The organism is Labilibaculum sp. DW002 (assembly GCF_029029525.1).
Taxonomy (GTDB): Bacteria; Bacteroidota; Bacteroidia; order Bacteroidales; family Marinifilaceae; genus Paralabilibaculum; species Paralabilibaculum antarcticum.
Genome location: NZ_JAKJSC010000001.1, coordinates 2652890 through 2768232 on the forward strand (window position 1 = coordinate 2652890; position 115343 = coordinate 2768232).

Annotated in this window: 73 protein-coding genes and 2 tRNA genes (2 of these 75 running past the window's edge); 23 read left to right on the forward strand and 52 right to left on the reverse strand. The window is 33.5% G+C overall.

Features of this window, described 5'->3' with window-relative positions:
- The 8 genes from L3049_RS10580 to L3049_RS10615 all read left to right on the forward strand — a co-directional run.
- Positions 1-1877, forward strand: the 3' portion of a protein-coding gene (locus tag L3049_RS10580) for a tail fiber protein (RefSeq protein ID WP_275109776.1). Its footprint begins 2005 nt before the window's first position; only the last 1877 of its 3882 coding nucleotides appear in the window; its start codon lies beyond the left edge, outside the window; the stop codon is at positions 1875-1877.
- A 97-nt stretch (positions 1878-1974) separates the two neighbouring features.
- Positions 1975-8961, forward strand: a complete 6987-nt coding sequence (locus L3049_RS10585) for an RHS repeat-associated core domain-containing protein (RefSeq protein ID WP_275109777.1) — start codon at positions 1975-1977, stop codon at positions 8959-8961.
- Positions 8962-8972: 11 nt separating this feature from the next.
- The gene (locus L3049_RS10590; protein WP_275109778.1) at positions 8973-9332 is read left to right on the forward strand and encodes a hypothetical protein; all 360 of its coding nucleotides are present in this window, start codon (positions 8973-8975) and stop codon (positions 9330-9332) included.
- A 548-nt stretch (positions 9333-9880) separates the two neighbouring features.
- Positions 9881-11110, forward strand: a complete 1230-nt coding sequence (locus L3049_RS10595; RefSeq protein WP_275109779.1) for an NHL repeat-containing protein — start codon at positions 9881-9883, stop codon at positions 11108-11110.
- 772 nt (positions 11111-11882) lie between these two features.
- On the forward strand, positions 11883-13538 hold the full coding sequence (locus tag L3049_RS10600) for a patatin-like phospholipase family protein (RefSeq protein ID WP_275109780.1): 1656 nt from the start codon (positions 11883-11885) through the stop codon (positions 13536-13538).
- A gap of 2 nt (positions 13539-13540) precedes the next feature.
- Complete coding sequence (locus tag L3049_RS10605; RefSeq protein ID WP_275109781.1) at positions 13541-14488, forward strand: ComEC/Rec2 family competence protein; 948 nt, start codon at positions 13541-13543, stop codon at positions 14486-14488.
- A 179-nt stretch (positions 14489-14667) separates the two neighbouring features.
- On the forward strand, positions 14668-15978 hold the full coding sequence (locus tag L3049_RS10610; protein WP_275109782.1) for an MBL fold metallo-hydrolase: 1311 nt from the start codon (positions 14668-14670) through the stop codon (positions 15976-15978).
- Between the two features lie 353 nt (positions 15979-16331).
- Entirely contained in the window at positions 16332-19229 is a 2898-nt protein-coding gene (locus L3049_RS10615; RefSeq protein ID WP_275109783.1) for a DUF3696 domain-containing protein, read from the forward strand.
- Between the two features lie 356 nt (positions 19230-19585).
- Here L3049_RS10615 and dnaB read toward each other — a convergent pair whose 3' ends face one another.
- Complete coding sequence (gene dnaB, locus L3049_RS10620; protein WP_275109784.1) at positions 19586-21064, reverse strand: replicative DNA helicase; 1479 nt, start codon at positions 21062-21064, stop codon at positions 19586-19588.
- A 765-nt stretch (positions 21065-21829) separates the two neighbouring features.
- Between dnaB and L3049_RS10625 the strand changes: the two genes are divergently transcribed.
- Both L3049_RS10625 and L3049_RS10630 read left to right on the forward strand, forming a co-directional pair.
- A complete protein-coding gene (locus tag L3049_RS10625) occupies positions 21830-25162 on the forward strand; it encodes an AAA domain-containing protein (protein ID WP_275109785.1) in 3333 nt (1110 codons plus the stop codon).
- Positions 25149-26087 (forward strand): hypothetical protein, encoded by a 939-nt coding sequence (locus L3049_RS10630; RefSeq protein WP_275109786.1) that lies wholly within the window; start codon positions 25149-25151, stop codon positions 26085-26087. Before L3049_RS10625 ends, L3049_RS10630 begins: the two co-directional genes overlap by 14 nt.
- Before the next feature lie 103 nt (positions 26088-26190).
- Here the strand turns inward: L3049_RS10630 and L3049_RS10635 are convergent, their stop codons facing one another.
- From L3049_RS10635 to L3049_RS10800, 34 genes are all read right to left on the reverse strand, one after another.
- On the reverse strand, positions 26191-27153 hold the full coding sequence (locus tag L3049_RS10635; RefSeq protein WP_275109787.1) for an HNH endonuclease: 963 nt from the start codon (positions 27151-27153) through the stop codon (positions 26191-26193).
- 42 nt (positions 27154-27195) lie between these two features.
- The gene (locus tag L3049_RS10640) at positions 27196-27831 is read right to left on the reverse strand and encodes a hypothetical protein (RefSeq protein ID WP_275109788.1); all 636 of its coding nucleotides are present in this window, start codon (positions 27829-27831) and stop codon (positions 27196-27198) included.
- A 14-nt stretch (positions 27832-27845) separates the two neighbouring features.
- Positions 27846-28589, reverse strand: a complete 744-nt coding sequence (locus tag L3049_RS10645; protein WP_275109789.1) for a hypothetical protein — start codon at positions 28587-28589, stop codon at positions 27846-27848.
- A gap of 9 nt (positions 28590-28598) precedes the next feature.
- Positions 28599-29345, reverse strand: coding sequence for a hypothetical protein (locus L3049_RS10650; RefSeq protein ID WP_275109790.1), 747 nt, complete (start codon positions 29343-29345; stop codon positions 28599-28601).
- 79 nt (positions 29346-29424) lie between these two features.
- Positions 29425-30087 (reverse strand): hypothetical protein, encoded by a 663-nt coding sequence (locus L3049_RS10655; RefSeq protein ID WP_275109791.1) that lies wholly within the window; start codon positions 30085-30087, stop codon positions 29425-29427.
- A 4-nt stretch (positions 30088-30091) separates the two neighbouring features.
- Positions 30092-33445, reverse strand: a complete 3354-nt coding sequence (locus L3049_RS10660; protein ID WP_275109792.1) for a C1 family peptidase — start codon at positions 33443-33445, stop codon at positions 30092-30094.
- 63 nt (positions 33446-33508) lie between these two features.
- Positions 33509-36301 (reverse strand): tubulin-like doman-containing protein, encoded by a 2793-nt coding sequence (locus L3049_RS10665; RefSeq protein ID WP_275109793.1) that lies wholly within the window; start codon positions 36299-36301, stop codon positions 33509-33511.
- Between the two features lie 7 nt (positions 36302-36308).
- Complete coding sequence (locus L3049_RS10670; protein WP_275109794.1) at positions 36309-37241, reverse strand: hypothetical protein; 933 nt, start codon at positions 37239-37241, stop codon at positions 36309-36311.
- Entirely contained in the window at positions 37228-38226 is a 999-nt protein-coding gene (locus L3049_RS10675; RefSeq protein WP_275109795.1) for a vWA domain-containing protein, read from the reverse strand. The genes L3049_RS10670 and L3049_RS10675 overlap by 14 nt, the downstream gene beginning before the upstream one ends.
- A gap of 663 nt (positions 38227-38889) precedes the next feature.
- Positions 38890-39543, reverse strand: a complete 654-nt coding sequence (locus tag L3049_RS10680; RefSeq protein ID WP_275109796.1) for a hypothetical protein — start codon at positions 39541-39543, stop codon at positions 38890-38892.
- Between the two features lie 63 nt (positions 39544-39606).
- Positions 39607-40263: a M48 family metallopeptidase gene (locus L3049_RS10685; protein ID WP_275109797.1), complete on the reverse strand. Its 657-nt coding sequence runs from the start codon at positions 40261-40263 to the stop codon at positions 39607-39609.
- Positions 40264-40324: 61 nt separating this feature from the next.
- Positions 40325-43357: a type I restriction endonuclease subunit R gene (locus L3049_RS10690; protein WP_275109798.1), complete on the reverse strand. Its 3033-nt coding sequence runs from the start codon at positions 43355-43357 to the stop codon at positions 40325-40327.
- A gap of 2 nt (positions 43358-43359) precedes the next feature.
- Positions 43360-45897, reverse strand: coding sequence for a DUF262 domain-containing protein (locus L3049_RS10695; RefSeq protein ID WP_275109799.1), 2538 nt, complete (start codon positions 45895-45897; stop codon positions 43360-43362).
- Entirely contained in the window at positions 45887-47710 is a 1824-nt protein-coding gene (locus L3049_RS10700) for a DUF262 domain-containing protein (protein ID WP_275109800.1), read from the reverse strand. Before L3049_RS10700 ends, L3049_RS10695 begins: the two co-directional genes overlap by 11 nt.
- An 86-nt stretch (positions 47711-47796) precedes the next feature.
- Positions 47797-48255, reverse strand: coding sequence for a hypothetical protein (locus L3049_RS10705; RefSeq protein ID WP_275109801.1), 459 nt, complete (start codon positions 48253-48255; stop codon positions 47797-47799).
- A complete protein-coding gene (locus L3049_RS10710) occupies positions 48252-49487 on the reverse strand; it encodes a restriction endonuclease subunit S (RefSeq protein ID WP_275109802.1) in 1236 nt (411 codons plus the stop codon). The genes L3049_RS10705 and L3049_RS10710 overlap by 4 nt, the downstream gene beginning before the upstream one ends.
- Complete coding sequence (locus L3049_RS10715; RefSeq protein WP_275109803.1) at positions 49481-51898, reverse strand: type I restriction-modification system subunit M; 2418 nt, start codon at positions 51896-51898, stop codon at positions 49481-49483. Before L3049_RS10715 ends, L3049_RS10710 begins: the two co-directional genes overlap by 7 nt.
- 284 nt (positions 51899-52182) lie before the next feature.
- Positions 52183-52992, reverse strand: a complete 810-nt coding sequence (locus tag L3049_RS10720) for a hypothetical protein (protein ID WP_275109804.1) — start codon at positions 52990-52992, stop codon at positions 52183-52185.
- A complete protein-coding gene (locus tag L3049_RS10725) occupies positions 52979-54400 on the reverse strand; it encodes a tetratricopeptide repeat protein (protein WP_275109805.1) in 1422 nt (473 codons plus the stop codon). Before L3049_RS10725 ends, L3049_RS10720 begins: the two co-directional genes overlap by 14 nt.
- 3 nt (positions 54401-54403) lie before the next feature.
- Positions 54404-54820, reverse strand: coding sequence for a hypothetical protein (locus L3049_RS10730; RefSeq protein WP_275109806.1), 417 nt, complete (start codon positions 54818-54820; stop codon positions 54404-54406).
- A 213-nt stretch (positions 54821-55033) separates the two neighbouring features.
- The gene (locus L3049_RS10735) at positions 55034-55606 is read right to left on the reverse strand and encodes a hypothetical protein (RefSeq protein WP_275109807.1); all 573 of its coding nucleotides are present in this window, start codon (positions 55604-55606) and stop codon (positions 55034-55036) included.
- A 40-nt stretch (positions 55607-55646) separates the two neighbouring features.
- A complete protein-coding gene (locus tag L3049_RS10740) occupies positions 55647-56066 on the reverse strand; it encodes a DUF6557 family protein (protein ID WP_275109808.1) in 420 nt (139 codons plus the stop codon).
- A 272-nt stretch (positions 56067-56338) separates the two neighbouring features.
- On the reverse strand, positions 56339-56722 hold the full coding sequence (locus L3049_RS10745; RefSeq protein ID WP_275109809.1) for a hypothetical protein: 384 nt from the start codon (positions 56720-56722) through the stop codon (positions 56339-56341).
- Between the two features lie 212 nt (positions 56723-56934).
- Positions 56935-57387 carry a 5' nucleotidase, NT5C type gene (locus tag L3049_RS10750; RefSeq protein WP_275109810.1) on the reverse strand — a complete coding sequence of 151 codons (453 nt, stop codon included), beginning with the start codon at positions 57385-57387 and terminating at the stop codon, positions 56935-56937.
- A gap of 101 nt (positions 57388-57488) precedes the next feature.
- Entirely contained in the window at positions 57489-59165 is a 1677-nt protein-coding gene (locus tag L3049_RS10755) for a relaxase/mobilization nuclease domain-containing protein (RefSeq protein WP_275109811.1), read from the reverse strand.
- A complete protein-coding gene (locus L3049_RS10760; RefSeq protein WP_275109812.1) occupies positions 59162-59506 on the reverse strand; it encodes a plasmid mobilization protein in 345 nt (114 codons plus the stop codon). Before L3049_RS10760 ends, L3049_RS10755 begins: the two co-directional genes overlap by 4 nt.
- Positions 59507-59712: 206 nt before the next feature.
- Positions 59713-59991 carry a hypothetical protein gene (locus L3049_RS10765; protein WP_275109813.1) on the reverse strand — a complete coding sequence of 93 codons (279 nt, stop codon included), beginning with the start codon at positions 59989-59991 and terminating at the stop codon, positions 59713-59715.
- 53 nt (positions 59992-60044) lie between these two features.
- Positions 60045-60794 carry a ParA family protein gene (locus L3049_RS10770; protein ID WP_275109814.1) on the reverse strand — a complete coding sequence of 250 codons (750 nt, stop codon included), beginning with the start codon at positions 60792-60794 and terminating at the stop codon, positions 60045-60047.
- 189 nt (positions 60795-60983) lie between these two features.
- Positions 60984-63413 carry a DUF3987 domain-containing protein gene (locus tag L3049_RS10775; RefSeq protein WP_275109815.1) on the reverse strand — a complete coding sequence of 810 codons (2430 nt, stop codon included), beginning with the start codon at positions 63411-63413 and terminating at the stop codon, positions 60984-60986.
- Between the two features lie 132 nt (positions 63414-63545).
- A complete protein-coding gene (locus L3049_RS10780) occupies positions 63546-63875 on the reverse strand; it encodes a helix-turn-helix domain-containing protein (RefSeq protein ID WP_275109816.1) in 330 nt (109 codons plus the stop codon).
- A 205-nt stretch (positions 63876-64080) separates the two neighbouring features.
- Positions 64081-65127: a hypothetical protein gene (locus L3049_RS10785; protein ID WP_275109817.1), complete on the reverse strand. Its 1047-nt coding sequence runs from the start codon at positions 65125-65127 to the stop codon at positions 64081-64083.
- A 1-nt stretch (position 65128) separates the two neighbouring features.
- Positions 65129-66418 carry a tyrosine-type recombinase/integrase gene (locus L3049_RS10790; RefSeq protein ID WP_275109818.1) on the reverse strand — a complete coding sequence of 430 codons (1290 nt, stop codon included), beginning with the start codon at positions 66416-66418 and terminating at the stop codon, positions 65129-65131.
- A gap of 480 nt (positions 66419-66898) precedes the next feature.
- Positions 66899-67204, reverse strand: coding sequence for an MscL family protein (locus tag L3049_RS10795; RefSeq protein ID WP_275109819.1), 306 nt, complete (start codon positions 67202-67204; stop codon positions 66899-66901).
- A gap of 11 nt (positions 67205-67215) precedes the next feature.
- Positions 67216-69438, reverse strand: a complete 2223-nt coding sequence (locus L3049_RS10800) for an APC family permease (RefSeq protein ID WP_275109820.1) — start codon at positions 69436-69438, stop codon at positions 67216-67218.
- Between the two features lie 195 nt (positions 69439-69633).
- Between L3049_RS10800 and L3049_RS10805 the strand changes: the two genes are divergently transcribed.
- The 3 genes from L3049_RS10805 (at position 69634) to L3049_RS10815 (ending at position 73941) form a co-directional block, all read left to right on the forward strand.
- Positions 69634-70482, forward strand: coding sequence for an oxidoreductase (locus L3049_RS10805; protein ID WP_275109821.1), 849 nt, complete (start codon positions 69634-69636; stop codon positions 70480-70482).
- A 108-nt stretch (positions 70483-70590) separates the two neighbouring features.
- Positions 70591-71661, forward strand: coding sequence for a lysylphosphatidylglycerol synthase transmembrane domain-containing protein (locus L3049_RS10810; protein ID WP_275109822.1), 1071 nt, complete (start codon positions 70591-70593; stop codon positions 71659-71661).
- A 393-nt stretch (positions 71662-72054) separates the two neighbouring features.
- On the forward strand, positions 72055-73941 hold the full coding sequence (locus tag L3049_RS10815) for a DUF4114 domain-containing protein (protein WP_275109823.1): 1887 nt from the start codon (positions 72055-72057) through the stop codon (positions 73939-73941).
- A gap of 49 nt (positions 73942-73990) precedes the next feature.
- Here the strand turns inward: L3049_RS10815 and L3049_RS10820 are convergent, their stop codons facing one another.
- The 5 genes from L3049_RS10820 to L3049_RS10840 all read right to left on the reverse strand — a co-directional run bounded on the left by L3049_RS10820 (position 73991) and on the right by L3049_RS10840 (position 83412).
- Positions 73991-74968: a hypothetical protein gene (locus L3049_RS10820; RefSeq protein ID WP_275109824.1), complete on the reverse strand. Its 978-nt coding sequence runs from the start codon at positions 74966-74968 to the stop codon at positions 73991-73993.
- 74 nt (positions 74969-75042) lie between these two features.
- Complete coding sequence (gene purD / locus L3049_RS10825) at positions 75043-76314, reverse strand: phosphoribosylamine--glycine ligase (RefSeq protein WP_275109825.1); 1272 nt, start codon at positions 76312-76314, stop codon at positions 75043-75045.
- A 167-nt stretch (positions 76315-76481) separates the two neighbouring features.
- Positions 76482-77099 carry a polysaccharide deacetylase family protein gene (locus tag L3049_RS10830; RefSeq protein WP_275109826.1) on the reverse strand — a complete coding sequence of 206 codons (618 nt, stop codon included), beginning with the start codon at positions 77097-77099 and terminating at the stop codon, positions 76482-76484.
- Positions 77099-80158: a glycosyltransferase family 117 protein gene (locus L3049_RS10835; protein WP_275109827.1), complete on the reverse strand. Its 3060-nt coding sequence runs from the start codon at positions 80156-80158 to the stop codon at positions 77099-77101. The genes L3049_RS10830 and L3049_RS10835 overlap by 1 nt, the downstream gene beginning before the upstream one ends.
- A gap of 188 nt (positions 80159-80346) precedes the next feature.
- The gene (locus L3049_RS10840; protein ID WP_275109828.1) at positions 80347-83412 is read right to left on the reverse strand and encodes a glycosyltransferase family 117 protein; all 3066 of its coding nucleotides are present in this window, start codon (positions 83410-83412) and stop codon (positions 80347-80349) included.
- Between the two features lie 170 nt (positions 83413-83582).
- Between L3049_RS10840 and L3049_RS10845 the strand changes: the two genes are divergently transcribed.
- Positions 83583-83653: transfer RNA gene (locus L3049_RS10845), tRNA-Gln, on the forward strand.
- A gap of 275 nt (positions 83654-83928) precedes the next feature.
- Here L3049_RS10845 and L3049_RS10850 read toward each other — a convergent pair.
- Positions 83929-84297 (reverse strand): hypothetical protein, encoded by a 369-nt coding sequence (locus tag L3049_RS10850; protein ID WP_275109829.1) that lies wholly within the window; start codon positions 84295-84297, stop codon positions 83929-83931.
- Positions 84298-84452: 155 nt separating this feature from the next.
- On the opposite strand from L3049_RS10850, the gene L3049_RS10855 reads away from it, so the two are divergent.
- A tRNA-Gln gene (locus L3049_RS10855) sits at positions 84453-84523 on the forward strand.
- Positions 84524-84554: 31 nt separating this feature from the next.
- On the opposite strand, the gene L3049_RS10860 is transcribed toward L3049_RS10855, so the two are convergent.
- A complete protein-coding gene (locus L3049_RS10860; RefSeq protein WP_275109830.1) occupies positions 84555-84827 on the reverse strand; it encodes an acylphosphatase in 273 nt (90 codons plus the stop codon).
- 201 nt (positions 84828-85028) lie between these two features.
- Between L3049_RS10860 and L3049_RS10865 the strand changes: the two genes are divergently transcribed.
- The 8 genes from L3049_RS10865 to L3049_RS10900 all read left to right on the forward strand — a co-directional run bounded on the left by L3049_RS10865 (position 85029) and on the right by L3049_RS10900 (position 100767).
- Complete coding sequence (locus L3049_RS10865; RefSeq protein WP_275109831.1) at positions 85029-85907, forward strand: radical SAM protein; 879 nt, start codon at positions 85029-85031, stop codon at positions 85905-85907.
- A 423-nt stretch (positions 85908-86330) separates the two neighbouring features.
- Positions 86331-87161, forward strand: a complete 831-nt coding sequence (locus L3049_RS10870) for a hypothetical protein (RefSeq protein WP_275109832.1) — start codon at positions 86331-86333, stop codon at positions 87159-87161.
- A gap of 11 nt (positions 87162-87172) precedes the next feature.
- Positions 87173-89698: an IPT/TIG domain-containing protein gene (locus L3049_RS10875; RefSeq protein WP_275109833.1), complete on the forward strand. Its 2526-nt coding sequence runs from the start codon at positions 87173-87175 to the stop codon at positions 89696-89698.
- Positions 89699-89969: 271 nt separating this feature from the next.
- Positions 89970-91829 (forward strand): leucine-rich repeat domain-containing protein, encoded by a 1860-nt coding sequence (locus tag L3049_RS10880; RefSeq protein ID WP_275109834.1) that lies wholly within the window; start codon positions 89970-89972, stop codon positions 91827-91829.
- 9 nt (positions 91830-91838) lie between these two features.
- Positions 91839-93518 (forward strand): Kelch repeat-containing protein, encoded by a 1680-nt coding sequence (locus L3049_RS10885; protein ID WP_275109835.1) that lies wholly within the window; start codon positions 91839-91841, stop codon positions 93516-93518.
- Between the two features lie 134 nt (positions 93519-93652).
- A complete protein-coding gene (locus L3049_RS10890; protein WP_275109836.1) occupies positions 93653-95527 on the forward strand; it encodes a metallophosphoesterase family protein in 1875 nt (624 codons plus the stop codon).
- A 46-nt stretch (positions 95528-95573) separates the two neighbouring features.
- On the forward strand, positions 95574-96668 hold the full coding sequence (locus tag L3049_RS10895) for a hypothetical protein (protein ID WP_275109837.1): 1095 nt from the start codon (positions 95574-95576) through the stop codon (positions 96666-96668).
- Positions 96669-96831: 163 nt separating this feature from the next.
- On the forward strand, positions 96832-100767 hold the full coding sequence (locus L3049_RS10900; RefSeq protein ID WP_275109838.1) for a hybrid sensor histidine kinase/response regulator transcription factor: 3936 nt from the start codon (positions 96832-96834) through the stop codon (positions 100765-100767).
- 27 nt (positions 100768-100794) lie between these two features.
- Here the strand turns inward: L3049_RS10900 and L3049_RS10905 are convergent, their stop codons facing one another.
- The 10 genes from L3049_RS10905 to L3049_RS10950 all read right to left on the reverse strand — a co-directional run.
- A complete protein-coding gene (locus tag L3049_RS10905) occupies positions 100795-102489 on the reverse strand; it encodes an acetylxylan esterase (RefSeq protein ID WP_275109839.1) in 1695 nt (564 codons plus the stop codon).
- Positions 102489-103565 (reverse strand): hypothetical protein, encoded by a 1077-nt coding sequence (locus tag L3049_RS10910; RefSeq protein WP_275109840.1) that lies wholly within the window; start codon positions 103563-103565, stop codon positions 102489-102491. Before L3049_RS10910 ends, L3049_RS10905 begins: the two co-directional genes overlap by 1 nt.
- Before the next feature lie 498 nt (positions 103566-104063).
- The gene (locus tag L3049_RS10915) at positions 104064-105773 is read right to left on the reverse strand and encodes a glycoside hydrolase family 43 protein (RefSeq protein ID WP_275109841.1); all 1710 of its coding nucleotides are present in this window, start codon (positions 105771-105773) and stop codon (positions 104064-104066) included.
- Complete coding sequence (locus L3049_RS10920) at positions 105774-107087, reverse strand: sugar phosphate isomerase/epimerase family protein (protein ID WP_275109842.1); 1314 nt, start codon at positions 107085-107087, stop codon at positions 105774-105776.
- Between the two features lie 133 nt (positions 107088-107220).
- Complete coding sequence (locus L3049_RS10925) at positions 107221-108186, reverse strand: glycoside hydrolase family 43 protein (RefSeq protein ID WP_275109843.1); 966 nt, start codon at positions 108184-108186, stop codon at positions 107221-107223.
- 219 nt (positions 108187-108405) lie between these two features.
- Positions 108406-109545, reverse strand: a complete 1140-nt coding sequence (locus L3049_RS10930; RefSeq protein ID WP_275109844.1) for an endo-1,4-beta-xylanase — start codon at positions 109543-109545, stop codon at positions 108406-108408.
- Positions 109546-109564: 19 nt separating this feature from the next.
- Positions 109565-111031 (reverse strand): MFS transporter, encoded by a 1467-nt coding sequence (locus L3049_RS10935; protein WP_275109845.1) that lies wholly within the window; start codon positions 111029-111031, stop codon positions 109565-109567.
- Positions 111032-111199: 168 nt separating this feature from the next.
- The gene (locus L3049_RS10940) at positions 111200-113836 is read right to left on the reverse strand and encodes a glycoside hydrolase family 3 protein (RefSeq protein WP_275109846.1); all 2637 of its coding nucleotides are present in this window, start codon (positions 113834-113836) and stop codon (positions 111200-111202) included.
- Between the two features lie 22 nt (positions 113837-113858).
- The gene (locus tag L3049_RS10945) at positions 113859-115214 is read right to left on the reverse strand and encodes an endo-1,4-beta-xylanase (protein WP_275109847.1); all 1356 of its coding nucleotides are present in this window, start codon (positions 115212-115214) and stop codon (positions 113859-113861) included.
- A gap of 107 nt (positions 115215-115321) precedes the next feature.
- A protein-coding gene (locus L3049_RS10950) for an IPT/TIG domain-containing protein (protein WP_275109848.1) crosses the window boundary here: on the reverse strand, positions 115322-115343 show its end. The gene runs 1133 nt beyond the window's last position; only the last 22 of its 1155 coding nucleotides appear in the window; the start codon falls outside the window, past its right edge; its stop codon occupies positions 115322-115324.

The window sequence follows — 115343 nt, forward strand, 5'->3', positions numbered from 1 at the left end:
CAATAGGTTACCGTGCCGGATATAAAAACACCTACGCACAACACAACATATTTATTGGTGATTCAAGTGCTCTTGTAAATGAATCTGGAGAAAAGAATATTTTTATTGGACATGGAACTGGAAAATCAAATACTGGAAATGGAAATTTATTCATTGGTAATGACATTGATTTAGCTGGCAATGATCAATTGGCTATAGGTAACAAGGGAAATATTCTCATTTCAGGAGATTTTACAACCAATACCATTAATATTGATAATTTATCAACATCTAACTTAACCGTTGGCAACTCAATATCTAATAGATACTCCATTGGAAATAAGGTTGTAATAAATAGTGCATCTCAGTTTATTGGAGATGGAGGTGTAAACTCAAGTGCTCAAATTCAAACTACCCATACAAATGCAAAAGGAAATACTAATAGCGCTATTTCAGCACTAAATGGAACCGTTTCTGCTAAATACATATCAGGTGCAGATGCAATTATGATTAGTAATGCCGATGTTATTAATAATACTGGAACATTTGTCGGTTCAGGCGGAGTAAATACCAATGGCGCTATAAATGGTAATACCCTAAATGCAAACAGTATTATCGGAACTGACAATCTGGAAATTGCAGGAATAAGTATTGTGACTTTATCTGGTGGAATACCTGTAGAAAGATATGCTATAAAAAGTCATTCACACAATCCGGCTGAAATAAATACGAACAGTACTAATCGCTTTGTAAGTGATGCAGAAAAAGCAAGTTGGAACAACAAAGTGAATACTATAACTGGAAAAGGACTTTCAAGCGAAGACTTTACAAGTACTGAGAAAGCTAAATTATTAGGTATTGCTGCAAATGCTAACAATTATATACATCCAACAAGTCATTCAGCTAATATAATTACCCAAGATGCAACACATCGCTTTGTAAATGATACTGAAAAAAACACATGGAACAATAAGGTTGACAAAGCAACAGGCAAAAACCTATCTACAAATGATTTTACCAACACATACAAATCAAAACTAGATGGCATAACGGCTGGTGCGAATAAATACACACACCCAACTACACATACGGCTAGTATAATTTCCCAAGATGCAAACCACAGATTTGTAAGCGATGCTGAAAAAACAACTTGGAATGCCAAAGCAGATAAATCGGAAGTTTCATCCAATGATTACACTACAACTGAAAAAAATAAATTAGCAGGAATTGAAGATGCAGCCAATAATTACGTGCACGATGCTAATCATTCTGCTAATATGATTACCACAACAACCAGTAAACAGTTTGTGAGCCAAACAGAAAAAGATGAATGGACTGCAGGAAAAATCCCTCTTGGAGGAATAATCATGTGGAATGGAACAACAATTCCAGATGGTTGGGCGCTTTGCGATGGACAACTTGTTAATGGTAATCAAACCCCAGACTTACGAGGCAGATTTATTGTTGGTAGTTATCCTGGGAAATCTGGTTTTGATAGTGGAAACAATGGAGGAACCGTTGGATCAACTCCTAACAATTTTAATACAAATACAAACGGTACTCACAATCATGCGGGAAATACCGGAGCCTATAAGCTAACCCCTTCCGATATTCCTACTCACAAACACAATTTTAAAAACTACTATTTTATTGAAACATCGGGAAAAGATGATGCCAGAACAGGAACTTCATTTGGATTCGAAAGTATAGAACAAGGAGGTGGTGCTGGAGATTTCGACACTGATAATAATAGAGTATTTTATAAAAATATGGACACAGAATCATCAGGAATGAGTAATCCCAATTCACATACTCATACAATTTCATCTACTGGTAATCATTCTCATTCCGTGTCTGTTCCCTATTATGTTTTGGCCTTTATCATGAGAGTAAAATAAAAACTTTATACTCCTGCATGACCTCTGTTCTAAATAAAAAAAAATTAAGCACAGAGGACATAAAACATCTTTGCGTGTTACCTCGAAAATAAAACCAATGAAAAGATTTTCACTGACCCTTACTATATTATTGCACTTTCTGTATTTGCAAGCACAAGTATTGCAAACGGAACACGATACCCTTAAAAAATCCTTGGCAAAACCAATGGCCTTGAGCACCAAATCTGCTAACGCAGGAGGTGGTGGAAGTTCTGCTGGTTTAGCACCCGTTTCTATGCCAATAATGCCCTCTCCTACTGCTGCATCCTTAGTAAGAAATGCGACAGCAAGTCCGAACTTATATACTGGAGCTGTAAATGTAAGTGTACCATTATATACTCTACCTGCCCAAGGAATGAGTATTCCTATTGGAATGGTTTACCAAAGCAATGGAGTAAAAGTAAATGAAAAAAATGGCCCTTTAGGAATGACATGGGCTTTACAAGGAGGTGGTGCCGTAGCAAGAATTGTGAGAGGATATCCTGATGAATTTAATGGTTCAATACATGAAGAAACATGGAAAGAAAATAGTCCAAGTAAAAAGAAAAATAAGAAAAAAAAACTTAAAGGTTTTTGGCATATTGATCCACCTACAGATTACGCAACTAACGAGGACAGTTATAATACTATAATTGATCATACTGATGGAATTAAAGATGAACTATGGGATACACAGCCAGATAAATATTATTTTAGTGCACCTGGATTATCGGGGAGTTTCTATATTCCATCTAAAAGCATGCCCCCAATTATCCATTGTGATTTAGATATTGATATTCAATTAATATTTGAAAGTGAAAAATTATCAGGTTTTTTGATCACTACTTCATCAGGTTTTTGTTATGAATTTGGAATGGATAGTAAATATATTGAACAACAAACTTTTTCAAATATAAGTAAGGTAAGCGAAGCCAGACACAAGCTTATAAATGGCATCAATTATACTGTTTCATTTGAATTTGAAGAGCCAAAATTTACAAATACATTTATTGAAGATAAAGATTTATATATATCGACATGGTATTTAAAAGCTATTCAGACACCATTCAAAGCAGATTGCATTAACTATACGTATGAAGAAGATAAAAATAAGGAGGATAAATTAGCTCAATCTCTTGATGCAATAATTGATCAATCTCTAAACTACTATAAGTTAGCAAATAACAATACTGAAATAATTACATATCAGAAACCCCAAAACAATGAATACATATCGCAGTTATTTGTAGCAAAACAAGTAAAAACAAAATATTTTAAACCCAAACGATTAAGTAATATTTCATCTTCATTAGCAAGTATAAAATTTAAATATACCAATTGGACGGAAGATAATTCCAACAGGATAACAAAAATACTAACCTATGGAGCCGACCATAAAAAAGTTCAAAAACAATTTAATATTGAATATAATTTTGTTCAGAACAAAATTACTGAACCATCCTACCCTAAACTTACTAAAATCGGTAGTACTTCTCGATCTTTATTTTCTAATAATGAAGCATGGACTGAATGGGAAGGAGTTAGATACTTCCTTGAAAAAATTAGTGAAATTGACAAAGAACAAAAAGACACAATTAAGTTATTTAGCTTTAATTACCATCAACCAGAACAATTACCTGAATTTTGCTCTCAATTTCAAAATGAATATGGATTTTATGTAAGTTATCCAAGTTTCAAATCTCAATTTTACAGTGAGAATAGCTTGAACTATTACCCTCTACTTGCATTAAATATACAAGATAAAGATCGTGATAAAGACAAAAATAAACTTCCAGACTTTCATAATGATGGAAGCCAGATTAGTATATCGGATACAACCGTAACAAATGGAATGCTAATTTCTATGCAAAATCCTACTGGTGCTGTTACTAAATTTGTTTATGACGCCACTTTTGAAGGAGCTATACTAAAACATAAATATACATTTGATGGTAAGGAACAGGTACAAGAAACCAACTATTTGTATAAAAATAGTTCTTCACCCATAGGGAATAGTTCAAAAACTTATAATGTTGGAATTTATAAAATGGGAATCACACCTTGGGGAAGGTCAGAAAAGTTGTTAACGCAAAATTCTCCGCGAGGATATAAATATGTGGAAACAACAACAAATAAGATTAAGACCAAATATAGTTTTACTACTGCTCAAGACTATGATAATTCATTTGAATCATCCTCAGTAAAAAAAGAAGTAGTTGATTTCATCTATCTCAACTACAAAAACTCAGGAGAGGAAATAGAATTTGATCATCTTAAGTATGCTATTGATAAAATCAATAAAACGCATCCCGAATTTACTAAAAAAGTTGAAGAAGATTGGATAAATACTGTAGGTAAAGAAAACGCAGAAGGACTAAAACAAAGCATTTGGTATCATGAGTTTTTTAAAAATCACTATAATCTTTATGCAAAAGGTTATAGTCCTGAAATATTTATTAAGTATAAAAATGAATATATTACAGAATTGGTTCAAAATGTTGGAAAACCTACTGATAGGGACAATTTACGAGGAAAACTAATTCGTAAGACGAGCTATAATTTAACAGGTGGTGTAGCCAAAGAAGAAAGATATTATTATGAACCAATATTTATGGACAAGTACGAGTCTGAAAAGCAAGCCTTTGTAGTTTCTGATTCTTACACTGAATCAAAGAATGAAAAGTATATCGTTCCGTATAACATCAACTATGAAACACTGCGTTTAAGCAAAATTTCATATAAGAATTATATATTTATAAGTCAAAGTATAAATCAAGAAACAAAAATTGAAAAATATTCTCAAATTCATCCATTACTAGCGGAAGTTAGTATTCATAAAAATCTAAACACTAAGGATACTTGGCGAACAGAAACAGAATATCACGTATTTTCAGGAAATAGTTCCAAGTCATCTACAAAACCAATTCAAAAAGGAGAAGCCGATATTGATGATAATGATGACAACCAAGGTGGAAATGGAAATACAAATAACTCACCTAAATACAATCCTTATCCAAAATATACAGCAGTTAAACAAGTTACTTACAAAAATGACAAACAACTATCAGGAAGCCAAGTAATTTATAATAATGATACCCGTTTACCGAAAGAATCTAAAAAATGGATCAATGGCAAATACGAAACCGCTATCACCTACGATAAATTCGATTATAAGGCTAGATTATTACAAGCTCACGGCAGAGATGGAATTCCAAGTTCTTACCGATACAATGGTAATTTTCTTGAAATGACAGCACAAAATGCAACTTATCAAGACATTAGCAATGGGAAAGCAGGTGATTTACGAAAAAAATTACCAAAAGCCATTATTGCTTCTGCAAAGTATTCTACAGAGGGGTTTCTTTTGAATCAAACCGATGCCAATGGATATACAGTACAATATGAATATGATGATTTTGGAAGGTTAAAACTTTTGCGTGATCATGATCAAAACTTAATTAAAGCTTACGATTATCAATATGGCAAAGTAGGACAAGAAAAAATTACTGGTGAACAACTGGGCATTGGACAAATGGTGTTGGGAGAAAGTTTCGTAGTAGGTGGGTTCTCTAATAGCGAAATACAAGGCTTACCTTCAGCTGGAAAAAACTATATTGCCAGTTATGCTTTCAAAAAAGAAAAAGCAAGTTTTTTCGACCGTAATAATTCTAATAAAGCCAGCACAACAATTGAATATCAGGATGGACTAGGAAGAGCTATTCAACAAATAAAAGTAAATAGCTTACCACAAGAATATAGTATAGTACAAAGCTTCGAATATGATTTCTTGGGGAGGCAAGCAATACAATATCGCAGCTTACCAATGCTAAGTGATTCCAAATATAAAAAAGACTGGAAACAGTACCTTAAAAACAAATTCAAAAACACCTATAAAGCAGAACGTAGTTATAATAGATATAATCGAATACACAGACAAGGTAATTTTGGAGAAAATTATTCTCTAGAAAAGCGACCAAAAACATCAACTTATGGATTAAACATTGCAAATGTACCCTCTTACACCATAAATTCAGATTCTGAAGTTTTTGTAAAAAAGAACTTTTCAAGAAGAACGCTTTTAAAAACATCTGTTTATTTCGAGGGCATCACTAATGTTACTTACAAAAACATGAACGGACAAGTAGTTCGTAAAGCTGCATTAAAAGGAAATCAGACAGGTGAAGTAGATTTTAGTTCAGGATTAATAACTGATTATGTGTACGATGACTATGGAAATTTACGAGCAATATTACCTCCTCAAGCAAAAGGAGACATTAGTGCAAACAATTACGTTTACAAATTTCATTACGATGAACGTAACCGTTTAGTGAAAAAAGAAATTCCAGGAGCTGGAGCCATTACGCTAGAATACGACGAATTAGACCGCGTATCGAAAGAAACTGATGCGAAAGGTACTACGACTTACATCAAGTACGATGAGCTAAGTAGACCCATAGAAACAGGATATATTGACAAACAATCAACAAGTAAAGGGAAAGAAATTCCTTTGGGTAAAACTTATTACGACAATTACGATTTTGCATTTGCTAAAGCGAATATTTGTAGTAGTGAATATGCTGAAAAGAGTTTGGGTCGAGTTTGTGGTAGGGAAATACGAATATTAGGATCTGAAACATGGATAAAAACAGTTAACTACTACGATAAAGAAGGACGTATAATTGAAGCCATTTCGCAAAATAACACAGGTGGAATAGACAAGCTGACAACAGCCTACGATTTTCAAGGAAAAATAACCGAAACCAATATCAACAAAACCTTTAATGGCGAGGAATTCAGTACTAAAAAACAATATGAATACGGCACTGCGGGAGAATTAAAATATGTACATCACAGTGTAAATGGACAAAGTTCAATTATTTTATCTGCATTTGAATACAACAACGATGGTTCGCTTGCTGGCAAAAAAGTACACAATGGTAAAATTGAGACCCAATATACCTACGATGAGTTAAACCGCATGATTAAAACCCAAAGTGAAAAGTATTTCTCTTTAGAATTGGCTTATGATTCTAAATTAAAAGGCACCAATAATACAGAATATTTTGATGGTAATTTAAGTGCAATGGCATGGAAAACAAAAAATAAGCAAAGACATACTTATAGTTTTGAATACGATGGATGGAAAAACCTTACCAATGCAAATTCAAGCGATCATCCTTACACAACACAATACAAATATGACGAGAATGGAAACATAAGTTTTTTAAGCCGTAACGATAGTTTGGGTCTATACCAACGATTTTTATACGATTATAAAAACACCAATCAGTTGCAAAAATTAAATAGAACCAACACTGAAGAGGTAGAAGTTTGGCCTGGTGATGCGAATAACGATGGTAAAGTAGAAGTAGATGATCAGCATCCAATAGGATACAATTACAAATACAAAACAAAGGCTCGTGACACGCGCAGTACGGAATGGAAAGCCTGGCAAATTACTCGCCGAAAAGATGATGACTTGGTGTTCTCGGATACCAACGGTGATGGTTTAATTAACGAACAAGACACCATTGCCATTCAACAAAACCTGCTAAAAGAACACGAACTAACTGAAGCTAAAGAAACGAATGGCTTTCGTTACAAATACGACAAAAATGGCAATATGATATACGATGAGTATAAGAATATTAATATTAGCTACAACATTTTAAACCTACCCGATACCATTAAGGCAGAAGGGCATGGTAAAATTGTAAACCAATACATGGCAGACGGTACTTTATTACGACGTAGTATTTTTGACGAAGACAACAATGAACTACAAAGAGCCGATTATCAAGGTGAATTTTTATTTACCAACGACCAATTAAATAAGATTTTCACTGGAGAGGGATACTATGCACCAAATTCTGCTAGCTCGACCATTTCAAACACCTCTCTTTCAGAGGAAACAGGAAGTAGTCAAGTTAAAAAAAGTGACCTTGGTACTTATTTTTACACTTTAACCGATCATTTAGGACATACAAGAGTTATTGTAGACGAGGAAGAAAATGTATTACAAGAAACCGCTTACTATCCTTATGGTACTCCCATCACAGCCCTTTCGAGCGCAACTAAATATAACTATCTTTATACAGGAAAAGAGTTCCTTGATAAATTTGGACTAAACTGGTACGATCATCATGCCCGTTATTTTGATCCGGAAATAGGACGATGGTGGGCAATAGATCCTGCATTACAAGCCGCTTCGCCATATATGGCAATGGGCAATAATCCAATGATGATGGTAGATCTCGACGGTAAAACTTGGAATATTTTTAAGAAAATAGGGCAAGCTTGGGATTACGCATGGGACAAAGGAAACCAATTTGCTCAGTGGGCCAACGAAATTGGATTACCATCCTTTAACATTGGTTATGAAATGAATTCCAGTGGACAAATACAACCAATAGGTGATATTAATGGCATTCCATTATTTAGTAACGAAAGTCAATACGAAGTTGCTTCTCAAAATGCTGTTAATGCAATGAATGATGCAAGAAGTGAATATTTTAACCAACAGCAAGCGAATGCTAATTATAGTCAGCAAGTTAATACAATTACTAATGTTCCCTATCTACCCCCAGTACAGAATACCGGAAAAATTCCAAATTGGGTCATTACTACAATTGCAGCAACAAGACCTGTTGCATATTCAATTGAAATAACTGGTTCTGCTGAAGCAATAATGTCAGGTTCAATGTCTCCTTGGGGAGGAATACTTATAACAAGAGGTCCCGATATGCTTCATTATAATAATTTCGTATCTGGAGGTCTAGGAGCAGGCTGGGTTAGTGTTAGTTTAATGGGAGTTGCTAATAAATATTATTATTTGGGAGACATTAATAATTTTGGAATGGAAACTTTTGCTGGGTGGGGAAACAATGTTAGTGGTACTATAGATGCAGGAATTGCTTTAGGTCTAAATGCAAGTTGGGTTGAAAATCCAAAAGCACCTGGAGAATACTTAATAGGAGTTGGTGGTGGTGCCGGAGTAGGTATTGGCCCTACGATTATTTCTGGTCAATATACATATCAATACACTCATATTATAGGTAAATACTAAATTAAATAAGCATGAAAACCTTAATAAAAATAACAATTATTTTGGCCGTTTTATTAGCAATATTTTTTACTATGAAAGATTCGAGGCGTATTAAAAATTTGCATACATTGTATCCACGGCTTACTCTTAATGATAGTCTTAAAGGAAGAGTAGATAAACTACATATTGAGAAAGGAGCAATATTTGTATCAATTGAAGGGAAGTGTTATTTTATTCATACTGCAGCAAATTATTTATATCCTCAAATCCATTTGCATAAAACATTAGCAATTGGAGATTCCATTATTAAGCATTCAGGGAATGATTCAATCTTTCTTTACAAAGAAAATATAGAATTCATTTTTGTTAACGATAAAAGAATAAATAGGTAAAAGAGAGTTTCTAGCCACTCAAAATATACCAGCTAAACCTCTCAGATTTCTTAACTTAATCTCCAAAATCTTAATTTTAATTTTCTTTATAAGAAAACAGTCTGCAATCGACTCAGTATACACTCTAAAGAATTAGGTTACTGCCTACTATGTCAATTTTAAAGAATCTGCAAACGAGTTGGCAATCGTTTTTACGATTAAGGCTAAAAGTTAACAACCACAAAGCCAAGATATTTACTCAACTTCGTTCTAGCATAATAAATTTAAATAATTCTATTATTAGATCACTCCAATAATACCATAGATTCTGGCAAGTATTGCCAAGAAATAATTACAATACACGTTTGCACTGCAATAAAAATAACACCTTTTACATTTTATTTTCAGGCTTTTACAGTCTAAAAGTTATCTTTTAAACCAAATAACAATCAAAATTGATTAAACTTGACAGCTTTGACAAAGTTATTTTCATTTCATTTTCGCTACCTTGCAAAGCTCAATTTCAGATAAACAATAAAAATTATAGATACTCAACAAGGATTAACAAAATGATGAAACATTTAACTTTAAGAAATGTTCTAAGCGCATTTGCACTTTTTATACTGTGGTCATGTAGCGACGAGAATAGTGCTACACAAGTAGAAAATATGAAATTTGATTTTAGTAATGCTAAAGGAGTTTTTCTTGCTCCAGGAAGCAATACAAAAAGCACAGAAAATACATCAAATAAAATTTTCAAAATAACAGAAGATGGTTATGTCTTAGAAGTTCAAATTGAAGATGAAAATGGTAAAGATGTAACTTCTAAGCAGGTTCCTATTGATATAAGGGTGATGTCGGAAAATTATATTGACATACTTTTTGAGAGTGGAGAATATTTAGTCAGACTCTCAGATGGTGCAGCTTTTTCCTTTGATGGAGCAACACCTAAGGTTAGAAAACCATTCCCAGAATATAACGGAGAAGAATTTAGCAGTAATGGTAATGAAATTATTTACATCACAGAAAATGATGAACTAATTGCATTAGATGTTGTTAATCCAAACAGTTTGTCATTTAAATTACTATCTGCTTCTGGAGATAAGGTTGACTCTTTTTGTGCTGATTCTGATGGGAATGTAATTTACTCTAGTTATGATGACGGAGACAATAGAGTATTAAGATATAGAAATGCATCAAATGGTTTTGAATTATTACCAGGAACTTACCAAAATATCCATACTCACTTTTGGACAGACCCAGATGATAATAATATCTTCTTTTTTAATTCAGATAACAATTACATTCAGAAAATAAATACAACGCCATTTACTGTAAATAATTTCGGCAACAAGGAACCTCTTGGCGGCATGTACACTCACAACCTACTGAAGATCAAGAACAAAAATCGAGTTATCGCAATTAGTAGTGATGAATACATTTACGACCTATACAATAACAATCAAGATGTTAGATCAATTCTGATAACTGCTTTTGGATTAAAATCATTAAAATTTGGCGCCGCTTCGGACAATTACTATTATGTTATCGGATTAAATGATACTGGGAAAGCAAACCTGCTTAAAATTGACCCAACAGATGACAGTTATGAAGTTTTAATTAATGGTAGTTATGACATTTCCAAACTTGATGTTTCACCTAATGATGAGATTATTTTTAATGCCTTGAGCATGGCTGATGGGAAAAACGTTATTGGAGAAATTGATCCATCAGGGAATATTAATATTATTGACGAAACTATTAATTCTCAAGTAACAGTCTTGGAAAGAATCAATTAACACATAAAAGAAAGGGCTACTTATTAAAAAAAAGGTCAAGTTTTTTGCATAAATAACTTGACCTTTTTTTAATAAGCAACAGCACAAATGGGATGAAAATAGCATTTTATAACACTTATATTCTCGCTTCAATTTTAAGAGATTCCATTTTAATCTTCTATAGGAAAAAATAGTCTGCAATCGACTCAACACACACTCTAAAGAGTTTGTTTACTGATCACTATGTCACTTTTTAAGAATCTGCAAACGAGTCGGCAATCGCTTTTAACAATGAAAGCTTAAAATATTACATATCGAAATCATAATAATAAAAGGATCCTCCTTTAATTATTAAAATTTAGCTATTCCATACGGTATGGTTAATATTTACATGCAATACACACAATACATTATGGCATGTAAATAAAAGCCATAAGTATGACGATCCCCCAACAACCTAACCTCCTATTATTCAGCAACTACAAAAACAAAACACAGAAAATCACAAAAAGAGAACATAGAAATAAATAAACTTGGCAAACCTGACAGGCTTATTTATGTTTCATTTTTCTTAAATTGCACGTTCGAAAAATAGAATAAACAATAAATATACTTGAATATATTGGAATAGGATTTATTGGAAATTGTATTGATGAAATAATTTATCCTAAGTAGTATTCACAGCCCAACAGATGATAACAGGCGGATGTATTTCATAACAAGTAACGAAACATATCGCCATACCGTTAGCGTTCATACAATATCGCCTCAACACAAATAAATAACCTCGATTATGAAAGAAAATAAAATAAAAATTGGTTTAGCTTTTTCTGGTGGTGGTTTTCGAGCTACATCCTTTAGTCTTGGAGTTTTATCTTTTTTGAATTCCATAAAATTAAGTGACCAATCTTTACTAACGAGAGTTGTTGCTCTTTCTACAATTTCAGGAGGAACTATTACTGGAACAAGATATGCAATTGGAATAAAAAAAAATGAAAGCTTCGAAGAAATATATTCATCACTATATAAGTTCATGTCTCAAATTGATTTAATTGACCTTAGCTTAAGTGAACTGATATCAAAGAATGAATGGAGTAGTAAGGGAATAAACAGTTTAATTAGTGCATTTGCAGATGTGTACGATAAAGAGTTATTTAATCAAGAGAAATTTGGAATTTTGCTAACCGACAATAATCCGATTCACTTAAAGCATATTTCATTTAATGCTACTGAATTTGCAAATGCTTTGCAGTTTAGGTTTCAACGTACAGAAAAAATACGTAATCCTAAGGAAAATGAACCAGATAGAGGAATTATTGGAAATTACTACTATCGAATTCCTGAAAATATTGCGAAAAATATTCGGATGGCAGATATACTTGCAGCATCTTCGTGTTTCCCAGGAGGTTTTGAACCAATCAATTTTCCCGATGATTTTAGTTTACCTCAATCCAAAGAAAATGAAGATGTTTTTAGAAACAACAACTTCCCAGTTGGATTAATGGATGGTGGAATCGTTGATAATCAAGGAATAGAACCTTTGTTGCTAACTGAAGACAGAATGAAACGCAATCGAGCTGATAGTTCGGATAATGATTCTAATGAATTAGACCTATTGATCATTTCAGATGTAACTAGCCCATACATGGAGGATTTTAAAGCTAGTAAGAAACAGAAAAAAAGTTTCTTAAGAACGTTATCCCCTCAAATAATATTTATAGCTAATTCAATTCTCCTGCTCTGCTCTTTAGTTGGTTTGTTTTTTTCTATTAAAAATGGGCTTTTACTATCAATAATTATACTTTCTTCTTTATCAACTTTAAATATTTTATTATTTATTATTGCTACAGTCATAAAAAAAATGCCTGAAAAGTTTCAAATTCCACAGGCATTCATGAAGCCGTTCACAAAACTTTTGAAAATCAAATTAGGAGTTTATGAGAATCTAATATTAAATAGAACAAATTCCTTGTTAAAGATGACTAATGATGTCTTCTTGAAACATATCAGAAGACTAAACTATAATAAAATTTACACTGATAAATCTTGGAAAAACAGACGTATTATGAATGCTATTTATGAACTGAGATTTGGTGAACAAAAACTTCAAAACAAAATAAAAAATCAGAAAATAAACAAAAGTCTTATTCCTTCTAAAGCTTTACAGGAGGTTGCTACAGTTGCTGCAAGTATGGGGACAACTTTATGGTTTACTAAAGATGAACTTAATAAAAAAAACATGCTTAATTCTATCATTGCATGTGGTCAATTTACAATGTGTTGGAATTTATTAGAATATATCGGTAAAATAAAGTCAAATCCTGAAAATATAAATGAAAGCCACAATGAATTGATTAAATCTGAGAGTATTGTTTTATTGTATTGGGAGAAATTTAATAAGGATCCTTATTGGCAAGTAAATGAAATAAATAATAAAACAAACTTTTAACTATGGAAATATTAGCGAAGCATACAAGATTTAGGGCATATCAATTAAAATCGAAAGGTTCTTCATTTTCTTATTATAATGGTGTTCAGTTTGTGCTAGGTGAAGCTCGTTACAACGATGACAATAAAGCATCAATATTACATGAATTAAAAGTATGCAATAAGACTTTCATTAATGTTCTTCATATTACTAGCTGGGATTCTGACCATTGTGCGTCAGCAGACTTAGAGGCAATACTCAAGGAACTTAAACCTAGGGTAATTGAATACCCTGGTCATGAAATTAATAAAGAAATACAAAATCAAATTGATTGTCTAAAACTAATAACAGACTATGTAAACAAAGATAATAAAACACCTAAAACAATAGAAGCCAATAGTTTAAATAGTCAATATATTTCAAAGTTAAATAATGCTATCCAATGGTCTTACAACAATATTATTTTCAACAACGACAAGAATCACAAAGAAGAAAATAATAATTCCAATGTGAAATTATTTAAATCTGGTAGTTTCTCAGTTTTAAGTTTAGGTGACCTTGAAAAGAAAGAGATTAGTAATTGGCTGTCTAGTTTTTCATGCATAAAAAAAGAGGTAGATGTTATGTTGTTGGCGCATCACGGCTCTGACAATGGATTTACTTCCACGGATTTCTTAGATGTTGTAAAACCAAAAATGGCAATTTCATTATCCAACTGGAATAATCAACACAATCACCCAAGTGATGCAATAATTCAGCGACTTAGGAATAAAAAGATTGATTACTATTCTACAAAGCAAGGGGATTTAATTATTGAATCTACAAATGATCATACTCGAAAATATGCGGTTTGGAATTTCATTGCTAATGGTGAAAAACTAAAAGAAGCCCCAAATGAATATAAAACCAAAAGAGCTTCTCAAGAATCTATTGATAAACTTACAACAGCAATAAAGAACATGAAATTGTAAAGCACGAAACACTAACAATGTATAATAATAGCCGAAATAGTGGTGAAATCAACGGTTGTATCTCACTTCAATTTTCTTGTAACTTGACAGAAAAGTGCCACGCAATCGGCTACTATTCTTATACGCAACGTGAGGCGCAACGTTAACAACATAGTAGTAAGCAATAATTAATTAAGATTATGAGACAAATAGAAGCAAAATTTTCATTTTTTAAAGCTGGACAAGGTTCATTTTATGGTGGACGAATTTGTCAACATGATACTGGAAAAGTATTTACTATTGTTTATGACTGTGGTACAACACGATTTATTAAAGGAAACAATCAATCATTAAATAATGAAATAGATATTTTTAAATATCCGCCGCATTATTTCCCCCACAATAACGAAATTGATTTATTGTTTATTTCACACTTAGATTACGACCATGTTTCAGGTTTAAAGCGACTTTTGAAAGAGTTTAATGTAAAAAATATTATTTTGCCTTATATTGAAAAAAAAGATAGACAATTTTTTTTAGTTTCAGTTTCTGGTGATGATAATCCTGATAATAGTTTATCCATAGTAGATTATATTTCATTTATTGAAAGCCCCGACCAATTTATACTACAAAACAGCGAAAGCAAGGAGGTTAAAATATTCTTCGTTAAATCTAATGGTAAAACTAATATAGAATATAAAGACTATGACAATGAAAATCAATCGGAATCTATTTATCCACGTGGCACTCCTGCTGAAAATGAAGAATACACAAATCAACGAAGTGTTTCAGTATATGAGAATAACTTGCAATTTTTTATTGAAAAATATTGGGAATTTACAACTTATGCGAAAAGCGTTAACCAAAAAGCTATTACAAAATTACATGATTGCTTAAGAAAGACGTTAAATAAAAACTCCAGTAAGGACTTAACTTTTGAAGATTTAAAAGAGATTGTAACTGATAATAGAAAAGAAGCACATGATTGTTATACGAATTGTATTGGAGACATCAACTCTCACGGACTGATTCTATTGCATGGCCCAATACGTTTTGAGCACCTTTGTGGGCGAGTCTATTCTAGTTGTGAATTTAATCATGCTTCTAATGATTTCAATCACCGCCATTTTCACGATGACTATCATTTCAGAAAAAGAAACCTCAACATGTTGGGAACACTCCTTTTTGGAGACAGTTCAATTAATCCAAATAATAATCCAATTGATTTCCCAATGGCATTTAAGGATAAACTGGTTAATGTTCATATAGTACAAGTACCTCACCATGGCTCCTCAGAAAATTGGGATTTTGACGCATTTAAGAATTTGAAAATTGGTGATTCCTTCAGTCGTTGGGATAATCAAGTTATTGCAGTTTGTAATTTTGGCTATGGAAATACATATGGACATCCATCTCATAAAGTTCTAAATGATTTACGTTCTACGATATTCATGAATACACAATTTTCTAGACTAAATATTAAATATAGCATTATACATTACAGACCATAAAACCAGCGTCTAGCAACGTGTCATAAGTAATGCGGGGAAAGTGCTATTTTTAAATGAAATATCAATTAATAAACGGTAGCGTATTTTGACAGTTTATCACTTCGCCCCCCCGCACTACTCATACACGAAACGTTATGGGGCATTAAGGTAAGGTAAAGAGACATAGTTTACACTTTTAAGAATTGTAATTTGTATAAAAAACAAATTGCTATGCCTTGGAAAGAAAAATCAATAAGGCCAAGTCAAAATATAGTGTAAAGTCTAATGTTTAACTTTTGTAAACTATGTGCCTCAACGAACATTCAAACAAAACACCCAGCATAAACTATTAAACGAAAAAACAATCTACAATAATGCCAAATATAGAAGGAATAGGTTTACAAAATTTTAGGACTTTTAATAAAAAAGAAGAACTTGAATTTGCGCCAATTACATTAATTACAGGTACTAATAATGCAGGGAAAAGCTCTATTTTCAGAGCGATACAATTCTTGATTCATAATTTTAAAGATGGAATAGTTTCAGAAAACTTAGATTTTAAGACTATGCAACATGAACTTGGAAATCTTGAACGCGTAGTTAATCGAGTTACAATGGAGACTTTCAAAGATTCAAAACTTCCCAAAAGTCAACATATGTATTCAAGACTTGCTGATTTTCATAAAAATAATGGGAAGGACTCCTGTGAACTACCTGTTTTTAAAGAGGATGAAGATTTAGTATTTACTTTTCCAATTCTATTTGGAGGCAGACGAGAGATAAGTGCAGCTATAGAAGTTAGATATGAGCTAAAGCGTTTTATACATAAGAAAGAAGATAGAGAAGAAGTAACAGTTTCACACGATATTAAAAATATTGCCATTGTAAGGAATGGAGAATATCTTCATTGGTCAAATATAATAGGATATAGAGAGAATTATGATGAAGCTCCTGAGTGGGAAATGGTAACAAATATTGATTTAAAAAAAATTATTCAACTTATAATAGATACACCAATTGTAGAAATAAACGAAAAATTAGAACCTAATGAAAAAACGGAAGATTTTTTTACTATTGACCTATATAGTAGAATTAAAAAGTATAACCACACTTACTTTGATTTTCCATTCTTTAAAAATACAAATGATGACTATGAAGCTTTTACAGAAAAATTCATCAAAGGAAAAAGTTTATTCTCTGATTATTCAGGATTAACCAAAGAAGAGAAGTCGAAACTACTAGCTATTGAAGAAAAAATCACGACTGAACTTCTCAAAGGAAAAGATAATAGCCAGTATAAAATCTTGGAATGTTTCAAAAATAGTTTTTCTAATATTCTGGATGGTATGGAAAGAGACATTGTAAGTGCTGAGCTTAAAAAAGAAGAACCAGAAGAAGAACAAAATAGCAAATCACAGAGCTTGCGTGAACTGTATAATTCTCAAATGTTTCAAACAACCCCTAATAGTGAACTTTTTACAAACCTATTGAACGCGATAGAAAAAGATTTTATTGATACTGTTCAGAAGAAAATTGATTGTTTAAAAAAGGTTTATTTTCTACCAACAACAAGAGGTAGAAACAGAGAATGGTTTATTGATGAACAGAATAGTGAAGACATTCAAATTGTAAGAGATTTCTCTGCTATATATTTAGAACATCATCCACAAATCAAAAGTTTTGTGAATTTTTGGATTGGAAAAGGAGAAATTGATGAATTGGATGAAAATGGAAAAAATAAACAGAAAGGCTTCAAAATTGGGAAAGAACTTTCAGTATTTAGAGACGAGGCGATAGGGTTAACTAAAATATTTTTAGTCAATTTTGATGATACAAAAACGCCTTTAGTCGATTTAGGATATGGTGTTTCCCAATTGCTGCCAATCATTATGAAGGTAGCTATTATTGCCCAAAAGCATCAAAGCATACATGAATATGCATGGAATGATCAAGACGGATTTTATGAAAAACAAACAATATATTTCAATCCTTCAACTTTGTTAATTGAAGAACCAGAAGCTAACCTACATCCATCTTTACAATCAAAAATGGCGGAATTATTTATTGATGCGGCTTCTAGGTTTAATATACAATTTATTATAGAAACACATAGCGAGTATCTAATTTATAAATTTCAAGAATATGTAGGTCAAAAAATAGTTTCTACCAGTGACATTAGAATGTATTACTTTAATCACCCTAATGATGTAAGAGAAGGATTGAAAGATAAGTACATCAATCATGTTCAGATTGATAACGATGGCAGCATTGATTATAACAAGTATTTTGGAAAAGGCTTTTTTGATGAGCAAACTAATTTGAAATTAAGCTTGTTGAATATTCAGAGAAACCGTTTTATTGAAGATTATAATTCAATAAATGAAAAACTTAAAGAGTCTCATGAAAAACTTGTAGACTATGATGCTAAAATAGAAAAACTCAATCAGGAGCTGTTAACTACAACTTCGGGGAAGAATGATTTAGAAGAACAGCTTAATAAAATAGAAAGAGAGAAAGAGGAAAAAGAATTAGAACTTCAAAAACTTATAAAAGAACAAGAAGAAAAAATTGATGAGTATGTTGCTAAAAATGACTATTCAAAGTATAAAACAGAAGTTGAAGCGATTATTGATAAAACTAAAATTAGTAATTCAAAAACACTCCAATATTTATCAACAGGTAAGTTTCTACTAAAGAATTTAGATGATAGTGCTGATTTTGCGCCTGTTATTATTCAATATGGTCGAGCAGTTGAATTTGAGTTAAGAAAATGGTTGGATGATTTTAAAAGTAGTATCATTTCTACTGATATACCTAGCTTGTGTAACGATACAAACTATAAAGATAAATTTAGACAAGTATTTTCTGATTTGGGACTTATTCTTGTCGATAATGAAATTAATTATGAAATAAACACAGGTGAAAAAATAGACTTGTTTAATCTAAGAAACTATATACAAAGTAATCCTAAGTGGACATTTGGAAAATCTACCCAAATTTTTGAATTATTTTACTATGTCTCACCAACAAAAAATTCTACTTATAATTATAACTCTGTGGCTTTAATCGTAAAATTTTCAAATTATTTGAAGAGTATTTGGACAGATTATCATACGGCAGAAGGATTATTTGATACTTTTCGAAATATATTAGATTTGAGAAATTGTGCTGGACATACTTATAATAGTAGTGTTTGTGCCAGTGATATTATTGATAAGAATACAGCAGAGATTTACGTTGCTAAGGTTGAAGCTATATTTAAATGTTTATAGTGAGTTTTATGGAAATATTTCAGCAAAAGAAGAGCAGCGCCCAACACGCGGTCATAAAACATTGCGCGGATAGTGCTATATTTGAACGAAATAACTTTTAATCAACGGCGTAGTGGACTGATAGGTTTGTGCTTCGAAATGTGCAATGTTCCATACCGCAAACCGTTAGCATTAATTTAAATACAAAATGACCTTCATATTAGCAGACAAATTAAAAAAGATTTTTAGCGTCACAGGACACTTCTATGCCAATAGTATCTCCAAATAAAATTTCTTCATGAACTTTAGAATCACTTATTCCTAGGAGGAATACATCTAAATTATACATAGCATTCAAAATTCTTAACATCTAGATATTAAAATGGAGGAGTATCGTCAAAATTACTATCGTAATCTTTAGGCGGATGATTCATACTAGAGGAAAATGTTTTCACATCCTCCAAACTCTCCCTACCAAAAGAATATGAAATTTCACCTTCTAAATCCGTAAATCGTGCTAATTGATTTCGATAACGTAATTGGATTTCTCCACAAGCACCATTACTATGTTTTGCAATAAAAACATCTGCTATACCTATTAATGAATTTCCCTCAGCATCTTCAGTTATACCATAGCGATCCGGACGGTTAAGTAACAATATTAAATCTGCATAAACATCAAGTGAATATGCCGAATCTAAATCTACAAGCATAGGACTTTTTGCTTCACCAGTTCGTTGCTCCACCCCTCTTTCAAGAGACGATGTTATCACGATAGGAATATTCAATTTCATAGCAAGCCTTTTTAAATCCTTAGATATTTCAACTAGCTTATCTTTTTGATTCCCATAATATGTTCCTCTTGATCTTATCAATTCAATACCATCTATAACAATACACTCTATGTTTAATTTGGCTTTTTTTCTGAAGCAATCGATTTCTAAAGTTTTGATATCTATATCAGCAATATCATCTATATAAATTGGTGCTTTTTTCAATTCTTCAACTCTACTACTAAGTATCTCCTCTTCGAAACTTTCAAGATTACCACTTCTTAATTTTTCTGAACCCAATTCTGATTCACTGCTCAATATGCGTTTTACAAGTTTATCATCTTTCATTCCTAAAGAGAATACGGCAACCGGAATTTTATGATCGACTGCCATATTTCTGACCATGGTTAAAACAAAAGCCGTTTTTCCCATTGAAGGACGCCCTCCAATAACGATAAGCTCAGAATTTTGAAACCCTGATGTAACTCTATCGAGAGCAATAAAGTCAGACGGAACACCGCAAATTCCATCGTCGCGTTTTCCTGCTTCCGATATTTGATCTAAAGTCTGATCAATCAATTGATGAAACTGAGGTGATTCCTTTTTAATATTATCTTCGATTAAATTAGAAATATCCCCTTGCACCTTACTCAATAAATCCAATACATCTAAACTGTCATCATAAGCCATAGTTTGAGCTTCAGCTGACATTCTAATAAGTTCACGCTGAATAAATTTCTGAACAACTATTCTAGCATGAAATTCGATATGAACAGCACTAGCAACACGAGAAGTTAATTGTGAGACATAATAAGGTCCTCCAACACTTTCTAGATCACCCTGTCTCTTAAGCTCTTCTGTTACAGTAAGAATATCAATCTGTTCATCTCTAGAGCTCAATTCTAATATAGATTTATACAATTTCTGATGAGCCTGTTTATAAAATGACTCTGGCTTCAATATACTTTTCACTTTAATAATAGAATTCGAATCTATCATTATTGCCCCTAATATTGCCTCTTCTATTTCTATTGCTTGAGGAGGTAAATACTCAGAAATTGGCGACTTAATCATATTGTTCATATATTTTAGAATTACCTGTTATTATTTAATTGGTGTAATTAAACCATCTAAGCTAAATGAGTCATTAACTAACAATACCCATTCATGAAAATTTAATCCTGAAGTAAATGTATAATTCTTCAGAACAAAAAGAAAGTAATTTTAATAATATTTTGTAAAGTAACAATATATTGTTACTTTGACTATCAGACCATTGCAGCGTAATTATGAAAACTTAAATACCTATATAATAACGAATAAAACTCCTATCCCACAAAAATTACAATCTTCCTGTATAAATCATCTGCAATCGCCAAGCAAACGACCATAACACACTAGCTAAATGACAAATACACAACAATAAGCCTATCTGCAAACGAGTCGGCAATCGTTTTTATAATTAAGACTAAAAATTAACAACCACACAGCCAAGATATTTGTTTATCATCTTACTAGCATAATAAATTTAAACAACTCTATTATTTGATCACGCCGACAATACCATGGAATCTGGTAAGTATTCCAAGAAATAAATACAATTCACGATTGCATTGAAATAAAAATTATAACAAAAAAATAGATATAACTGACTTATAATATACTATTTACGATCACTGAGTCATTTTTCAAATATAAAGTATATTCAAAATAGATTAAACTTGACAACTGTGACAAAGTCATCTTTACTTCATTTTCGCTACCTTGCAGAGTTCTAATTTAGATAAACAATAAAATTTATATACACCCAATAGGAATCAATAGATAGCACCGAATAGAAACAATTAAATGAAGAATATTAATAACTACGAAATAATAGATGAGATAAAATCATTCGGTCAAAACATTACACTTTGGCTTGCCGAAAATAATTCAGGAACAGAATTTGAAATTTTAACGATTAAATCTAATACTGAATTTGAAAAAAAAATAGAGCGAGTAATAAAAAATGAAATTAACTCAATAATTGACGAACAGTTTGAAGGGATTCAAAAAATAATTGAAACAGGTTATTCAAAAGAAAACAAAGTCTACTTTATTGTCTATGAAAATTCACAAGAAGATTATGAACAAATAGAAGATTTTAATAAACAGAATTTATTGTGTTTTATTGAAACGCTCAAATTACTTAAAAAGCAAAACAGGTTTGGATTTTTCATCACACCTCAAACTGTATTGATTAATTCGAAAAATAAGATCCTGATAAAATTTATTGGCCTTTTTGAAATATTCAAATCATTCAATCAACTAGAAAACAAATATTTATCATCTGAAATAAAAGAAGGGAAAAACCCAAAATTACAAGATGATATTTATGCTGTAGGTAAACTCTATTTTGATTATTTATCATCAAAACAATTAATAGATAAAATTCTATCAGAAAATAGAAAAAAAAATTACAAGAAATATTCAGAGTTCATAACTGATATTGAAAATATATCTGAACCGATAAAAGAAATAACTTATAGAAATTCAATAAAAGTCGAGACACAACAGCAATTTGAGAATGATTTTGAGCCAATTCTCAAAGAAATGAATGCTTTATGTTATTGGACAATTGAACCCGAAAAATCAAAAAATGAAAATATTACAGGACGGTTTACAACTAAAAACTATTCCGGTAGATATTTCTTAGATGACGATAATTATATTTTTATCCCTTACTCAAAAAACTTAAATGGAGAAAATGATTACATAAGAAGAAATGGAAAAATAGCAGATTTCAATTTCGTTGATTATTCTGTCAATTTTAATTGTGTAACTTATTTTGAAACAGAGTTTGAACAAAAAAACAAACTCGCTTTACTGAACATAAAAAAACAAAGCTTAATTACTAAGTGGCAAGTTCTTCCTGAAAAGGAAAAAGAATTTATCGAAGAAAAAGCTTTTAAAGCAAGATTTTTAGAGCGAGAAGAAAGCAAATCAAACAACCAGAACATTCGTTTTAAATTAAAAGAAGAATTTAAGGATTGGGCCAATATAAAAGAGTTGAAAACTCAAAAAACTAAATTATTTATTGACGACAATATTATAGGTGAAATTTTAGATTTTAACCCCAAGGACAATTCTATAATTATCAAAGATAGCAAGCTATCAATAAATGAAATCCCTGAAATTGGTGAAATTATTCAAGATGTAAGGCAAGAAACAAGCCAGTTTAAAAAACAAGTAGAAGCCTGTAAGCAATTTGAAGCAAGAGATATTGTAAATCCTGCTATTACAGGAATACTTGCTACACCTGAAAAAACACCAACTTTTAATAGAGTAGATTTAGACTATGAAAACTTTGAGAATCTAATTGTCAATGATTATTTAAAAAATGATGAAAGTCAAAAAGAAGCTGTATTAGAAGCATTATACAAAAAACCAGTCTATTTAATACAAGGACCTCCTGGAACAGGTAAAACAACAGTAATTGTTGAGTTAGTTCAACAACTAATTAATAACAATTCAGACTGCAAAATATTAATTACATCTCAATCAAATTTAGCGGTCGATAATGTATTAGAACGTTTATCAGAAGATATTTTGTTTATGCGTCTTGCAAGTGAACAGGTGGTTGAAAGAGATAATATTAATTCTAAAATCAAGCCTCACTTATTTAGCAATAAACTAAAAAATTGGGTTGAGCAAACCAAAGAAAGTTCAGAAAAATACTTTAAAACAAAGTTTGGAGATAAAACTAAAAACAAAACTCTGATCACTTTTTATAATTTCTATAATAATTTGCCAAAAAGGAATGAAAAGGAGTTGTTAACTAAGTTTTTTGACAGGCTTAACATGAGTCATAATTATTTAAAAAGACTATTTGAAAATGCTAAATCAAAAAAAGAAATTGATAATATTTTTGAGAAAGAATTAGGGAGTAATTATAAAAAATTAATCCAGTTGCAGAAAGACTGGTTTGCATTTATATCAAATTCGTCAAGTGCTGATGGTGAACGAAAAAAGTCAATGTTAAATAATGGCAGTAGCGAAATTGATTTATTGACAGCTTATGCAATGTCTATAAATGTAATTGGAGCCACCTGTATTCATATAGCAAGTTCAGCATATCGTACAATTGACTTTAAATTTGATTTTGTTATAATGGATGAAGCCAGTAAGGCATCGCCAGCAGAAACTCTTGTACCAATAAATATGGCTCGAAACATTATACTTATTGGAGACCATAAACAGTTACCTCCTGTAATAACAAGGGACAATGCAGTAAAACAGAAAATCAAGGATAGACTTGAAGATAACGGATTGGATTTTGACAAAGAATTTGGTGAGAGTTTATTTGAAAGGTTAATTACCTCTTTTGAAAGCAACTATAATTTATCGAGCTATGTCAAAATGCTTGACATTCAATACAGAATGCCAAGACAAGTTGGCAATTTGATTTCAAAGAACTTTTATGAAAACAAACTCAAAAATCCTGACGTCAGACTAGAAAGTTTGAAAAATTACGATAAGGAGAAATTTCACAGTTTAAAATTAACCAAGCCAAATGTAAGTATAATGGATAATTATACTGAGCAAGAAGAAATTGTACCAAATTCAATTCTATTTATTAGTACATCAAATAGAGATGATCCATATGATAATGACAATAAATTCGATCGGAAAAATCTTTGTAACATTAAAGTAATAAAAGAGATATTAGATAAAATAGATCAGTCATATCCAAATAATTCAGAAAATGAAAAACCTCTTAACATTGGGGTTATTGCCGGCTACAGAGGTCAAGTTGAATTATTAAAAGAAAGAATTCGGATTTCTGATTACAAGAATTTTAATATAAAACAAGAAAACAAAACAATACCGTTAATAGAAATCAATACTGTCGATAAATTTCAAGGAGCGGAGAGGGATATTCTAATATATGATATTGTAAGAAGTAGTAAAGGAAAAAGTAACATTGGTTTTTTAGATGACTATCGTAGAATTAATGTTGCTTTATCAAGAGTAAAGCGCTTATTAATAATTGTTGGCGATAGCAACTACATAATTAAGCGAGCGACATTAAATCAATATTCAAAGTTTGGTGACTTTAAGTTGCAAAACATTGTGAAGGATTTAAGAGAACAAGGTTTGATTTACAACTCAATAAACGAGGCAATAGATGGTAAAGAATAATAAACATCAAAACATATACAATAGTTTTAAAAACCACAAGAAGACTGAAGGATACGAACTAAAGGGTATCTATGAAATCTTTTATCCTTTTTGGCAATGCAAACAAAGTATAGTGGTAGAAAAAGATGCTGAACTCGATAAGCTTAGTAAAATACTTTTAGAATTAATAAAAGCGGGTATAAATTCGCATTCTGAAATATGTAGTTTTCTTGGAATAAATGAAGATGATTTTGTAACGATGCAGTTTCACTACCTCATAAAAAATGAATTAATAACTGAAAATAATAGTAGTTATAAAATAGAGCTTAAAGGTTTAGAATTCTTAAAAAAGAAAAGAAAAATTCAGAATACTGAAACTGTTGAATTTGAGTATTTTTATGATGACTTATCAATGGAATTACTTGATATTATAGACTACAAATACTTATACAATGACCTATCAAAAGAATATTTTAATCCAGATACCCCTATTGACAAAAACATTTCAAAAAACAAGAAAAAACATTTCTCTGGTTATCAGGTAATTCAAACAAATAAGTTAAAAAAGAACAATAATAAATCATTACCTAAAAACCATTTACAATATAAAAACAGACCAATTCTTAGTAAAATTAAGCAATCTGATTTTGCAGAATTTTTTAATAGACAAAAGAAAAATATGACTTTTTACGACTATGATAACACAACCATTAAAACATACGAAAGGTCTATTCAGTTCTTACTATTGGAATTTATAAACGATGAAAATCAAATTGACATAGAACTAAGGCAATTTAAGAGTAGTGTGAGAGAATTTAACGGATATGTATTGGAAGACAAATTATCAAAAGAAACGAATAAGTATATTAAAAAAAATGAAGATTTTATAAAGGAATTAAGAAGTTCATTTGACAATCGAGTAAATAACTTTAAGGTCAATTCCTAGCGGATATCCTGTCGCACTAATATACGTACTATTCTCACATAAAATAATTAATAAAGTTAGGGATATACTTTTGTAAATATCTTAAGTGTTGATCTGTAACTTCCTAAAAATCAAACCTTTTCCTATGCTCCTTAATCCTTTCCAATGAAGGATAAAAACTCTCATTTCCAGGGAGAAATATTGACCGATTTTGATAATCAACCAAGCCATTACTCGGAGAGTAATCTCGAACATTCTTGTGAATTAGAATAGTGTAATCATCAGATATGGCAAGCATACCTCTATCAAAGGCTCTGTGGATTGTTGGTGACATTGCAATACCATTAGTGATGGTATCATCATGGGTTTCTGCAAATGGGATGATATGACAAGCATCGACCATGGACATTGTAGCAAAGAAATCTATTTTTAAACCTGTTACGGCGCATTGCTGGTCGTAAACTTGCTTTACAGCCTTGCGAAAGGTCGTACTTCGCATAACCAATTCCTCTTCCACTTCTGCTTTTGGTTTCTCTGTAATTATTCTTTTTACTTTCCTTGCATAGTTGAAGGCTGGGTCGAAAAGAATTTCATTTCGTATGCCCTCCGTCAAAAGCTCTGGTTTTAATAAATCACTTTCTATATAATTTGGAAAATACGTAGACAAAATGGTTTGACGCATAATTTCACGCTGTACTGGATCTAATACTTTCACATAAAACTCTTCTGACAATTTAGCTGCAGCAACACAGTCGACCAAAGCTCTGTAACTTTTGATTGAACTACTTTTGGTCAATGATAGTTTCTTTCCTGGAAAAGTAATGAGCTCCCAAAACTTCCCTTTCTCATTTTTCAAATGAAAAAATGGTAGGGAGAAATTGGGTGTATGACCTGTAAACACCAACTGATCCCATATATTACGAAAATGAACGAGTAACTCACCTGTTGGTTCGATCCAGTTGTTAACGATCTCCCCTTTCTCGAATGCCTCGATAACGGCCAACAATAGAATTGGCTTGTGCGGTGCGGGGCCGTATTTGGTAGTTCCCCGTTTTAGGGATGATATCTGATTGTTTATTTGGGACATATTATGAGAATACCAAACTCTTTACTTGTAAGTTAGCTTTAATTAATATTTGTAATAATTAAATTCAAGCTTCCTATCTTTAATTAAAAAACTTGCAGAAACATTATAGCCCTCATGAAACAGAATTGAAGAATTAGGAATATCACTTAAGTCAGGTTCGTAAAACTTATAAGTTACACTATCAGTCTTAATCCAATATCCTGTTATATTGCTTTCTTGTAAATCATTTATAATTTGGTAATAAAATATTGTATCCGATTTTAGCCATTCCATTTCATTTGAACCATGGAATTTATGTTGAAGATTGAAATGATTTGATGCTTTTATTTGATCCACAATATCTTTTGTTCCAGTTTCTGAAAAGACTAAAATTACTTTAGCATTATAATCAGATCCATTGTAATTAATATTATTCTGATTCGTTTCGTAAAAAAGAGGTAAATCAATTCCAATCGCATCTTCAATTTTATTAACCGAGAAACTACCAGGCTGATAAAGTATTGCTGATAAAACAATTGCAGCAACGAAACACAATGTAAATGGAGATAAAATAAGAGAACAATACGCAACAATTTTTAACTTGCGCTGAATCTTATTATTCTTAGCTATCAAATAGATATAAATTGGAGGAAATATTATCCAAACAATAAGTAAAAGTATAATTCTTAAAATTCGCATTATTTGTCTTTTCACTATAACTCAATACTCATTTCAATTACATCACTGCTTGAACAAGAAGTATGGTGGAAATATTTATCTGGGATATTTGAACCTGAAGTAAATTTACTAGCCCCTTCAATCGAAAACCTAACAATTGTATTACCTATAATGGATGTATCTTTTTCTATTAATACAATTCCTGCGTTTCGCATATTTAAGGTATTAGGGATAGGATGCCATATTAGTTTCCATTTAACATCTTCATATTTGAACACATAATAGGACCTACAAGCTCCAAAACCACTTGGCAAAACGCCTAAATTATCTTTTCCATCTCCGCTTAGATCACCTTCATTTTTCAACATACTAGTACTACAATAATCGAAGTGTAACGACTCAATACTAGGATCAGAACAATTTATAACAATAGCAAGTTCATTATCCAAATCTCTAACTGTATCACAATATAATTTCTCCTGAGTCCCATCACCATTAAAATCACCTACAATTGTATCTAATTCTGGATAACCTTTTATCTTATTAATATATTGAAAAGGATTATTAACATTATATTTTACACACCTTATTAAATCTCCATTCTTCGAAATCACATCCAAACTGTCAATAACATCTTCGTAACAGGATGGAAATGTGGGTATATCAGCCATTACGTGCAAAGAATCCGATTCAACTCGATTATTACTCACCCTCACACGCGAATGACAAGAACAAACTATACATACAATAATTCCAACTAACAATATATTTTTTATCATACCCATCTCTTATTCTTCTATTAAATATTTATAATCATCATGCAAGGCTGCTTTAAAATCGATCAATGGAATACAAAAATTATTTTGTGAGACATGACCCGCGGGTGTCTGCTTAGTCATTAAACAAAGCATATCATCCTTAATAACGAGATCCAACTCACTAATATTTGAAGACGCATCTGGGTAATCAATAGAAAGATCCTTCCTATTGTTAAATTCTTTATTAAAAAAATTTCTTATTGATGAATTAATAAATGCTATCGAAATTAAATTTCCTTTAAGAGTTCCTTGTATGGATTTGACTAATTTACTTTTCTTTAAGTCTATGAAATAATAATCTTCGTTAGACGACCAATTATTACCGCCCCAAAGACCTTCCGAATGTATATTTAAACTCAGAATTAAAAAATTCTTCTTAAAGAACATCACATTATAACTAAAAAAAACGTTACCGTTGTAAGTTCCAATCATGTCATGTACCTTATTTTGAAATTCAGACACCCCACTTTTCACCTTAGATTCAATGAGATAATTTAAATAGCCTTGAAATGACTTATTTGTCAATCCACTAATCTGAGGGTAAGTAGATTCATTAATAGTAAAACCTACTTCCTCATATACCTTTTTGGGTAATACCTTTCCAGAAACACAAACTCCGTAATTGTTATATTTGTACAAAGGTTCACTGGAATATGCTTTTACATTAATGGGGATTAGAGTGAAAACTCCAAGGATAAAAATCACTACTTTTCTCATGAAATTATATATTAACATCTAAAATAGAGAATGGTAAAGTCAACCATTCTATTTTTCTTGTTTGATTATAGTTTAAGCATTAAAAGGCCTCCTCCTTAGAACTCGATTGAGTTGTAAAATTCCCATTCCTCTGCAAAATCAACTCATATGTTAGAATCCCATTTTCTATTAACTGTGGTCTATCTTTCCCGAATACTTCATCCGCAATAAAGCCACCTTTTACTATACCATTTGAAGTTCTTTTCATTACTTTGCTTGGGTTCCATCCCTTACCATAATAGAAAAAAGCCTGATAAGTCCCATTTGGAAAATCAAAGGTAAAACTACTATTAGCCTTAATATAGGCATGACGAAAAACCTGCTTATTCTTCTTTATAGTAACTAATACATCTGAACTAGAAGGCGTTTTCACTTTAATCTGTGAACATCCACGTCCACTGCAAGATCCATTGCCACCAAAACAATTAGAGTACGGTGTAGCACCTGTCCAAAGTGTATTATTAATGTATTTGTCGTAAATAGCTTTTTCTTTTCTCTCCTGCTCTACTTTAATGGCTTTTTGTCGTGTAACTTCAGCAAGGCGAATCTCACGATCACGCTTCTCCTTTGCAAGTTTTTGTTCTTTCTCAATTCGAATCTGTTCTTGCTTAGCAATTCTTGTGCGTTTTTCAGATTCGGATTCACATGCACCTAAAAGACCAATCAGCAGAATAGAGCAAATAGCTATATTTTTTATATTCATAATTTTATATTTCACTTACTTTTTTTCCTAAAATAAATTCTAATGTGTCTGTAACTTCAATTCCACTTTCCATTTGTAAAAAAGCCACTTTTTTGTTAGCAAATGTATCGATCATGCTTGGCTTATTAGCAACAAAAGTATTTCCTATTTCAGAATCAAAAGTTTTGCCTAGGGGCACCTGTCTGAGCATACATTTATTAATTGATGGAGCACCTACCTCACCTGGTGCTACCTGTAAGAATGGCTCTGATATAATTTGAAGTTTATTTATATATTTTTCGAAGCTTAAGGGAGCTGGCAAGTAACTATATGTTTTCAGCCCCAATAAATATTGCTGAATATCAAAATCATTATATTCAGTAGTAACATTATTAAGATATTCTCCTAAACACTCTCTTATCTCTCTGTATGCATCTAGTTTTTCTTTACTCTTTTTAAAATCAGGCTCTCCAAAATATTTTTCTTTGAAAAGAGAATACAATGATGGCCATTTGCTGAGATATGTGGTGCAATTATTCTCATAGTGATTTTTTAGAATTTCTCGATTAATCAAGCCAATAATAAATACTGGATTTTCAAAGTCAGAATCATTTATTTGCGAACAATAATGACTATTCCACTTTCCTAGCTCTTTAAGAAAACTTTTAATTTCAATATAATAATTAGTTAAATCTATTTTGTTCTGTAGTATATCTTCAAATATTTGTTTCCCAACTTTTAGTTTAACTAAAAACAATAGTAGCTCTTCTTCAATTTTTGAAATATTAGCATAAAGAGTTTTTGCATACTCATTTTTATTCTCTTTTATCTTTTTCTTCCCAAACATACCCCCTAAACAACCAGATTTATTATCTTCGATACAGGCATTATACGTATTTAAAAACTGTTCTCGTTTAGAGTTAATATCTTCTACAATAGTATTTTTTGAATCTATCCAATATTTTGGAGATTTTAGTTCCTCAATTAATTTGAAATATTGAATTTCAATCGACTTAAACTCTCGTTCTAAACTATAGTGTTCTCGTTTTGCACATTGAAGAGTATATCTGGCAATATTGTGTCTTACTATATTGGATTGTTCAGCAAAAAGTAAACCATCGGTCTGCTTTAAAGGAGTTACATCGTCAACCACTAAATCGACAATACTTTTTACGATAAAGGCATTATGGCAAAACTTTGGATTTGCGATGTAATCATACGGTATATAGCAATATCCTTTATCTCCAAAATTGGCACCCCAAGAGTTACGTACAATAAAATATTTATCTGCATCGCTGTATCCAACAATTGTCATTGCATGATTTCCATGTTCTCCATTATTCCCTTCTGCTATATCGGCAGCTGTAGGGTAAGGAATCATTCCATTACCATGACCTAACATGAATGATCTGTATGTCTTTATTCCCACTATAATTGGGAAACCGTCTGAAAGGGCTGATTTAAATATATCCTCACAAATATTTACAGATTGTGCCTCATGCAATATAAATTGCTTTGCTTCACTATATGCCTCCTCGTTCGGTTTCACATTTACATTATTATCTAAAAATGGCCAGGTTTGTGCTAAACAAGTTCCTTCCTCTTTTAGTTTAATAATCGCATCATAAATACTCGAACCTGAATGAGGATCGTTTTGGTTTCCTTGAGCTGACCTTGCTTGATAGTAAATAAAAAGCTTACTAACCATGGCATTATTAGCATTATTTCGCTTTGCTAAATACTCATAAGTTGCCCCAACAGCAAAAGCGGTGCAGCTAGGTGTATTTTTCTGATCTTCGACCTTTGGAAAATAACTTCGTAAATCAATATATTTTGAAAGTAATACCTCTTCTGATGGAACATAAGCATCTAAATCACTACCGATACTTGGAACATAACCGTTTGCATTAATCGTAACTCCATCATTAGAAAAAATTCCATTATCGAATTTTATTTCTTTTATCCTATCTAATTCATCTAAAGATTCTTCCAGAATATAGAGGTTCTTCTCTAGCTCTTTAAGATATATTGTAGAATTTGCAATCTTACTTTTTAAAATTTGTAATCGTCTTATATCTACCTTTTTATCGGAGGGAATAAACTTTTGTAACTGATCAACTACACCATTTTCAATGTAGTCAATGTTTAATCTTTTACTTGCAAGCGAAACTCCTTTAAGAGCTTCATCATTTTCACCAATTAGATTAGCTATAAATGCTTTATTAAATGCATAATCAGTATTCTTACGATCATCAAAATTGTAAAATTTATTATTTAGAGCTTGTGTTTTATCCTTTGTAACTTTATTTGCACAAGCTAACACTGGAGCAATTGTCTCATCTTCAAACTTTTCAGATAACCGAATAAGACTACTGCGCGAAATATCCTCAGTTTTGTTTTTGCCAATTATTTCCTCAAAACTAGGACCTTTTGAGCTTTTAATTAATTCTAAAACTGTTTCATCGAATATGTCGATATTTTCTTCTAGAAATTTATTGGTTTTTGAAATAAGGTAATCCGTGTCTACTTCTGATTCAGAATTTATATCAATTCCCTCTTTATAATAACCATCAATCATTAATCTATTAATAGTATATTTTCTTACAAGAAGATCGTCGAAGTTAATTATTCCAATACCAAATGCACCAAACTTACTTCCATCATTAATTAGCACATTACCATCATGTAACATGGTAGCAGAAAAAAGTTCGTTTAGCGCTTTAGCAATGTAATTGTAATTAAAGTCAATGTTTAGTGTATTGCGGTTTACATTATCTAAAATGAAAAAATTACTAAACTGATCTTGAACTGCAGACGATTGATTGATCCTTTCTAGAAAAGCATAAGATTGCTTTTGATGCTTCCTTATGATATCAGGGGTATTCTTATCTTCATGATTAAGATATAGTCGGTGTCCAAATGCAATAACTTTTACATCAACACCAGACAAAACACCTGCATCACCTAATTCTTTAATTTGATTTAATATTGCACATAATATTTCATCTGTTCCTTTTTCAAATAATGGAACAAGAATGTGAATTAGGGCATTACCTCCAGTGATCGTAAAAAAATCATTCGTAACTGAATTAGCAAGTTTATTTAGTTCAAAATAGGCTTTTTGTAAGGCAATAGATAAATTATCATTTTGGATAGCATTTAAAGGATCAGTAAAAGAATTAAGTTCCCCAATTTCAGAATCAATTTCATTTGCAATATTCTTGATTACAATTTTACCATCTTCGATTAAAAAAGTTTTATTTAGTGTTAATGTTTTTAGACTTTTATCGTAGACACAAAGGTGCTCTTCGAATGTTTTGATTAAATCTTTCGAAAACTCACCTATACCGATATTTAATGATGGAATTGCTATTGCCATAGTAGTATTTGTAAAAAGGGTACTATCCTATTATAGCACCCTTAATTATTTATTGTAAACACATTAATTACCCAATTTCTTTTTAAGAAAATTAATTTCATCTTTTAACAGATTAGCAATTTCTTTCCATTCTCGAGTTTTTAATTTGTCTTTTTCAATGCCACACTGGCTGGTAGTATCTAGATAAGTAGAACCATCCTTAATGGTATTTATTAACCTATCGTTTTCTTCCGAACCCATAGCCTCAATCTTTTTCTCTATAATTTTTTCCATTTCCTCGTTTAGAGTCTCAGATTGAAACTTTTTAAAAGCATCATCACGATAATTAGAGGATGCTATTTCTAACCAATAGTCATCTAGAGCATCTCCTTTATCAGGGCTATATACGTAATAAGTTCCTTCCTCATTTTTGATAAATCCATATATAAATCCTCCTACCCATGACGCTAGAATATTATTCATATCCTTCTGTTTTGGCTCGATCGAAAATTCTTCTCTCTTCATTCTTGTTAGCCAATTAGAGTCAATATGATGACTGCGGTCACTTTTATCATATTCTTGTTTGTATCCCATAACATCACTCACCGCAAAAATTGGTGCTGCCGCCTCCATTCTATATATTGATATTCGCTGAGGGTCTCTAGTTTGATTAAATGAGATTTTCTCTCCAGCTTGAAGAATATCTGAAAACAATTCTTTCTCTTGTTTCTTAAGCCTAGAATTAGTGCTATCAGGTATTCCCATTACGAAGTCGTAATGACGCTCTTTCTCCATATATCCATGGAAATTCGTAGACCATAATGGAACTGATTTCTGAACTAAGTTTTCGATAGTTTGTTTGACCTTTTCTTCTGGATATCTGTTCAATACTTCATCAATGGTTATATTCCGTAATTCTAAGGCTCCTTTTAATTTTTTAGAAAATTTCCATAGGATCTCATCCATTTCTTCAACTTCATAGTTTCCAAAATCTAATATCTTATTATTTTCTTTTAATGTTTTTATAAAACTATCTGGATTTATATCAAGTTCATTAACTGTTACAGTATTTAGATCAGATTTATGCAACTCAATAATAAATGTCTTGTCCACATCACTTACATCATTCTGAATCGATCTTGATTTAGCCAAAGCATTGTCAGCACAAGTTTGTATTTTTGCTTTTAATCCATCTAATTTTTTTTGTTTTTTATTGGTAGCTTCAGTTAAAGTATTTAAAAACTTAATAGCATATTTGCGCCTAATAGTTTCATGAGTATTCTTTGCTCTGGCCATTACGGATGCCACTAATTCTTCCTCGTGTTCGTCAATTCTTTTTTGTTTACCAACAAGTGCAAATTTGTTAGCAATTTTTTTATACTCATCGCACAATATCTGAATTCTGCCGTCAATGGATGGAGTTTTATTTACTAATTCAGCAAGTTCAGAGTCCATTTCATCTCTAAAAATATCGAGACTTTTCTGGAATATTTTATTAAATTCAATGGCAGTACCAATACCTTTATTTTGATTGATAATATTTACAATCTCTGCTTTATATTTAGCTACTATCCTTTCAACTTTATTGGTATAATTATTTTCAACTTCTTTTTCTGCAAAATTTGAAATATTATTCAAATACGCCTGAATGTCACTCTTGGGATTCTCAATGTCAATACTAGATATAGGCACTTTAGGTGAAGAGTGAAGTAATGAATCAATAATATCATCTACTCCATTATTTTCTCGTATTGACACATCATCTCTATCAATAAACGAATCTACAGTATTTGTTACATCAGAGTCAATCTCTAATATTTTATTACACAGAATATTGGTCGCTTTATTAGCATAGATATTACCTAATTTATTTCCATCGTAATACAACTCACTGACTCCCATACCATGAGCCCAAGACATTTTATTTTCAATATCTAATACTCCACCTGCAGCAGCTGCCAATACGTTATCATAGGAACTATTTACTGAACCAGATAACTCACTCGCCCCTGTATACATTCCCATACCTATTAGTTCCGAAATATCCTTAATATGAGATATTACATTACCTTGGTTATTAATATTATTTACTGTAAATACTATGTCAAAAGGACTATCAACTGTTTCGATTTTTTTACTCCCATAATCGATTGTAATCGGATTAGAGTTATAATTCTGATGCATTAAATAATCTAAATCGACCAAAGCACCGTAACCATTAGGAATAACATTTTGCATTGATGGCCCCGATGCCATAGTTCTAAATACATCGGGTAGAACTGCGAAAGCAATAGTCGTCATAGGACTATTAGGCCCTTTAAATGGCTTAATTGCATCTTGAATAATATAAGCAGTATCAATAAAAGTACCACTTCCTGTTCCTCCACCAATTGAAAATACAAAGTTTATTTCAACCCCTCCTCCATTAGCTTTAAATTTCTTGTCATTTGAATTATTTATATTCATAATCTCAGTCAACCTATTGCCAACTGCTTTATGAATTAGATTATGATTAAAGAATAGAGCAAACCTACCATTTGACCGTATTTGACCAGCACCATGAGTCATTTTTGTCATAGTCCTTAAATTTGTTTCTGGAACCCAATCAAAAAGTGTGTCTTTATGCCTTTTATAAGGAGCTTGAGCATCTACTACTTTTGAGTATACAAATTCGTTTTGTTCGATTCTAATTTCCTCACCTAGATTGCTCTTTACTGATTTGTTTATAACTTCTTCATCAGTATCAATACACAAGAAACCAATCATTGGCGGTATCTCACCAAACGAGTCCATGAATCTTTTTTTTGTATGTAGTACAGCCTCTGCACCAGTTCCACCAAGTCCAATAAATAGACTGCGTTTTAGTTTTGCTACCATCTTTTTATTAATTATTTGTGAATTCTATTTTTATCTTTTCTTCTGTAACAATAGTGTAATTGTTAAACTTTTTCAGAGTACTTAAAAAGTCATTAGAATCATGATCCTGATTAGATATTTCGAACTCCAATGGAAGTTTATATTTTACATCCTTTTTACTACCAGGTAATAAAATAAAATCTTTAGTCCATACGGGATTTTGGTTAAATAATATTCTACCTCTAAATAATTTATCAAATCCCGATTGAGAATACTTATTATTAGTAAAAACTACCTTTCTAACACCTTTGTATTTTATGGATTTAAAATATGGATCGTTGATAGTTATTTTCCCTTTTTTCATTTTTGGATATACTAAGTTTCTTAAAATTAGAAACCAAAGAATAATAAATGATAAAACAACAACTGCAAAAATAAATAGCGATAATGCTAATGGATTGAACACCTCATTATATTCATATTGAACTGCCATTACCCTATTATCTGATCCTAAATCAAAATTCCCAACTCTATCAAGATTATGATTCTTTACAGCCAAATACAAATATTCTTTCTTTTGGGCAGCTCCAGGTAAAATTTTAATAGCCACTTTGACAACATTGCTACTATCTATTTCAGACGCTTGAATAGAAAAACTATTACTCGAACACAATTTATTATTCACTAATAATTGAAAGCAGGCATCATTAATTGTGTTTCCTTCTTTATCCACAACAAACAAAGTGACATAAGCCTGTTGCTCTTTAGCAAAATCATTAAAACCTATACTGAGTTTTTTCTCTATTAATGCCGTATCCTTACGAACACCTAAAAAAGGTTTATAGTACTCCAAACAGCCAAAATTAAGACAATCAAGTTGGGCTTCCCTTTCTGAAATATCTGCACAAGAAGTAAAAAGAGATAATCCAATAAGAATCAATAGAATATTAATTATTTTCATCTTCAATAATTTTGATTGTTAACACTTTTTCTCTCTTATTCTTCAACAAAACATTAATCTGCGACGGAGTTGAAAAGATCCTTGGAAACTTATTGTTATCTATAATTATTTTAAGGGGTATATTGAACTCTAAAGGCATTCTCAAGATTTCGTCATCCAATATCTTAGGATTTAGACTAAAGTTTACAACACCATTATTTATTTTCGAGCAATCGATATCAGTCAAAGAAAAATATGGATTGTCCTCAAGTTGAAGTTTAATCTTAAAACCTGATGGTAGTTTGTCGATATGATTCGACACAAAAGGTAAACTTGCAGAATATTTTTGTTCTCTTACATTAATAGGAATGGAGGTAGAAGATGGACGCAATTCAATGATATCAATATCAGTTCCTTCAACAAATTCAATTCTGTTACAAGAATTAATAATAGCCTTAAGTTTTGGATCATTAGCAGCTTCGGTAAGCATTACATAAAAAGCAAATGCATCTCTTTGCCTGGCTTGACTGCACCAATTTTCAATGTGAGAGTACAAACAATCTTTAGTATTCTTTTTACTATTCTGCTCACCATCAGTCAGTAAGAATATATAATTCCTTCTTTCCGAATTAAGAAGTTCAAGTGCTTTTTCCCAAGCCGCACAAATATTTGTGCGTGTTATATCTAAATTTTTCTTTTTAATACTACGAATCTTATCTATTAGTATTTTTTTCCCTGATGCTGTAGCATCTTGTTTCCAAACATCTAGGACTTCATCTTGAAATGGTAATATGATAATTTCTGTTCTTTCATCATCGATAGTTTGAATTGCTTCAATTAAACCTGCTCTGACCTCTTCAAAAATCTCAGGACAACCTCCAAAACCAAACATTGAAAGCGTACAATCTAAGAGATAAACCCTACGTTCATCTTTAAAATTCTGAGATTTAACCTGTGTAATGTTAATAAAGAACAACAGAATAAAAACAAAATATACTCTTAGCATAATTATTAATTTTTGTTTGATAATTACCTTTATATCTATGATTAGCGATTAAAAGAGAACAATATTTTTATAAAAAAAATTATCTATTTCTATTTAAAAAGCAATTATAATAACAATTAATTTAAACTTTACAAAACACTACAAACGATCACAAAACCTATATAAAATAGAGCTTTTGATAAAATCAAAAACACATAACACATCATCGATATGTATTCTAACATAAATATAACTTGTACAATTTGGAATGATAGAACAATGCAAAAAGGTTAAAAATTACATTGATAGGAAATAGGATCTATATTCGACATAAACTATACGGAAACTTATGCTAATTGTTACAATCGCATGAAAATATGTTAATATTTATAAAAATACTTATTAATTATGATTTTTTTGGGTGTCAAATGTGTCAAGTTTATGGTATTGCCATAATTACCATATTAGCCACTCGTTATGGCAATATCATTGAAACAATTAATTATCATTTTCTAGAACATATCATATACTCAAAAAAAAACCCAACCAACAATAAAGCTGGTTAGGGCATCTCAAGTTCAATGGATTTTCACAAAACTTTAAAAAAATCTTATTTCAATTGTAAGCACTATTTAAACGAATGCCTGCATTTAGCATCAAGACATTGACAATAAGAATAGGATCTTATTTAGTAGTTTCTGAAATCAAGTCAAAAAATAATTTACCTAACTCATTTTGCTTTGGTTTTTCAATAATTTTACCATTAAACGATCCCAGAGCCTTTATATATTTTGTTGAACGTCTCTCAATGGTTATTAAACCCAGGTTTTCCAAAGCAATTTGTGAATATTCAGATATAGGCTCGTCAGTATAAAAAGAAATCAGATTCTGAATATCTCCTTCAAATATTTGATTTAAAATATGAGCAAATCGTTTAAATGTTTCTTTATCTATATTTTCAAGAAGTAAGTGTCGAAATAAACGGGCATATATTGTTGACTTTCTCACATTAGAAAATTGCTCCAACATTACAATCAACTCCTCTCCTAGCGATTGGTTTTCTCCTTCTTTTGAGTCAAGTTTTTTTAAAAGTGTTTCCCTTTTTTGAGGTTTAATATCTTTTAATTCGAACAAAAAAGCATACATCTGTTTTTGGAATAAACTAGCTCTAACCGTTGAAACAACCGAATAAACTTTGTAAATATCACTAAAAACGGGAATCGCTTTAATAATTTCATCACTACATGCGGCATCTAAAACAACTTCAGAATTATCTACAATTAAGCCAGTTAATTCAGATTTCTTTAAGGTTTGAGTAAGAGATTTACTAATTTCCATATTTGAAAATTAAAAGTTTTATAATTGATAAAAAAGAACAATTAATTTAACAGTTTTCACCTTCTAATACCCCCAATCGTTATGCACCACTGGCAAGCTGTTAAGCTCATCGCGATGTAAGCGCCATTTGGGCATAAAGGTGTTCATGTGAACTATGAATTTGTCGGTGTGATTGCGTTCTAAGAGATGGACTAATTCGTGTACTACAATGTACTCCAAACAGACTAATGGTTTCTTTGCTAGCTCTAGGTTGATCCAAATTCTTTTGGCTTCGATATTGCAAGCGCCCCATTTGGTTTTCATTTGCTTAACTCCCCATTCATCAGCTTTTACACCAATAATATCTTCCCATTTTTCGAGAAGTTCTGGTAATTGTTCTTTTAAGCACTTTCGGTACCACTCTTTCATTATTTTAGAGCGTTGATCTCTTGTTGAGCCAGGCCTTATATAAAGATTGATTGTTTTAGTTCCCTTAATTTCAATCTTTGCCTTGCCTAATTGCTCAACAACATTTAGAAGATATCGTCTACCTTGAAAATGATGACTTTCTCCTGAAACGTAATCTCTGGGTGTTTCTCTGGCCTGCTCCTGAAAGTTCTTAACATGCTTTTTTATCCAGCCTAATTTAGATATCGCAAAAAGTCGCATCACTTCACTATCTGTATTTAATGGTGCAGCTAATCTAATCCGTCCATGTGGAGGATAGACAGCAAGATGCATGTTTTTGATCTCCTTGCGGACAATCTCGATTTCTACGTTTGCTATTTTTAGTATATCTGGTTTAGTATTCACTTTGTGCTTTGATTATTTGCATTAACTCACTCGTCTTCTCGTCACTCTTCATCAATCCATTAACTGCAATTCTCAGCTTCTTCTCTTTCAAACCGCCATCACGCCATCCATCCAGCTTATTTGCCTGAATTACATTATCTAATGCAAGGGCTAATATTTCGTTACTCTCCAAATTATCAAACAAAGCTCTTTTGGCTGCAGAATCCAATGAAGTCGGATAATTATTAGAATTGGAAGGATTAGAAACCTTCTCAGCCAAATCTTTCATCTTCTTCAAATACTCCTGATAAGCTATTGTTTCCTCTTTTCGTTGACGAATTAAATCATCTAAAAGAAGTGACATTTTCTCGTAGTATTTTGGATTCGCCTCAGCCTCCTCAATGATCACTTTCCGAACATTATTCTCTATGGTTTCCGCAACAGCCTGTCGAGGAGGTGCATGAACATATTCCACAGATGAATCATCCACATTTACAATTAGATCAACCAAAGATTGGTCCTCAAAATCAGATATTTTTTTACTGCTCTTAGCATCAATATACATATCCATTAGCTGACGCATTCCAGGTTCGAAACGCTTAAAATCCAAAGCATCACCTGATGCTCGTTTTATAGTTTCTCTTAGATCTGTATAATATTGAACTTCCTTCTTTATTTTATCAGCCTCTTCCTCAGTATATCCTGCCTTTAACATTTCGTTAGCAATATTGGAATATGCTCTTATTAATGCAACGGTAGCCTTGTATAAAGCGATTCTCTTTTCCTCCGTATTTTGAAGATCCTCCTTAATTTCAGTATTCCCACAAAAATAAGAAATATAGTTTGGCTCATCTTTCGGATGCACTGGTTCGCATAGTGCTATTATGGCCTCTAAGGCAGTATCCAAGCGATCGCGACTTACTTCATATCGATCACTCAACAATCCCTTCACATCCTCTGCATCGTACTCATCAAACACCTCAGATGTATAATCAGTAATCGATTTTTGAAGACTCTTGAATAAATCTTTATAATCGATAATGTAACCATAATCTTTTCCCTCCTGATCCACTCTATTTACACGGCAAATTGCCTGAAACAAACCATGATCCTGCATGCTTTTATCGATGTACAGATAAGTTGCAGATGGAGCATCAAAACCAGTCAATAATTTATCAACCACAATGAGTAATTTCATTTTGGCTGGCTCTTTAATAAATTGAGTTTTTACGTCCTGCTCAAATACTTCAGCTGACTTACCATTTAGCATTTTGGTATACACCTCGTACTTTAGTAACTTATCGGTTGGAGTAGCCTCTCCTGTCTCCTCTCCCTTAATATCAGCATGATGGGGTTGATAAGATGTAATAATTGCACATTCTTTCAGTCCTGCCGATTGGAACAACTCATAGTATTTACAAGCCTGATAAATACTACCAGAAACCAACATGGCATTTCCTTCATTGGTAGATAGGCGTGGTTTTATCTTAAAGTCTTTGACAATGTCGAATACAATTTTCTCTAAACGAGATTTAGAACCCAGCACTTTTTGCATGGTTCCCCACCTCTTTTTTAATTCTATTTTTGCCGTATCGGTAAGACCTCTGGTTTCAGCTTCGAACCACTCATCAATACTTTGCTTGTCGGTTACGAATTGTTCCACATCACGAGCTTCATACAAAAGATCCAGTACTACACCATCTTCTACCGCTTCATCAAATTTATATGGATTACCAATGTAAGGACCAAATACCTCAATACTTTTCTGCTTGTCCTTTTTTAGTAAAGGTGTTCCTGTGAAACCAATAAACAAAGCATCTGGCAAGATCAATTTCATGGCATCATGAAGTTTTCCTGATTGTGTTCGGTGACACTCATCAACAAAAACAAAGATATCACCTTTGGCCTTAAAATCACCTTCAAGATTCTTCTTCAGATCCTCTATATAAGCATCGTAATCTCCTTCGTCTGATTGGCGACCAAACTTGTGAACCAAACTACAGAGCAACCACTTTTCATTCTTATTTAGCTTGCTGATTAAATCTTTACCAGATGTAGTTCTGTAGATATTTTCTTCAACTCCAATAAATAGTTTTTCAATCTGATCATCTAACTCCTCACGATCGGTAATAATCAGCACTCTGCTGTTGGGAACATTCTCACGAATCCATTTGGTGAGCCATACCATGGTTAAACTTTTACCACTCCCTTGAGTATGCCAAATGATTCCACCCTGACGTGTTCGTACATGTGTTTGAGCTGCCTGAATTCCGAAAAATTGATTAGGACGACAAAGTTTTTTCACTCCTTTGTCGTAAACCATAAAATCATGCACCAATTCTAACAATCGTTCTTTCTGAAATAGTAGAAACAGGTTCTTATCCAAAATATAATCGAACTCCCTACTGCAATCCTCTTTCCATTTTAGATAGTATTTTTCGGGGGTTTGGATGGTTCCATAACGCAAGCCCTGCGTATCGTTTCCGGCCAACACCAACTGCATGCTGGTAAAAAAGTGTGGTATGAACTCATCTTTCTGATTATCCAGATTCTGACGAATACCCCATTCTACACCTTTTCGGCTGTTTTTCAATTCAATTACAGCCAAAGCAATGCCATTCACATATATGACAAGATCGGGACGTTTTTCATGCTTTCCACTTACCGTTACCTCTTCGGCGATTGCAAATTTATTTTTATTGGGCTGCTTCCAATCAATCAACCAAACGGTTTCTTTAGAAGAGCTTATTTCTTCCTTTACATTTACACCATAACGAAGCAGTTTATAAACCTCTTTATTGGCTTCGTAAAGACCACCCGACAAGTTAGTGGCTGCCTTTATAATTTTATCAATGGCTTTCTTAGCCATATCTTCAGAATAAGCTTGTTCCTCTGTAAGGAAGTTGAAAAGCAGTTCCTCTTCAACAGGTTGGTTTCGTTGCTCTTTTTCCCAGTCACCTAAATAAGTATATTTTAATTCATCTTGAAAAAGCTGAATAATTCGGTTTTGGGTTTCACGTTCAGGTTTACCGATATTTTTCATTTCTAAAGGTTATTAAGTCGGCTACATAAGCTTTTGATAAGAGTAATCGTTTCTTCTTCTGTTTTTGATCTAGTAGTGTATCCAAAAGTAGTTTCTTCATCATCCCATTCAAAACCAGTCGATCTCACTATTGATTCTAATTCAGAAGGATATTCAGTCTTAAATAAATTCCCTTTCACCTTATAGAAACGAGTTAAAAACTCCTTATTTTCAGCATCATAATAAACATCCATAGCAAAGTGTTTTCTTTGATATGTCCAATCTTCCAGAACAACACAAGAAAGCTCATCTCCACTTTTCACTTCATAATACCAACACTCTTTGAATGGTTTCAAGATTTCCTTACCAAAGAAATTTTGCATAAAGATATTGTAGGAATACATTTCTACATGACGATGATTCTGTTGAGATTGCTTATAAAGTTTAATATCTGATGCCGATTCAAAGCGAATAAAGCCTTGCTCACAATAACGAATCAATTCTGGGTTTTTCACAAAGTATCCTCTCCATCCACCTAGAGGATTATTGCAAATTACAGATAATGTACCGTCAAAATCTCTTTCATTAAATGTAGGATCATCAAATACCTCTTTTACTAAATCACGTTTATACTTCCAATGGTTAGCCTCTTCCTGTTTTGTTCCAGATGGCGAAAGTCTCAATAGTCTTTTCCAGCTATAATCTCTGACATTTCTACTTGAAGTAAGTAGGTTACGTCTCCAAGCAGACGCCAGTATTAAGTAATCACCTTTAGTAAGCACTGCACGTTCCCAAACAAAATCCTTATTCAAACTAGTACCAATGGCGTTAAAAACAACATCTGCTTTGTTGCTGTAATTTCTGAATTTAGCAATAAAGCTATTATCTTCTTCAACACTCCAATTGCAATGCGCATGCTCTTCATAATAAGCCAAAACTCCGGAAAATTCTAATAAGAAAGCAATTTGACCTTTCAAATAGGAATGTTGCTCAATAGATTCTACTACATTCTTCCAATCTTCTGATTTTGTAATCAGATGAGCTTTTATTCTTTCTTCTTGAGTTTGTCTGCCTAAGAAAAATTCAGCTTTATTATTGGGCACTTTTAAATACTCCAAAATATCGTTGCTGTGGTCAAGTAGACTCTCGATGGCTTTTGTCGCTCTAGCAACTTCATCTGCACCATCAATTACTGTATTTTCAGTAAGATTGTGGATTACTCTCATCCATTGCTCAATTCCATCTCTATTATTCTTATTATGTATCAAGAATTTAAGATAAGCATGGAATTGCACTCTTTGGGGTAAGGTCAATTCCAGTTTTAACACCTTTTGAAAAACTTCTTGCTCGTCAAAATAGAATTTATCATTTATATAAGAATGAATATTACTATTCCCATTAGATAAAGCGTCTAATGAATCAATTAAATATGTTATCGCATTCTTAGTTAATACTCCAAGCTTTTCGTAGATATGATAAGTTAAGTTGTCTGTATAATTCTTTCTTTTTCTTGCTGCATACGTACCGATCAAGAACTCTAGATCCTGATCTTTCTCTTTTTTACTAACTGTAGCATATTCATTAGCAACAATAACACGTATTAGATTCATTAATTCATCATCATACGAATTATCATTCCCATTTGAATTTCTATAATTCCACAATAAATTAGCCCAAGAAGTGTCTATTTTATGAGAAAAATATTCCTGAGTACTTACACTCTTATCTTCGTCGCCAAACACGATTGATCGACCAGCCGACTCACTGTAAAACATTTCGCTAATATGCTGTTCGAATTTTGCTTTAAAATTTTCAAATGTCGTTAATGGCTTACCTCTAGCATTCATTTTAATATACAGGTCATCAGTAAGTTTAAACTCTTTAAGATTTAAGAATAAAAAGGTGATGATAGGGTTCTCCGTATCGATTAGACGATCAAAAAATTCAGGATTATTTTGAAATTTCACATGAATATCATCAAGCATTGTAAGCATTGACTGAATGGTAGGATCATTTTCCCAAGAAAGATAATACCAACCACAATCTTGTATTGTTTTTGATAAGCTTGGTTTGTTATCCACTTGAGAGATTAATAGTTCATCCATATCAATCTCGTTGGACATTAATTCATCGCAAAATTCTCTTGAACTAGTTCGTGTTTCATAGGTAAAGTTTGATCTATAAATTTCTTTACCTTCATGATTCTTCTTACTTGCAAGAGAATCTCTAAACAACTGTAAATTATCTGAAATGTTAGCTAAATACCAATGAAGCAAAAACAGAGTTGTAAGGCGCTGTTGCCCATCTAAAGGAATGAATCGAGTATCACCATTTTCGATAAGACTTCCATATACAAAGTCTAAATCTCTATTGGGTTTATTCTCCTCCAAATAACTATGTAATGCGTCTAGGAATCTTTCTCGTACTTCCGAGGAAGAATTACGTCCTTGTGCATAATCTCGCTGAATAATTGGTATTTCAATTTTATATTCCTTCTCAACGAATAATTTAAAAAAGCTAAGGCGTTCGCCTGAATTTATTAGGTTGTTATTATCGCTCATTTTTCTCAGTCTGAAGTGGTAAGTAATCTTTAAGGGTTCGTTTGATAGTTTCCAGATAGTCATTCGCATCGTTTTTACTCCAATGCATAACATTACCCAATTTTTTGGTGTATGATTTTAAGAAGACATTCTTTGTTGCTATTGGCACAAAAACACCGTTCATATCATTTTCCAAAATAGTCTTTCTTTTGATTGGAAACATCGCATTTTTGTAACTGCGATTTGTTGCTGAATCCAGAAGTGCCAAATTTGAAATACTATCAATATTTTCAGGTGCTTCTGCTTCGTTAAAATGCTTTATCAAGCTATTATACAATTGCGTAAACTGAGATTCATCCATACTCTCAGAATCTAACAAAGATGCAAGATCCTTAGAGAAGAATTTTTCAACTTCATCTAGTTTTGATATTGCTTTTTCCTGTAATTCTTTTTCAGTAAAACCATTGCCATTAAGAATGGCATCTGAATATCCCCTCTCTCCAGTGAAATATTCTAAAATGTCGATCGCCCAATCTTTTCTAGCACTTCCAACAATTTGCTTGTCGGTTTGCGAACGAACATGTTCAATGTCCCAATCTTCTTCTTTATATCGGAAAAATGGAAATCGAGCATCAGTTTTTTCTGAAGAAAGAATAGTTTGAATATTAAACAGTAAGAGTACCTTCTTTACTCTTTTATCTTTATATCCTAATTCTTCAATTTGGCAACTTACCTCTCCTTTGATTTTATCTTTTAGATAAGCCTTAAAAGATAATTTTGTTCTATTACTCGACTCTAGCTTTAATTTATTAATATCGTATCCGCAATCGATAAGAAATCCAACTAAATGATAAAGCTCCTTATCGTTATACCATTCTTCAAAACTTAGAAAATACTTCTTAATTTTTGACCACAAAGTATCAATATCAGCTAGAGCATCTTTATCTTTCTTACTGATTATAAAATCTTTATTGAACTCATAAAAAGTAAAATACCTTTCATTATCCTTGGTCTTATTTTTCATCAAATCGAAAATGTATTCAATTCGATTATCGTATTTCAATGGATTATCCGGATTATAGATAAAATACCAAAAAGCATCATTCTGAAGCACCTTCTCAATTGCATCCCATTCTGTAGCTATTTGCAATTGCTTGAGACTCGCCTTATCTTCTTGAAAATTTCCATTTTGAAGAAATAATGCTTTTACTAATTCCGCATTTGTTAATGGTATCTTACCAATATTTAAACGGGTAAAAATATCGATGGCAAACTTATTAGATACATTCTCTTCACTTACATCGTACCAAATAACCTTAACATTCTTTCCTGATTCATCGTCATTTAATAAGGTATTAAGAAAATTGATTTTTGTATTTCCATCCTTGCCATCGAACCACTTAGCTACTGTTTCATAAGCATTGCAAATGTGAAAGTAATCAATATTGTCTTCGCTTCGGGTTAAGTCGATATTTTTAAGAAAGAGCTCGCTGTCTGATCTTGTTTCATAACGAATACTAAAATTTCCTTTCCCAAGAAATTCAAGTCCTCCTTTGAGATACTCAAGTATGATATAAATTGTAGTTAGTCTTTGCTGTCCATCCAACACTTCCCATTCATTATCCATTTTTGATACAACTACCGGCTGCAAGCAGTAGAAAGCGTCCTTTGTTTCTGTTTCGCTATTTAGCCTGAAACTCCAAATGTCATCTAATAAATTTTTCACCTGCCTCTCTTTCCAACGATAACCTCGCTGGTATGATGGAATAAAAAACTTCTCATCCAGAAGTTTTGTAATCGGTTTCAAAATTAAATTAGAATCCATTTCGCTCATAATTATTTCGTTTTATCAGTTAATAGCCTGAGAAATTTGATTTATACTTGTTTCGTGTTTTTTTTGATTTTCACATCACAGATTGCTTACTTAAAAAAATCGTCTCCTTTTTTTAAGTAATAAGCCTTGTGTCCATTATTTTTTATTTCATCCTCCCACGCTTCTTTAATCACTTTGACCTTATACCATTGCTTCATCCCAGTATGCCAACATTCCCAAACGCTATCATCTAATCGCCCCTTTTTGTACCAAAAATATTCTTCAGAACACAAATTAAAAAAGTCAATTAGATCATTGTATAAAGCTTCATCCTTTTTTAATTCAGACAAAGTTTTACACTCTTTTTCTATTCGGTAAAGGCTGTTATTTAATGTATTGTATCGCTTGTTGAAATCAGTAAAAAGTTGATGGAACATCTGATCTTCACCAACCTTCTGAGATAACTTAGAATATTTCTGAGTAATGAAATAAACCATGGCACCTAAGACAAGGGTTCCAACTAAATTAAAAGTGCTTATTATATTACTGATATTTTCCCAACTCATATCAACCTAGTTTTCCCAGTTAACAACTCCTGCATCATACCCTGCTTTATTTGCTGGCATTTGGCTTTTTTATTCTCCAAAGCTTCTATTTCTTTATCCATATCGGATAAAGTATCTGCAATTGCTTCTTGTTCTTCCATACTATGAGGTATAGGTATATTAATTTTGGCAATATTCTTATGACCAACATGTGGCTGACCCGAGGAATTAAAAATCTCCTTTATTTGTCTAATAGCAAATGAACTCCTTAAATTTAAAAAAAGATAATCTCTATTTAACTTTTCGCTGTCAAAATCAATTTTAAAGGCATTATTACTTAAAACACCTTCTGCTCCAGAATAGACATCTCCAGCAGTATTCCCTGTATTGACCATCATTATATCTGTACTACTCATAATTTTATTTGGATAAATATCCTTAACATACCACTTAAAATCATCGGTAAAGAAATCTCTTATATACAAATATCTAATATATCCCTTTCTTGTAGATCTTAATTGCTCAGATTGTGCTATTTGTACTCCTTGAGTAAATTCACAAAGTGTACCTAATTTCAGTTCTTCCCACTCCCCACTAAACCCAGGCAACCTCTTTTTACCAGTAAGCAATTGCTGCATGGCGCCTTGTTTAATGGCTTTCTTTTTGGCTATGAGTTTTTCCAAATTGCTGATTAAAGAATCAACATCGCTTAAGGCGGTGGCTATGGCTTTTTGTTCGGCTAGGGTTGGGGGAAGAGGAACTTTCCAATTCAACATATCTCCAACATTTAAATGCTTCATTGTTGTACCAATTTCCAATTCTTTTAATCGATTTCTACCAATAAAAGAATTAAAATATTGCGCGTAAAACCAAGGGGAAGCCTTTTTTTGTTTAAATCTTGAAATTATCAAAGCATGGCAATTACTACCTTCAAGTTCTTTAGGTACAATTGTAGTTAGCCCAACATCACCTGTTTGAACTGTTAGTAAATCGCCTTCTCTTAAACATGATTTTTGATGACTTTTATGAAAAGCATAATCAATTTTTTTGATCCCGGTAAAATTGAATGAGTTCTCTTCAACATTAAATCCTTGGATATATGTAACGCCATTATGAGCATTAGTATAGTGAGTTGTTGCAGTACCAACAAATCCATTTGTCATTAAATTTGTGATTTCTCCCAATGTAATTTCGTCCCAATCCTCAGGTATCATCCCCACTTCTGTTTGCTGATATCCTTCTCTATCTACCATGCTAATCCAATTTTTTGAAGATGAGCATTCACTTTAACTTCCAATTCTTTGGTTGAATTATCTAACTCGCCCAAGGTGTTTTCGTAACGTTCGGCTAGTTCTTTTATTCGGCTGGTTAAGCGTTGCGAAATGGCATCAATTTCAGATTGAATATCGGTTTTTAAGGCTGTCAACCATTTGTTGCCTATCACCAAATCTCTTACTTCAGCTTCGGATAATTTAGGGTATTTGTTGTAGCACAGTTTATCCAATTCAGCTACTTTCTCTTTTAACTGTTTGCCTATGGCGGTTTGTTGAGTAAATAACTTTTGTACTTTTTGCATGAGTTGGTATGCCTCTTTTTCGCTGGCATCGCCCTTAATGGCAGTCATGCGTTTGCTTAGCGTGGCTTTGGTAATTTTTCCATTGTCGTTGGCAGCCTCTTCCAGCAATCCTTCCTCTACGGCATGTTCCTCTTCGTATTGGCTGAGTTCGCTTTGCAAGCTTTCCAAATTGGCTTCCAATTTCTGAATCCCTGTGTTGTTATCAGCAAAGTAAGCATCCACTATATAGGCTTTTGGCAGTAGATCGCAGATCCATCCTTTGTCCAACTCTTTGCCGTTCTTTTTCTTTTCAATAACCCGTCGGGTTTTAGCTACCCAACCATCTTCTACTAACAGATAAGCATCATCTTTCATGATCTCGCTCCAGTAATCACGCAGATATTGGTAGATATCGTAAGCATCAATTAAGGCAGTCCCCTTGTACTCTTCCAGTAGCAATTGGGAAATCTCTGTAATTAATTTCTTGGGTGCTGTATCCGCATTAATTCCTGTCAGAATTGGATAAACCTTCTTTTGCCAATTGGTAAAAGTATTCTCTAACTGAGTTCCGTAATTTGTAAACTCAGCATGGCTGAAAATGGCTTCTTTAATCTCTGTCTTATCAATACATAGTTGAAAATAGTCTTCCCGCAAGTCTTTAAAAATGCTGGCCTTTAAATTAGGGTACACATCCCAAAAGGCCTGTAAGCTTTCTACATCCCGGTTTGGAATTCCACCATTTAAATGAGCATTTAAATCCTGAATATCTTCCTCTTTCTGGGTATCGATGTATCGTGGAATATTCAGATTGTACTCATTTTTTACAATTTCGTCGAATTTCACAAATCGAGCGTATTTTTTGGTCTCCTTCTGCTGATTAAAAACCTCTACAATTCGGTATAAATCCTGTTCCCGTAAGCGGTTTTTGTTGCCATCCTTTATAAAGCCTTTGCTGGCATCCACCATAAAAATTCCTTTGCGATCTTTGGTGTTCTCCTTATCGAGCACGATGATACAAGCAGGAATTCCCGTTCCGTAAAACAAGTTGGCCGGCAAACCAATAATTCCTTTAATCAATTTTCTATCGATTAAGTTTTCACGAATTTCCGCTTCGGCATTTCCCCGAAACAAAACGCCATGAGGAAGAATTACTGCCCCTTTTCCTGTGCTTTTCATAGATGCCAGAATGTGCAGCAGAAAGGCATAATCACCATTTTTATCGGGTGGTACACCATAAGCTCTAAAGCGATTGAATTCATCATCCATAGGTGAAATGCCATTGCTCCAGTTCTTAATGGAGAATGGAGGATTGGCTACTACAAAATCGAAACGTTTTAGTGTGCCATCGGCCTCTTTAAACTGAGGATCAGCAATGGTGTTTTTTCCCGCAATGGTCGCCTCAGGATATCCATGCAACCACATGTTCATAATCGCCAAACTTTTAGTGGCTATGTCTTTTTCCTGTCCGTAAATGGTCAAACCCTTTTCAGTCTCGTCAGCTACTTTCAATAGTAAGGAACCCGATCCACAGGTTGGATCATATACGGTATAAGAAGGCTTATCTGCTTTGTCAACATCGATAATTTTCGCCAAAATTCGCGACACCTCTGCAGGCGTATAAAATTGACCTTTGCTCTTTCCCGATTCACTGGCAAAGTGACGCATTAAAAATTCGTAGGCATCCCCTAAAATATCATCATCCTCTGCTCGATTATTTTTAAAGTCTAAAGCCGGATTCTCAAAAATAGCTATCAGATTACCCAACAGTTCTACTTTCTCGTTACCGCTTCCCAATTTGTCATCGTCGTTAAAATCGACCAAGTCCATAGAACCTTCCAGTCCGTTGGCAGCAAATAAAGGCTTTAGTATTTTCTTATTAATTTGGTCGCCGATATCAGGCTGTCCTTTCAAGGCAATCATGTCCTCGAAAGTAGCACCTGCCGGCACTTCAATTAAACTATCTGATTTGTTGGCATATTTATCGGATACATACTTCACAAAAAGCATGGTCAATACGTAATCTTTGTATTGGCTGGCATCCATTCCCCCTCTTAACTCATCGCAACTAGCCCAAAGTGAGCTGTATAATTCTGATTTCTTGATTGCCATCTATAGTATATTATTGTTTATTTGAATTTTGACTTTGCAAGTTAATATTATTGTCTTAAAAACAGGGATGTCAAAGCTGTCAAATTTATGGTAGAGCCATAATTGCCAGTATTACCATAATGTATGGTGGAGGCATAAGTGCAATAACACCAACAATTCCAATCAACAAAAAAGAGCCAAGCATTGCACTTGACTCTTCAATCTTTGCTGTTCCTTTACAACTATCTTATTGGAAAATTCATAAAATCTCGTGTTTTATAAGTATTAAGGTTATTCTCTAGGTACTATTTAATATTAGTTGCTTGATTCACTTTGTTATACTCACTACAAAGTTTCATCAAGTTACTTAGCTTCTTTTTCATATCAATATCAAGAACAATATCATCTTTCGAAAAAGAAAATTTTGGCTTTGGTATAGCTAAAGAAAACAACTCATTGTATTTCGTGCAGAAAGCTTCATTGATTTTATTTAAAACACTCGACACTTCAATTAAGCGATTTATACTTGCCGTTAGCTTAGGGATAGAACTAGTTGCATTCTTAATAAATCTCCTTAATTCTAACACATTCTGTTGTACTTCTTTTCGTTTTTCTGTGGTCTTACTATACGCATCTATAGCTTCATTTATCAATGAAGTTCCAATTTCAACACCAGCACTTATTGCTTCACTTTTTACATCTAGTTTCGTTATTGTTTCTTTTGTACTCAGTCTGGATAATGAACTATCAATAGAAACAAATGCTTGATTAGAAATAGCCTCAAAATTTTGAGATAAATCAGTATTCAACTCTTTCTTTTTCTGATGCTGAGAATCAATAGAAATATCCAGGATGAAATCTTTAAGTAATTCTTGATCTTTACTATTCATGTTAGATTTAATTCTAGCTATAAGATTTTTAGCCATACTTAAATTTCTTAAAGCTTCTTTCCTCTCTGTTTCTAATATTTCGGCCAACTCATTATTATACTTAAAAGCATCTTCATACACATGGTTTAATCGATCAGAATAATTAGCAACCTCTATATATTCTTCAATTTCTTTCTCAAGCTTCCCATGCTGACCAAGCGTAAGTATATTATTAATTAAGCTCATTCTGTTCTAGCTTTAAAGATTCAAATTCAGGTGTTAATTTCGCAACACTATGTTTAATATTTTTTATTTTTTCAGCTCTTTTAATTACATCCTCATTATTAATTCCTTTCTGAACCTTATAATTACTAAGCTTAACTTGATAAGGGATTGTAAGAACATCATATAAAAGCATTACAACTAACAATATGAGCATACATATGTTAATTAAAGTTGGCTCTATGCTATAAAAAAACAGTCTTATATCAGGTAGATAGGAAACAATCTCATAATTGTTGTAGAGTAATAATGCAAAGAGCACTAAAGAGAATAAAATATAGCGATATGATCTTAACGCAACCAAATACCCCCCAAAAAGAAAACTCCATGCAAAATAAGAATATACCTTTTTTGTCTGAAGATTATCAAAGGTATATTCGTTCTTAACAATGATAAATAAACCTACAATAATGTAGACAAATAGGTAAAACAAGAAATATTTATATTTATAAAAAAAACCTTTATTCTTCCACACAATAGTTGCTGCAGCCTGTGAATCATCATAAGATTTTTGAGTGTCCCCTATCATCGAATACACTTCAGCTCTCTTTTTCAAAACATCATAATCCTTAGGATTACAAGACAGATGATCAGAAAAATTAACTATAGCATTTTTGTAGTCACCCAACGCCGAATAACAAATTCCTTTGTAGACAAATACCTTATTATTCAACTTATCCGAAACAGGAATTTTAGAAAAATCTTCAAGTGCTTTTGCGTATTGTTCTGTATTTATATACAAACATCCTTTTTTGAAATAGACACTAGAATTTCCATCATCTCCTGAAAGTTGCACAAATTCTTCCAAGTCGGAAATACTCCTTTCATCATTACCAATTAGACTATAAACATTTCCTCTTTTCAAATACAATCTAGCATCAGAAGGTTCAACATCAAGGGCATTTGTATAATTTTTTATTGCATCCTCATATTCCTTATTCTCTAGGAAATAATCTCCTCTTAAAGTATACGCTTCAGCATCTCTTTTATGAAATTTTAAGTAATTATTAATATCCTCAATAAAATCCTCCTCTTCTTCTGCTGCAATATTTACAATTGCCCTATTTTTATAGGCTGAAGATGCTTCCCCAACAAGTTCAATTGCATCGGTATAATCATCAATAGAATTATCAAAATCTCCTAATTCAAAATAACATTGAGCTCTTAACCTGAAAGATTTCTCTATTGTATCAGTAATTTCATTAGCTATAGTTAATTTCTCAATAGCAGCTTCAAAATTATTATTGCCATAAAAACCAAAAGCTTCAATGTATAGTTTATTGTATTCAATTATTTTTTCTTCTGAGGTCCTCTTGTCACCGCACGAGGAAATTAGCAACATAATTGTCACTAATAATACTATGTTTTTCATCTGTTAAAAATCTAATTCTAAAGTTTCATCTTCATTGTCAAGCACTTCGCAAAATTTATCGAAATTTTCTAAAGGATTATTTGATACAAAATCACTTACACTGCGTAAACCTTGAAGTAACAATTCGTCATTCCCATCTTTTAACCCTTTATCAATCACCTCAAAATGCTTGTTTATTACTGCTCTACGTTCAGAAAAAATATTATCAAGAGTATATTGGGTTTGCTGAAATTTCAAGGCCATATTCATAATATCTCCCTTGATTTTCAAATTCTCATTATCTAAACGTTTAGATTCGTTCCAGGTATTCGCTAATTGATTGATGTCATTTATCGCACCTTTTCCATCATTAAAACAATCTTTTGCAAATTCAACATCTTCTTTTGTTATTGTAGCTAATTTATCTTTTAATTTCCCCATTATCTTCTTATTAATTTAAATATTTATAACCATATAAAACACTAGTACAATTTTACAATTTATTATCCTTATAGTTAACTGTCAAACCTGTCAAGTTTATGCCAAATCCATAAACACCATTAGGTATGGCTAAAACATAAACGCAATAAATATCATCAACAAAAAAAGCCAAACCCTAAAGCTTGACTCTTTATTTTCCATTATTATTTAAATTTATCTAATAGGATAATTCATAAAATCTCGTGTTTTGTACTCATTTAGATTATGCTCCAACGAATACTTTGTGCTCTCATCAATCAACGAAAAATCAAATTCAGTTGAAAAAATGCAAATTGTATCCATCAGGAATTCCTTGCACCATTCCATCAATTCCTTTTTGTCCTCCTGGCAAACAAGTCTAGCCAATTCTCTACCAATTTTACGATTGTATTGCTCCATCGTATCAGAATCCTCTTCCTCGACATACTTTAGTAATTTATTGTAATATTTTTCATCATCGATTAAACAAAAACAAAGAGCTGTTTTATCCGAATCTTTCATATCATCTAAATAACTGTTGGTAAGCTGTGTCAACTCTTCGAAAAAATGATTTTGAGATTGACCGTCTTGGAAGCTTAATCTTTGAAACTCTTCTCTTACTGTATAATATTTTTCGCCTTCTTCATCTTCCTTTTCTTCAAGATTTACAGCTTTTCTAAGCAAATCAACAACAAGAAAATTTCCATAATCAACTAAAGCTCTATAAACATCTTTGGTGATATACATTTCATTTGATAAATCAATCATTTATTTACTTTATAGTTTATAACATTCAATAATTTGCCTCTTACTCATCCAATTCTTTATTCAATTTGCTTATTTCTTCTTCATCGAAGCCACAATAAGTCATTTCCCAGAGACAGTGAGCGATAAGATCAACTTCGGAAAAACTCAATAAACTTTCAGAATTTATTGACATTCCTGCCCATTCATTCCAAGGTGTAAACATCAAACTATAAGTCGTTGGAGAGTCTCCAGAACATTTATCAGATAAATCTAAGGCATTAACATGGACATATTTTTCACCATTATCCTCAATATTTTGAACTAATATTTCGAACTTACTTGCCTGAAAACCTATGACTTTTAACTTCTCAAAAACAAGCTTATATCCTTCTATATTCCGATCAGTATCTGAATACAAATTGTACAATACTGTTCGTATTTCATCCCACTTATATTTTAAAATCAGATCTTTTAATTTCATTTCTAACGTTTTATGCATTTCACTATGTCACTTAAGTGATTTGTCACTTTCTCAACTTGTCAACAAAGTGATTTCTCCCTTTATCACTTTCTCAACTTGTCACTAAAGAGATATATTTCTTTATATCTTTCTCACTTTATAACTTTATAACTAAAGTGAGAAAGAAAGTTATTTCTTTATAACTAAATCAATTTATTTCTAAAGTGAGAAATCAATATCTAAATAACTTTATAAAGAAATATCTTAATAAATAAATCACTTTATAACGGAATCTAGCTCATGACATTTAATTCAATCTCACTTGCTGGGCATACAAATAATATCGCTCTGCTGCTCTTATCACCATCTATAATTCTACGAGCAATTACTTTAAAGCAATTTGTTCCATAATCTCGTTTTAAAGCTGAAGCTAAATTGGCCTTGCTAAATGATATAAAATCACCAACTCCAATAGTCTGTTCAACATTCACATCCCAATTGTAATGGCAATATTTTTTATCAGCACTATTTCGATCACTTTTCACTCGCACCTCATAATTATACTTCTGGTAGAAAATCAATTCATTCTTACCATTAACCAGTCCTTTCTTATAAAAAACCATTGAGCAGATCAGAATACAAATCAGGCTAAATATTGCAAATATTATTAATTCCATAGATCAATTCAATTAACAGATTATACCTTTTCCCCATTATATAAATTCGTTACTATAATCTTTAGGAATTTGAACCTTACGAGCGTACCGAGTTATATATTTTTAAACGAATGTGCAGGAAATATCAAGGGTTGTGCAAGGGGTTTTCCGTAGCTAAAACATGGCTTGCTCCTAACCAAATGTTGTTAGCAAGTCATACTAATAAAAAATAATTAAAGCGAGAAGTATTTTAATACAGAATCCCAATCCGGAAACTCATCAGATCCGAAATTTATAAGTTTCCCTTCAAAGTTTTCTTGACCTTTTCCTTCTGTATAATCATCAATTAAGTAATCTCCCTTTAGTAAAGCCTTATTAGGTGAAAGAATTAGTTTTTTCACTGCTTCAAAACCTAAGTGATTCTCCACCCAAATTCTCTTCTCCATATACGAAAGAGGATTATGCTCACTTGGGGCGCTCAAAATATAAACTTCAGTATCTTTCAGTTCTGATAATTTACGAAAGGCTTCAACGGCTCCTTTTAAGGGCTCCAGGTTTCGAAAAAAATCAATCTGTGCTTGTGGATATTTCATCTCTGGATAACGCTTAACATGCGCCTTATAAGATCCCATAAAGTCGCAAAGCACATCATCCATATCTACAAATACAATCTGATTCCTTTTCATAGCAAATAGTCAAAATTTATATATCTCTAAAAATAATTGAAATATTTTATCTTTCATAATACTTTTAGCGGTATTGATAAACTAATAATTGTAATATCTTTTTAAGAGAGTCTCCGCTTTCTTTTCTTTTTCTTCATAATATTTTCAAACTCATCATCTTCGTCATCAACTTCTCCTGTTGAGTTTGAACCTAATATTACATTTTTAATAGGTACAAAAGAATCATATGAAACATTTACTGATTCATATTCAAGATATTGACTACTAGATTGATTTAAATCAATACTATCTATTAAATCAAATTCGAAATTTTGTAACAGATACTGAACTCCATTGTTCATTAAGAAATTAACTTTTTTAATATCGTTTCTGTCTAAGGCATCATTAAGCATTATTCTTTGATCAACATTATCATATTTGGAAAGTGAGTTTTGAAAGGATATCTCATCCGTTATATTTTTTTTATTTACAGAATTTACGATTTCTTTTGGAATTATATATCCATCTATCTCGCTCTTATCAAGCTGATTAAAATATGCCAACAACTGTCCCTTATTATCAACTTCAAATTCAATTCCTCTCAAGCTTAATGCCCTCAACAGTTGATGTGAAGAGTAGTTCTTTTTCTTGAAGAGCAATATTTTTCCCTCGATATACCTCTGATTTTGAAACGTATTAAACTTATAAAGTCCTTTTTTATTTAATTTAGTGTGCACATCCTCGTATTTCAAACTTACATCTTCATTCAAAGTTCTTTTTAATACGTTCCACGACAGGTTTTTACTTATATCAGATGCTTTAAATTCTAGCCCAGATTCAATATCAATAAAGCTTAAACCATAAATACCCGAACTGTTCCTGTGATAGTTTAGATTAATGCCTTTTTGTTGGCACTGTTTATCAAAATCAGCATAACCTAATTTGATGAAACTTTTAATTATTTCATTTAATTGTGGTCTTAATTTCCGAGCAATATCTTTTCTGAATTCGAGATTGGCTTTAAACTTTTCATCCAAATATTTCAAAGTTGGTTTTAATCTAAGTTTTGAAGCTGCAATACCATACTTGTCACGCTTATTGTTTTCATTTAAACCAAAGTATTTCAATCCTCGAATAGGGTTTCCATTCTTAGAGTAGCCTTTAGATTGAACCAATGACATATTACATTTTTCTAATTCAGATTTAAATTCTCTTATAGTTGTTGGTTTTTTTTCTTCCAAAATCTCATGAATGGTAGTTGAGAATCTATCTCTTAAATGCATGTTTTCATTTGGAATATCCTCTAATTTAAGATCTGTTTTTAATTCGTCACCTTTAGGTTTTATCCTATTTGTTTGGTTTAGACCATACATTTTTTCAATTTCGGTACATGTTCGCTGAGATTTTGTTCGTTCCCATGAATCTGAAATACTTTTGCCATTTTCCTGAATTTTGCAAGATATGATATGGATATGTGAATGCTCTCTGTCGTTATGCTTATACACCACATAAGGTTGATCCCCATATCCCATTCCTTTCATGTATTCATCCGCTATATCACTAAACAACTCATCATTTACAGTTTCTCCTGGAGGAAGATTTAAGGAAACATGAAATGTTGTATTTTGTTTTTTTGTATTCCTCGAATCTAACATGTTGAATTGACTAAGAACTGACACACTTTTAGACGTTATAAGATTTACTTTGGAAATAAGGCAAGCATCTCCCGATTTGATCTTATTTTCATTATAAGCAAGTAAACCTTCAAATCCTTTACCTGAAGTAATATTTGCGATCATTTTACTAAAGTCTCGGTTATTGATTCTATTTCTTTTTCCAATTTCGAAATGATTTTAGCAGTCTCAATAAACATTTTTTGGTCTGGGTATTGATGTATTTGCTTTATATGCTGGTTAAGATTTGTTCCGATACGTCCGAGCGATAATATCATTTCTTCTTTAGTTCTGTCTCGATAAGAAATAGAGTAATGCCCATTTAACAACACCTCTCTAACTGTTGATGATAAGTCATCATTTAACGGATAAAAATTATTTTTAATTTCAGCTTTTTCCTTCGCAGATAGATAAATTTTTATATACTCTATTCTTTTATCTTCTTTTGATTTCTTTGGCCTAGCCATATCAACTTTTTTATTTATTCAATAATGTTTCGATCGCAGAGAGAACATTCTCCTTTATCATTTCTATCCTAGTTCAGGATATAAATCAAGTTTCTGACTCAATCAGAAAGAGGTTTTGAAGGCACACAAAACACACCTTGCTTCCAACCGTCAATCCACAATTCCTAGCAAGAACAAAATAGGAGACGTATTCTGCTTTAAAAATTCTATTTACCATTGATATCACCATAAATTTCCTTGGCTTCATTCAAGTTCTTATATCGAGATATGTATTTTTTTAAGGCTTCATTTATAATTTTACCAATTGATTTCCTCTCGTAAAAAGCAATAGCCTTTATCTGATTTAATAATTCTATGTTGAGGTAATAAGTCGCCTTCATAGATCCTAAATCAGATAACTTTTTCTCTTTACTAGTTTCTTTTTCTTCAGAAATGCTCGATTGCAATAAGCCATCAATTCCTGTTTTAAAATTCTTTTTTGCCATCCTTTATGGTTTTAATGGTGATTATGGTTGATATGGTATTAATCAGAAAAAATCTAATATTGTTTACTTAGAAATTCCTCACAGAGGCTTAAATAATCTTCAGCACCATTACTCTTCGGTGCATATCTGAAAATATCAATTCCTGCTGATGGAGCTTCTGCAAGTGCTATGTTTTCACGAATAAAGGTTTTATATAGTTTCGACCCAAAATGCTCTTTAATAACCTCAGAAATATCTCTATGCATAACTTTACGTGGGCTGAACTGTGTGAGTAAAATCCCTTCCAATTCAAGTTTATTATTAAGCCTTGTTTTAATCTTATCAGTTAACTCCAATAATTTACTCAGCCCTTGGATACTTAAATGATGGGGTAAAATAGGAACTAAGAATGAATCAGATGCAGTTAGTGCATTCAATGAGGTCAAACCCAATGATGGAGAGCAGTCAATCAAGATATAGTCGTAATCTGATCGAATTTCTAAAATTGCTTCTCGCAGTGAAAATTCTCTTCCTGGTTCATTTGATAGCTCTACTTCAAAAGCACTTAAATCAATTGACGAAGGAAGCAAATGAAAATTCTCATCAATTGAAATTGGCTTGAACTCACAATTTCCTTTTAATAAATTATAAACATTATCATCTTGCGATTTTACTCCCAGAGACTGACTTAGATTGCACTGAGGATCCAAATCGACACCTAAAACTTTATGTCCTGATCTACTAAGAGCAGCAGCTAATGAACATGTCGTAGTAGTTTTTCCGACTCCTCCTTTTTGGTTGATGATTGATATTATTTTTGTCATTTTTTTTCAGTTTATGTAGATTTTTAGTCTGCAATCAAGAAATATCCCTCACTACAAACTGGTTTAAAGATTGTTACCTGCACATAACACATTCGGCAAACGAGTCAGCAATCGCCTTTATCCTCTTACTTTTATGGAGCGATTGCAGACCCGTTTGCCGACAGGCTCAAAACACTATAACTAATTGATTTAATCGAAATTATAGTTAGATTCCCTTGGATCGCTGACCTTATCATCTAATACAAAAATAAAAGTTGCTCTTCCTCCTCCTTCTGGGTAATATTCATGTGTAACCCCAAGTTCACGTGCAACCATTTCTTCAAACAAAGACTTAGCCTGCTTTGTATTCTTACAACTAGCAACCTTATTCGTATAAATCTCCCTAAGGCTAGCTTTTCCACCATTCTTATTGATCCACCTCTCTGCTAATTCAACTTTACGATCTGTCTTACTAGCATTAAGTCGAGCATAAACTTTCTTAGCATTCCACATAAAATACTCAGTTATCTCTATAGCCTTACTTAAACTATCTAAATCAATTTCTTTTAATGATTTTTTATTCTCGCCATAGTTCATTCCTTGAATAATCAGCGCAAATCGGGCAATATAACCAGGAAATTTAGCCCATGCTCCTCGTAAATAATAGGGCATCTGATAAGATGTCATTTCTTTATAGAGAGTATTGTTAACATAATCTTTAAACTTATTGTAAGCTGCTGGCGAAAACTTTGATACCTCAGGATCTGTAGATTCTGCTTCTTCCTTGAAATGAGCATTGTATAACCTATTAAAAACAGACATTAATTTCTCATCTAATTCCATTGGAACTTCAATATCGGTAATCATAGGAGCAATTTCCTCTGGAAAAGCAAAAAGAATTCTATCAATTAAGCCATTGTCTTTTCCAGAAAAAACATCTAACACTTCAGGTTGAATCCCACCCAATACATTTACGAAAGGGTTATTTGCAAAAACTGGTTCTTTACCTTTTCTATTAATGATTTGTAATATTGCACTCCATAATTTCAACCACATTTCAAGTTCATTTCCTCCAGCAGATTTATATTGATTCATCCCTTTTATCCAACCTGCCAATTCATCCATATAACACAATATTCCTGAATGATTATTAATCATCAACTCTGTAATTGCCTCCATAGTAGCGTCTGAAGTAATGAATTGCTTCATAGTTGGCGTATTTGGTTTTATGGGTATGTCAACATTTACACGCTCTGACTTATTCAACGATTTCCATCTCTGAAATTCACTTTCAAACTCTTCATATTCTTTCTTATATTTCTCTTTATCTTTTAGATATATTGCTAAAAACTCTTCCTGAAGTTTCTTTAAAGGAAGTATAGCTTTATTTAAGGCTGGAGATTTTTTCGTTCCAGGTCTTGAGACAATGGCAGCATATAATATCGCAAATTCTCTCCAATCCTTTTTCAACTCTACAACTCGCTTATTTGACATTGCCATTGCAAAACAAGACAACATGGGAACTGCAATAAATTCATTAGGACAATTTATAGCATCTGCTGACTTCCTAACGAATTCAGCAATAGTATTTGGAAAAACATCTACTGGAAATCGTTTAGAATGATACTCAGCTTGTAAAAACTTTTTAGCCTTAGGTCGAATTTGTTTATTCAAATTATTAACAACAATACCATGATCTTTTGCCAACCAAAACAATGATTTTATTGTAATCCCTGTCCCATTCGATTTTAAAAATCGATCAAAACACTTATTACAGTTATCAATCGCATACTCATTATGAAATCGACTTATTCTATGAAAATAATCTCTTCCATTTTCTCCAAAACAATCAATTAAAGCAAAAGCAATATTTCTCCAATTTTCATAGCCTTGAGTGATATCCAACCTTGTCGTTTCAATTACTCCAATCAATTTATCCACATCCTTATCCAAACTATCAGATTTAATGTGCGATGTACTACTTCTTGGTTTATCTTGCCACGCATGTGGATTAAATTCCTTCTGAAATTCTGACGAATTAGGATTCATAAACACCTGATCATCGTGTGGTAAAAAGCAAGCTCTTGCCACATCTTTTCCGCTTCCATCAATATTTAAACCATAGGTGGACTTTAAATAATTTTGAATTCCAATAAAATATTCATGATGATTGGCTCTACTTAAGTCAATTTTAACGACCCACTTTAATCCATCCCCTGATGGAGAAATAAAGAGTAGTTCTGTCTCCAAATATATATCATCAATTAATAATTCTTTTATCGACTGAACATCCTTAAAGTGATCAAAATCAATTACCAATAATTCAGAATGTTGTATTAATGACTTATTAGATCTTTGACTAAACACACCTGAGAAACAGACATAATCAAAATTTCCTGCTTTAAATTCAGAAGCCACTACATTATCATTAATACTTCTAAGGTTATTTGTTACATCCCTGTATACATCTCCCTTAATCAAATTATAAATATCACTAATACTAAGCGTTTGGCTAGGTATCGTATTTGAAATTGGGCATTTAAAAAAACTGATATTCAGTTTATCTTGTCCATGTTCTTTTTCATCTATAAGATTTTCATTATCTTCGCATTGTGAAGAATTAAGATTACTATTTTTCATTTTAAAATATTAAATATTAGGGACTAGGTGGAAGGGCAATTCCACCTTTTTTTATTTATATAAATTTTACTTTGGGAAGTGAGAACAGATTTGTTAAAGTTGTTCTTCATCTTCAGAAATTATCCATTCAAATTACTTTGATAACTCATCATCTATTTCCTGTTCTATTTCATCATTTGTCTTTCGCAGATTTTTTTTAATGAATTCATCTAAATCCTCAGGGAAGAAGCGCCAAGACTTACCAATTTTAGCACCTTTAATTTCATTACGTGCTAATCGTTCTCGAAAAGTTGGAATTGGCATCTGAATATACTCTGCAGCCTGCCTCAACATTAAAACCTTTGAGGTTGATTCTGATTCTTTCTCTTTAACTTCTAATTTTTTTGATAATACCTTACTAACGGCTACCTCGATTGTCTTCTTAAGATCTTCGGGCGAAATAAGTACTAGTTGTTGACTCATTGTATCTTATTATTAATGAATACTATATAAATTAACTTTCATTACAAAACTAGATAGTGAGTATCGACTAAACGAAAATAAAACATTAAAAAAACGTTTTTAAACCCTAGATGTCTCATGATAAATCATATGGCTTTTAAAACAAAAAAAGGACATCCAATATAATGGACATCCTCTCTAATATTTTTGCGTAATGTAAACAGTTTTACCTCTTTGAAGTTCTATACTTCAAATATTCTTTAATATCTTCTTCAGCCTTCTCTCTCCCAGAAGGAGTTAATAATGGCATAATATCCATAACTTTCTTGTAAATATTTTTAATCTTATACCTTTCAGTGGAATGCTTTATTTCATTATATCTTGAGGTTAAATATCCTTCGGTTATAATATGGTACTTTTTCCTAATCTCTTCATCCGTCATTTCATCTATCACTTCTTTATTATAAAAATATAATAAGGCAATATCAATAGCTTTAAGATTTCTATTTTTTTGAGTTCTATCATCGCCTTTTAAATTATCTTCTTCATGAACATCCTCAATACAATAATGCTCACCTACTATTCCCTTAATCTCCTTCTCAGTTAAGCCAAAACTTTCAGCATCTACACTTTCACCTTTTTCATTCACGAAATCGATATTATTAAAATCATCTCTATTATGAACATTGACAATTTCACTCTTCATTTCTTCAGGCCTATGTTTATCATCATACTCATCATCAATAAAATCAAAGTCTTGATTAAGAAAGAATTCTTCATACTTTAATTTATCAACACCATCACATCTTTTCAGAAAAGAATAATTTTTGATCTCAAATTCTGGTGGTAATAATTCTTGACACATCTGAACTGACTCTATTTCAGCGCAAAACATAAGCCCATCCCTCTTTTTCTTAAGCTTTTTCAAATAAGAAACTACCTTCTCCCTTAACTGTAAACCAAATCGGTACAATTCGTATTCTTTCGAAGTTATTCCTTTCCTGATTATTTCATCATAGGCATTAAGATTCAAATAGATTTGTGCACACATCCATAATATCTGAGACAATCTTCCTTCCCTAATTATTTGAATTTCATACTTTGATATATACTTAGATAATTGTTTTGCTTGCTTAATCATCAATTTAGAATCTTCCTCTAAAAAACTTATCGTATTAAGAGTATCTGTCAATTGATTAATACCATAAGCCTTAGCAGGTTCTTCACTTGGAATTGTTACTATATTTTGGTCCTTATCTAGCTTTAACTTCATATCAATCAAATTTTAAAAGTTTATTCGCATTTTTCACACTCTCTTCTTCATTCAAACTATCAATATATTTACCTATTACTTTTAAACTAGAATGTCCCACATTTTCTGTAATTGTATGTATATCGACACCAGCTCTTAAGGAAGCTGTAACGTAAGAATGGCGGGCATAGTAAGTTGTTATTGTTGCATCAATATTAAGCTTTACCCCAATTTTTTTCATATATTTATTTACCTGCTTGGTAAACTGCTGAACTTTACGCTTTACCTCCTCCTCATTGGGTTTTCCATCCAAAACAGGGAAGATAAATTTATCCAACTCTCGAGGGAATCTTCCCCATCTTTCAATGATCCTCTTATTCATTTCAATCAAGGCAATAGAAATTGGTCGAGCTGATCGATTTGTATTTTTTGTCTTTTCACGGCTAAAACGAATGTGATTGCCATCAATATCTTTATACTTCAGGAGGCAAAGATCTTTCATATTGATACCATTACCGAGGTATGAAAAAACCCAAATATCACGATAATAATGTTCTGGAGATCCTGGTTCAGGCACATACATTATTATCTTCTTCAGATCGTCTAGACTTAAAGCTTTTTTGGTATTGTTTCCTTCGGGGGCTTGATACTTTCCCCTTTTCACATCTCCAAAAGGATTTTTATCATTGCCTATAATTCCATCTGCTATAGCATCATTGAATATCTTTTTTAATGGCCGACAATAAATCCCTACAGTTGTCTTACTGTGTCCTTTATCAAGTATCCATTTCTCATATTGTCTTAAAAAAGTTGGAGTAATCGTTTCAAATGAAATTGAATTCTTTCCATGAAATTCTTTCAGCTTTTTCATTGAGTAGGTATAGTTATCCCTTGTCCCTATTCTTTCTTCAGAATTTAGAACGTCGATATACTGATCGTAATAAGCATATACACTTTTCATATCAGAACGCTTCTGTGTAAATCGTTCTTTAAATTCAACAAATGAAAAACCGTTCATTTCACAAATGACAGCATAAGCCCTTTTTAAATATTGATGAACGACAATTCTCTTTTCTGTTAAATCTTTATTTAACCTACTACCCTTACTTAATTTTTCGTATTCCTCTTGTGTTACTGCAATCTTTGTTGAATAGTATTTATAAATTCTTTCATGAATAATTCTTACTTTTATCGTGTAAGAACCATCCTTGCGTTGCTTGTCCGTATCGAGCACTGCAACCAAAGAAACTCCTTTGTCACTTTGTAGTATTTCTTCATTAACATCTGGAAGGGAAATCCAATCTAAATTCATAATGATTTTATTTTTTCGCAAACAGATTCGCAAACTCTTTCATTTGAAACCATATTTTTTACGATTATATCCATAACAAACCTAGCTAAAACATTGAATAAATCCAATAACAATAGGCAATAAAGAAAAATGATACAATTCAGATTTTTGACTGGCAGTCAAGAGGTCATCGGTTCGATTCCGATATTCTCCACACTAAAGATAAGGCGTTTGCGGGCTTCCACCGTAGGCGCTTTTTTTGTACTAATATGGCGAACTACACTCTAAACAATGACAATACATTATATTGTCGTTTCTCCTAAATACAATCTGAAATCACAAGCTTAGAACCAAAAACAGATTAACCTTAATTAACATCTTTTAGGATTTTCAATCCAGATAGTTTTCATAAGTTTGTATCATCCTTTCCGAAAGGATTAGGTTTTCATAGATTAAAATGGGTTAGATTAAGTCCGGGGTGGTTCCCGGACTTTTCATTTTCTATTGTTTCTTAATTCTCAGGAGTTTCTTTACAAGTAAAAACACTATAAAAGATAATATTCCAAAGTGTAAAAGTGAACTCGTAAAAGGTCCCCAGCCGAACTCAAACAACCAAATTTTCCATGTTGCAGTTCTCCATGTACCATCAGGAATTAAAGGATTTAGCAATGGCATAAACATATTGGAAACAAAAGATTTTACCAATTCATTAATTGCTTGTCCCATTACGAATGCAACGCCAACTGATACAATTTTGTATTCTTGTATAAACGCTCCAAACTCTTTCCAAAACGATTCTTTTAACATTTTAACGCTTTTTATTCTATTGTTTTTTGACTATTCGCATTAATAAATAGGATGTTTCCTATTTCATTATACCCCTTAAATAATTCAACTTTTTCGTGCTTTAATGTTTCTCCTCTAAAGCCAATAATGGTTAATCCAGCTTGCGCAGATTTTTCATTTATAATCTCTTTTGTTGCTACATTTTCTTGTTCCAGAATAATTTCAATGTTTGAATTACTAATTGGCAAACGACCAGATACAACTAATTCATCTAATTGCGCACGTGTTGATTCGGCATTTTCTTTTTTGCAGATGTTAAATATTTTTATATCTGCTTTTTTCCAATCAGGATGTCCCGCAATAATAAAACTTAAAAGAATCATTAAATTAGCATTATCAGCATCACTTGGTTTAATCCAAATATGAATATCAGATTTCAACTTAAACGTTCGGTTTGAACTTCCAAGGACACAAAAATCAAAATTCCCTGCATTTGCCAAAGCATAGTTCTCAATAATTTCCTCTAAATTTTCAGCACTCGATTTATCGTACTCGAAAATCACCATATTATTTTCCATACCAGCAACTCCCGGCAACTGAATAGCCTGAGCAATGGCTGAGGTATAGGATGGTGAAATAATTGTATCGACAAAAACATGATTTTCCATTTTATCAAAACCGCTAATTAATTTATCGAGCTCAACTTGCGATTGCTTGTAAGTTGCTTTAGAATAATAACCTTCAATTCGATGCAAATAGGTGCCAAAACCATATTTATAAGCAATCCAATTCAATAACTTAAAGGCCGTATCTCGTTCAAAAGAATCTTTCGAGATACAAATAGCACTTGGACGCCACTCTTGTACGCGTTTCTTTCCTGCTTTTTGCAAAAAAACCTGCACGTTTCTATTTAATTGATATAAAGAATTTAGGAAAATAGAAGCCAAACCATGCCTGTCTTTATGGTATCGATTAATCAGCAAATAAATAAGAGTCATTACTATTACCGCTGCAAATGCATATAAGGTATTGATTTTAAACATGACCCAAACAGAGGTAATAAATCCAACTAAAGACAACAACCATCTTGACTTGAAGGATGGACGATAACTGGGTGAGGAACCAAAATGATTTAAAAAGGAAATCAAACAAAGTGCCCCGTAAGTCACCATAAAAAACATAGATATCACCTCGGCAACCGCATTAATATCGCCAAGAATAACAAAAAACAGAGCAATCAAACAGGTCACAAGAGAAGCATTAATTGGCTCACCATCTTTTTGTCGCCCCTTGGCTAACCAACTATTTAATCCTCTGGAAGGTAAAGATCGGTCAACCGACAGAGCCTGCAAAGTTCGAGGAGCAACCATTACGGAACCCAAAGCCGATGAAATAGTTGAAGCGGCTAATCCTAGAGGAATGACAATAGCTCCACCCAATGCGATTTTACTCATAATCAACTGATGCTCCAATAAATCTTCAGCACTTGCAAATTGGGCTAATTTGTAAACGACAAGCACATAAATAACCATGCCTATAAAGGTTGCTGCTGTAGTTCCCCATGGAATAGATTTAGATGGATTTTTTAAATCTCCGGATAAACCAACACCAGCCGTCATTCCCGTAAAAGCAGGAAATATAATTGCAAAAATCACAAAGAAATTATCCGAATTTCTGAATTCTCCTTTAAATACACTAAAGTCAGATACAGCAGCATGTGGTGTATCTCCAAGAAAAAAAAGCAATAGAGATGCAAAAAGAATAGCAACAACAAAATAAAGTGCTTTCACACCAAGATTGGCTCCTTTTTTCAATATCAAAACAGACAACAGTAACATGGCTGGAACAGAAATAAGCTGTCTCGGCAAACTCATGTTGTAATTGGTTTGAATCCAATTAAAAACTGGCTCAAATGCTTCGGTAAAAGCAATCACATAGAAAGCAACCGAAATGGCTTGAGAGAAAAATAAAGCTAAGCCAATTGTTGCCCCTATATTTAATCCGAATGATCTGGAAATAATAAAATATTCACCTCCTCCTTCTACACGCTTATTGGTAGCTAATTCAGAAATTGCGAAAGCCGTTGGTATGGTAACCAAATGTCCCAAAACAATAATTAGGATAACACCCCAAAAACCGACTGTTCCAACTGCAAAACCAAATCTTAAAAATAAGACAGCACCCAAAATGGTTGAGATCGCTGTAAAGAATACGGGTGCAGTTCCAAACTTTCTACTTGTTGCTTTTGATGACATAATTTGGTAGATCTAAGTTTGTTTACTAAAAATAACAAAATTTCAATTAGTTTAAATAGAAATGATTTACCTCATTCTCAATTTATAAAGGTCAATTATTCAAAACAAACACCTGCCAATTGAAATAATCTCTATTTCTACGTATCTTCTCTCCCCTTTTCAATCCAAACATATATCCTTTAGAATATTTCCAATATGAATGAAAAAATAGTTTTAATTACAGGCGCCTCATCAGGTATTGGGAGAAGTACTACTGCACTTTTTCTAAAAAAAGGATATACCGTTTATGCCAGTGCTCCAAGTACCGACCAAATGAATGAATTACAGGTAAATGGAGCTCATCTGATAAAATTAGACATCAGTAATAAAAAAGATTGCCAGAATGCAATTGACCATATCTTAAAAGAATCGGGTAAAATTGACATCCTAATAAATAATGCTGGATATGGTTTATATGGTGCCATAGAAGATGTTCCAATCGAAGCTGCGCGGAAACAATTTGAGGTTAATTTATTTGGATTGGTTGAGCTCACAAAATTAATTTTACCAAGTATGAGGAATAATAGTAAGGGTAGAATTATTAACATCAGTTCCATTTTAGGGGCAATGACTTTACCAATGGGCGGTTGGTACCATGCCTCAAAATATGCACTTGAAGGAATTACCGATTGCCTTAGACAAGAAGTTAAAACTTTTGGAATAAAAGTAATTTTAATTAATCCTGGTGCAATTGAATCCAATTGGGCTGAACTAGCTTTTTCTCATGCTGTAAGGAATTCTGGAGATTCTATATATAAGGAACAAACAAATAAATTAAATGAGTTGTTCAAAAAATCAAAAATTCTGGAAGGAAAAGCAGATCAAGTTGCCCAAGTAATTGTAAAGGCAAGTGAGAAAAAAAGACCTAAAATCAGATATCTCGTACCTTTTCATGCCAAATTTGTTTGGTTCATTAGAAGAATCAGTAATGAACAACTTTTCAAATTCATTAGCTCCAAACTGATAAAATCTATTGTATTTAATTCAAAGCCTGAAGTAAAATAAACATTGACACATGTTATTTTGTATTTAGACATTTTTAACAAATTATTCATTAAAACATTGTTCTCTAAAAACTTAAAATCCGTAAGTTTAATCCACTAAAAAAATAAAATGGAAACAAAGCAAGCCGATAGCCAGAAAAAACTACTCGATGGCGTTCGCCCTAGTAGAATAGTTTATCCAATAATAATTGGATTTGCGGCTGTTGTGTACTTGCTAATAAAGGAAGTTGATGGCAACACTTTATCCTTAATTGATTTTTCTTGGTATTCTTTATTCTGGATATGTATTGCTCTTGTTATGATGTTGATTCGTGATTTAGGCTACATGGCTCGATTGCGAATATTAACCGATCAGACTTTTTCTTGGCGACAAGCATTTCGCATTATTATGCTTTGGGAATTTACATCAGCAATTACTCCTTCGGCAATAGGAGGCACATCTGTTGCAATTCTATACTTAAATAAGGAAGGATTAAAGGTTGGAAGAAGTTCTGCTGTTGTTATGTCGACTTCTTTCCTCGACGAACTCTATTTCATTTTAATGTTCCCTTTACTAATCCTCTTTTTAGATATTCATCAGTTATTCATGATAACATCGCCAGAACATTCACTTTGGCTCGACTCTCTATTGTATTTTGCCTTAGGTGGCTATCTAGTTAAGATGGTTTACTTTATTGTATTAACCTACGGTCTGTTTTGGAACCCAAGAGGACTCAAATGGCTATTACTTTGGATATTTAAACTTCCCGTACTACGCAAATGGAAACATGGTGCGAACAAAGCAGGAAGTGATATTATTGAAAGCTCGAAAGAACTTCGAAGAAAACCTTTTCTTTTTTGGATGAAAGCTTTTATGGCGACCTTTTGGTCCTGGACAGCAAGATATTGGGTAGTTAATGTTATCTTACTTGCTTTTATGTTTCAAGGATACTCCATTACGGAACACATCATGATTTTTGCCAGACAATTGGTCATGTGGATTATGATGCTTGTAAGTCCAACGCCTGGAGGAAGTGGATTTTCTGAATGGGTCTTCACCAAATATCTGGGTGAATTTCTACCTTCGGCAGGAGTCGCTGCAAGTATGGCATTGCTATGGCGACTCATTTCCTACTATCCGTATTTATTTATTGGCGTATACATCCTTCCTAGATGGATAAAAAAACATTTTAGAAACTAATACGTACTCTTTTACTGAACAATATTATAAGTAAAAAAATCTCTATTTTCATTTTTGAAAAAATGAAAACATGCTCGCCTCACACAAATATTTAGATAACAATAAACTAATTAATCTCGTATACTTGATTTGTAAATCAGGTGAATACGACTTAAAGCTAGTGAAAGAAGGGTATTGAGAAGGTAAAAGACATTACTTTTATTCGAAAATTAACTCAACTAAATCTATCACTACAATCATTTAAACAACAAAGCTTTAAGGATTTTCACCAACAAAAAACAGCATTTCGTCAAAACTTTATGATATTTAACCATAATCTAACATATCAATTAAACCAAACAATGTAACTTGCAAGTCTAAAGAAAATTGCAAGTCACACAACAAAAAATAGTTATGAGAAAATATTTACTTTTATTAACAGCATTGTTCATAATTGTTTCCTCTTGTTCGGACAATAATAATGATAACCAACAAGTCGATCAAAAGAAAACAATTGAAGAAGGTGTTGCAATTAACAACAACTCAGCAGATCTATCTAGCCGAGTAACAGCAAAAAATGAGCTAAAAGTCATTAAGAACCTTCCTGGAAGTTCGACAAAAGAAGGTGCCGAAGGCATTGAGATTGATCTTACTAAAAACTATGCGTTTACATTACGTGCTGAAGTTGAAGCTCCTAAAGTTAAAGGAGAATTCGTTCAATCTACACATGTAAAAATTGTAGATGATATGGCATTTGTGTCCTACAATACAAAAGGAGATAAATACAGTGGAGGTGTTGAACTATTTGATATTTCTGATCCAACAACTCCTGTCTTAAAATCTCAGGCTCTTTTTCCTAACGTTGACGTTAGTTCTGTAGAGTATTATGATGGAGTAATCTATTTAGCAGGTGCTCTTGACCCTGAAAGCGCAGGCTACGTTATGGATTCTCCAGCAATCTTGGTTACTTTAGAATTAAGTAATTCTCAACAAATCATGTCTGTATCTGATCTTATCGATCTTCCTTCTTATGTAGCTACCGACGTTGAAGTTGATGAAGACTATGTATATGTAACTAGTGGTTCTGCGGGTAGCTTAAGCATCCTTAAGAGAAGTGATTTATCCGTAGCTAAAGATGTGGTAATGGAAGATGTAAGATCTTTAAGCATTAACACAGAGAATATATATGCTTTAAGTGCACATGAACACATTCGTTCTTTCACAAAAAACGATTTTACTGAATTAGAAAAAATCGAAGTGCAAGGTCCTATTTCTGAAGAATCAAAAACAGAAATTGATGCAACAGATGATTATATTCTTGCAGCCTTAAATGAATCTGGCTTAGATATCCGCAACCTTGACGGTAGTTTGAAAGAGCGTTTTAATCGCCCAGAGACAGCTGAAGGTGGCTTGGATGAAGATTATGTAACCAACTCGGTATGTTTGAATGAAGAGTTACTATTAATTGGTAATGGAGCTGCTGGAATATATGTTGGCGCTATGATTCCTGAGAACAATGATGACGTTACTTTATTGGGTAGTATGGAATTTGGTTCTTCTGTGAATTTTGTTGAATCTCAAGGAAATTACATTTTTGTAGCTGCTGGTACAGGCGGTCTTAAAATTCTTACCATCTCAATTGACGAAGGTGTGCCAGATGATATTATCCCTACAAAACCTTGCGAAACTCTTGTAGATAATATTATTGCAATGTTCCCTGCAGGAAAAAATAATCGTGCAGACGCAGCCAATGCAGAATTATTTAACGATGAGAATAACTTAATTCTTAAGCTAACTAAAGAATCTCCTGTTTACCTTACTTTCGTTGATGAAGGAGCTGGATGGAAAAACTCTTTGGCTTACTATTCTTACGACAGTGAAAATCCACCAGCAAACGCTGATGAAGTTGAACTTCACATGTTGTTCCCAAATGCTTCGAAAGAAGGCTCTGGCGGAGGACTTAAAGCTGGAGATCGTGTTCAGTTGGGTGATGTGGCATTTGCTGAAAATACAGTAATTGGTTTTTGCTTAATCGCTAAAGGATGGAAAAATGGAACTACTGTTGATGGAGATTATCGTCATTTCACAAACATTGAGTGGAATGAAAATGAAGAAGGTCAAAAACAACAGCACGTTTTATTTAAGGAGCAAAACTGCAAAGATATTGTATTGTGCTTCGAAGATGTAAGATTACCTAGTGGTGATAAAGATTTTAATGATATTATTTTTACAGTTAACGACAACGAAGAAGATGCTAACATAGCAACGGCTTTTGATATGACAAACATTGTTGAGAAGTAAAAATTAAATCTAAATATAGAGTGCCATTTCTTCGGAGATGGCACTTTTTTTATGCTAGAAAATGGATGGAAATACTTGAAAGAACAAGAATATAGAAGAACACCTCACCTATCCATGAATGTTTTTGAAGAACAAAATAATGGCTGGTAATATAAGTAACAGGAATAATACTAATAAAATACTGCTCAACTCCAGATCCTCCAAAAAAGATAAAACTAAAAGCAGAAAAAAGGAAAAAACTTAAGAGCACAATAAAATATTTACGAGAACTAATTTTTTTCTCCTCATAAACAGTTAGCATATAAATAGAGGACATTATCACTAAAAAGCCCAGAATTCCCCAATAAACAAATTGAAATAAAGAGATGCTTGCAAAATCAGTATTGACAGAAAACAAACCACTAATCGCTTGAAAAACAGCTCCTAAACCATCAGTCCAAAAATACCAGAAAAAGGCAAAAAAAAGAGGTGCAATAAATCCCATTAAACCCGCTAAAACCTCTCTCGCTCGCAAATATCCTAAAACGGCTAAAGCAGTCCAAAGCCAAATGATATAGACGCCTGCAAAAAGATAAAAAAGAGTTGCCAAACCTAATAAAAGTCCAGCATTGAAAGACTTGGCCAAAGTAGCTGTACCCTGATAAATTTTAAACACATTATCAATAGCCAGAAACATCAAAAAAGCAGCCGCTAAGGAAGGATGCATTCCTCCCAGAGAAATTGCTCCAGTTCCAATAAATGCAAAAACAAAGGCAGGCAAATCAGTTCGTTGACGAATAAAAATATATTGCTCGTTTAATCGAACCATGCCATAGGCTATTAAAACCAGAAGAACACTTGCGATAATATTAAGTACTAAATTACTTCCTCCCGTAAGGAATAATAACAATTCGTACAGAGGCATTTGAGTTTGCCCCATTGTTAAGGAAACTGGATTGAGAAAAGTTCCCAACCAAAGTAAAATGATAATAACTGGTACGAATACCAGCAATATGGAATGGCGACCTTTGAGTGTCCTTAATAACATGTAGTCTTATTTTCGCAAAGAATATAAAGAACTACCTCATCTGCGCACAAACGAGGTAGTCTATTTTATTTCAATTATTTCAAGTCAAATCCGATATCTTTTCGATAATATTTCCCTTCAAAATCGATTAATTCAGCATTTTTAAACGAATTATCAAGAGCTGCTTGCATGTTGTCTCCATACGAACTAACAGAAATAACACGTCCTCCATTGGTTACGACAGCATCATTCGAATTGGTTGTTCCCGCATGAAATACAAGACTTCCTTCAACTTTGTTTAAATTTTTAATTTCTTTCCCGTTCACGTAAGCTTCTGGATATCCTCCCGATACTAACATCACTGTAGTTACCGTTCTATCGTCCATTTCGAAATTAACTTTGTCTAATTCTTGCTTCGAAACAGCATCCATCAAATCTAATAAATCTGATTTAATTCTTGGGATAATCACTTCTGTTTCAGGATCTCCCATTCGAACATTATACTCAATCACGAAAGGATTGCCATCAATATTCATTAAACCAATAAAAATAAAACCTTTGTAAGGGATATTATCTTTTTGAAGACCTTCAATTGTTGGTACAATTACGCGATCTTCTACTTTTTGCATGAAATCATCGGTTGCAAAAGGCACAGGAGAAATTGCTCCCATTCCACCCGTATTTAAACCAGTATCTCCTTCTCCAATTCGCTTGTAATCTTTTGCCTCTGCTAATGTCTTGTAGTTTTTACCATCGGTTAAAACAAAAACTGACAATTCAATTCCAGCTAAAAACTCTTCAATTACGACAGTGCTACTTGCGTCGCCAAACATTCCGCCAATCATTTCCTTTAGCGATTGTTTTGCTTCCTCTAGATCAGAAATAATCAAAACTCCCTTACCTGCTGCAAGACCATCTGCTTTTAACACATAAGGAGCTTTTAAACCTTCCAAAAATGTTAAGCCGTCTTCTAAATTCTCAGCGGTAATACTTTTATATTTTGCAGTTGGAATATTATGTCGAAACATAAATTCTTTGGAAAAATCTTTGCTTCCTTCTAACTGAGCTCCCAATTTTTCTGGACCGATAACAGGAACTGCTTTTATTGCATCATCATTTAAGAAAAAGTCGTGTATACCGTTAACCAAAGGATCTTCCGGCCCAACAATAACCATATTGATGCCATTTTCAAGAACAAAAGTCTTCACTTTTTCAAAATCGTTTGGGTTGATATTAACATTCTCAGCTAATTCTTCAGTTCCAGCATTACCTGGCGCAACAAACAATTTCTCAAGCTTACTACTTTGTGCAATTTTCCATGCAAATGCATGTTCTCTTCCTCCTGATCCTAATACAAGTACTTTCATTTAATCGTCTTAATTAGCAACCATGCTTGTTTTACAATCAATATTCATTGCGAAACAAGAAATAAATATGGTTTTGTTTATAAAATGGTATTAATAGTTTGATCGAGAGCAAATTTACGTATTCAATTGCAGTTTACCTGATGGAAAAGAAAGGAATTTTTTATTTCTTAATGACAAATATCAAACTCGTACCCTTGAAGCTTTAATTCATCTATTAATCGAGGAACAGCAAAGCGCATATTTTCTTCCGATTTTGCGTGATTGTGGAATAAAATAATAGAACCAGGGCGAACTGATTTTAAAACATCTTGGTAACATTTTTCTGGAGAAATATCCTTTCGATAATCACCACTTAAAACATCCCACATGACAAGTTTGTACTCGGAAAGTAGATGTTTTGCTTGCGCTGATTTAATTTGGCCATAAGGCGGTCTAAACAAGTTTGACTTGATTAAATCATTAGCCATAATCACATTCTCGATATACTTTGACGTATCAACCGACCAACCTTTTAGATGATTATAAGTATGATTTCCCACGGCATGACCATTGTCAAGTATTTTTTGAAACAATTCGGGATGCTTGTACACATTCTCTCCCACACAGAAAAAAGTTGCTTTAACCTCCTTTTCCTTAAGCATATCTAAAGTCCACAAAGTTGATTCGGGAATCGGTCCATCATCAAAAGTGAGGTATACTTTTTTTGCCCCTGTATTGTATCGCCAAATAAAGTTCCGGAAAAAAATCTTGAAAATACCCGGAGCTCTCATCCATCTCAAATTCATCATCCTTTTTTATAGCTTTCTAACAATCGTTTAAACTCCGCTTCTATTTTTTCATTCAATTCCTTATGTTCATACTTCGCTGTTATTCTATACAACTCCTGCAATAAGGCAAAATTTCGATTTTGAAATCGAGGAAATTCCGAAGTAGAAACAGGATTTAAACTTTTGTAATAATCCAATTCATGTACCAATCGATCAGAAATTAAGGAGACCATTTCCCCAGCTTTTTCATATTCTGATGCTCTATAATAAGATTGTGCCAAAAGAATGGATAAATAATCGAAAGGCACTTTTTCATTCGGCACTAAGTCTACACATTTATCCAGAACCTGAACCGCCGAATCTCTCTTCCCCTCATCCATTAATGCCTCCGAAAGGCGAAGGAAATTATTCCTCATATTCATGCACAAACGCGAAGTTGTTTCATCGATATAAACCTCAGGGTCATTCATATTCCCCCACTTGAACTTGGTCATTAGATTGGTGTACATTACATCCGTATTTACGCCACCAATTTGCAAATCGTCCTTTTCGTATTTAATTGGAACCAATTTATAGGCGAAACCCTCAAGTCGAAAATAATCCTCTAGCCCATAATATCCGCTCGACGGCACTGTAATCGAAAAATAAATTGGACGCTCCCAATTGTTCGTCACCAACATATCGTAAAGAATTAAACCACTTTTATCGGTGTAGTTTTTATCCAGCTTCCACTGCATTTGATCTACAATATTTGCACTGTCTATTTCGGCTACCGTTTTCGTATCCAAAACTTGTTGCTTATCTATTGGCAAACGAAATTTACTTGCAGGAAAATGATCAATCCTTTCGTCGTAACCATAAATCTTTTTTGTGCTTTCCTTATCCGAAAGAACATACTCTAAAGCGTCTTTCAAATTCAAGCCTTTGTTTTTCTTTACCCAAGCTTCAAACCGGGGATCATCTACAATGTAAACAACATCACGATTCCCCATCAAATATTTTTCCTTTTCCATTGAGATAGGAAGTCGATATGAATCATAATTGTCCTTTTTCATTTGATCGATATACCAATCGGTAGAAAGATAGCTTAAGTTACAAACACGAACATCAGTTCGAATACCTTCAACTTCCTGCAAATACCAAAGGGGAAAAGTGTCGTTATCACCCATGGTAAATAGAATCGCATTGGGAGCACAGGAGTTTAGGTAATTGTAAGCCAGGTCGTGAGCAAAATAGCGATCCGACCTATCGTGATCGTCCCAGTTTTGTTGAATAAGCAAAGTTGGAACAGCTGCAAAACAAAGAACAAATGCGACAGGAAGAGCTATTACATCCTTTTTAATTCCTTTTTTTGCCAGCTCAAAAACAGCCAACAAACCCAGACCGATCCAAATTGCAAAAGCATAAAATGATCCCGCGTAAGCGTAATCCCTTTCTCTTGGCTGCAGAGGAGGCTGGTTAAGGTACACCACAATAGCCAATCCTGTTAAAAGGAACAAAAGCAATACAACGTAAAAATCTTTTTTCCCTTGTACACTTTTTTTATACTGATATAGTAATCCTGCTAAGCCTAAAAGAAGTGGTAAGAAATAATAGGTGTTATTCCCCTTGTTGTTTTTCATGTGATCTGGTCGTAAGCTTTGATCGCCCAATCGCATATTGTCTACAAGCGGAATTCCTGATATCCAATTTCCATCCAGAACTCCTCCATAGGACTGTTTATCGGTTTGTCGACCAGCAAAATTCCACATAAAATAGCGGAGATACATGTAATTAACCTGATACGAAAAAAAGAATTTAAGATTTTGAGCAAAGGTCGGTTTTGCTTTCTGATCTGCACGAATTCCAGACCATTTAGCATATTCCTCCGGATTTCGACCTGTCATTCCCTTGGTGTACATCCGTGGAAACACCATTTTCTGCGAACTCTTATAATTTGCTTTCTGTTTGGTGTAAGAAACTACATATTTTCCATCCTTTTTAATGTAAACATCCTTATCATCCACATAAGTTTCTTCCTCTAAAGGTGTATTAAAAGACTCCCCATAAACCAAAGGTTTGTCTCCATATTGCTCTCTGTTTAAATAATACAAAAGAGAATATAAATCTTCTGGATTGTTCTGATCTAAGCCTGGGTTTGATGCCGAGCGAATCATGATTAAGGAATAAGACGAGTATCCTATTAAAACGACAGTAAGAGCCGTAAGTAATGTATTTAAAACAACTTTTCCGTGAGCAAGGGTATAACGAATACCCCAAGTTAATGCTGCAGCCAATACAATAATAAAAACAATTGCTCCATAGTTAAAAGGCAAACCAATTACATTCACAAAAAATAGGTCGAATACAAAGGCTACTTTCACAACTCCTGGAATAATAACATACATTGCTCCTCCTAAAAGCAGTAAAGCCACTCCCAATGCTTTTAAAATACCATTCCTACTTGCTTCGTATTTTTTAAAATAGTAAACCATTACGATGGCAGGAATCGCTAATAAATTTAAGAGGTGAACGCCTATCGACAAGCCCATTAAATAGGCAATCAATATTAACCAACGATTAGCATAAGCTTGGCCTTCTTCATTCTCCCATTTTAAGATACACCAGAAAACTACTGCTGTAAATAAAGATGAAGTTGCATAAACTTCCCCCTCAACGGCAGAAAACCAGAAGGTATCGGAAAAAGCATAGGCCATTGCACCAATAAAACCAGCACTAATAATGGTCCAAATTTGTGTTCCTTTTATTTCATTATCAGAAACTACCAGTTTTTTAGCCAAATGCGTAATGGTCCAAAACAAGAATAAAATGGTGAACGCGCTTGCCAATCCAGACATGGAATTAATTAAAACTGCCACATTCTCGGGACCAGAAGCAAAAAGAGAGAAAAAACGAGCCAATATCATAAAAAATGGAGCTCCAGGAGCATGTCCAATTTCCAACTTATATGCAGAAGTTATAAACTCTCCACAATCCCAAAAACTAACAGTAGGTTCAAGGGTTAAAAAATAAACAAGAGCTGCTATTGCAAAGGATATCCATCCTGCAATGATGTTCGTTTTTTGGTACTTACTCATATATCTTTTAAAATAAAGGTTCCAATTTTTAGCTACAAGACACGAAGTTAGCACTTTTAGAGGGAAGAATTGATTTGTATTATGTGAAAATTCCTTAAAGACATTGAGTTTTTATTGCTATAAAAACTTCAAAAAAAAATGGCTGCCTTCGTTCAAGGCAGCCATTGTATATTTCAAATTTTCTTTATTTACTCTACAAAAGTTTTAAAAAGCATTTCAAACTTCAATTGTAAATCTTCTCTCAACTTGGTTTGTTCACCCATATCGGCAAGTCCCAATAACATTTGTACAACTCTTATTTCGCGCTCTTGCTCTGCTCTAAAAGCATTTGCATATTGCGACTCTAAACTTAAGAAGTAATTCAACTTGTCGTAAGATTGTTGTGCCATATCAGATAACAAAACATTTGCTTTATCAGTTGCTCCAGCACGATAATATTCTTGAATAAATCCGATCAGCGTATTGTCAAATGGAATTTTGCTTGTTGGCAATTCTTCCATGCAACGATCCATAATCTTAATTGCTTTATCCTTCTTTCCTTCATCGTTTAAAGCACTCGCCAATCGGCTGTAATTTGCTCTAAAAGACATGATGTTAACAGTTAGGATATGGAATTGATCAACATGTACATCGGGATCTTTAAGACCACCAAAAGTGAATTTATTCATGTAATTATCATACAACAATTCGGTATTTACATGACCCAATTCGTTTCGCTGCGGTTTTGTTTCTATTGGAACCAAACGGTAAGCAGCACCTTCTAGCTGGAAATACTTTTCCAAACCAAGAAAACTATCAACACCCATTCCTACAGAGAAATATATTGGACGTTCCCAATTGTTATTGGCGATGATATCGTAAACCGCGATGTCATTTTTGTACAAATAACTTTTTTTGATGTTCCATTCCAATTTATCCACAACCAAGCCTGCATCTTCAGGCTGAACAGTTCCATTGGAAACAACTTTTGATGAATCAACAGGCACATATACTTTTCTACCTGGGAAATAATGCAATTTCTTACCCGATTGCGTTTCTACAGTAGTCGCTTCGTTATCACTAGCAACAAACTTGATCATTTCACTCAATAACTCAGGCTTGCTTAAACGCTCAACAACGGGCACCTGATCTCGAATTCCTGGTTCCACTTTATCCGCGGTAAGCGTCATCGGTATCAACTCAGAATCGTAAGCTTTTCTACGCATTTGGTTGATATACCAATCACCAGCTAATAAACTAATATTTACAATTCTAATATCTCGACGGATGCCTTCTACTTCTTGTGCATACCAAAGGGGGAAGGTGTCGTTGTCACCGTAAGTGAAAAGTATCGCATTAGGATCGCATGAGTTCAGATAGTTTTTAGCGTATGCTAAGGTTGCATATCGTCCGCCTCTATCGTGATCATCCCAATTTTGTTGAGCCATTAAACCAGGGACAGCAATAAGACAAATCAATGTAACCAAACCTGCCGATGCTAGAGCTGGCATTTTATTTTTAAGGAAATTGTAGAGTCCCAATACACCAAATCCAATCCAAATAGCAAAGGCGTAGAATGATCCGGCATAGGCATAATCACGTTCACGTGGCTGATGAGGATATTGATTGAGGTAAACTACAATAGCTAGCCCAGTAAGTAGGAATAGCAACATAACTACCCAGAAATCTTTTTTGCCTTTTTTTCCTGCATTTAGTTGAAAGAAAATACCGATTAAGCCTAAAATGAATGGTAGGAAGAAATAAGCGTTCCTTGATTTCTTATTTTTTAGCTCAGAGTATAATTTATCCTGATTACCTAATCGCATTTCATCAAGGAATTGTATGCCCGAGATCCAGTTCCCATGTCGGATACCACCATGATTCTGAATATCATTCTGTCGACCAGCAAAATTCCACATGAAATAGCGCCAATACATATGATTGAACTGATAAGAAAAGAAGAATCGTAGATTTGAACCGAAGCTTGGTTTGTAAATGACTTCATCACCAACTTGAATTGGATTGTTCTTTTTTACATTTCCCCAATACTCGTAATCGCGTACATGTCCAGCATTTGAACTGTACATACGAGGGAAAATAGTATTGAATCGAGAATCGAATTCGTATTTTGGTTTGTACGAAGCAATTACATACTTATCCTTTCCATTTTTATCCTTTTTCTGAATATAAACAGGCTTTGTTTCAACCATATCAACAGCTGGAGCATTGTAATACTCTCCAAAAACTAGCGGTCTATCTCCATATTGCTCACGATTCAGGTAAGATAATAAGGAAAATACATCGTCTGGATTATTTTCATCCATAGGCGGGTTGGCTGAGGAACGAATCACAATCATGGCAAATGATGAATACCCAATCATGATCACAATAAAGGAGGTGACAATGGTATTTAAGATGACCTTATTGTGCTTAATTGAATAATTAATAGTCCAAACCATCAAGGCAATCAGGGAAATAGCATAAACAAGCACACCTGTTTTAAAGGGCGCTCCTAAACCATTTACAAAGGCTAATTCGAACCAAGATGCAATTTTAATAACACCAGGAATAATACCATACATGATTACACCTAATATCACAAGAGATATACCTAAAGCAGCAAGAATACCATTTCGGGTTGGTTCATGTTTTTTGAAATAGTAAACAAATACAATAGCAGGGATTGCCAATAGGTTTAGAAGGTGAACCCCAATTGAAAGCCCCATTAGATAGGCAATCAGAATAATCCAACGATTGGCATATTTCTCATCGGCAACATTTTCCCATTTCAGGATAGCCCAAAACACAACAGCCGTAAACAAAGAAGACAGAGCATAAACCTCACCTTCAACAGCTGAAAACCAGAATGTATCAGAGAAGGTGTAAGCTAGTGCACCAACCATTCCTGCACCTAATACTGCAACGCCGTTTGCAAGACTAATCTCACCATCTTTTACAAATAGTTTTTTAGCCAGATGAGTGATAGTCCAGAATAAAAACATGATGGTAAATGCCGAAGCAAGTGCTGACATCAGGTTAACCATGAGAGCTGCGTACGATGGATCTGGTGCGAATAATGCAAAGAAACGTGCAATAATCATAAAAAGCGGTGCCCCGGGTGGGTGACCAACCTGAAGACCATTAGCGGAGGTAATAAATTCTCCACAATCCCATAAACTGGCAGAAGGTTCCATGGTTAAGGCATAGGTGATGGCCGCAACAGCAAAAGCCAGCCAGCCTAACACATTGTTAACCAACTTGTAATTAGATTTCATCTTGTGTTTATTTTTGTTTTGATATTCTTTTGTAGGATAATATTTGGAACGAAAATAGTCAATTTTAAGAGTTCCCCCCGAATTATGTCTGAAAATTTTACATTTTTTGTTTGAGCAAAAAAAAAAAGTATTACATTTGCAGAGCTCTTTGCAAAAAGAGTGATTATGATTGTCCCATGGTGTAATGGTAACACTCCTGTTTTTGGTACAGGCATTTAAGGTTCGAGTCCTTATGGGACAACACAGAAAAGCTTCGAAATTATTTCGAAGCTTTTTTTATTTCACTTATGTTGAACGATCAGGAAAACCAAAAGACTTAGTTCTTGAAACTTATAAACACCCCTCTGCCTGTCGGCATCTCCCCTAAAAAAGGGAGAACCTAAAAAATCAGACAACTCGACACTTCTTCCATCCCACCGAGCTAAAGTACTGCGCAAATCATACCTGCAAAACTTTGTACTTGAAACTTGTTACTTGAGACTTGTTACTTTCTCCTTTCTTCTTGTCACTTATTCCTTAATCCACCACCTTTTCAAACTTAAAACTACCTGACACTCCTTGATCGTCTAAACTATCTCCTTCGATTGTCGTTTCATTTATCAACATCCCATCCCAAGAATCCAATTCGTATCTAATTTCATAGTCGGCATGAATTATATCATACTCGATTGCTTTCAAACGAATTCGATTTAAAACAATCTCCCCTTCTAATATTTCCTGAATCATGAAAGTTTCATTGTCATCAACATTTTCCGAAAAAATGATTTTTCCGCTTAATTTTCGACCTTCTTGCTTCAATAAAAGCTCTCCTTTGGCATTTCCGTAGCCATAATCCTCCTCATAAAGCCACTTTCCTGTTAATGATTCTATTTTTTTTTGCTCCATTATTTTCGTCTTTCAAATTGACAATCAGAATATTTACAATATCATTATACTAACAACAAAAAAAAGCTTTAAATTTTTTACATTTTTTGGTTTTAGCTACGAAATATTTCACTTATATTTGCAACGTCTTAGTCAGAATATGACGGACAGTTGATTGTCCCATGGTGTAATGGTAACACTCCTGTTTTTGGTACAGGCATTTAAGGTTCGAGTCCTTATGGGACAACAAAAGCTTCTGATTTTATCAGGAGCTTTTTTTATTTTATAACAAAATCAGCAAAGTCCTGATCTGGTAAATTACAAATAAAAATATCCTTCACCTTAGCCCAATCCGGACCTTTCCTACACCATTCACAAAACAATTCAACAGCCAAATTTGTTCCAATAACTTCCAAATAAACCGTTCCATCTGGCTGATTTTTCACAAATCCTCTTACACCAAAACGATTCGCAGCTTCTTTAGCCTGATACCGATATCCTACATTCTGTACCTTACCTGACACTTGTATACTTACCGATTTCCCATCCATTTGCTTGCTTTTTTGTACAAGATAAGATTAAACAAATGAGAAATTAATAATTCGTAATTAAAAATTCATCTCCCCCCTAATATATCAAAAGAACTTGGTTCTTTCTTCCTTAGAACTTTAACCATATTACTTTCTTTGATACTTTTTCCTTTTTTCCTTTATCCTTGGTACTTTTTCCTTGAAACTTGATATTTTTGCCACATGATCAATTATCACGAACCTTTATTTAGACCGCCTAGCGAGGCTCACTCCCTAATTCTACAAGTAAGTTTAGGATGTGCATGGAACAAATGTGCCTTTTGCGAAATGTACAGCAGCAAAACCTTTACCCTACGCAAGGAAAAAGATGTTTTTGCTGATATCGAAGCCATGTCGCCTTATGCAAATGATTATCGTAAGGTGTTCTTGGCCGATGGAAACGCTATGGTTCTTTCTTTCGATAAGCTTTCGCGGATATTAGATCAACTTCATGCGACTTTCCCAAGACTAACCCGTGTTTCGGCCTATGCCATACCAAAAGACATAGCAGCAAAAACCGACGACGAATTGCAAGCCTTGGCTGCAAAAGGCCTTAAATTACTCTATGTAGGAATTGAATCGGGCGATGATGAGTTGCTTGGAAGAATTAATAAAGGTGAAGATTTTGCCAGCACTAGTCATGCCTTGCAACGTGCACGAAAAGCAGGAATTAAACTTTCTGTGATGATTCTAAATGGCTTGGGTGGTAAAAACTACTCGCAACAACATGCCATCAACTCGGCCAAAATGGTGAACGAAATACAACCCGAGTTTCTTTCAACACTGGTTCTTAGTTATCCTTACGGAGAAGCACACTTTATGAAAAAATTCGATGGCGAATTTATTCCTTTGGACACAATCGGGCTTATTGCCGAAATGAAGGTCTTTATAGAAAACCTGAACTTGTCGCAAACCGTTTTTAGAAGCGATCACGCCTCCAATTATTTGATTCTGCGTGGTAACTTCCCTCGCGACAAACAAGAAATGTTGAATCGTATTAATGCAGTTTTAGACGATCCGGCAAACGCAAAGTTGCGACCCGAGTGGATGAGGGGATTGTAGAAACATAATTAGTATCTAAATACAAGAGTTATTTTTACATATTACAAATAAAGGTTAAATCGTTTATCAGAATAAAAAAAATCTGATATTTAACGTAAATAAATTTAACCTAACATGATTAAACACATCCTAATCCTTCTTCTCACGCTCTCCTGTTTGACATTATCAGCCCAAGAATTCAAAGGACAATTAATTGATAATGATGGAGAAAGTCAAGACACCTACCTTCTTGATCCGTACAAGAAAAGCAATTATGAGTTCGTTTTATTTTATCGTTATGGCCATCCAACCCAATTATACGCCTCTAACTATAAACGAGCTATATTCTCAGATGACCTTATTTACACTTCAATTAAAATTGAAAATTCAATTGACAAAGTTTGGTCAAGACTACATTTTGAAAGTGATTTAATAAAACTGTTTTTGAGATACAATAAGTATTACTTAGAAATTAATGATCAGGTAATAGATATTAGTAAATCTCAAAATTTAGAATCACTACAACTTCCAGATCAGCTTAAAAAGCAATGGAAACAAGCGCTAAAAAGTTCAAAACTACTTCCATTCAAAAAAGTCAAAACAGTTTTGGTAGCATACCACAAGCAAGAAAAAATTAAGTTCAAAAGTTATTTCAACACAAATCAATCCAATATAAATATTGAAATTGGACTTGGTCTCGATATCTCCACAGCAAATATCAACAAATCAAAAGATGAACAAATAGAGGTAAACACTCTTTCCCCACGTTTATTTGCAAACTGCCGAATCTATTTACCACGAGTTATGAAGAATTCTTTTGCAAGCTTTGGTCTTAGTATTCAAAAATACAGCATAGAAGAGGATCTGCATAAACCTTTTACCAACAGTGATAACTATTATGAATCGGAGATGAAATTCCTTCAAGTGGCTGTTCCATTATCTTATAATATAAAAGTCGCATCAATAAACAACTTCAATATTTACGCTAAAGCTGGAGCAAAAATATATTTTAATATTGGAGATAACGGTTATTTAAATACAGAATATAAAGTAGAGAATATTGTTAGGCCAGTGTTCCAAACACTGCAACTTGCAAAAAAAACAAGTTTTGCTCCCATTGTTGGTTTTCTTCTCGATAAGAAATTAGCAAAACAACAATTCAGTCTTTCAATTCAATATGAAAAATATATGGAAAATAAAGACAGCTCAGCTAAAACACCCCAAATAGAACTCAATAATTCTGCGATTAGTATTGGCTTAGCTATGAAATTTTAACCTATCCGAAAATGAAAAAATATATCTTAATTATCCTATCGATATTTATTTGTTTCCTTGCTTGTGATAAAGAAGAAGCAAACCGACCATATGCACGTATTAGAACACTTGGAGTTCAAGACATTAGCCGCAGTGGAGTTACCATATCAGGAGAAATTTACAATTCGAAAAATTTAAGTATTGAAGACCATGGCTTTGTTTACAATTTACAATCGTCATCGCTACCCGATGGTACCAAAGCGAATACCAATTTAGAAGAATACTTTGAGAAAGAATCCTTGGGGCGTAAAAATGGAGATGGATTTTTTGAAAGCACATTAACCAGAAACTTGATAAAGAATGCTACTTATCTTGCCAAAGCTTATGTTGTTAGCAATGGGATTACAACTTATGATGAGGCTATAGAATTTGAAAGTCAAGGCGGAATTGCACCCGTAATTTCAAAAATCGTTCCAGACACAGCCTATTATGGAGATACAATTAATGTTATAGGAAACAATTTCAGTATTCAAACTCGTTACAATAAAATCTTTTTTAATGAATTAGAAGCTAAAATTGTGCAATCTTCTGACACATTAATTAAAACGATTGTTCCTGAACGTGATTGGCAATGGAAATCTAAATCAAAAATCAAAATAGAATTAGGTGATTCGGAAATACAAAGCCTTCCTGATTTTTATCTTCGTTCTCCAAGAATTGATTCTGCATCTACCAAAACTGTTGTATCTGGTATGACTGTGAAAATATATGGAAGTAACTTTAATGATCTTTATGGATTGTGTATCGATGGAAAATTTGCTAATTATTATGATTATAATAACCTTTCTGACTCGTTGATAACCGTACAAATTCCTTCTAATATTTCTATTGGTAAGATTCCTATTAAGTATTCTCATTTGTCAGAAACCATAATTATTCCAGATTTTTTTGAGAGCACAAAACCAATAATTGAATCGGTAAGCCCTTTAATGGTTTGGAAAGACACAACACTCAAAATTAGAGGTCCATTTGTTAAATATATATCTGGATTTTATAATTATGGAACACCAAATGTAATTAATGACAGTCTTGTTCACATTAAAATAAATTACCCACCCAACGCAAACAAAATATATGGCTACTATAATGGAGAAGAAATTTGCGCAAAAGATTCAATTGGTTGGCTACCTCCAATTGTCAAAGCAGTAGATCCTTCTGTTGCATACAGTGGTGATAAAATAATAGTAAGCGGTGAAAGGTTTTTTGAAGGTCTACTTATTGTATTTGGAGATAATCTAATTCGAGCCGATTATATTAATGAAAACACAATCGAGTTTATTGTACCGCCAATTAATTCGGGTCAACACAACATAGAGTTTCAGTATTCACAACAAAAATTCGATGTACAAGAAAGTATTTACTTTGAAGTTCCCGCAATTTCAATCACTAATATTAGTCCATCAATTGCAAAACGTGGAGACACAATTGAAATATCACTCGAAAATGCGAACCCAAACGAATATTTTTCAGTTTATATTGATGGAAACTGGGCTGATGTTGTTGAAGTTAATGAATCTAGTATTCGAGCTAAAATTGGTAACAATATTCTTTTATCCGATTATCCATCCGTTAAAGTCAACAATGGTGGTAGAATCGGCATCTTAGAAATGGGATTTCAAGCAATTGAGCCATGGGAGCAAATTATGGAAATTGAAGATTTTCATGTACAATATTCCTCCATTGCGCATCCAAATAACATTCCCGTAATGTTGACAAGAAAATATTATTATGGAGACTATGTTCTTCTACAATACAATGAAACATTTAACAATTGGGATAAAATTGCAACATATGATCTAACAGGAACCTATCCTTATGTGATGTCTAAAGATGACATGATGTATTTTGTTAGTCATGATGAAGACAGCGAGGCGCGAAAAATAATCAAAATAGAATCCTATTCCACATCTAAAATGGAATGGGACGAAGAAGGATCATTTTTCTATGAAGGAGAACCCAATAGTTTAATTACATTTTTAAAAGAAGAAAAAATTTATGTAGGAGATAAAAGTGTAATGAAATCGTTTGACCTAAAAAAGAAAACATGGGAAGATAAAACAATTGTACCAACTGATGAATATAGACCTAACAATATTATTTCGTTCGCTATAAATAATCGTTCCTATATTCTGTTTAGCAATATTGATAAAACCAACGATGAATCCAATTCTGAATTTTGGGAATATGATTCTGATAATGATAGTTGGAAATACATTCCTGGTTGTCCTTTCTATGTAAACTACTATTCTACATTCTGTAGCGACAATCAAATGGCCTATTGCACAATTAATCAATATGATAGTTCAAAAAAGGAGCTATGGGTATTCGATACAAATAACTCTACTTGGGAAAATTACCTTCCTCCAGCAGAAAGGTGTAATAGCACTTTATCATTTACTCACAATGGTTTTCTATATTATGGATACAGCGACGGATACGGCAATGGTTTAGATATGAGCAGAACAAATATTAATGATCTTATTAAATTAGAAGAATAATAAATACCTAATAATTAAACCAATCCCAACTTCTACCGAGTTGGGATTTTTATTTTCCCATCACATAAAAAAGTGATTATCTAATAGTAACACCTTTCATTATCTCTCAAGAATGAAATGTTGTCATAGCTAAACTCATTTGAGTTTAGTTTTTTATTCCCCAAACGTATTATTTTTTAGAAAAATTATTTTTAAAAAATATAAATTAATTAACACGCAATTGTATAAACATAAATAAATGTATTTTTAAGATTCAAACATCAAAATACCTATGATACGGAATTTCTTCTTTTACCTATTTGTTCTAATGTACATTTTTAGTGCTTGCGATAGTTCAACGATTTATGAAACCATTGAAGATGAAAAATATTGGACCTATGCTGGAACAGACATAAGCAATGTGAACGAGTTCTCGGTTGAATTGAATGCAATGCCGCTGAGAACAGGTGAATCGGGAAAGTGGGAAATTGTTTCAGGATTAGTTGACAATAAAGTATCATTTGATAAAATTGAAGCCCCTAAAACTACCTTTCATGGATTACCCGGTGAATCGTATCAACTGTGTTGGCATGTTAGTAATCAGAAAGAAACTTCTGGAGATACCATTTCTGTTGCATTTAACCCCCTAAAGCTTAGCATTAAGGATTTTAGCTTTGCTTACTATACCACCCGATTTACATTAAGTGGAGAAAAATTTGATAATGGTCACTGGGAAATAGATGGTGAAGTACTAAACCGAAACACTCTGGATGTAAATAGTCCATACATTACTATTCAGGGAGCAGAAAACACTACCATAAAAGCTACATGGATTTCCAACTACGGAAGTAAAACGGCATCGAAAACCATAGAATTACAAACTTCAAATTTCTCAGAATTTGAGGCGCTGGAAGATCTTGGTGTCGAAATTGAAGATTACCCGCAAGACTATCAATTGAATGAAGATGGACATGTGATCCAACTCAACCTACATGCAAGTGGCGTTACATGGAGATTTGCGGACATTGATCAATTCCCTGCGCTTAAAGCCCTTAAATATTTACAGAAATTAGATATTGGGGGAAATTCTCTGAATACTTTACCTGTCTCAATTCCTGATATTATGAGTAACTTGCGTTATTTAGACTGTTCTCATAATTACATCTCTTCTCTTCCAGATAATATTGGAAACCTTGTACAATTAGACACTTTGATTCTTGGCCATCAAAACTCATCCTATCAAGGAATTAAAAATATTCCTCATCTACCTGATAGTTTCGGTAATCTGAAAAGTTTAAAATATTTAGACATGGTAGGTCTTGATTGTGAAAAATTGCCAGATAATTTTGCAAACCTAACAGAACTCACCTATTTAAATCTATTCTATAATAACATCAGTTATCTACCTGATAATATTGGCAAGCTTACAAAACTTGAATATCTAGATTTATGGATCACTTGTGATTTACCAGAATCATTTTCGGAACTAAGAAGTTTAAACGATTGCAGGGTGGTAATTAAAAAAGAAGGTGCTACAACAATAATGCCTGATAACATTGGGAATTTAAATAAATTAACCAGACTAACACTACAAGGAAATTTTACAAACCTTCCTGAAAGCATTGGGAATTTAAAAGAGCTAAAATACCTAGAGATTAGTTCTGATCAGGAGATTAGCATTAGTAAAGTTCCAGAATCAATAGGTAATCTTATAAAACTTGAAACCTTATTTTTAAACGGTAAATTTACTGAATTACCTGAAAGTTTTGGAAATTTGCAGAGCTTAAAATCAGTTAGCGTTCTCAGTTGTTTAAAATCTTTACCTAACAGCATTGGCAATCTCCCTTTAGTTGATGCATTATTCCAGAATGGTGAAATAGAATACTTACCAGAGAGTATTACACAGATTGAATCCCTAAAATATTTGTATTTATCGTACAATGCAATTAAGGAATTACCCGAATCAATGGGCAATCTTAAAAACCTATATCAATTCAATCTGTTTTCCAATAATCTGAAAGACCTACCCATTTCAATACAAAATCTTTCAGAAAATTTAGGATATCTTAATTTAGGGAAAAATAATATACCTAAAGATAAACAAGAAACAATTACCTCTTGGCTACCAACAACCTCTGTTTCATTCAATTAAACACCTCCAATGATTCACTCAATATATTACCCAAAACAGCTTAATAAATCCTTATTGGTAATCGCCAATATTTGTCTCTTCTTTCTCTTAATAGCCTGTACTAAGGAAGATATTATAACAATTCACCAACCTCAAACAGAAATTGTTTCTATTCAAAAAACATCTATTACCAGTTTTAAGGTAAAAGCCAGATTCAATTTTGGAATCAACACCGAAATTATTGATGCAGGGCTTATTCTTAAAGATGAAATAACTAACAAGGAAATTAGTAGAATAAAATACAATGAACATGCCGATGCTATTCATTTTGGTGAAGTTGAGTTTACAGCTCTCGAAATTGATCAGTCCTATAAAGTCTGTAGTTACATAAACCATGCTGACGGAACAAGTACCAGTCCTGAAAGTCTGACAAATACCATCCTGGGCAAATTGAACTTCACCTACACTGGCGCACGTAATGATACGCTACATTTAAACAGAGGAGATCACCTCAGTTTTAATCTTGAAAGCGATAACTTGTTATATGCAAATTCTTTTACATTACTTCTTGGTGAAAATGAAATTTCTCTTCACTCTGGAACTATTATGGAAAGGGATAACAAATTTATTTATAGCTTAAGTATATACATTCCAAGTGTTCTTTTACCAAACACTTACCCTATCACTTACAAAATTGATGATGTTGCATTTGAAACCAATGGGAAATTAAACATTCTGGAAGGTGTTTGGAGTGAAATCGATGGGACTCCACATATTAGCAATCCATTTCCATCCCAAAAATATTATTCGTTTAAATTCAATAACTACGCCTATGTTATTCATAAAAGTTTTGTATTTGAAAAAGGAATCCCATTTCGCAAATTGAATCTTGATAACTATGAATGGGAAATACTTCCTTACGCATTTCCTGCAACAACAGGTTTTGATATAGATGCGTATGTAGTTTTTGCAACACAGATAGAAAATACAGCTTATGTTTTTCTAAAGCGTATCAGTTCCGTACCAAATTATGAAGATATTAATGAGATTTGGAAGTTTGATCTTTTGAATGAAACATGGGAATTTCTTTCTAATTTTCCAGGTGAAACTTTATATGATTGTGGATTTTTCACCTGCGGCACTAACATTTATTTAGGACGATGGGATAATCGTCTCGAAAATCATGACCAAATAAGCTATTCTTCATGGTCGTACAATACGATCACAAATGAATGGAATACAATTGCTGATTTTCCAATTACAGATCGAATTATAAATACCTGCTATAGTAATAATAGTAAAGGTTATGTCGTTTTAGGAGGATCGCCTTATAAATTTGGAGTATCGGCAAAAGATCCTGAGTACTCGAATAAAAAGGGTGACATTTGGGAATATGCCCCGAGTGAAAATCTATGGACAAAAAAGGACATTTTCCCTGGCATATTAAGATTTGATGCTCAATCAATTAATTTCAACAATGCAATTTATATTATTGGAGGAAATGAAGTCATAGATTATTATAAATCGAAAAAATCTTTTAATGATTGTTGGACACTTGAAGCAGAATCAGGTAAATGGAAAAGAATAGCAAACTTACCCATTGGAATTGGTAATGGAGTTATCTTCCAATATCAGAACAACATTTATACCGGCCTGGGTAGTAATAATGAGGCCTTTAACTATCATATTTTCAAATACAGTTCGAACTAATATAGAATAATGGATAAGGTGAAATCATAGGATATTTATCAATGATTCGCTTTTTATTTTCCTACTAAAAATCCTCCCACAGTTCAATTCTTATTGTATCTTTATTAGAATTAATTCTAAATAAGATTAAAGAAATGAAGATATTTATAAGTCTTGGCTTACTTTTAAGCCTATTCTCAGCGGTTTGTGCCCAGGAAGTTCCTGCCGTATACAGCAATGTTGGTTCAGATGAAAATGGTGTTTTTCTGAAAATTGAGGACCGAAAAATCTATGCCATAACACCCAAGGATAAATTTCAATATGAAGATTTGTACACAGCGGCAATTGGAACGAAAGCTGGCCTTACTTTCAATTTTAAATACCCGGAGTTGCAAGGAACCTTGTACTATGGCTTTATCAACTACAAAGATGGCAGTTATCCTCAGCCTGTTTATTTCCGCGAAAGCTCTCCCATAAAGGTTGGTATCACACAAATCCCAATTAAAAACCATCTTTCTGGTAAATTCGACATGATTAACTGGGAAGAAACTGGCAAAGGAATATTGGGCTTTCGAATTGTGAGCGATAAAGGAAATATGCTATACGATGGAAGAGTTGCTTTCTCGTACAAGGATGGTTTATTTGCAGCAGAACCAACTGTTATTGAAGGGCCATTCATTAACTTGTTAAATCATCAAGGGGCTACAATCTCCTTTACGACTTCTGCCGCTATTCAGGCAAGTATTCAGATTGGCGATCGAACTTATCAGGACAAAAAGGCTGTAAAAAACCATGAGATTAAAATTGATGATTTGCAAGCCAATAAGAACTATCAATACACCCTTAAGGTTGGCGAATTTAATTTCGATTTCAGCTTAGAAACTGCACCTATGCCAGGTAGTCGAAAAACTTTTACTTTTGCCTATGGTAGCGATTCTCGTGCTGGAAATGGTGGTGGCGAAAGAAATGTGTTTGGCGCCAATGTTTACATCATGAAAAGAATTGCAGCTGTAGCCAAAGCCGAAAATGCAAAATTTATGCAGTTTACTGGCGATTTAATTAATGGATACGAAACCAGTCGTGAACGCATGAACTTGCAATATGCCAATTGGAAGCATGCTGTTGAACCCTTTTGGCATCACATGCCTTTTGTTGCTGGTTTTGGAAATCATGAGGCTTACAATTACATTTTTAAGGATTCAATTACTGGTAGCTCCTACCTCATCGATCATTTTCCTTTCGATAATGAATCTGGGGAATCTCTTTTTCAGGAAAACTTTGTATTGCCACAAAATGGGCCGAAAAGCGAGGACAATTCCATCTACGATCCTAATCCCGATAAGGTAGATTTTCCTTCGTACAAAGAGTCGGTGTATTGGTATACCTACGATAACGTTGCGCTTGTAGCACTAAACTCAGATTACTTTTATGCGCCAAGCGGATTGGCTACCACGAGTGGTAATTTGCATGCCTACATCATGGATAATCAGCTAAAATGGTTGCAAAAAACATTAAAAAAGTTAGAAAAAAATAAAAATATCGACCATGTTTTCGTTACCATTCACACCCCTTTCTTCCCTAACGGAGGGCATGTAAAAGACGACATGTGGTACAATGGAAGTAACCAACCAAGAGCTTTTGTAAACGGCCTTGCAAATCGGAAAGGAATTATTGAACGAAGAGATCAACTTCTAAATCTGATTGTAAACAAAAGTAAAAAGACGGTTGCCATTATGAGTGGCGACGAGCACAATTACAATTTACTTACCATTACCGATGAAATGCAGCGATATCCTGAAAATTATCCTCACAAAAAACTGAAATTAGATCGAACTTTTTATCAGATAAACAATGGTGCGGCAGGTGCGCCTTACTATGCACAGGAAGAGACTCCGTGGTCGGCCAACGTAAGTAATTTTTCAACGCAAAATGCAATTGTTTTAATTGATGTTGATGGAACTAAAATTAATGTTCGAGTTAAAAACCCTGATACGCTCGAATTAATTGATGAATACTCTCTGCGAGATTGATCTCCTATGCGAATGCCTCTATTTTAATTTCTATCAGTAAGAAAAAATGCGATTGTTCGTCATTATTATTTCTTTCTCACTCTTTGCATCGGTTAGTTTAGGTCAGTCCATAAACGCAAACCCAAAAGAACCATGTGCGATCTATTCTTTATTTGAAGATGATGAGCCGATTGAAATCTGCTTAAAAGGAAACATCCGTAAACTTTTTTCTGATCGAAATGAGAAATCTACTTACTATCCGATTCTTTTCTCCTATAAAGAGGATGGTCTTGAAAAATCGATGCAAATAAAGGTTAAAACGCGAGGGAATTTTAGAAAACTTCGAGAAAATTGTACTACTCCTCCCCTTCTTTTAAACTTTGATAGTTTAGAGAGTTTGAGGAGTAATCTATTTCAAAGTCAAAACAAATTAAAACTCGTAACTCATTGTAAAGATGATAAATATGTTCTTCGTGAATATTTGGCTTATAAAATTTATCAACTAATTACACCCAATAGTTTTCAAGTTCGATTGGTAAAAACTTGTTTTGAGGATCGCAAAAGAGGGAAAAAAAGCAATCCTAAATTGGGCATTCTTTTGGAGGATCAAAGTTGTATGGCCCAAAGAAACGAATCGAAACTAGTAAAACGGCTCAATATTAATCCGATAAAAACAGATCGAGAACTATTTTTACAAATGGCCGTCTTTCAATTTCTGATAGGAAACACAGATTGGTCCATTCAATTCTTGCACAATATCAAGTTAATTAGTGGTAATGATAATGCAGTTCTTGTTCCTGTTCCCTACGATTTTGATCATGCTGGAATTGTTTACACTCCTTATGCTCTGCCCGCGGAGGAATTACGAATGAAATCGGTCCGAGAAAGAAGATATCGCGGTTATTGTATTGATGATATGGAAGAGTTTACTTCCACTTTTACCTTGTTTAATGAGCTGAAGGACGAGATCTACGGTATCTATCAATCAAATACAATGCTGGAGAAAGGCTACCTAAAAATGACATTGAAATATCTAGATCAATTTTATGAAATCATTAATGATAAAAAGAAAAGCAAACGAGCATTTCAATACCCTTGCATAGAGAACGGAACGGGAAATATCGTGATTAAAGGATTAAAAAAAAGAAGCAATAATCCATAAATCATCAAATAGGTTAACAAGCTGCGTTCATAGCCTATTATACTTTGGTTTTACCGTAATTTTTAGCTAAAATTGCAGTCACCTACCAACATTTTGTTTTATCTTCATAACGTAAGAAATCCCATTAAGAGTATTTCTTTCTTTTGATATACACCTAAGCGGAATGAGCCTGAAAATTACACGAATATTTATTATCCTTTTCTTCTTGTTTAGCGGAACTAACTCTCTGATTGGTCAACAGTTTCGTCACATTAACGTGGAGCAAGGTTTAAGTAGCCGCCAAACGGTAAGTATCAAGCAAGATAAAAAGGAGTTTATTTGGATATCTACCAAAACAGGTGTGGATCGTTTCGATGGCAAAACGATTAAAAACTATTCGCTTCCTTCCACTCCACGCGATAATGCTCCCGAGAATTTTTATCTTAAATTAGATCGAGATTCCTTACTTTGGGCATATAGTGATGTCGGTCAAATCTATAAATTCAGTTATCAGAACGACCGATTCGAAGTGTTTTTCAATTTTCATCGTAATCAATTCCATTCCGAATTGTGGATTATTGCTTCTTCTTTTGATGCCAATAATACACTTTGGTTGGGAACAGATAATGGGCTTTTCTTTCTGAAAGACAATAAACTAGAACAATTTAAAAGCTATCCTTTAAAACAGACCTTCATTACGTCTGTTCTTTCAATAGATAAAGGTAGAATGCTTTTTTCCTCATTCGATAAGATTTATCTCTATGAAACAAGTCAACAATCATTGGAGGAACTTAAAATTGACTTGGGTGAGAACCAAAGAATAAATACGACTTACTACAATCCAAAAACAAATACCATTTGGATTGGCACCTTTTCCGAAGGGGTCTATTGCTATAATCTAAAGGATGAATCTCTAACGGATTTAAAAACTATTAATGTTGATTTTCCGACCGTTCCCATTCGTAAATTTGAATTGCTGAACGATGAGGAAATACTGATTGGTTCTGATGGAATGGGCGTGTGGATTGTCGATCAGGTAAATTACAAGGTAAAGGAGGTTTTTCAGGAAGATGAAGACATCCAGTTCTCTTTAAATGGGAATGGCGTTTACGATATTTACAAAGACAAAGAGAATCGCATTTGGATTGGCACTTATACCGGAGGAGTTAACATTCTAGATCCTTCATCGCTTAACTTTGAGATCATCAGTCATCAGACCAATAACGATCAATCACTTGGCAATAGTATTGTGAACAGTGTAATCGAAGATCGTAAAGGAAATTTATGGTTTGGAACCAATAATGGAGTAAGCGTACTGGAAAAGCGAAATCAGAAATGGCATCACTTTTTTAAAAGCTCAAGTACCGAAACCAACGTATTCATCGATTTATGTGAAGATGGCGATGGAAATGTTTGGGCTGGATCTTACTCAAAGGGTGCCTATGTATTCAATTCTGATTTTAAATTAATCCAGCACTACCTGCACGACACTTCTGATCCAAAATCCATTGGAACGAATTATATTTTTGAAATTTCTTTAGATTCCGATAAAAATATTTGGATTGGCGGACGTGATGGAAACCTTTGTCAGTTCACTTATGACAAAAAATCCTTTATTCAATACAATAACCTCAGCATTAATTCCATTGCCGAAATCAATAAAAATGAACTTTGTGTTGGAGGTATTCAAGGTGTTTATTTATTCGATAAAAAAACGAATTTACTCAACCTGATTTCGAGAAGATATTTTGTTTATTGCGTTTATTCAGATCAAAAAAATGGAATTTATTACGGAACCAGAGGCTCGGGATTTTTTCATTACGATTTAATCACAAAAGAGACAAAAGCATTTACAGTCGAAAATGGACTTCCATCGAATCATATTTATGCAATTATTCCCGATGGCGAGCATTTATGGCTGAGTACCGAAAATGGAATTTCCCAATTCAACACAAGCGACAACAGCTTTCAGAATTTCTCTACCGAAGATGGAATTTCCGATAAAACCTTTAATCAATGTGCCGCTTTTAAAAGTAAATCAGGTGCTATTTTGTTCGGATCTTATCATGGCGTAACCAAGTTTAATCCTTCGGAGATTCATTCCAACAGCAAAAAAGCCGATATCTATTTGGAAGAGTTTAGCTTGTTCAATAAAGTCGTTTATCCGAACGAAGAAGGTTCACCGCTAAAAAAATCGATCAACAACACCGAGAAGTTAGTTCTGAAACATTATCAGCACTCTTTCTCTGTTGCCTATACTGCCATTAGTTTTTTTAATTCTGATGAGATAAAATATATCTGGAAATTGGAAGGATTGGATGAAAATTGGAATACGCCTTCATTTGCCAAATCGACCAATTACACCAATCTATCACCTGGCGATTACACACTTTCTTTAAAGGCATTAGACTATTCAACCGATACAATTTTAGATGAAAGAAGCATTGAAATAACGGTACTTCCGCCTTTTTACAATACCATTTGGGCGAAACTACTCTATTTCCTTTTGGCAATTCTAATTGTTCGTTGGATCGTTGTTTACTTGCAAATCAAGATTAAGAAGAAAAGCTCCGAAGAAAAAATCAATTTCTTCACCAATACAGCTCACGATATTCGAACTCCGCTAACTCTGGTTAGTGCTCCTCTAAATGAGCTAAAAATGGAAAATGGCTTGTCTGAGAAAGGAAAGTATTACCTTAATTTATCGGTAAACAACCTCGATAAACTAAACGCACTGGTTTGTCAGTTACTCGATTTTCAAAAATCAGATTTGGATAAAAGCCAATTGGTTTTAAGCAAGGTTGAAATGGTGGACCTACTGCAGCGCAAAGTGATGAATTTTAAGACTCTTGCAGAGAGAAAAAATATTGTTCTTAATTTTTCTTCCGAAGTCAAAGAATTGGAAGAATACATCGACGTGGCCAAAATGGATAAGGTGATTGAAAATTTACTTTCCAATGCCATCAAATACACACCTAACAATGGAACCGTTCATGTATCGCTTTTCGCGGATAAAAAAACATGGTCGATTGCAGTAAAAGACTCAGGAATTGGAATTTCGAAGAAAGCACAACGAAATTTATTTAAAGAGTTTTATCGCGGTGAAAATGCTATTAATTCAAAGGTTCCAGGTACTGGAATTGGTTTGCTATTGGTTAAAAACTATGTAGCACTTCACAAAGGGAGAATTCAATTCGAAAGTGAAGAAAACAAAGGATCTGAGTTTAAAATCGTATTGAAACATGGTAAAACTCAATTTGGAAAAGAGGTTACTTACATCGAAACAAAAGCACATAGAGAAATAAAGGTTGAACACATGGATATTGATGCTGATTCGGTTCAACAACCAACTTCAGAGCCTCAAAAACGATCAAAAATCCTTATTGCTGAAGACAACGATGAACTACGAAATTATCTGTTTACCAGTTTAAGCGAACACTATCATGTTTCTGTTGCAGAAAATGGCAAAATTGCTTTGAATGATATCACAGAAGTAAAACCAGATATTCTTATTTCGGATGTGAAAATGCCAGAAATGGATGGAATCACATTAAGTAATAAGGTGAGAAACAATTTTGAAACTTCGCACATTCCTGTGATTTTGCTTTCTGCTTTAAACGAGAAAGAAGATATCATGAAAGGCCTACAGACAGGTGTTGATGATTACATTACCAAGCCTTTCGACATCACGATTCTGCGAGCAAAAATCGACAATTTGATTCGCAACCGAATGCGTGCAAAAGAACGCTTCCTAAATACTGCAGAACCAAATGTAAAAGACACAACCTACGCCAATTCTCAGGATAAAGTCTTTATTGAAAAGGCAATAGAATTAGTCGAAAAGCAAATGGACAATCCGAAGTTTGCGGTAAACGATTTTGCTCAGGAAATGGGTGTTAGCAAGAGTTTGCTTTACGAAAAATTGAAAGCTCTAATTGGTCAAACACCCAACGATTTTGTGAAGGTAATTCGTTTAAAGCATGCTGTGGAACTTCTGCAACAGGGTAAATACAACATCAACGAAGTGGCTACTTTATCGGGATTCGACGATCCTAAGTATTTTAGTACTTGTTTTAAAAAGTTATATGGGAAGACTCCGAGTAAGTATTTCGATAAGTAAGAATTAGCCTAAAAAGCAGTTTAAACTCTAATATTGAAACTGCTTTTTAAAAAAATTCATGGCTTCCTTCTTGTAATTCGACTCACCTATATGGCTGTCATTAGGAAGTATTTTAAACTCTTTAGGCGCCTTAATCTTGTTGTAAGCAGAAAAACCTAATCGTGAAGGGCAATCATCATCAAAAAGTCCCGTAAGATAAAGTGTTGGCGCTTTAATTTTTTCGGCAAAATGTTTTGCATCTAAATATTCAAGCGTATGTAAAGCATCGGCAAAAGTATAGGAGTGATTGTAGCAAGCTAAGAAATTATTGATCTCTCCTTTGAGCATTTTACGAATTTCAATATGGTTCATTAAATCACAAGGGAATGGATCGAAATAAGCACAAGCACTTATGTGTTTGTTAGCCAAACCTGCTGTCATAAGTGCCAATCCTCCTCCTTGACTGCCCCCAAACACACCAATTTTTGTTTTATCAACCTCATCGCGAGACATCAAAAACTCAACGGCTCGAATACAGTCCATATAAATCTTGCGATAAGCCGATTTCTCTTTATTACCTATTTGATGTCCCATAAATCCAGTACCTGAATCGGGCGTAAAAGCATCTTTACTTATACCATGACCTCTTACACAAAGAGCCAATTCAATTACATCTTCTTCATTATTTAGGAATTCATCCAAATGCTCAAAACCATAGCCATAACCAGGTAAATTTAAAATTGCAGCATAGGTGCCTTTCTTTTTTGGTGCAAAAAAATAGCATCGAATCAATGCACTGTCAATCGAATGCATTTCAATAATGTAAGCATCTCTCTTTTCAGTACACAAATAATTCGCCTTACTCATTTTAAAATCCGCTTCAACCAGACTTAATTCTTTCAAGGCAGCATTCCAAAACTCATCAAAATCATGAAGTGCTGCAGATGAGTCTTCAATTTTTGTTGGCGAAACAGCAAACCATCCAACAGTTCCAACATATCCATCATTTTTAAGGCTTGCCATTACTTCATAAAAACCTGGCAATAAATTTTCATTGCTCAGATCAATTTTGGTAAAAATAAGACCTTTTTTCACCTGAATGTTTCTGCTACAAATGGTATCCATAAAATCATTACGCAACAAAACATTTAAAAGCCCATCAGAATCTGTTTCTGTATCCACACTAAACTGCAGCTCCTCGTTTTCACGAAACAAATGCTCTGGCGATTCAAAGCTCAATTGAATGGTAGGTTCTTGCAATTCTTCGCCAGAATAAAGACGAACCGAGTTATGACTTTTCCCTCCTGTATATGAAAAATTCGAAACGCGAATAGCAATTGTATTTTCCTTATTGAAGTGAAGATAACTGGCTGGTACTATAAACTTGCTGGTTTTATAATTAGGATTAGGAGACCATTTAAACTCATTGGAAATATTGCCTCCAATGTATTTCTCATTGATTAATATATCCTGAACATTGAGTCGTAAACTTATCTCTAAAGTAAAATTTTCACATGAATCGAGCTGTGAAATTTGAAATTCCGTTCTTAATTCTCCAAGAGTGTTCAGATAGGAAAAGCCTTGTCGTTCCCAAGACAATAGCAAATTAACATTCGATATTTCCTTGGGAATAGATTCATTTCCAAAGCTCAAAGTCCATTTAAGAGGAATTAAATTTTGAGCAGATAGAGAGATTAAATTCAAGCTTAGAAATAGGATTACGAGTTCAATTTTCTTTCTCATTACCACTCACTTAATATTTTAAAAAATGCCTTTTTACGTTCCGAATTAATTCCCCAATCAACTGGTGGATTCTGGTATCCGCATTCAAATGCTTCGCCTTCTCGACGGTAATCGAAATAACCCCAAGATGCCTTTAGACTTGTCGCAGCAACGAAATTATTCATTGGCTGATCAAAATCTTCATGATCATCTTCGTTGTAAACAATTGGCTGTCCATTGTACCCCTTTAAAGCTTTGGTTTTATTCACTTGCTCAACAATTCCTTCCCACTTCTCAACTCCATTGCCATGGATTAATATAAAATCAGAAATGGCAGCAACTGTATCTGTTGGAATGTGATTGCCTAAAAAACTGGTTCCTACCAATAATCTTCTTTCGTTTACTTGGCGCGATTTGGCCAAATGAATCAGCTCATGCACGCGCTCTTCTTTAAGAATTGGATGAGAATATAGAAATGAACTCTCGTTACAAACCTCGATCAAGACATTGCGAAAATCATTTTCCAAGATCCAGTCAACAGCATTAAGCAAACCCGTTTTAATAGCTTCTTCACTTTCCATTCTTCGCTCTTGTCCAAAATAATATACACCAACAATAGCCACCATTCCCAAACGATCTGCTTCATTCAATATTTGCTTTAAGCGATTCATATATTCGGGGCGCAGTTCGCCTTTTTCGGTAATTGCAGAGTTGTGCCAAGGTTGCGTTTCCGAATATCCTTCGGGGCTGCCACCTTGCAAATTAATGGTGAAGGCTAACAAGCCATTCGCCTTCCACAATGGCATTGCTTCCATAAACTCTTTAGTATTTCTATTGGCATCCCAAACTTTTGTATCTGGATAAGCCCAACGATTTACTGTTTCGGGATTTATATCATCGTAAATTCCTTGCACCATTCTCACATTAGGCAACAAGCCTTGAATGGAATAATCTCGCCATATTTTGCCTTCAAAAGTTGGTTTTCCATTAATGTAAAACTCATTTTCTACAATGCTAACGGTCGTTTTATCATCCTGTTTTTTGCACGAGACGAAGAGTAAAAGGGTAACAGTGAATAGTAATAAATGGTTTTTCATTTTTTTGTAATTAGTTATTAAATAAAGTAGATAAATATGGTAATTATTTATTCGAATTAAACTGCTCTATTATATCTTTTGCTATTTTCAAAAAACAACAAAAATATTGTCATACAATACACCCCTCTGTCCTGTCGGACATCTCCCCTGCAAGGGAGAATTCGACTCGTAAAATTCCTAGATATAATGTGTAAGGCTGTTTCTTAATTTATATTCGTCATTTTTTAAAATGGTGCAGAGCACCAATATATTTGTAGAAAACATTAACAATTTTGATGGTAGGTGCAGAGCACCCTTATATCTTTTCCTCAAGCCGGAAGGCTTTTACTTTTTCCTAGGATGAAAAAGTAAACAAAAAATCCTCGACAACGTCCTCAACCACCCGTTAACAGATAGAATGCTAAACAAAAACTTTTTGTTTTACGCATCCTTCACTGAACGGGTCCCGGTCTCCGGACTAAATGTCGCATTCCTACGAACAAACTTTAATTTATAAAATTAATGATTTGATGATGCATACATGCCGATATAAGAACCAACAAATCCACCGGCCACTTTTGTACTCAACAAGCTTGCATTGATATTATCAGCCAACAAAATCCAATTTTCTGAATCAATAGAATAGTAAAAACTGTAGTATTTGCCTTTGCCTTCTATTTTTAGCTTTAGGATTCCATCAGATTGTAATTCAATTCGCTCAAGCAATTCGCTTATTGGGCCTTTATCGCTTGGTAGCGCCTTTTCTAACTGAAGAAAAGTCTTTCCATCTTCTTGCCTTTTACCAAAGAAAAAATGGTGAGATTCATTCTGAAAACATAGTAAACCTGCTGCTTCTTTATCTTGCTTTGGCTCAAAAGTCATTTCTACTTCTACTTCGAAATTAGCATGCTGTTGTCGGCGGCCAATAAAAGCAGGATTGCCAATTTCTCTACTATTTGTAGCTATGGCATCAATTTCCAAATACTTTTCGTCAGAATTAAGCTGATACCACTTTTCATTTGGTGTTCTTATAAAATTCCAATTCATGGCTAGCTCTTCTGAATCAAAATTGTCAGTTTTGCTAAAATTGCCATTGGAAACTATTGCAGTAGAATCTATTGTTGAAACCAAACCAGTTTTTTCTTGAATCAAACCAACAGCTTTATCTGATTCTAAAAACACTGGCCATCCATCTTTCCAACTAACAGGTAGTAAAAAAGTCTCTCGACCAGTATTAAAATAGTTATCGCCGTAAGGTCTACAACCTAAAAACACGCCCCACCAATCGCCTTTATTATCTTGAATTATATCGGCATGACCAGTACAAGTCACGGGATATTCTCTCTCGGAATCCAACTGTCTTTGCGATAAAATTGGATTGTTTTTGAAAGGAATGTATGGACCATTCACTTCTTTGCTTCTAAAAATAACCTCGGAATGATCTTCAGCGGTTCCTCCTTCGGCACACATCAAATAGTAATATTCATTTATCTTATAAAGGTGTGGGCCTTCGATCCAAATTGGTTCTTTACTGATATCACTTCCACCGTTTACAATCACTTTCCCTTCCCCAATCACCTTATCGGTAGCCAAATCGTATTCCCACATTCTAATGGTTCTGTGTCCATCATAAAGGGCTTCTCCATCGGGTTCGGAATTGTGAACGATGTAGGCCTTTCCATCCTCATCAATAAACAAGGAAGGATCAATTTGTTCTATTTGCGGCAAATAAATTGGTTCACTCCAAGGTCCAGCAGGATCTTTTGCTTTTACAATAAAATTCCAGCTTCCCTGCACAACGGTTCCAATTACATAAAAAGTGTCGTTAAATTTATTGTAGGTAATTGCAGGAGCAAAAACACCTTCAGATATCGCCAAACCATCCAAATTCAACTGACTAGGACGATCCAACACATGCCCCAACTGCTCCCAATCTGTCAAATTAGTGCTATGAAAAACTGGAATACCTGGAAAAAATGAAAAACTAGAATTCACCAAGTAGAAATCATCTCCCTTTTTACAGATTGATGGATCGGGATAAAAACCAGGTAAAATAGGATTGTAAAATTCGTTTGAAGCCAAAGGATTATCCTTGTAAAAGGAATCTTTTCCCTGATAAGAAAAAGAATAAAATCGAGCTTTATTTTGAACTTCTCCATTAGGTGTGCATGCTAAAAGCACAAAAACAAAGAAAAGTAGAGTAGATGTATTAACTAAATTTCGTAACATTTATTTATTGTTTTGATAGTAAGTATTGATATAATCCCATGCCAAATTCACACTATATAGTGGTGGAAAATTATAATCCTCCACCTCTGCAAGAATATATTTAAGGGCTATTTTATTTTGATATTCAAATATCTCAGCAAAGTTTATCTTACCACTTTCGCCTAATTCTTGATAATCTTTCACATGCCAACTTATAAATCGTTTGGGATATTTCTTGAAATAATCTATTGGATTTACTCCTGCTATATTCATCCAGTAGAAATCTGTCTGAAAGAAAACAAATTCAGGATCTGTATTTTGTAAAAAGTAATCGTAAACGCGAACTCCATCGACAAATAAAAACTCATCAGCATGGTTATGAAATACAAATTGAAGCCCATTATCAGCACAAAGTTTCCCAATGGCATTGTAATAATCACAGAAGCTTTGCAATTCCCCAATCGTTTTTATTCCCTTAATTTGATTGTTTGAGGTGGATAGGTAAGCAACTCCCGCTTTCTTGTGATCGATAATGCATTTCTCCCACCATTTCAATGACTCATCCCACTTTCCTTCTAAGGGAAGATCGTGAAAGGTCATTGAACCTAGAAACTTCATTCCTACCTTCTCTACTTCTTCTTTAAATAGAGTCGGACTCATACCATAAAACAAACCTTTATCGTATACAAAAGTCTCTACAAAAGCGTATCCCATCCTTCCAAGGAATTTCAAAGTGCCAATTGGATCTTTCAGCATTTCATCATGTACTGATACCAGCTGAATGCCAATATTCTTTTCTTTCGAATTGGCTTTAATATATCTGGTTTTCCATAAGCTTTTGTTAGAATTGTCAAAACCTTCAACCATTACTTCAGTACAATTCAAAAAATCAAACGCTACCCTCATGGTTTTGTTTCCATTCAAGTCTGAATCCTGCATCAACCAAGTATTTTCATCCGAAAATGAACCTTTCCCGGTAAAAAATGCTCCGCTTTCATTATGGCCAGCAGCAAAAATCCTGTCTGTTTTATAATCGTATCCAATTAATTCAACCAGTATAGGGTGATAATTTCCATTTCGATACCGCAGAACCTCCACTTGCAATGATTGTTTCCCGAGCTTAGCTATATTAACCATTCTCAATTTTGGAAATCTATCGATGCTATCTGTATCTGCATTTATAGTACTTACCCAACTTCCGGCGTATTGGTATAAACGATCTTTTTGTTCAGAAATGGAATATGACTCTTGTGCAATTGCATTCACAGTTTGAATACTAAATAGAATTAGACAAACAAATACTTGCTTCCATTGATTCATTATTTTCTTTTTCATGTTCTTAGATCTCAAGTTTCTTAAGTACAACAACAGATTTCTCAACTAGCACAAGGCTCTAAAACAAGCAAGGTGCATTGAAGAAATCCCCCAACACACCTTCACTAACCTTTTTATGAAAAAATAAAGCTCGTTAAGCCATTCCATCTAATGGTTTAATAGTACCATCTTCGTTGTATTCCAATTCAACAACTTTCATGCTTCGCAACCAAGTCTTGCCCCCAGACGGTTTGCAATCATGGTAAAAAAGATACCATTTGCCCTTAAACTCACAAATAGAATGATGAGTAGTCCAGCCAACGACTGGTGATAAAATCTCACCCATATATTTAAATGGTCCATATGGGTTATCTCCGATGGCATAACACAACAAGTGTGTGTTACCAGTGGAATATGAGAAATAATATTTTCCGTTGTGTTTATGCATTTTTGCGGCCTCGAAAAATCGACGGTCGTGGTCTCCCGATTTCAACGGATTTCCATCCTCATCTAAAATTACAACGTCTTTTGGCTCTTCAGCAAACTCCAACATATCATCAGACATTCTTACCACCTTAGCACACAATGCCGCTTCTTCGTCGGCAGGTTCTGCACCAACTTCAATGGCTTTGTTATCGCGGTAACGCTGTAACTGTCCGCCCCAAATACCACCGAAATACATGTAATGCTCGCCCTCTTCCTCAAACATTCCAGGATCGATGCTATAACTTCCCATAATTGGGTTTTTCTCTGCAATAAATGGTCCTTCAGGTTTATCGCTTACAGCTGCACCAATTCTGAAAATATCATTTTTATCCTTCAATGGAAAATAGAAATAGTACTTCCCATCCTTTGCTGCTGCAGCCGGCGCCCACATTTGCCTTCCCGACCAAGGCACATCGTCCACGTCTAAAATTACACCATGATCTGTTACTTTTCCATCAATCTCCTCCATCGAATAAACATGATAATCTCTCATCGCAAAATGATCGCCATTATCATTCTCTGGCATACCTGTTTCAATATCGTGAGATGGATAGATGTACAACTTTCCATTAAATACATGTGCTGCTGGATCGGCAGTATACAAATCTTCTACTAAGTACTTTGGTGTTTTCATATGATAATAATTTGACTTTTAGTTGCCATATGGAACTCCAAAATCACACTCATTCTCTTGTGTGTAATACTTTTACATGGTCGTTTCATATTGATATAATTACATTCTCTTAATACGGTCTTATTAGAAAAACCAATCGCGGCTTAAGCCAGCCAAACCTTGTTAAGCACGCAATTGGTTTCCAAACTCTGACTTATAATCCCAATTAAGTGAATTATGCTATAATTCTTTTCTTAAATTAATAATTGCATGAACAGCTGATTTCTCTTTGCAATTTCTATCGAAAGGCAATGGATAATCTGTTCTTCCGGCTACCGGCCAATAATTACGCCATGTTTGTCCATCGTGCACACCCCAAAACGTAACACGACTAATTTTATCTTGATGCTTGTTGAATAAGGTGAAAAACTCAACATATCGATCATGTAACTTTACTTCCAATGAATCGGGAAGTGCATTTACATATGGATTTAACTCTGGTTTAAATTCATAACTCTTCGCCACATCTGCTCCAACATTTAAATCAGGCATGGGCAAAACAGAAATATCCAATTCTGTTACCATTACCTTCACACCCAAACTGGCAAAATCTTCGATGCTTTTTTCAAATTCATTCATATCTGGAACCGTAATCGAGCTGTGTGCTTGTAACCCAATTCCATCTATCTGCACACCTTCTTTTTGAATGTTTTTTACCATTCGAATAACACCATCGCGTTTTTCTGGTATCGACATTGAATAATCATTGTAATACAATTCAGCTTCCGGATCGGCTTCGTTTGCAAATTGAAAAGCCAACTTTACGAAATCTTCTCCAATAATCTGCACCAATTTGCTATCGCGGAAAGATCCATCTTCCATGATGGTTTCGTTTACAACATCCCAACCATTAACACGACCTTTGTAACGGCCTACAACTGTTGATATGTGTGTTCTCATGCGCTCAATCATCACCTCACGACTAACATCATTTCCTTGCTCATCGGTGAAAAACCATGCAGGAGCTTGCGAATGCCATATTAATGTGTGACCAATGATAAACATGTTATTCTTTTCTCCTAATTCGACAAACTTGTCGGCTAAAGAAAAATCGAACTTGCCTTCCTCTGGTTGCAACACTTCACTTTTCATGCAATTCTCTGCAACAACAGAGTTAAAATGTTTATTTACAACAGCTATTGCCAAGCTATCTTCTTCTAATATTTGTGGTGTATTTAATGCAGTACCAATAAAGTAAGCTTCCTTTATCGCATCCTTCATTCCCTTTTCGGATGAACATTCGTTTCCTGAGCAAGCGCTCATGATTACAGCTGTTGCGCTAATCAATAAGAGTCCTTTGGTATAATTTCTTAGTTTCATTTTTTGTCTATTTAAAGGGTTATGCATTTTGTCTGCGAAGAATCAATTCCTTTTCAATGGTAATTTCTTGTTCTTTATTGATACCATAAAAGAAAAGACAGGCTACACTAATACAAAAAGTAAGGGTTGGCAATACACTCATTGCTAATTTTATTCCGCCAATTGTTTCTGCGGATTGAATCAATAATTGCTCGTTGTATCCATACATGGCCAATATTCCTGCTACCAAAGCTCCTCCAATACTTAATCCGGCTTTTAGTCCAAAAATCATTGCTGAGAAGATAATTGCCGTAGCTCGTCGGTTGTTTTTCCATTCCGAATAATCGGCTACATCAGCAATCATCGCCCAAAGAAGTGGCGTTGATATACCATAAAATAAACCATGCACCATTTGACTTATAAATACCAATGCGATGGATTGTGGTGAATAGAAATAAAAGGCTAACAAGCACAATGCAGATAGGAATAAACTTGTTCCAAAAGCGTCACGTTTTCCAAATTTATCGGCAAAGAATTTCGAAAATCCAATCCCAATAATCATGAAAATGATACCTGCTGCATTAAACAGACTAAAACCAGAAGTAGAAACATCTTCGGGCCAGTGAAAACCAACTAAACCCATATTGGTTAGCAAGTTATTTAAGCCATCAATAAAATTGTTAAAGCCAATATTATTTAAGAAAGAAGCTAGCGCTTGTTCGTCCAGATAATTTTCGAAATAGTAGACATACATGCCACCTTTTAAGGATAAAGTGATAAAAATAAAGATGGTTAAAACCAACATTGCAATCCAAGGTCTGTTTTTAAACAAATCGGTAAAGTCTTGTTTCACACTTGTATTTTGCTCCGAACTAGGTATTATTCTTTCTTTGGTAGTTAGAAAAGTGATTATAAGAAACACAACTCCTACAACAGCAAAAATTCCAATTGTATTTTCAAAACCAACTGTTTTATCGCCATCGCCAAGAATTAAAACCAATGGCAAAAGCAAGGCCTGTACAATAAATTGAGCAATCATAACTGCCACAAAACGATAAGACGAAATGCTATTCCGCTCTTTCATATCACCTGTAATTACACCGCTTAAAGCAGAATAAGGCAAGTTGTTTGCTGAATATACCAAGACCAATAAAATGTAAGTAACCAAAGCATAAACGACTTTACCTGATGATCCAAAATCTGGTGTACTAAAAGCTAGCATAGCCATTCCTCCAAAGGGTACAGCAGTCCATAAAATCCAAGGACGAAACTTTCCCCATTTGGTCTTGGTTCTATCGGCAATTACACCCATAATTGGATTGAAAAATGCACCGATCATTCCACCTGAAAATATGATTGCAGAGGCTGTAGCTGGCGGAATTTTATACACATCGGTATAAAAGAATGCCAAGAAAGTCATTAGGGTTTGAAAAATAAGGTTTGCAGCCAGATCTCCCAAACTGTAACCTATTTTTTCCTTTATCGAAATTTTTGTGGACTCACTCATATTGTATTTTTATAAAACTATTTTATCACTGCACTTTTCCTACTCAAAACTCACTCTATCATTACTGATAACTCTTTACAACACTTAAAAAAAAAGCACAAAGCATTGGCTGTAACACTCAATTTGTGATGCTTGAATGTTATATCTCGACAGTATAATAGTTGCTTTTTATTTATCCATTACAAAGGCAGAGCCTTCAACAAGTATGGTTTTTGTTAGTACTTTTCTTTCGCGGATTCGTTTTGCTGTGGGTTGCGCTCCACCAACAGATATTTTTAATTCTCCAGCTAAAACCGTTTTCTTGAATTGCTCATCAACAATCATTAATTGATCTGGGTTAATTGTAAAATTGATTGTTTTGCATTCGCCAGCTTTGATCATCACTCTCTGAAATTCGACTAATGATTTATTAGGGTTAACTCCTCCAGCTTGCGGATTCGCAGCATAACATTGTATTACCTCTTCCCCATCAATCTTGCTGTTATTGGTAATATCTACCGATATTTCAACACAATCGCCAGGAGCAATATGATCTGGAGTTTTTAGCTTTGAATAGGTAAAATCAGAATAACTCAAACCAAAACCGAAATCGTACAAAGCTTCTCCTTCGAAATAACGATAGGTTTTGCCTCTCATATCGTAATTGCTGTAAGCAGGAATATCATCTACACTCTTGTAAAAAGTCAATGGCAAACGACCAGCTGGATTGTAATCGCCAAACAAAACATCAGCAATTGCAGTACCTCCTGCTTGTCCTGGATACCACGCCTCAACAATTGCCGGAATGTTTTCATTTTCCCAATTAATTGCCAATGCACTTCCGTTCAACAATACCAAAACCATTGGCTTGCCTAACTTTTTAATTTCTTTCATTAAAGCAGTTTGTGTTCTTGGCAATTTAATATCCAAACGATCGCCATGAGCAAAACCTTCTACTTTAACTTTCATTTCTTCGCCTTCGAGTAATGGGCTAATCCCCATGCAGAAAATAACTACCTCAGCTTCTTTTGCAATCGCAATTGCCTCTTCTGCTAAATTATCATTTGGCTTTTCCCACAATAGACGCATCATGGCATGCTCGGTGTTATCCTGAATGTATTCCAGTTTAATGGAGTAGGATTTGCCTGCTTCTAATTGCACATATTCATATTCCTTATGAGGATGATGAACTTCACTTCTATCAACAATAAGAGAATCTTCAATAAACAATTTCATTCCTAGAAATCCTTCACCTCCTAATGCGTAATCTCCCGATTCTTTAACCTTAATTACACCTGTCCAGCGAACCGAAAATTCATCGTAAGCAAGATCTTCGAATGGAGGTGTTGTTCCCCAAACAAAATCAACATTTGAATCAATTCTTGAATGAGTTGGCTCGCCTTTTAATTCTTTATTGTTAAAATATTCAGCAGCTAATCCATTTTTTGTACATGCCTTATCCGTAAAGAGAACAGAAGAAGGTATGGCTTCAAAAATTGGTAAACCTTCAGCCAACTTGCAACCCGCAGCATACTTTACTTCTGCATTTGGTAATTTTTGCTTGATACCATCCAAAGGCGTAACAGGAGCAGATGGATAACCATTGTAATTTCCCAATAACACTTCCAAATCGTTGGCATTGGAACCAATTACAGCAACTTTCTTAATTGCTTTATCGAGTGGAAGTAAATTATTCTTATTTTTTAGAAGAACCATCGACTTTCTTGCAGTTTGCAAAGCTAGTAAACGGTGCATTTCAGAATCGACAACATCGTAAGAAATCTTCTCGTATTTTACGGCTCCTTTGGGTGCAAACAAGCCTAACTTTAATCGCGCTAAAATTAATCTCTTCACCGATACATCTAATTCAGCCTCAGAAATCAAACCATTTTTAACTGCTTCAACTAAAGATGGGTATGAATCTCCACAATTTAGGTCTGTACCTGCTTTTACCGCCATAGCTGCAGCTTCTTGCTTAGAGGAAGTAACTTCATGCGCATTTGGCATGTAAAAATCATTAATTGCCCAACAATCCGACACAATATAACCTTTAAAGCCCCAATCTTCTCTTAGCAAATTACTAAGAGATTTATTTCCACAACATGGCAAGCCATTGTAACTATTGTAAGCACACATTACCGAATAAACACCAGCTTCTTTCACTACTTTTTCGAAATGCGGACTGTAAGTATTCAACATATCAAACTGACTTGGCGTTGCATTAAAGCTGTGTCTTTCTGATTCTGGTCCACTGTGTACTACAAAATGTTTTGCGGTTGCAATCAGCTTGTAATAAGTATCATCATCACCTTGGAGGCCTTTTATGAATTGAACTCCAAGCTCTCCTGTTAAGTATGGATCTTCACCATAGGTTTCCATTCCTCTTCCCCAACGTGGGTCTCTAAAGATGTTCACATTAGGCGTCCAGAAGCTTAGTCCCTGATAAATTCCACGTTTTCCCTTTGCAGCAAAATTGTGATGCTTCGCTCTGGCCTCATCAGAAATGGCATTGGCAACCTCGAACATCTGCTCGCGATCCCACATCGAAGCCATTCCAATTGCCTGAGGAAAAACAGTTGCCACTCCAGCACGCGCTACTCCATGAAGACATTCATTCCACCAATTGTGTTCAGGAATTGCCAAGCGATCGATGGCAGGCGATTCGTAACTCATCTGAGAAACTTTTTCGGCCAAAGTCATTTGTGAAACCAAATAATCAGCTCTTTGCTCAAATGAAAAGTTAGCATCCTCATGCTTTTGCAGACTATGCGAGCATGAAAACAAGCTGAATAAAAGAAATGCAGGTAATATTTTATTTAAAGTCATAATTATCGGTAGTAGTTGGTAGTTATTGCAAGCCTTCTAAAAATCCGTAGTAAGCATCTTTTTTGTTGTAATTTCCATCGAATAACAATGGCCAATCCATGTGTCCATAGAAATTCAACAACCAAGATTCTGAGTCTTTCAATCCCCAAACGGTTAAAGCATATTTATTCTCATTCGGAATACCATTGTACACTTCAACAACTTCTTTCACTTTCGCTTTCTGCGATAAAGATCTTTCTGATGATAAGCTTGTTAAATCCTTATTCGGATTCGCTCTCACATCCAATTCTGAGAAGTGAACTTTTAAACCTCTTTCCACAATTCGGTCGGTAGCTTTCTGAATATCGTCTTTCGAAGGATAATCATGAGAAATGTGCATTTGAAATCCGACTCCGTCAATTGGTATATCTCTTGCTATAAAATCATCAACCATTGTAAAAACAGCATCCTGTTTTGTTTGGTCGGTAATCATGTTGTAATCATTATAGAAAATCAACACATCAGGATCAGAAGCACGAACAAACTGATAACATTTAGCAATGTAATCGTCGCCCATTTTCTGACGATATATTGAATTTCTAAGGCTTCCTGAACCATCTTCCAATGCTTCATTCACCACATCCCAAGAAGTTATTTTTCCTTTGTATCGACTTACCACTGTAGTGATATAGTCTTCAATCATATCTTCAAATTCCTGATCCGTTCCAGCAAAACTCTTTACCCAATCTGGTGTTGAGTTATGCCAAATTAGCGAATGACCATGAACATTAATACCATTAGCAACGCCATAATCTACAATCGCATCAGCAGGTCCAAAATTGTAATTCCCCTGAGATGGATACATCACATCCATTTTCATTTCCCACTCAGCTGTGATACTGCTAAATTCTTTTGTGTAATTTTCATCGTATTGTCCTGTTAGTTTTCCCGATTGAACTGCAACGCCTACAAGGAATGTATCGGCAGCTTTTTTTAAGGTTTGATTTGGGTCTGGAACAAATGTCGTTGTTACTTCTACAGTATTTGAGTAATTGGAAATCACCGTTTCCTTTACCGCTTTTACACGATAATAATAGACTGTATTACTCTCTAATCCTGTTATTTCCTCATTTAAAGAGGTTGTTGACTTTGCATTATAACCTGCTAAAAAAGTTGCAAAAGAAGCATCGGAAGACACATCTAACAGATAACTTTGAGCACGATATAATCTTGACCAGCTTGCCTTGAAGCTTGAAGAGGTAATTTCGCTAGCCTGATTAGCAATAGGATCTCCCAATTCAATTTCTGGTTCTGAATCGCCACCACCACTTGAGCAGCTAGTGATGAAAACCAACATGCCTAGTAAAATTGATAAGTATCTAAATCTGAAATCGTTCATCTTGTTTTGCAATTACTATTGGTTGTAAAAAGCCATTATATAAACAGCTGGAAATAATAAAATTTTCAGGCTTGCAACCCATGATGCAAGCCTGAAAAAAACTAATCTTAATAGAATCCGTGAAAACGA

Coding starts and splice junctions, on each gene's coding strand:
- L3049_RS10585 (WP_275109777.1), top strand. CDS start 1,975: ATGAAAAGATTTTCACTGACCCTTACTATATTATTGCACTTTCTGTAT.
- L3049_RS10590 (WP_275109778.1), top strand. CDS start 8,973: ATGAAAACCTTAATAAAAATAACAATTATTTTGGCCGTTTTATTAGCA.
- L3049_RS10595 (WP_275109779.1), top strand. CDS start 9,881: ATGATGAAACATTTAACTTTAAGAAATGTTCTAAGCGCATTTGCACTT.
- L3049_RS10600 (WP_275109780.1), top strand. CDS start 11,883: ATGAAAGAAAATAAAATAAAAATTGGTTTAGCTTTTTCTGGTGGTGGT.
- L3049_RS10605 (WP_275109781.1), top strand. CDS start 13,541: ATGGAAATATTAGCGAAGCATACAAGATTTAGGGCATATCAATTAAAA.
- L3049_RS10610 (WP_275109782.1), top strand. CDS start 14,668: ATGAGACAAATAGAAGCAAAATTTTCATTTTTTAAAGCTGGACAAGGT.
- L3049_RS10615 (WP_275109783.1), top strand. CDS start 16,332: ATGCCAAATATAGAAGGAATAGGTTTACAAAATTTTAGGACTTTTAAT.
- dnaB (WP_275109784.1), bottom strand. CDS start 21,064: ATGAACAATATGATTAAGTCGCCAATTTCTGAGTATTTACCTCCTCAA.
- L3049_RS10625 (WP_275109785.1), top strand. CDS start 21,830: ATGAAGAATATTAATAACTACGAAATAATAGATGAGATAAAATCATTC.
- L3049_RS10630 (WP_275109786.1), top strand. CDS start 25,149: ATGGTAAAGAATAATAAACATCAAAACATATACAATAGTTTTAAAAAC.
- L3049_RS10635 (WP_275109787.1), bottom strand. CDS start 27,153: ATGTCCCAAATAAACAATCAGATATCATCCCTAAAACGGGGAACTACC.
- L3049_RS10640 (WP_275109788.1), bottom strand. CDS start 27,831: ATGCGAATTTTAAGAATTATACTTTTACTTATTGTTTGGATAATATTT.
- L3049_RS10645 (WP_275109789.1), bottom strand. CDS start 28,589: ATGATAAAAAATATATTGTTAGTTGGAATTATTGTATGTATAGTTTGT.
- L3049_RS10650 (WP_275109790.1), bottom strand. CDS start 29,345: ATGAGAAAAGTAGTGATTTTTATCCTTGGAGTTTTCACTCTAATCCCC.
- L3049_RS10655 (WP_275109791.1), bottom strand. CDS start 30,087: ATGAATATAAAAAATATAGCTATTTGCTCTATTCTGCTGATTGGTCTT.
- L3049_RS10660 (WP_275109792.1), bottom strand. CDS start 33,445: ATGGCAATAGCAATTCCATCATTAAATATCGGTATAGGTGAGTTTTCG.
- L3049_RS10665 (WP_275109793.1), bottom strand. CDS start 36,301: ATGGTAGCAAAACTAAAACGCAGTCTATTTATTGGACTTGGTGGAACT.
- L3049_RS10670 (WP_275109794.1), bottom strand. CDS start 37,241: ATGAAAATAATTAATATTCTATTGATTCTTATTGGATTATCTCTTTTT.
- L3049_RS10675 (WP_275109795.1), bottom strand. CDS start 38,226: ATGCTAAGAGTATATTTTGTTTTTATTCTGTTGTTCTTTATTAACATT.
- L3049_RS10680 (WP_275109796.1), bottom strand. CDS start 39,543: ATGGAAATTAGTAAATCTCTTACTCAAACCTTAAAGAAATCTGAATTA.
- L3049_RS10685 (WP_275109797.1), bottom strand. CDS start 40,263: ATGCATCTTGCTGTCTATCCTCCACATGGACGGATTAGATTAGCTGCA.
- L3049_RS10690 (WP_275109798.1), bottom strand. CDS start 43,357: ATGAAAAATATCGGTAAACCTGAACGTGAAACCCAAAACCGAATTATT.
- L3049_RS10695 (WP_275109799.1), bottom strand. CDS start 45,897: ATGAGCGATAATAACAACCTAATAAATTCAGGCGAACGCCTTAGCTTT.
- L3049_RS10700 (WP_275109800.1), bottom strand. CDS start 47,710: ATGAGCGAAATGGATTCTAATTTAATTTTGAAACCGATTACAAAACTT.
- L3049_RS10705 (WP_275109801.1), bottom strand. CDS start 48,255: ATGAGTTGGGAAAATATCAGTAATATAATAAGCACTTTTAATTTAGTT.
- L3049_RS10710 (WP_275109802.1), bottom strand. CDS start 49,487: ATGGTAGATAGAGAAGGATATCAGCAAACAGAAGTGGGGATGATACCT.
- L3049_RS10715 (WP_275109803.1), bottom strand. CDS start 51,898: ATGGCAATCAAGAAATCAGAATTATACAGCTCACTTTGGGCTAGTTGC.
- L3049_RS10720 (WP_275109804.1), bottom strand. CDS start 52,992: ATGAGCTTAATTAATAATATACTTACGCTTGGTCAGCATGGGAAGCTT.
- L3049_RS10725 (WP_275109805.1), bottom strand. CDS start 54,400: ATGAAAAACATAGTATTATTAGTGACAATTATGTTGCTAATTTCCTCG.
- L3049_RS10730 (WP_275109806.1), bottom strand. CDS start 54,820: ATGGGGAAATTAAAAGATAAATTAGCTACAATAACAAAAGAAGATGTT.
- L3049_RS10735 (WP_275109807.1), bottom strand. CDS start 55,606: ATGATTGATTTATCAAATGAAATGTATATCACCAAAGATGTTTATAGA.
- L3049_RS10740 (WP_275109808.1), bottom strand. CDS start 56,066: ATGAAATTAAAAGATCTGATTTTAAAATATAAGTGGGATGAAATACGA.
- L3049_RS10745 (WP_275109809.1), bottom strand. CDS start 56,722: ATGGAATTAATAATATTTGCAATATTTAGCCTGATTTGTATTCTGATC.
- L3049_RS10750 (WP_275109810.1), bottom strand. CDS start 57,387: ATGAAAAGGAATCAGATTGTATTTGTAGATATGGATGATGTGCTTTGC.
- L3049_RS10755 (WP_275109811.1), bottom strand. CDS start 59,165: ATGATCGCAAATATTACTTCAGGTAAAGGATTTGAAGGTTTACTTGCT.
- L3049_RS10760 (WP_275109812.1), bottom strand. CDS start 59,506: ATGGCTAGGCCAAAGAAATCAAAAGAAGATAAAAGAATAGAGTATATA.
- L3049_RS10765 (WP_275109813.1), bottom strand. CDS start 59,991: ATGGCAAAAAAGAATTTTAAAACAGGAATTGATGGCTTATTGCAATCG.
- L3049_RS10770 (WP_275109814.1), bottom strand. CDS start 60,794: ATGACAAAAATAATATCAATCATCAACCAAAAAGGAGGAGTCGGAAAA.
- L3049_RS10775 (WP_275109815.1), bottom strand. CDS start 63,413: ATGAAAAATAGTAATCTTAATTCTTCACAATGCGAAGATAATGAAAAT.
- L3049_RS10780 (WP_275109816.1), bottom strand. CDS start 63,875: ATGAGTCAACAACTAGTACTTATTTCGCCCGAAGATCTTAAGAAGACA.
- L3049_RS10785 (WP_275109817.1), bottom strand. CDS start 65,127: ATGAAGTTAAAGCTAGATAAGGACCAAAATATAGTAACAATTCCAAGT.
- L3049_RS10790 (WP_275109818.1), bottom strand. CDS start 66,418: ATGAATTTAGATTGGATTTCCCTTCCAGATGTTAATGAAGAAATACTA.
- L3049_RS10795 (WP_275109819.1), bottom strand. CDS start 67,204: ATGTTAAAAGAATCGTTTTGGAAAGAGTTTGGAGCGTTTATACAAGAA.
- L3049_RS10800 (WP_275109820.1), bottom strand. CDS start 69,438: ATGTCATCAAAAGCAACAAGTAGAAAGTTTGGAACTGCACCCGTATTC.
- L3049_RS10805 (WP_275109821.1), top strand. CDS start 69,634: ATGAATGAAAAAATAGTTTTAATTACAGGCGCCTCATCAGGTATTGGG.
- L3049_RS10810 (WP_275109822.1), top strand. CDS start 70,591: ATGGAAACAAAGCAAGCCGATAGCCAGAAAAAACTACTCGATGGCGTT.
- L3049_RS10815 (WP_275109823.1), top strand. CDS start 72,055: ATGAGAAAATATTTACTTTTATTAACAGCATTGTTCATAATTGTTTCC.
- L3049_RS10820 (WP_275109824.1), bottom strand. CDS start 74,968: ATGTTATTAAGGACACTCAAAGGTCGCCATTCCATATTGCTGGTATTC.
- purD (WP_275109825.1), bottom strand. CDS start 76,314: ATGAAAGTACTTGTATTAGGATCAGGAGGAAGAGAACATGCATTTGCA.
- L3049_RS10830 (WP_275109826.1), bottom strand. CDS start 77,099: ATGAATTTGAGATGGATGAGAGCTCCGGGTATTTTCAAGATTTTTTTC.
- L3049_RS10835 (WP_275109827.1), bottom strand. CDS start 80,158: ATGAGTAAGTACCAAAAAACGAACATCATTGCAGGATGGATATCCTTT.
- L3049_RS10840 (WP_275109828.1), bottom strand. CDS start 83,412: ATGAAATCTAATTACAAGTTGGTTAACAATGTGTTAGGCTGGCTGGCT.
- L3049_RS10850 (WP_275109829.1), bottom strand. CDS start 84,297: ATGGAGCAAAAAAAAATAGAATCATTAACAGGAAAGTGGCTTTATGAG.
- L3049_RS10860 (WP_275109830.1), bottom strand. CDS start 84,827: ATGGATGGGAAATCGGTAAGTATACAAGTGTCAGGTAAGGTACAGAAT.
- L3049_RS10865 (WP_275109831.1), top strand. CDS start 85,029: ATGATCAATTATCACGAACCTTTATTTAGACCGCCTAGCGAGGCTCAC.
- L3049_RS10875 (WP_275109833.1), top strand. CDS start 87,173: ATGAAAAAATATATCTTAATTATCCTATCGATATTTATTTGTTTCCTT.
- L3049_RS10880 (WP_275109834.1), top strand. CDS start 89,970: ATGATACGGAATTTCTTCTTTTACCTATTTGTTCTAATGTACATTTTT.
- L3049_RS10885 (WP_275109835.1), top strand. CDS start 91,839: ATGATTCACTCAATATATTACCCAAAACAGCTTAATAAATCCTTATTG.
- L3049_RS10890 (WP_275109836.1), top strand. CDS start 93,653: ATGAAGATATTTATAAGTCTTGGCTTACTTTTAAGCCTATTCTCAGCG.
- L3049_RS10895 (WP_275109837.1), top strand. CDS start 95,574: ATGCGATTGTTCGTCATTATTATTTCTTTCTCACTCTTTGCATCGGTT.
- L3049_RS10900 (WP_275109838.1), top strand. CDS start 96,832: ATGAGCCTGAAAATTACACGAATATTTATTATCCTTTTCTTCTTGTTT.
- L3049_RS10905 (WP_275109839.1), bottom strand. CDS start 102,489: ATGAGAAAGAAAATTGAACTCGTAATCCTATTTCTAAGCTTGAATTTA.
- L3049_RS10910 (WP_275109840.1), bottom strand. CDS start 103,565: ATGAAAAACCATTTATTACTATTCACTGTTACCCTTTTACTCTTCGTC.
- L3049_RS10915 (WP_275109841.1), bottom strand. CDS start 105,773: ATGTTACGAAATTTAGTTAATACATCTACTCTACTTTTCTTTGTTTTT.
- L3049_RS10920 (WP_275109842.1), bottom strand. CDS start 107,087: ATGAAAAAGAAAATAATGAATCAATGGAAGCAAGTATTTGTTTGTCTA.
- L3049_RS10925 (WP_275109843.1), bottom strand. CDS start 108,186: ATGAAAACACCAAAGTACTTAGTAGAAGATTTGTATACTGCCGATCCA.
- L3049_RS10930 (WP_275109844.1), bottom strand. CDS start 109,545: ATGAAACTAAGAAATTATACCAAAGGACTCTTATTGATTAGCGCAACA.
- L3049_RS10935 (WP_275109845.1), bottom strand. CDS start 111,031: ATGAGTGAGTCCACAAAAATTTCGATAAAGGAAAAAATAGGTTACAGT.
- L3049_RS10940 (WP_275109846.1), bottom strand. CDS start 113,836: ATGACTTTAAATAAAATATTACCTGCATTTCTTTTATTCAGCTTGTTT.
- L3049_RS10945 (WP_275109847.1), bottom strand. CDS start 115,214: ATGAACGATTTCAGATTTAGATACTTATCAATTTTACTAGGCATGTTG.